This window comes from Streptomyces scopuliridis (assembly GCF_042790125.1).
GTDB classification, from domain to species: Bacteria; Actinomycetota; Actinomycetes; order Streptomycetales; family Streptomycetaceae; genus Streptomyces; species Streptomyces scopuliridis_A.
The window spans coordinates 109,543-224,251 of sequence record NZ_JBHTZS010000005.1; the positions used below are offsets into that span (position 1 = coordinate 109,543).

A 114,709-nucleotide genomic window follows, 5' to 3' on the forward strand; every position below is an offset into this window, starting at 1 on the left:
AGGTCGTCCTCGGCGGTCTGTGGGGGCTCTGGGAGGCGCTGCGGCCCAAGCGGAACTGGCTGCTGGCGACCATCAACGTGGGCCTGCTGTCGATGCCCGTGTTCTCGCTCGGCTTCCTCCTGCTGCTCTTCTTCGGATACCAGCTCCCGATCTTCCCGATCGACGGCGGAACCGGCCCGGCACAGATCGTGCTGCCGGCGCTGACGCTCGGAATCCTCGGCGCCCCGTACTACGCGAACGTCGTCCGGGACAGCGTGCGCGAGGCGCTGTCCTCGGCCTATGTGCGGACGGCGGTCGCCAAGGGCCTCAGCCGCCGGCGGATCGTGACCCGGCATGTGCTGCGCAATACCGCCTCCCCGGTGACGACCCTGCTCGGTATGGATGTGGCGGTGTTCCTCTCCGGGGTCGTCTTCGTCGAGACGATCTTCGGCTGGCCCGGCATCGGCCAGCTGCAGACGGCGGCGTTCGCCGCCCTCGACCGTCCGCTGCTCACCGGCACGGTCATCATCGCGGCGACCCTCGTCGTGACGGCCAACCTGCTGGTGGACCTGATCAGGACCGCCATCGACCCCCGTGCCGCATCGGAGACACCATGACCACCGCTCCGGAGTCAACCACCGTGCGCCGCCTCGGCAGTGATGTCGCGATCGACGGCCTCAGCGTCGCCTACGGCGACTATCCCGCCCTGCGGGACGTCACGCTCCACGTACCCGCGGGCACCACCACGGCCCTCGTCGGCGAGTCCGGTTCCGGCAAGTCCACACTCGCCCTGGCCGCGGGCCGCATTCTCCCGGCGGGCGCGCGGATCACCGCCGGCTCGGTCCGGGTCGGGGACGTGGAACTGACCGCACTCGGCGGAAAGGCCCTCCGCGAGGCACGGGGCCGTACCGCGGCCTACCTCGCGCAGGACGCCTCCGCCGCCCTCAACCCCGTGATCCGCGTGGGCAAGCAGATCGCGGAGGTCCACCGGGTCCGCAACGGAGCGGGCAGGACCGAGTCCGATCTGCTGGCCCGTCAGGCCCTCGCCGACGTCGGTATCCCGGACCCCGATCGCGTCGCCCGGCTCTACCCCCACGCGCTCTCCGGCGGCATGCGGCAGCGCGTGATCATCGCGATGGCGCTCGCCTTCCATCCCCAACTGCTCATCGCCGACGAGCCGACGACCGCGCTGGACGTGACCGTGCAGGCCGAGATCCTCGGACTGATCAGCCGGCTCCAGCAGGAGTACGGGCTCACCGTCGTCTGGATCACCCACGACATGTCGGTCGTCGCGGAGATCGCGGACCATGTCGCGGTGCTCTACGGCGGCCGGCTGGTCGAGCACACCGATGTGCTCACCCTCTTCGAGGGCGCCAGGCACCCGTACACCCAGGCCCTGCTCAGGTGCTTCCAGAGCGGTCGCAGCGCCGGGCCGAAGGCCCCCTTCACCACGATCTCGGGGAGCCCGCCCGTCGGTGGTGTCCCCGGGGGCTGTCCCTTCCACACCAGGTGTCCGCACGCCGAAGTCCGCTGCGGGACCGATCTCCCCCAGCCGCTCCGGCTCGCGGAGGACCACATCGCGGCCTGTCACCGTCTGGAGGATGTCCGATGAACGAGGCCGAGCGCGCCACCGCCGGAGCGGCGCCCCTGCTGGAGGCGACCGGCATCACCAAGCGCTACGGGCGCTACACCGCGCTCGACGCGGTGGACCTGCGCATCGAGGCGGGCCGCACGGTCAGCATCGTGGGCGAGTCCGGCTCGGGCAAGTCCACCCTGGCGCGGGTCCTCGTCGGTCTGGAGCGCGCCGACAGCGGCACCGTACGCTTCCGCGGCGAGCCGGTCCGTGGCCGTCGGGCAAGGCAGGTGTTCCACCGGAGTGTCGGAATGGTCTTCCAGGACCCCTATGAGTCGATCGATCCACGGCTGACGATCGGCGAGGTGGTCGCGGAGCCGCTGCGCGCCCACAGGCTGCACCGGCACGACGAAGGGGAGCGTGTCCGCGAACTGCTCGACGCCGTAGGGATGGAGGGTGTCGAGCCCGATGCCTACCCGCACCGGTTCTCCGGGGGCCAGCGGCAACGCGTCTGCATCGCACGGGCCTTGGCCACCGACCCCGACCTGGTCATCTGCGACGAGCCCACGTCGGCGCTCGACGTCTCCGTCCAGGCGCAGATCCTCAACCTGCTCCTTGACCTCCAACGGCGGTGCGGACTGGCGTACTTGTTCATCACGCACGATCTGGATGTGGTGCGCCGGATCAGCGACGAAGTCGATGTGCTCCTGCGCGGCACGGTCGTGGAACGCGGCAGCGCGGACCAGGTCACCCACCGTCCCCGGCATGAGTACACCCGCCGGCTGCTCGGCGCGGTCCCGGCCGTCTCGCCCCGCGACCGGCGCATCGGCGCGCCGCTGGCGCCCGGAACCCCGACCGCTCCGAAGGGCGCGGAGCAATCGCCCGTATGACCCTGGATGTCCAGGAGACACGAAAGGAACGGAATATTACCGTCATGGCAGCACAAGCGGAATTCACCAGGGACGTCTACGACGTCGTCATTGTCGGTGGTGGGCACAACGGGCTGGTCGCCGCCGCCTATCTCGCTCGGGCAGGGCGCTCCGTACTCGTCCTCGAACGTCTGGACGTCACGGGCGGCGCCGCCGTCTCGACGCGGGCCTTCGCGGGCGTGGACGCGCGCCTGTCCCGCTACTCGTATCTCGTCTCCCTGCTGCCGTCGAAGGTCGTCGACGACCTCGGCCTGAGCTTCGCCGTGCGGAAACGCACGGTGGCCTCCTATACGCCCACGGCGCGCGACGGCCGTGCCACCGGACTGTTCATCGGTGGCGGTGAGGAGCGCACCCGCGCGTCCTTCCGCGCCCTCACGGGATCCGACGCGGAGTACGAGGCGTGGCAGGACTTCTACGCCACGACCGGACGCGTCGCCCGGAGCGTCTTCCCCACGCTGACCGAGCCGTTGCCCACCCGCGAGGCGCTTCGCGCACGGATCGGCGACGACGCCGCCTGGCACATGCTGTTCGAGCAGCCGCTGGGTGTCACGATCGAGGAGCGGTTCCGGGACGACCTGGTGCGCGGCGTCGTTCTCACCGACGGCATCATCGGCACCTTCAGCGATGCGCACGACGCCTCGCTGGCGCAGAACATCTGCTTCCTGTACCACGTGATCGGCGGGGGCACGGGAGACTGGGACGTTCCCATCGGCGGCATGGGCGCCTTCACCGACGCGCTGGCCCAGGCGGCCCGCGCGGCCGGGACCGAGATCGTCACCGGCCACGAAGTGCTCCGCATCGACCCGGACGATCCCCACTCCGTCGTCACGTACCGCACCCGGGCGGGAGAGGGCTCCGTCGCGGCTCGCAAGGTCCTGGTGAACGCCTCCCCCGAGGCCCTCGCCCAACTCGTCGGCGACGAGGCTCCGGCCGAGCGCGCCGAGGGAGCCCAGCTCAAGGTCAATATGCTGCTGCGCCGGCTGCCGCGGCTGCGTGACACCTCCGTCGACCCGCGCGAGGCGTTCTCCGGTACGTTCCACATCGCGGAGGGCTACGGACAACTGGCCAGGGCCTACCGGGAGGCCGCCGGGGGCGCTCTGCCGTCGTCACCTCCCTCGGAGATCTACTGCCACTCGCTCACCGATCCCACGATCCTCGCCCCCGAGCTGGTCGCCCGCGGCTACCAGACGCTGACGATGTTCGGAGTCCACACACCGGCCCGGCTGTTCGAGCAGGACAACGCCGCGAAGCGGGACGCCCTGCTCAAGGCGGCTCTCGCCGAACTCGACGCGGTGCTGGACGAGCCCATCGCCGACTGTCTGGCACTGGACGAGAACGGCAGGCCGTGCATCGAGGCGAAGACCCCCCTCGACCTGGAGGAGGAACTGCGGCTGCCACGGGGGAACATCTTCCACCGCTCGCTGGCGTTCCCGTTCGCCGACGAGGAGAAGGGCACCGGCCGCTGGGGAGTCGAGACCTCGCACCGCAATGTGCTGCTCTGCGGCGCGGGCGCGGTGCGCGGCGGCGGTGTGAGCGGTGTTCCCGGACACAACGCGGCCATGGCCGTCCTGGAGCAGTGAGTTCGTCACCGCCTTCACGCGGAGGCCGGGACGGTCCCGGCCTCCGCGTTCAACTCGTCAAGGAGGACTGATGGCCCTCGCGTTGCGATGCGCGCGCCTGATCGATGTCGAGGCCGGTGAGGTGCTGACCGACCGGACCGTGCTGGTGGAAGGGGAACGGATCCGCGCGGTGCGGCCGGGCTCGGCGCCTGTTCCGGAAGGTGTCGAGGTCATCGATCTGGGCGAGGCCACGCTCGGTCCCGGACTGATCGACCTGCACACCCATCTGGTCGGCATCGCCGCCTGCGGAGACCCGCTGCAGGAGCTCAGGCAGAGCGCCGCGCAGCAGGCCTTCGAATCGATCAGCCACGCGCGCGACACCCTGCTCGCCGGCTTCACCACGGTCCGGGACGTGGGCACCTTCCGCGCGTTCGTCGATACGGCCCTGCGGGACGCGATCGACGGCGGCATCGTCATCGGGCCCCGCATGGCCGTCGCCGGGGCCTATGTGACGGTCTCCACCGGGGGCGGGATGATCACCGGTCTGGCCCCTGACATCGAACTGCCCAGAGAGTTCCGCTTCGGTTCCGTGCGCGGTGTGGACGACGTGCGCGAGCGTGTCCGGCAGATCCTGCACGGCGGCGCCGACCTGATCAAGCTGATCGGCACCGGCGCGGTCATGGCGGCGGGTACCGTACCCGGCGCGCCGGAGCTCACCGAGGCGCAGATGCGGGCCGCGGTGGAGGAGGCGGCCCTCTACGGTGCGTACGTGGCGGTCCACGCCCACGGCAGCGAGGGCATCAGAAGGGCGGCGGCGGCCGGCGTCCGTTCCATCGAGCACGGCTGCTACCTCGACGACGAGGGCATCGAGCTGATGCTGGAGCACGGCACCTATCTCTCGGCCGACCTCTGGTGGAGCGACTGGCTGGCCGAGAACGCGGACGCCGCCGGGTTCGACGCCGAGTCACAGGCCAAGAACGACCACGCCACCGAAGCGCAGCGCCAGGCGTTCACGAAGGCCGTACGGGCCGGTGTGAAGATCGGCTTCGGTACGGACGCCGGCGGGTTCCCGCACGGCCTGCAGGCCCGTCAGCTCGCGACCCTGTGCGCGTACGGCATGACGCCGATGCAGGCGCTGCGTACGGCCACGCTCACCAGCGCCGAGTGCATGGGCTGGGAGGACAGGGTCGGTTCGATCGCCCCGGGCAAGTACGCCGACCTCATCGCCGTCCCCGGCACGTCCGGCGAACTGTCGGCGTTCACGGACGTCCGCTTCGTCATGAAGGGCGGACAGATCATCAAGAACGAGCTGACGACGCGGGGTTGAGGCCGGGAACCCAACGGTTCCTGTCATTCTCCCCGCGCGGACGCGCCCGAAGCCCGCGGTCCTTCCGGACCGCGGGCTTCCGGAGTCTGACCCCGCGCTTCCGGGCCGGGGACGGCGAGCGGATCCGCGAGCGGCGGTGCGACCGAGCGGTCGGCGGTGATGACGAGGTACATCGCCAGCAGGATCAGCAGGCCGCCGACGATCGTCCGGTTCGACAGCGACGCCCCGACGAGCAGGCTGAAGAGGGCCACGAACAGCGGTTCGCAGGCCATGACGACCGCGGCGCTCGCGGCGGTGAGCCGGGACTGTGCCCAGGTCTGCACCACGTACATGCCGAGTGTCGCCAGCAGGGTCGAGTAGGCGAGCCAGCCCCAGCCGGCCGGGGTGTCCGGCAGATCGATCCCGTTCGGTACGGCCCAGAACGAGGCGATCACACCGGTGCCGAGGATCTGCAGTGTGGCCAGGCCGTAGACCTTCTCGGCCGACGAGTACGCGGACAGGAACGCCATCTGCACCGCGTACGCGAGTGCGGCGGCCAGGGTCAGCCACGTGCCGAAGCTGAAGGAGACCCCGTTGAAGGCGATGACGCCCAGACCCGCCATCGCCGCGATCGCACCGGCCCATACGCCCCTCGTCACCTTCGTCTTGAAGAGGATCCGTGCCACCAGCGGTGTCAGGATCACGAAGAGCGAGGTCAGGAAGCCGGATTGGGAGGCGGGAATGTAGTGCTGCCCCTGGACCTGGAGGAGCGTTCCGGAGCCGAGGAAACAGGCGAGCCCCAGTCCGGCGAGTGTGTGCCGGCGGCCGAGCGCCGCGATCGCGCGGGGCCGGACGGCCACCATGATCAGCCCGGCGAGGAGGAAGCGGACGGCGACCAGACTCGCCGTACCCATCTCCGGGAGGAGCCAGACCGTCGCCAGGTAACTCCAGCCCCAGACCGCGGTGGCGCACGTCAGCGCCACGAAGGCGATGCGGCGGCCCGGGTCCGTGGGGCCGGAGAGCGGTGTCGTCCGACGCGTGGGCACCATTGAGTCCCCCTCGCTGTGCGCGGCCATGGGTGAACCGGGTTGAGTGTTCACCGAGAGCAGCGTATTTATTGACTGATTCGTCAGTCAATAGCGTTTCAGGAGATGTCCGCCGGCCGCCCGGCGGCGCGGCGCGGCCCGAGCGCCGCCGGATCGATCCCGAGCTGCCCGGCCACATGCTCGCGCACCCACTGCGCGGCTTCCGCCTTCTCCAGGGCTCCACGCCGGGCGACGAGCTGCACGGCGAGGCCGTCGAGGAAGAGCGTGATCCGCCATGCCACGACCCGCGCGTCGGCGCAGTGGAACTCCCCGTTGTCCATTCCCTCTTGGACCAGGGACACGATGGAGGACTTCCACTCCTCGTCCATCTTCCGCATCACGTCATGCAGACCCTTGTCCCGCATGCCCGCGGACCAGCCGTCGATCCACAGCCGCCAGCCGGGCGCCTGTCCGGTCGGCGCGTACAGCCGGATCAGCGCCTTCATCCGGGTCACCACGGACCCGGACCGCGCGATCGTCGTCCGCAGCGCCTCCATCTCCCGCCGCGCCGCGTACGCGAAGGCTTCCTCGACGAGCAGTTCCTTGGTCGCGAAGTGGTAGTGGACCAGGCCACTGCTCACCTTCAGCGCCCCGGCGACATCGGCGACGCGCGTGGTCGCGATGCCCCGCTGCTTGATCTGCTCCACTGTCGCTTCGAGGATTTCCTCACGCCTCAGGACAACCTTTTTGCGTGCCACGGAGGACACCTTACCCGGGCGTCCTGACTCGTATGTCAGGACGCCCGGGGCGGTCGGCGGGCGCCGGTCAGCGGGAACCCCCGGCGCCGAGGACATGAGCGGCGAGCCGGAAACGCTCGGGCGGTCCCCCGGCGCCGGTCGCCAGGTCCGCCGTGAGTTCGCCGATGAGCGGCGCGAACTTCGCCCCGTGCCCCGAGCAGGGCGAACAGACGACGAACGGTCCGACGCGGTCGAGCAGGAAGTCCTCGCTCGGCGTGAAGGTGAACAGGCAGCTGGTCTCGGACCGGGGTGTGGGATCCAGACCGGGCAGCCACCGCTTCACGTACTCGGTGACCCGGGCCCGTGACCGCGCGGTGATCACACCGTCCCGGTCGGTGGCGGTCGTCTTCCGGCCGCTGTAGTGCTCGCCGATCTTACGGTCGTCGTCCGGACCGCCGTCGCGGCCGCCCGCCAGGTGGTAGATCCCGTCCCCCCGCTCGTGGAGGACGCTGGGCCACGCGGGGGCCGCCGGGTCCAGCCGCGGGAAATGGAAGGTGTCCTGCTGGGTGACGGTCAGCGGGGGCAGGGCGAGGTGCTCGCCGAGCAGCCCCGCCGTCCACGCTCCGGCGGCGACGACGACCCGCTCGGCCAGGAGTGTGTCGCCGTCGGCGAGCACCACGCGGGCCCCGGCCGGCGTCGCGTCGAGCGACCGGACCGCGGTGCCGTACCGGACGATCGCGCCCCTGCGGACGGCGCAGTCCAGGAACGCGGTCACCGCCGAGGCGGCGTCGACGGTCCCGCCCTGCGTGTGATGGACGACCGGGCCCTCGAAGCGCATGCCCGGCCAGCGGCGTTCCGCCTCCCGCGCGTCCAGCACCTCGTGGTCCACCGCCGCGGCGGCGAGTCGCGCGGCGACCGCGCCAGCGTACTGGTCCGTTCCGAAGTCCAGGCTGCCGAGCATCCGCAGCAACGACACGTCCGCGTCGGACTCCAGCTCCCGCCAGAGTTCGAACGACCTTCCGGTCAGCTGTGTGTACAGCGCGTCCTCGTAGCCGCGCCGGACGATGCGCGCGCTGCCGTGCGAACTGCCCCGGTGGTGTCCGGGGTCGAACTGCTCCAGCAGGAGCACCGACAGGCCGCGGCGCGAGGCGGCCCACGCGGTGGCGGCGCCCATCAACCCGCCGCCGATCACGACGAGTTCAGCTCGGGTCGACATGGCCGCCTCCGGTGGGGTGTGTGCCGGCGGGCCCGGTCTGCCGGCCGAACCTGGCCTCGATGTCAGTGATCTTGCGGTCGACCACCCCGAGCGCCGCCTCACGCGGCGTGACGCCGTACTTCTCGGCGTCCGCGAGCATGTCGGTGGTGAGACGGCGCATGGCCTCCCTGACCTTGGCGTGTGCCTGGGCGGAGTCGGCGCCGATGTCGCCGAAGAGCGTCCACCACCACCACGCGTTCGTCGCCGAGTTGGCCACGAAGTCCGGCAGGACCAGGGTGCCGCGCGCGTGCAGCGCGGCCTCCGCCTCGGGGAGCGTGGGCATGTTGGCGGCCTCGGCGATGACACGGGCCTTGATCCGCGCCTGGTCGGTCGCGTCGATGCAGTAGGAGACCGCCGCCGGGACGAGGATCTCGCAGTCGATGTCGAGCCACGCGTCACCCGTGGTCTGGGCGTCGCCGGGGCTCAGCAGTGCGCGGTCGATGCCGCCCAGGCCGTCGCGGGTGAGCAGCAGCCGCTCGACGTCGAGGCCCTCGGGGTTGACGATCACGCCCCGGGCGTCGGCCAGGCCCACCACGGTGACGCCCGCGCGGGCGAGATAGCGGGCGGTCGCGCCCCCCATGGACCCGAATCCCTGGACGACGGCCCGCGCCGACGTACGGGCGATGCCGAGGTGGTCCAGGGCGGTGAGGGCCGATTCGGCGACACCGAGGCCGCCGACGAGTTCGGAGAGCGGGATGCCGTCGACGTCGACGTCGAACGCGTCGGCCAGTCGTGCGCGCGCCCCCGCGGCGTCGTCCAGCAGCGGGTAGATGGCCTCGATGGAGCTGTCCAGGCCCAGTTCGGCGAGGACTTCGTCGATGGTGTCCTGGCGCAGCCCCAGGTCTTCGCCGGTGGTCCAGTGGTACTTCAGGACGGACCGTACGGCGTCGAGGAAGCGGCCGAGGACGGCGCGCGCCTCCGGATCGTGCGGACTGCAGTCGATGCCGCCCTTCGCGCCACCGAGCGGGATGTACCGGTTGGCCGGGTCGTAGTGGAGCGCTTCCTTACGGGTCATTCCGGCGGCCAGGCCGCGTACTTCGTCGAGTGTGCACCCCTCGCGCATGCGGAGTCCTCCGCTGGCGACGCCTCTGACCAGCCGGTCGATGACGACGAATCCCTGTCGTCCGGTGACCGGGTCGGTCCAGATCATCTGCAGGTGCGGCGGTGCGGCGACGGTGGTGGCGGTGCGGGGTGTGCTCAGTGGGCTGGCTGTCATGGCTTCCGTCCGGTGCGGGCACTCGTCACAGACGGTGCGTTCTCAAGGGGGACATGAGGGGGTCGGCCGTCTGTTCCGGTGGACGCGGTGCGCCGCGGGAGAAACGGGACGCCCTGTTCGGTCAGGTCATCCAGTTGACCGGGTGGTCGCGGTCGGTCAGCGCGGGCCGGTCGAGCCGGAACGTGGTGTAGGGCTCGGTCGTCGCGAGCGCCGGGTCCCGGGCGAGCTCGGCCAGCATCCGGCCGAGTGTGGGTGCGAACTTGAAGGCGTGCGCGGCGCCGAGGCCGACCAGCACCCGCTCCGCGCCCGGCACCGGACCGAGCACGAAATCGCGGTCCGGTGTGAGGGTGTACAGACAGCGCTTGGACCGGATCGGCCTGCCGCTCTGGGGGAATCGTTCGCTCATGAAGCGGGACAGCACGTTCAGCATGTCCGGGTCGGTCGTGCCGGACCGCTTGTCCGGTTGGACCTGCGGCCCGCCGCAGTCCTGGCCCGCCTTCACCGTTGCCTCGCCGTAGGCCGGGAAGCCGTAGAAACTCGGGTCGTCGAGCCAGATCCAGACGGGGAAGACCCCGGGCGCGAAGGGGGCCGCGTCCGCCGGCTCGAAGTAGGTGACCTGTTCCTCCAGCACCACCAGCGGGATGTCCCGTCCCAGCGGCCCCAGAAGGGTGTTGGCCCACGCGTCCGTGCACAGCACGACCTTGTCGGCGGAGTAGCGCGCGTGCGGTGTGGTGACCTCGACCCCGTGGGCACCGTGCCGGATCCCGGTGACCGGTGTGTTGTCACGGAGCTGGGCGCCCGCCGCCACGGCCAGCCGCTGCATCGCGGCCGTGGACCGCGCCGCGGGCACGATGGACGTACGCTCCTGGTACATCGCCGTCGTCCCGTCGGGGACGACGATCTGGGGCCAGCGACCGCGCACCTGGTCCGCGTCGAGAAGTTCGTAGGCGATCCCTTCGGCGTCGAGACTGCGCCAGTAGTCGTCGAGCGGGAGGCCGGAGTTCTCCGGGCACAGATCGACGCCGCCCGTGCGCGTGACGAACGGCTCACCGGCGGCCTGCTCCAGATGGGCCCAGTCGTCGTACGCGTGCTTGGTCAGGCGGACGTAGTCGGGCCGGTGGTAGCTGTGCCGGAGGATGCGTGAGGTGTCGTGCGACGCGCCGCGCTCGTGACCGAGCTCGAACTGTTCCAGTCCGAGCACGCGCCGTCCCGAACCGGCGAGATGCCACGCCGCCGCGGAGCCGAGTCCTCCCAGACCCACGACGATGACATCGAACGACTCGGTCCCTGTGTGCACGTTCATAGATGGCCTCTCGACGTGGAGCTCGTGTCACGCGCCCCCGGCTCGGCCAGGCGGGACGGCGACGACGGAAAGGGCTTGGGAACCACTGACGGTGATCGGTACGGAGCCCCGGAGCGGGGCCGACGCGTGGGATGGCCCGCGCCGGGCGATTTACTGAACGACGATGCAGTAGCGGATTCGCACCTGTCAATACCGGATCGTCGGCGTTCTTGTCCGGTCAGGGCCCGGGGAACGGCACCGCCGGATCAGCCGCGCTCCAGATCGGCCGCCCGCAGTCCCAGCTCGCGGGCGACGATCTGCCGGGACCACGCCTCGGTCTGCTCACGGTCCTGCGCCCCGCGGTGGACCACCGCCTGCACGGCCACCCCGTCCAGCAGGGCGGTGATCCGCCACGCGGCGCCGCGCGGGTCGTCCGTCGTGAACTCCCCGGCGGCCACACCGTCCTGGATGATCGCGGTGAGCGCGTCCTTCCAGCGCAGGTCGAGTTCTCTGCCCACCTTCCGCAGAGCGGGCTCACGCAGCGCGGCGGCCCAGCCCTCGATCCATAGCGTCCAGCCCTTGGCTCCCCCGGTGGGGGCGTACCAGTCGAGGGCGGTGGTCAGCCGTGCCAGCACGGTGGAGCAGCCCGCGGTCAGGCTCCCGAGGCGGTCCAGATCGCGCTGCACGGCCCAGGTGAAGGCTTCGCCGATCAGCGCCTCCTTGGTCCGGAAGTGGTAGATCACGAGTGCGGGGCTGACCCCGAGATCGCGGGCCACATCGGAGATCCGCAGCGGGTGAATGCCCTGCTTCTCGATCTGGGCGACGGCGGCGGAAAGAATCTCACCGCGGCGCAGACCAGCGTCCTTGCGGCTTCGTGTCACGCCCCGAGGATAGGTCACCGCGCTCGCACGGCGGACCCGTGGCCGAGATGGGGCGCCCGCCCGTAACTGATTCGTCAGTCAGGAATCGCGCCGGAGGCATTGACAACGTCCGAGCGACGACCACATGCTTCCAACCACTTAACTGTACCGCCAGTCAGTAGTGGGTTCGGGAGCACCGACGGAAGCCGCGCCGGCCGCACGCCCCCAGGGCCCGCCCGACCATCCCCGCCCCAACCACTCCTGAACAGAGGGGAGTTGCCGCCACGATGCACCCGATCCCGTCCGCCCGCGGAACCCGAGACAGCGGCCTGTCCGTCTTCCGTGACCCGGCCTCCGTCGCCGTCGTCGGTGCGTCCGCCAACCCGGCGAAGTGGGGGTACTGGCTGGCCCGCGGCGCCCTGACGGGCTCGGCCCGGCGCGCGGTGCACCTGGTCACACGCGGCGGTGGCGACATCCTCGGAACAGCCACCGCCAGTTCGTTGAGCGATCTCCCCGAAGTGCCCGAGCTGGTCGCGTTCTGCGTACCCGCCCCGGAAGTACCGGCGGTGGTCGACGAGGCCCTGGCGCTAGGGGTCCGAGGACTGCTGGGCATCACCGCCGGGGTGCCGGACGAATCCGCTCTCGCCGCCAAGGTCGTCGCGTCGGGTGCCAGGATGATCGGTCCCAGCAGCCTCGGACTGTTCGACGCCGCCTCCTCCCTGCGGATCGCGTGGGGCGATTTCCCGGCCGGCGCGCTGGCCGTGGTGTCGCAGAGCGGACAGGTGGGCAGCGAGATCGCGCTGCTCGCGCGGCAGGCCGGTCTCGGGATATCCCGGTTCGTCTCCGTGGGCAGTCAGGCCGACGTCACGGTGGCGGATCTGCTGGAGGACCTCGTCGACCACGGCCACACCCGTGCCGTGGGCGTCTACCTCGAAAGCTTCCGGGACGGCCGACGGATCTTCGACGCGATACGAACCCTGCGGGCCGCCGGCAAGCCCGTCGTACTGCTGGCCGCCGGCGGCAGCGAGGCCGGGGCCCGCGCCGCGCGCTCCCACACCAGCGCGCTCACCTCGCCGATGGAACTCGTCGACGCCGCGTGCCGGGCAGCGGGCGCGCTGCGGGTGACGACGCCGTCCGCGCTGGTCGACGCGTCCACGTGCCTGCTGGCGGACAGCCTGCCCGCCGGGCCGCGGGCCGGGATCGTCAGCGACAGCGGTGGACAGGCGGCGCTCGCCGCCGACCGTGCGAGCCGGCGGGGACTGTCGGTCCCGGAGCTGAGCGAACCGGTCGCCTCGGCGCTCGCCCGTACCCTGCCCGACGGCGCGGCGGCCGCCAACCCGGTCGACCTCGCGGGCGCCGGTGAACGGGACCTCGGCACCTATCGCGAGGTCACGGCCGCCCTGCTGCGCTCCGGAGAGGTCGACAGCGTCATCCTGTCCGGGTACTTCGGCAGATACGGTCTCGACAGCCCGGCGCTCGCCGAGGCGGAGCAGCGCGTCGCGGGTGAGCTGGCGGAAGCGGCGCGGGCCGCCGGGCGGCCGCTCCTCCTGCACTCCATGGGCGCCGACGGCGATACGGCCCGCGTCCTGCGGGAAGCGGGTGTCCCGGTCTTCGCCACCATCGAAGCCGCCACCGGCGCGCTGGCCGGTGCGGTCGCGCTCCAGGCGCACCGGGGCCGTCACCCCATGGCGACCGGATCCGTCCAGGCGCCGGAAGCGCCCGGATACTGGGCGGCACGTGCCCTGCTGAGCGAGGCCGGTATCGCGTTCCCCGCGGCACGCGAGGTGCGCGACGCCCAGGAAGTGACCCGTGCCACGGGCGAACTCCGCGCGCCGTATGTCCTCAAGGCCGGCTGGCTGGAGCACAAGAGCGAAGCGGGCGGGGTGCGGATCGGTCTCGACGACGCCCCCAGCGCCCTCCGCGCGTTCACCGCCATGCACGCGCGGCTGGGCGACGGACCCTACGTCCTTGAGGAGCAGGACATACGGCCGGATGTGGCCGAAGTGATCGTCGGCGGACGACGGGACGCCTTCCTCGGGCCGATGGTGACGGTCGGCGCCGGCGGTACCGAAGCCGAGGTGCACCGGGACACCGTCACGGAATGCGCACCGGTCGACCTGGACCTGGCGAGAGCGATGGTCCGCGGACTGCGCTGCGCGCCGCTCCTCGACGGATGGCGCGGACGTCCCGCGGTGGACGTGGAGTCGCTGGCCAGGGCCGTCGTCGCGGTGTCCGAGCTGGTGGCGCGGCTCGCCGGCGACCGCGTCGAACTGGAGATCAACCCCCTGCGCGCCGGTCCCGACGGTGTGATCGCCGTCGACGCGCTGCTGGTCACGGACCGGGACGAAACCGCCCTCGATGCCAAGGAAGAGTCATGAACCACCGGATACAGCCCGACGAATTCAGCGGACGGGTGGCACTGGTCACCGGCGGAGGATCAGGGATCGGCCGGGCCGTCGCGCGGCGCTGGGCGGCGGGTGGCGGTCATGTGACGGTCCTCGGCCGGCGCGAGGAGGCGCTGCGCGGAACCGTCGAGCTGATCGAGGCCGCGGGCGGCAGCGCGGACGCCGTGTCGTGCGACGTACGCGACGCCGATGCCGTGGACGCGGCCGTGGACCAGGTGGCCGAACGGCATGGCCGGCTGGACGTGCTGGTCAACAACGCCGCCGGCAACTTCGTACTGCCCGGCGAGCAGCTGTCGCCGAACGGCTGGAAGGCCGTCATCGACATCGTCCTCAACGGCACCTTCCACTGCACCCGGGCCGCCGCGCGGCACATGCTGCCGAAGGGCCGCGGCGCGGTCCTCAGCGTGATCGCCGGCTACGCCTGGCACGGACACCCCGGCACCGTCCACAGCGCCGCGGCCAAGGCGGGCGTGCTCGCCATGACGCGGACACTGGCCGTGGAGTGGGCGGCCCGCGGTGTCCGGCTCAACTGCATCGCCCCGGGCCCGACCGAGACCGAGGGAGCCGCCGCCGCTCTCTGGCCGACCCGGGCCGCCCGCGCCCAGGTGCTCAGCAGTGTCCCCGCCGCACGCTTCACCACCCCGGAGGAAGTGGCGGAATCCGCGGCGTTCCTGGTCAGCGACCGCGCCGCCTACATCACGGGCGACGTGCTCGTCGCCGACGGCGGCCAGTGGCTCGGCAAGTCCATCTACACCGCCCAGCAGGACACACCATGACGGGCACCCTGACCGGTGGCGAGGCGCTTGTCGCCGCACTGTACGAGCACGAGGTCCGCACCGTCTTCGGAATCCCCGGCACACACAACCTGCCGGTCTACACCGCTCTCGCGCGCTATGGCATCCGGCATGTCTCACCCCGGCACGAACAGGGCGGCGCCTTCGCGGCCGACGGCTGGGCCCGCGCCGGCGGACAGCCCGGCGTCTGCGTGACCACGACCGGACCGGCCGTGCTCAACGCCGCGACGGCGGCCGCCCAGGCCTACTCCGACTCGGTGCCGATGCTGCTCGTGTCACCGGGCCTGCCCCTGCGCCACCCCGGCCGCGGCAACGGCCACCTCCACGAGGTGAAGGACCAGAGCGCCGCGATGAACGCCGTCGTGGCGTACAGCCACCGGGTCACCAGCGTGGCGGAGATCCCTCTCGCCGTGGCCCAGGCGTACGCCGCGATGGCGACCGGACGGCCGCGTCCGGTGCACCTGGAGATCCCGCTCGACCTGCTCGACGAGCGGGCCCCGGTCCACGTGCCCGCACGGGTGCCGGTTCCTCCGGCCGCCCCGTCCGCCGAACAGGCCGCCGCGGCCGCACGGGCGCTGGCCGCCGCCGAACGGCCCGTGATCATCGCGGGAGGCGGGAGCAGCGGCGCGGCGCCCGAACTGCGGGAGCTGGCCGAACGGCTCGGCGCGCCGGTCGTCACCACCGCGAACGGCAAGGGGACTCTGGCCGACGGCCACCCGCTCGCCGTCGGTTCCGGACCGCACCACGACGCGGTGCGCGCCCTCGTGGCCGACAGCGATGTGGTACTCGCCGTGGGCACCGAACTCGCGCCCGCCGACCTGTGGAGCGGTCCGCTCGACATCACCGGACGGCTGGTGCGCGTCGACATCGACGCGCAGGCCGTCGTGACCAACGCCCGCGCCGACATCGCCGTCGTCGCCGACGCCGCCCTCGCCCTGCGTGCCATCGGCGACCGGCTGCCGCCCGCCGGGCCGTGCGATCTCGGCAACGCCCGCGCGGCGGAGGCCCGTGCGGCCTTCACCGCCCAGGCGCGGGCCGAGGGCGCCCGCTATCTCGGACTCACGGGAGCCCTGGCCCAGGCACTGGGCCGGGAGGGGTTCCTCGTCGGAGACTCCGCCATGGCCTGCTACTACGGCGCGCTGTCGAACCTGCCCGCCCATCACCCGCGGTCCTTCCTGTACCCGTCCGGTCTCGGCACCCTCGGCTACGGACTGCCGGCCGCCATCGGCGCGAAACTCGCCCGCCCCGACGCGCCGGTGGTCGCGCTGCACGGCGACGGCGGGATCATGTTCACCATCCAGGAACTCGCCTCGGCCGCCCAGTTGGGGCTCCCGCTCCCGGTCATCGTCTCGGACAACGGCGGCTACGGCGAGATCCGTAACGAGATGGCGGACCGCGGGGACCCGGTCCACGCCGTCGACCTGCCGGGTCCCGATTTCGTCGGGATCGCCCGCGCCATGGGCTGTCGCGGCGTACGCATCGACGGCTCCGCGCAGCTCGCCCGGGAACTGGAGAGCGCGCTCGCCGCCGACCGTCCCACGCTGATCCATCTGCCCGAGGACGCCGCCCGATGACACGCGGCGGACCGGGACCGTACGCCCGTACGTCCGGACCGCCGACGTACGGCCCGCACCACCCCACCGGAGGAAACCATGAACACACCCACTGAACCGTGGCCGCTCACCGACGAGCAGCGGGCGGTCGTCCAGCTCTGCCGCGACTTCGCACAGAACGAGATCCGCCCGCGTGCCCGCGAGGTGGACGAGGCCGATGTCGTCACCCCCGTCGACATCTGGCGCAAGGCCGCGCAGGTCGGTATCACCGACTTCATGCTCCCGACCGAGGTCGGCGGCGGAGGATTCACCGATGTGTTCACGCAGTGCCTCGTCCAGGAGGAGCTCTGCTTCGGCGACCCGGGCATCGGCAACCTCGTGTGTTCCAACGGCTTCTTCGCCGACCCCGTGCTCGAACTGGGCACCGACGACCAGAAGAAGCGCTGGCTCGGCCCGCTCGTCGGCCCGGACGCGCCGATGACCGCGCTGGCGACCACCGAGCCCGGCTCGGGTTCCGACGCCGCGTCGATCAAGACCGTGGCCCGGCGTGTCGACGGCGGATACGTACTGAGCGGCCAGAAGGCGTGGATCTCCAACGCCGGGGCCGCGCGGTCCTATGTCGTCTTCGCCAAGACGGATCCCAGCCAGCGGTCCAGGGGGGTCACGGCCTTTCTCGTGGGCGCGGACACCGACGGGCTCACCGTCGGCGAGCCGATGCGGAAAATGGGCCAGCGTGCCATCGTCTGCCGGGAGTTGTTCCTCTCGGACGTCTTCGTTCCCGAGGAGGACCGGCTCGGTGCCGAGGGGCAGGGCTTCCACGGCCTGATGCGGACGTTCGACATCTCCCGTGTCATCCTCGGCGCGGCCGCCGTCGGCGCCGCGCGGGCCGCGTACGAATACGCCCGGGACTACGCACGTACACGCGTCCAGTTCGACCGTCCCATCATCGAGCACCAGGCCGTCGCGTTCCGGCTGGCCGACATGGCCAACCGGATCGAGGGGGCACGACTGCTGGTCCTGCGCGCCGCACGTGCGGTGGACGCCGGAGCGGATGTGACCGGCTTGGCGGCGATGGCCAAGCTGACCGCCTCGGAGACCGCCATGTTCTGCACATGGGCCGCCGTGCAGACCCTCGGCGGCTGGGGTTACTCACGCGAATACCCGGTGGAGCAGTGGATGCGTGACGCCAAGCTGGAGGAGATCGAAGAGGGCACGTCGGACATCATGCGCATCGTGATCTCCCGTCACCTTCCCTGACGCCGACGAGGCGTCGCCGAGCACGACAACGGCGCGCCCCTGCCGTGACTGGCGGCAGGGCGCTCCGGACAAGACACGAGACCAAGCACGAGACAAGACATGAGAAAGGCCGTGAGAATGGCACAGCGGGTACGAGGTGTGGTGGCGCGGGCGAAAGGCGAACCGGTCCGGCTGGAGACGATCGTGGTCCCGGACCCGGGTCCCGGTGAAGCCGTGGTGAAGATCCAGGCGTGCGGGGTGTGCCACACCGACCTGCACTACCGGGAGGGCGGGATCAGCAACGACTTCCCGTTCCTGCTGGGCCACGAGGCGGCCGGCACGGTGGAGTCCGTGGGCGAGGGTGTGACGGAGGTCGCCCCGGGGGACTTCGTCGTCCTCAACTGGCGTGCGGTGTGCGGCCGGTGCCGCGCCTGTCGCCGGGGGCGGCCGTGGTACTGCTTCGACACCCACAACGCGCGGCAGCGCATGAGCCTGACGGACGGCACGGAACTCTCCCCCGCCCTCGGCATCGGCGCCTTCGCCGAGAAGACTCTGGTGGCCGCCGGTCAGTGCACCAAGGTCGACCCGGCCGCCTCACCGGCCGCGGCGGGTCTCCTCGGCTGCGGTGTGATGGCCGGTATCGGCGCCGCGATCAATACGGGAGGCGTGGGCCGGGGCGATTCGGTGGCGGTGATCGGCTGCGGCGGTGTCGGGGCGGCGGCGATCGCGGGCTCCGCGCTGGCCGGTGCGGCGTGCGTCATCGCCGTCGACATCGACGACCGCAAGCTGGAGACGGCCCGCGGGCTCGGTGCCACGCACACCGTCAACTCCCGCTCACAGGACGCGGTGGAGGCGATCCGCGCGCTCACCGGCGGCCACGGCGCCGATGTCGTCATCGAGGCGGTCGGCCGCCCGGAGACGTACGAACAGGCCTTCTACGCCCGCGACCTGGCCGGCACCGTCGTCCTGGTCGGGGTCCCCACTCCCGACATGCGTGTGGACCTGCCGCTCCTGGATGTGTTCGGGCGCGGTGGCGCCCTGAAGTCATCCTGGTACGGCGACTGTCTGCCGTCCCGGGACTTCCCGCTGCTGATCGACCTGTACCGGCGGGGACGGCTGGACCTGGACGCCTTCGTCACCGAGACCATCGCACTGGACGGAGTGGAGGAGGCGTTCGCGCGCATGCACAAGGGCGATGTGCTCCGCTCGGTGGTGGTGCTGTGAGCGAACGGCACGTGTGCGGCCCCGACACGGCACGAACTGATCATTCTGGCCGAGTGTTTCCGACGCGCCGCTCCCACGCGCGGACCCAAACCGGCTGATCACGCCGTGGATGACGTCCCGGACAGGCCGCGATGTCATTTGGCCGGCGTGCCCGGCTGTGGAAGGCTGACCGCCTGTGACAACGAATGCGGAATTGGCCCAGGTCCTGGGCGGCGAACGACTGTTGTACGGGTGCATGGGGCTCGGCGGGAGCTGGGACACCACACCGTACGGCGCGGCGGACATCGCGGAGGCCGAGGCCGCGGTCGAGGCGGCACTCGACAGTGGGATCACGGTGTTCGACCTCGCCGACATCTACCGGCACGGGAAGTCGGAGGCGGTGTTCGGTGAGGTTCTCGCGCGGACACCCGGGCTGCGCGAGCGCATCGTGCTGCAGACCAAGTGCGGAATCCGGCTGGCCGACGGCGACCGGCCGGGTATGTACGACCTGCGGGGTGCGTCCATCGTCGCCCGGGTCGAGGAGAGCCTTGGCCGCCTGCGCACGGACGTCATCGACGTGCTGCTGCTGCACCGGCCGGATCCACTGGCCGATCCCGAGGACGTGGCCCGCGCGCTGAACTCGCTGCACCGGCAGAAGCTGGTGCGCGGGTTCGGCGTGTCCAACATGAGCGCCGCGCAGATCGCGCTGCTTCAGGCACACCTGGACTTTCCCCTGGTGGCGAACCAGCTGGAGATGAGCCTGCACCGCAGGGACTGGCTGGAGGGCGGTGTGCTGGTGAACACGCCGGATGCGGTGTCCGTCGGCTTCCCCCATGGAACCGTGGAGCACTGCCAGGCCAACGGGATCCGTCTCCAGGCCTGGGGCGCTCTCGCGCGGGGCCGCTTCACCGGTCTGCAGGAGACCCCCGCGGAGCAGGCGACGGCGCGGCACGTCGCCGCACTCGCCGAGTCGAAGGGCACGACGCCGGAAACGATTCTGCTGTGGTGGCTGCGGAGGCACCCGGCCCGGATCGCACCGGTCGTCGGCAGCGCACGGCCCGAGCGCATCCGCGCGTGCGGCGACGCGGCGCGGCGGGACCCCGAGCTCACCCACGAGGAGTGGTACGAGCTGTGGATCACCGCACGCGGCGCCGCCCTGCCGTAGGCAGTGACCGACGACGTCGGCCCTGCTCCGGAGCAACCGCGCGGAACAGGGCCGACGGGCTTGCCCGGCAGTGGGACACCGGTGGCGGGCCGGTTTCCGGTCCGTACCGGCTTCCTAGGACGGACGCGGCCGGTGGGCGTCGATCAGCTCGTCCATGAGCGCGTCGAGCCGCGCGTCGACCACGCGCCGGGCCGGGTCCTCGTCATGCCACGCGATGATCTCCCGCGCGCCCTCGGCGAACGGTATGGACGCCGTGAACTCCGGCACCACCCGGCGGATCTTGCCGTTGTCGAACACCATGGAGTGCGCCTTGTCACCGAGCAGGTTCTCGCCCCATCGCGGGTCGGCCGCGGCGATCGCGTCCGAGGGCACGTGCACGAGGCGCGGTTCCACGCCGGCGGCCTCGGCGACGGTCCGGTAGATCCGGTCCCAGCTCAGCACTTCGTCGCTGGTGATGTGGAAGGTCTCGCCGAGTGCTTCGGGGTGCCCGAGGAGTCCGGCGAAGCCGCGGGCGAAGTCGGTGTGGTGCGTGAGGGTCCACAGCGAGGTCCCGTCGCCGTGGACGAGCACCTCCTGCCCCCGGCGCATGCGCTCCACCGCTGTCCAGCCCCCGTCGAAGGGCACGGCGGTACGGTCGTAGGTGTGCGAGGGCCGCACGACGGTGACCGGGAACCGCCGCTCGTCGTGGCTCCTGGCGAGCAGTTCCTCGCAGGCGATCTTGTCGCGGGCGTAGGCGGAGTGGGGGTTGCGCAGCGGCGCGGTCTCGGCGAGGGGCAACTGTCCCGGGGGCCGCTGGTAGGCGGCCGCCGAGCCGATGAAGACGTACTGGCCGGTGCGTCCGCCGAACAGCTCGACGGCGCGGGCGACATGGTCGGTCGTGAAGCCCAGGAAGTCGACGACGACATCGAACTCCTGGCCCTTCAACGCGGCGCGCGTCCCGTCGGTGTCGCGGACGTCGGCCGTGATCACGGTGGCGCCGTCGGGAACCGGACGTACCGAGGAGACGCTGCGGTTGAGCAGGTGGAGATCGGCGCCGAGTTCGGCGGCCCGCCCGGCGCAGGCCGAGCTGATCACTCCGGTGCCACCGATGAACAGGACCTTCCGGCGTTCAAGACGACTCGGGGTCATGAGGTTCGTACTCCTGGGGGATGCGGCGGATGGAACCTCCGGCGCCGTGCGGCACCGGAGGGGCGAAATACGTGTCTCACTCGCCGGGGAAGGCGACGCCCAGCTCGCGGCGGATCCCGTCGAGGGCGCGCATGACCCGCAGGGTCTCGTCGAGCGGCATCAGGTCGGACTCCAGCCGTCCGGCGGCGACGCACCGGGCCGCTTCGGCGGCCTCGTAACACAGCCCGCCCTCGCGCAGCGCGGGGACGTACGAGCCGAGCAGTTCGCGCTCGCGGCTGATCAGACGGACCGTGGCGGGTGCGTAGAAGTCGCCCTCGATCTCCAGACGGGCGTGCGTGCCCGAAATCGACGCCGTGGTCGGGGTGCGGGCGAAGAGGGTGGTGTTCAGGACGCCGTGCGCGCCTGATCCGTTGGTGACGACGATCGACGCCTGTCCGTCGACGCCGGTGAATGCCTTCTCCCCCACGGCGGTGAGCGACACGAACGGCCCCAGCACCATCGACGCGAAAGAGACCGGGTAGACGCCGAGGTCCAGCAGCGCTCCGCCCGCCAGTTCGGGGGCGAAGAGCCGGTGGGCCGCGTCCGGACGCATGAACTGTCCGTGGTCGGCGGCGACCGTGTGCACCTCGCCGAGCAGTCCGGAGTCGAGCGCCTGGCGGACCACGTCGATGTGCGGCAGGAAGCGCGTCCACATCGCCTCCATGAGGAACACCCCGCGTCCCCGGGCGGCCTCGATCAGCTGCTCCGCCTCGCGGGCGTTGCGCGTGAACGCCTTCTCCACGAGCACATGCCGGCCGCCCTCGATCGCCCGCAGGGCGTGCTCGAAGTGGGCGGAGTGCGGTGACGCGACATAGACGATGTCCACGCGCGGGTCGTCGATCACCTCGGCGTAGCTGCCGTAGGCCGCCGGTATCCCGAACCGGTCCGCGAAGGCGCGCGCCCTCCGGGAGTCACGGGACCCGACCGCCACCACACGCTGCTCGGTGTGTGTGCGCAACGCGTCGGCGAAGGAGGCCGCGATGCCGCCCGGGGCGATGACACCCCAGTTCAGAGGTGGCGCGTCGCGGGGCGAGGGCGTCCGCGGCGCGGGCAGCGTCCCGCGTACCGCCTGCTGCGCGTGTCCGTCGGCCTGGCGGGGCTGCGACATGGTGCTCCTGTCCGAATCTGGGTGCGGCGGTGGGGTGTACGGCACCGGAGTCACGTCGTCGGGATGCTCCGGTGGGCGACGCGTCGGTGCGTCGGACGGGCTTGAGGACCGGGCGGGACGGCGTACGGACCGGGGCCGGGGCACCCGCCCCTCCGGGCGAGGGGGTGCCGTCATGCAAGCGGATCACGGTACGGCGGCGCAAGTTGCCGCCGGAGCGGGGCCGTCGGCGGGGCGGGACCGGGGAAAAGCCCCAGGGGCACGCGGCTTCACTCCTGACATCGTGGACAGGCACGGCACGCCGGGCCCGCTGCCCCCGGTCACTCGGTGTGCCGTGCCGCGTCCGGCTCGGCGGAGTGCCGATGAAATGCTCAGGCCACATGAGCGTTGTGACGGGGCGACTGGTCCGAGGCAACCACACACGGTGAGTGAGCGGTTCCGGCCGGGCGACGCCACGGGAGAACCGCCGACCTCATACTGGTCCTGTCCGACCGGACTCCCGGAAGGGGAACACATGGCCGGCGCTGGTCCGGACGACGAACTCATCGACATACGGCTCCTCAAGACCTTCATGGCCGTCGCACAAGAACTGAGTTTCACCCGGGCCGGCGCACGGCTCTATCTCACGCAACAGGCGGTGTCGTCCCAGGTGCGGTCGCTCGAAACCTGCCTGAACGTACAGCTGTTCCGGCGGACCACACGCAATGTCCACCTCACCCGAGCCGGCAAGCTGCTCCAGGAGCGCATGCGGCCGGTCCTTCAGGCCATGGAAGAAGCGATCATCGACGCGCGGGAGGTGTCCGCCCACCATGGGTCGATCCTCGTCGTCGGTCACACCGCGTCCGCCGGGCACCGGCTGCTTCCCCGTGCCGCGGGCCTGTTGAACCGCGTCGCCCCGGAGCTCCAGCTCCGCAGCGAACAGCACACGGAACTCGGTCTCCGGTCCGCCGTCGCCGAGGGGCGTGTGCATCTGGGCGTGGGGCTGGAACTCACCTTCAGCGGAAGCCGGATCGCCAGCCAGGAGGTGGGGCGCGAACCGTGGTGCGCCGTGGTCGGGCCACAGCATCCGCTGGCCGCCCGTGGGCGGGTGGCCGGCGCGGAGCTGGCCGGTTACGAGTGGCTCAGCTGGCCGCGCTCCAGCCATCCCGGGCACTGGCGCGCGGTCCACCGGCTCGCCTCCACGGCGGTACCGGCCCCGGCCGTGACGGAGACCTGGCTCAGCATCGCGCATGTCCGCCTCACCACGACCGAAGCGGTGATGCTCCAGCCCCTGTCGTATACGGCGCACGCGCCGCAGGGCCTGGTGCCGCTCGAACTGGAGGACGCACCGGCGGGCCAGTTCTCGGCGGTCTGGAGCACACTGACCACACCGCCCTGTCTGAACCAGGTGCTTTCCGCTCTCGCCAAGGCGGCCGAGTACCCACGGGCGCCCGGTGCGCCGGGGCGGAGAGCGCAGAAACCGGTGCCGGCGCATTGGTGAGGGCTCCGGCCACCGGTGTCATGCGAGGGATTCCCACTGCCTTCCCAGCCGGCCCGCGGAGTGCACGGACCGCGGGCTCTACGAGCAGTACATGCCGCGCTCTTCCACCGTCATCGGCCTCTCCCGCTGCGTCTTGACGCTGGGTTCGTCCGTGGCCGGACCCGTGGCTTCGAAGGGGACGTACCAGTAACGCTTCCCTTCGAACCGGTCCTTGAAGATCAACTCGTAAGTCCCCTTGACCTTCTGAACCTTCGGAGCCCGGGTCACCCAGCCGACATACCCCGGTGGAACATTGATGAACGTCGTCTGGCTCTCCGTGTGCGACGAGGCCCAGGTCCGCTTGTAGGACTGCTCGAAGGCCAGCTTGAAGACCGGACCGAAGGGGAACTTGTTCTCCAGCTCCTGGCGGAAGGACACGCCGGCGGTGTTGGACTCACCCGTGGTGTCCTCCCACGCCCGCGCGGAGGTCTGGGGGTCCTCCGTGCAGTTGTAGGCGAGGTCACCGACCTGGTGGTCCTCCCCCGGCACGATGGACAGGTCGCCGGACGGGTGGAAGACACACTTCTTGGTGCCGTTGTTGCACTTCGCCAGCAGCTCGGCATCGGACGGCCGGGTGTCGGCGGCCTGTGCCGACGGGACGGTCAGCAGACTGCCCCCGGCGACCAGCAGTGCCAGGACACCGGCCCAGCGGGCACGGTTTCGCGAATGCGACATGGTTCAGGATCTCCTTCTACGGGCCGTCATGGCACGTGTCCTCAGCAGTGGTTCGCCTTCTCGTCTTCCGTCATGGGCCTGGTCCTCTGAGCCATGCTGCTGGTGTCCAGCGGTCCGTCGGCCTCGAAGGGGACGTACCAGTAACGCTTTCCGTGGAACCGGTCCTTGAAGATCAGCTCGTAGGTCCCCTTCACCTTCTGCATGTCGGGGGTACGCGTCACCCAGCCGACCTGACCGGGACGCACATCGATGAACGTGGTGGCGCTCTCGGTCTTCGCCTTCCGCCAGGACGTCTCGAACGACGTGGTGATGCTGGTGCTGAAAACCCCTTCCCACCCGAGACCGACGGTCATGGACAGGCCGACACTGTTGGACTCCTCCACCGTGTCCGACCACGAGATGCCCGAACGCTGCGTCAGAGAGGTGCAGTTGTAGTCCTCGTCGCCCACTTTGCGCGCCGAGCCGGCGAACTTGACCGGTGGACCACTGGGGTGGAAGACACACTTCTTGGTGCCGTTGTCGCACTTCGCCAGCAGCTCGGCATCGGACGGCCGGGTGTCGTCGGCCTGCGCCGAAGGAACGGTCACCAGACTGCCCCCGGCGACCAGCACCGCGAGCACACCCGCCCAGCGGGCACGGTTGCGTGACATTCTCGGCGAGCTCCCGGAGCGACGGTTGGTCTTCGAACGCGATATCTCGGACATGGACTTCACCGTCACCTGAACTCGATGGACTCGGCGAGGTCGTTCCAGGTCCCGTCGATCACCGGTGTCAGGTCCTTGAAGCGGGGCGAGGACACGCCCTCCAGGTAGGACCGCGTGTACAGGGTGACCTCACACTCGGCCCAGCCCTGAACCGAGGAGACCCGGCCCTTCCACTCCTCCGGAAGATTGAAGTAGAAGGAGGTCTTGCGCTCGGAGGTGCAGGGGCGACTGCCCCACAGGGTGATCGAGTCACCGCCGTAGCGCCAGTGCTCGAAGAGGGTGCCGATCACCACGTCGGTGGGCTTCTCGACACGGGTCTGCGCCCCGCCGGGGTTGCCCTTGATCCTCACGTTGGCGTACTGCTGGGCCTCTTCAAGGGTGCTGAAGCACTTCTTCTCCCCGTTGCCGACGTTGGAGGTGCAGTGATTCCCGTTCTCGTCGGGCGCGGCGCCCGCCGAGCCCACGGTGACGGACACCGCGCAGACCACTCCCAGAACGCCGGCGCCCGTGATGACCGCCAGCTTGGTACGACGTTTTCTGTTGCCCATTCGCCGCGAATCCTCTCGTGAAATGACCGCCCGACCGGGTCGTTCCGGCCCGCGACATGGATGCTCGGCCCGGCGTGACCCACGCCCCCACCGGACACTCGCCATCTTGCGGTCATCGCGGGACGGGCTTCAACAACTACCGGCGCACGCACGGGAGTTGTTGTGAATGCCAGGACCGACGTCGCACTATGTCCGGTTCCTGTCTTTTATTACGGGCGGCTCGCTTGTGAACAGGATCAAGACGCCTCCGACATGGCGGCGGATGCCCGGGAGAGGAACACACGATGCCCGGAGAGACGCACAACACTCACGGGATATGAGCAGTTCGGGGCGGCCGGGAGTCTTGCTCGGGCCCCATACCGGCAGTTGGCCCGGCCTCCCACGTGCGGCGTTATGACGGCGGCCGCCGGAACCGGCGCCGAGAGCCGAGCCGATGACACCTCCCGGGCAACTTCACCGTATGGTCACCCCAGTTGACACGGTCTTTTCATTTATTTCATGATCTGGCCGAGCTTGGGAGCGCTCCCACACCCTCATCCGTCGGTGTGAACGAGTCGGCCCAGGTCCACTTCCTACACCTCAGAAGAGTAAGGAAACGGCCATGAACTCAGCTGGCAGAGTGGCGCGGCGAGGGATGACGCTGGGGGCGTTATCGGTCGCTCTCGGGGCGCTGACGGCCGGTACCTCGGCCGCGGGGACCGCCACGGCCGGGCAGGACTCCGCCGCCCTTTCGGCGCGGGTCGCGTCCGCTCCGGAGAACATCGAGCTGGGCTCGTGGATGTCCCAGCTGGGCAGCGCCATCGGCGACCGGCCCCTGAATCAGATCGTGATGCCGGGCAGCCATGACGCCGGCAGCGCGGGCATCACGAAGAACAGCGGCATGTGCGATGCCGGTGACACGGTCGACACCGCGCGGAAGTGGCCGGAACTGGCCTCCAGCCTGTCGCGCACACAGAGCGGTTCGCTCGTGGAGCAGCTCGAAGCCGGATCCCGCTACCTGGACCTGCGCCTGTGCAAGCAGGGCGACAGGTGGTACAGCTACCACGGCGGTCCGCTGGGGCGGCAGTTCTTCGACTCGTTCAACGGGAACCAAGGGGGGATCATCCCGGGAGAGGCACGCGAGCTCGCCGACTGGATCAACCGGCACCCCAAGGAGATCGTCATCCTCCGGGTGAAGACCACCGGCCCCGCCGCGACCCTCAAGGAGGACAGCCGCGCGGCCATCGCCGAGCTGGGCGGCATGGTGGGCGGCGACCGGCTGGACAACCCGGCGATCGCGGACGGATCACTCAAGCCCACGTCGACGTACAACGACTTCATGGCCGCGGGCAAGCACGTGGTCGTCGTCGACGACACGGACAGCAACACGTACCCGTGGGCCTGGCGGCAGCCGGACGTACAGGACTACCGGGGCAGTTACGTCGGTGTCAGCAGCAAGTGGGAGGACATCGCCCTGGCCGCACTGGACCCGAACCTGGAGCAGAAGACGTACGACGTGGTGCTCAAGCGCGGCGACGATGTGCTGGGCAAGACGCCGGAGCCGGGGAGCGAGAAGAAGCTCTTCGTCCAGCAGGCCATCATCGACCCCTCCAACTCCATACCCAACGCCGCGGTCGTCCAGATCCTGGACAAGCTCAAACTCGTGTCGTCCTGGAAGGCCGAGAACTTCCTGCTCAGCATGGAAAACGAGCTGAACAGGCAAGTGCTGGCGAAACTGCGCACGTCCTGGAACAACACCAACGTCACCGACAACATGAACATCGTCATGACCGACGATGTGAACCAGAACCGCAACGGGGTGGCCTCCGGGGAGCTCCAGCGGGAGATCATCTCCAAGAACCTTCCGCAGCGGATCACCTCGCACACGTTCTACAACTCCACGCGCAACGCCGACGGTACGTGGACCGGGCCAAGCGCACTGAGCGGAGCCGGCAAGGCGTTCCGCTACGTCGGGGACCGGCAGGCCGTGAGCGCGACGCATGACGGCGGCATTCAGGTGCTCGGCGTCGGCGTGGACGGCAATATCTGGCACAACATCCGCCGGGCGAACGGCAGTTGGCAGGGCTGGAACGCCCTTCTGGCCGCCGACAACAAGACGACCGGCTTCGCCGCCAAGGACATCGCCATCACGACCGCGCCCAACGGCGACGCCCAGGTGGTGGGCGTGGGCAAGGACGGGTACGCCTACCACAACATCCGTTACGCCGACGGCAACTGGCAGGGCTGGGCCCCCATGCCCGGCCCCGACGGAGGTCTGCTGAAGGCGACCAGGGCCGCCGCGGCCCTCATGCCCGACGGCTCCGCCCAGGTGCTCGTCTTCGGCGGCGACGGCAAGATGCGTCTGGGCACCCGTGCCGCCGACCGTAGTTGGAGCTCCTGGCAGACCGTCGCGGGCGTCAACGCGCCGGACTTCCAGGGATCGTCCCTGTCGATCACGGCCCTGCCCAACGGCGACAGCCAGATCGCGGCGATCGGCAACGACGGCAACGTCTGGCACACCACCCACCGCGCCGACGGTGGCTGGTCGGACTGGGGTCTTCCGGCCGGGGTGTCGGGGGGTGCGATGGGGGCCTCCGCGGTCTCCCTCACCGGGATGTCCGACGGCTCCGTCCAGGTGGCCGCCGTCGGACGCGACGGCGATGCCTACCACGCCATACGCCTCTCGAACGGCGAATGGACCCCGTTCCAGCGCGTAGGCGGCATCAGGGGCGCCGCGGCGTTCGCCGGTGACCAGGTCGGCATCACCGGCCTGCCCGACGGCTCCAGCCAGCTCATCCTCACCACCCGCTGACCGTCCGGCGGCGTCCCCACGGCCTCCCCGCCGCGACGCCGCCGGACAGGCGCCGAGGGCCTCGACGGCGAGGCCCTCGGCGTTGCCGTGTGTGACCATTCCGGTCCCGGGGCAGTGTGTGCGGACGCGGGAGGTGGACCGGGCGTGATCGCGCAGGACACCGGTTCCGCCTCCGCGAGTGGCACACCGAGATCAGTAGACTGCGACGCACTGCCGGGCTGTTTGAGCCTCGGCGTCGAGAGGGTGCGCATGAAAGAGTCTCCCGGCCGCCGGTTCATCGGGCGCGCCGATGAGTTGAGAATCCTGCGGGCGGCGGCCCGGGACGCCGCCCGGGAGAATCCCCGGGTCGTCATCCTCTCGGGAGCCGCGGGTATGGGCAAGACGGCGCTCGTCGACCGCTTCACGGAAGAGGCCGGCGGAGAACTCACGGTCGTCAGAGCACGGGACGTTCCGCCGAAAACCGATCTCCCCTTCTACACGGTCACCGGACTCCTCGCCGACGCCGGAGCGGGGAACTCGGCGCGGCGGCGGTACGATCCCTCCCGGACCCAGCCTTCGGTGCTCAGCATGGGCGGAGCGGTCATCGATCTGCTCGGCTCGTCGCAGGAGACCGGTCCGGTGCTCTTCGTGCTGGACGACGCCCACCGGACCGATCCCGAGTCCTTGCAGGCGATCGGTTTCGCCCTGCTGCGCCAAGGCGCGGACCGTGTTCTGACCGTCATCTGCACCCAGCACGCCACCAGGACCGTGCGGGACATGGGCATGACGGATCTGGTAGCGGAATCCGACCGCGTCAAGCTCACGGGATTCACCTCGTCCGAGACGCGGGAATTCGTCGAGGACCGGACCGCCCGGCCGCACTCCGGCGAGAGACTGGGCGCACTCGCCGTGTGGAGCCATGGCAATCCGCTGTTCCTGGAGGCCGCTCTCGGGGCCTTCGGCGGTAACCTGCCCGAGGATCCGGCGACCATCCTGGTGCCCTCGTCCCTGAGCGAAGCAGTCGGCGCGTGGTCCCGTTCCCTCCCTCCGGCGGGCCTGGCGATCCTCAACATGCTCGCCGTCCTCGACACTCCGGCCAGCGTTCCGCTGCTCGGCCAGCTGCTCTGCTCGGACAGCGTCGGTGCCGACGCCGAGGTCCTGGTGGAACAGCACGCCGCGGTGTGGGTACCGGACGGTGTACCGACGCTGCGGCTGGTGCACATCGGGCAGCGGGACGCGCTGTACGCGGCCATCGCCAGGCCGGAGCGCAACCGTATGCATCTCCGGGCCGCCGCGTCGCTGGAGCCGCCGGCCCGCTGGCGCCATCAGGTGGCGGCGACGGAGACCTACGACGCCTCCCTGGCGGCGGAGTTGCGCGACGCGGCACTGCGGGAGACGCGGGCCGGGCGCGCGGCACTCGCCGCCGAGTACCTGCTGGCCTCGTCCGAGGTCGACCCGGACAGCGAGCGCCGGCGGGACGATCTGGTCTCGGCCGTGCGGCTCCAGGTCACCGGGGGTCAGCACCGTACGGCGCTGCGCCACGAGGGGGCGGTGCTCCGGTCCTCCACGGGGCCGCAGCGGGACGAGGCCCTGGGCCTGCTCAGCCTCGCGAAGGGCCAGGATTCCTCTGCCCGCTCGCACCTGCGCCGCGCCCTCGACGCCTCCGCCGCACGCGGAGGCATGTCCGAGGCGGCCTGCGTCGCGTCCGAACTCGGTGTCGCGGAAGGCTCCCTGGGACTGGGACAGCAGTCGCTGAGCACATCGGAGTACGCGCTGCGATACGCCTCGGACGAGGCCGTACGGGGTCTGGCCCAGGCCAACCTCGCGTACGGACACGCGCTCATCGGCGGCCCCGCCCGGGGGCTGCGGCATGTCGGTCATCTCCCGAAGGTGCCCTCGCGCGTACCGGCCACCCGCACCGACGCCCTCATCTACCGCGGGGTGTTCCGCGGCCTGTCGGGCGACCTGACCGGTGCGGTCACCGATCTCACGGCGGCGGCGCGGCGACGCAACCTGGGGGTGTCCAGGATCAGCAGTGTGTCGGCGCTGACCCACAGCATCTGGTGTCACTTCGCGCTGGGCGACTGGCACCAGGCGCGCCGCAACCTCTCCGTCGCCCTCGACATCGCGCACACCTCGGGGCGCCCGTCCGACTTCTTCGCCCTCCGCTCCTTCAGCGCCGTCCTGCACGCCTTCAGCGGCCGGTTCGACGAGGCCAGGGCCGCGCTGCGGGAGGTGGTGGCACTGGAGGCCTCGGCGGATTTCGCGGGGCCGGACTTCCATCTCGCGACCACCCAGGCGACGGTGGACTTCGCCGCGGGTGATCACGAGGCGGTGGTCGCGTACATCGGTTCCGCGGTGGAGCTGCCCGTCAACGAGAGCCGTTCACGTCTGTACGCGCTCCGGCACATGCCCCTCCTCGGGGTGGCGTACGCCCGTACGGGCGACACCGGCCGGGCACGGTCGGTCCTGCGGGGCCTGGAGGCGGCGGAACCCCACGGCGCGCTCGCCCCGGTCGTGGTCCAGTGGCTCAGGGGCGCCATCGCCGCCGCCGAAGGAGACCTTGAGGCCGCGGCGGATGCCTACAGGGCCGGACTGGCCGTGGTTCCGGAAGGAGGAGACCCCGTGGTGCACAAGGCCCTCACGGAGGAGGACCTGGGCACCGTGCTGCTGGCGGCCGGAGACACCGAAGGGGCCCGCCGGCACCTGAGCGCGGCCGAGAGGGTGTTCGCCCGGCTGGGAGCCGAGCCGTTCCAGCTGCGCTGCCGCACCCTGCTGGACGGACTCGACGTCTCGACGGCACCGTCGGCGGCCGGCGCGGGCTTCGGCGACACCCTGTCGGACCGGGAACGGGACATCGCCGACCTGGTCGCCCGCGGCTGGACGAACCGTGAGATCGCCGCGCAGCTGTACCTCAGTGTCAAGACGGTGGAATACCACCTCGGAAACATCTACGCGAAGAACGACATCAAGGGCAGGCGGCAACTCCGCGACCTGATGCAGTCCCGCCGGATGTGAGCGACGCGGGCCCCGGTCGCCTCCCGGGACCCGGACCCGCGTCATGGACCTTCCTCGGCGGATTCCGGGCTCAGGACCCTAGGCGAGCCGGCCGTTGTAGTCCGGGAGCTTGAAGGCACGTTCGGCGTGACCGCCGACGATGTCGGTGGTGTTGTTGCCGATGTTGGCGGTGATCGTATAGCCCTTCGCCTCGATCTCGGCCCGCTTCGCCGTCTTGTAGGCGCTGACCTCGTCGAAGAGGTCGGGCAGGTCGCGTACGTAGAGCCCGTCGACGGGGTAGCCGGCTTCCTTCAGATTCCACTCCGTGAGTGAGTGGATGATGCCGGGACGGGCCGTGACGAAGAAGACGGCGACGCCGCGGGAGTCGGCATAGCGGGCCAGCTCCCGGACGGCCGCGACGGCGGGGGTGGGAAGTTCCCAGAGATCGTGGAAGTACGTCTCCAGCGCGGTGTTGTCGATGTCGAGGACGATCGCCTGCTTCTGGGTGCCGGCGTTCGCGCTGCGGGCCTCGATCCAGGGGCGTGCCTGGGCGACGACGGCGGCGACGTCCCGCTGCCAGACGGTGTAGTCGACGCCCTTGACGGAGGCGTCGGCCGAGGTGGTGGGGGCCGCGGCCGTCTCCGCGGCGGTGGCCGAAGTGACGGGCACCGCGACGAGGACGAAGGTGGCGGCGAGTGCCGCAGCGGCGCGCGAGAAGGGGGTGCGTGCATGCATCGGGGCTCTCCTGAACGTGGGGGGGTGAAGCTGCCAACGGCTCGTGCATGGTGACCGGACGAACGAGTTGTCATGCTCGCGTCTCATCATGAAGCCCCGGCGACCTTCTTACTACCGGCCGGTAGCGCCTTGCTCCGAAACGCTCATCGGCGGTGAGCGGTCCGGCCGCCGGCATCCGTCACCGGCCGGTCCTCCCGGAGCTGCCGGAGCAGCAGCGCGGCACGCGCGGTGTCCCAGCGGATGACGTTGCCCTTGGAGGTGGGCAGCCCCACCGCGTCCACCGGCATGACAACCCGTCTGGCCTTCCCGCCGGAGCCCTGCAACGAGCGGAACATCCGGGCCAGTTGCCGCAGATCCATCTCCCGGTCCACGACCAGCGCGTCCAGGCCCGCGTCCAGCAACGGATACAGCTGGGTGGGGTCCAGCAGGGTCCTCGACGTGGCGGCCTCCCGCGCCAGCGCCGAGAGGAACCGCTGCTGGTTCGCCGAACGCCCCAGGTCGCCCTCGGCCTCCTGATGACGCTGGCGGACGAAGGCGAGCGCCTCCCGGCCGTGCAGTGTCCGGCAGCCCCGACGGAGATCCGCCCCGGACTTCTCGTCCTTGATGTCCCGGTCGAGGCAGAAACGCACACCGCCGATGGCGTCGACGGCCTTCACGAAGCCGGCGAAACCGATCTCCGCGTAGTGGTCCATGCGCAGACCGGTGTTGTACTCCACGGTGTGGGCCAGCAACTCCGGTCCGCCGTAGGCGAAAGCGGCCTTCAGCTTGTCCTTGGCGGGCGGGACGTCCTTACCGGTCGCCGGATCGTGGAACCCCGGGATCGTCACCCAGGAGTCGCGCGGCAGGCTGACCATCACCGTGCCGCCGGCCCCGGTGTGCAGCACGATGATCGAGTCCGTCCGGCGGCCTCCCCCGCCGCCCGCGCGCAGATCACGCACATCGGCGTCCGAGAGCCCGTCGCGGCTGTCGGAGCCGACGATCAGGTAGTTGGTGCCCTTCCCCGCCGTCGGGCCGTCACCGTACGCGTTGAGGTCCACACCCCGGTTCAGCTCCGCCTCCGCCCAGGCGTACGTACCACACACGGCCAGCGCCAGGGTGGTCAGCAGCGCGACCACGATCCGTACCATGCGGCGCCCGCGGCGCGGCCTGGCGCGCCTCCCGCCGCGCCGCCGGGGCGTGGTTCCGCGCCAGCCGTACGCCGCACGCCGCGCCGTCGCCGCCGGGCCCGGTGGGCTCGCGTCGCCCGTACCGAGCGGATCGGTCATCATCGCGGCTCTCCCTTCGGACTGTGGAGCCCCGGGCCGCGATCGTTCACGGCCGGTCCGACGAACCGGTAGGGGTCGGCGGTCCCGGTGCGGTGCATGCGGTGCCACGTGAGCCGGGTACCGAGCAGCGCCGTCATCACCGAGTGGAGGACGACCAGGTACAGCAACTGCCGGTAGACGAAGAGCTGGAGCGGCAGCGACCACAGGGCGCGCAGCCGCTCACCGTCCAGCCACAGCGCGTAGCCCGCCGTGGCCAGTTGTACGCCGAGGAAGCCGAGCCAGACGGCGATCGCTTCGACCGGGTCGCGGAAGCAGACGGCGTACAGCGCGAAGACGTCCACCACGGGCGCGAACAGCGGCAGCGCGACCTGGAAGAGCGCCAGATAGCTCAGCCCCCGTCGCCCGAACCGGCCCGCCGTGCCGGACTCGCGCACGGCGTGCCGGTGCTTCCACATCGACTGAAGCGTGCCGTAGCACCAGCGGTACCGCTGTCGCCACAACTGCCCCAGAGTGTCCGGCACTTCGGTCCACGCGACGGCCGATTCCTCGTACACGACCCGCCAGCCGCCCCGCCACAGGGCCATCGTCAGATCGGTGTCCTCGGCGAGGGTCTCGTCGCTGACGCCTCCGATGCCCAGCAGTGCTTCCCTGCGGAAGGCACCGATGGCACCCGGGACCGTGGGCATGCACTCCAGCACCTCGAACATGCGCCGGTCCAGATTGAAGCCGAGTACGTACTCCAAGTGCTGCCACTTGCCCAGCAGATGACGGCGGTTACCCACCTTCGTGTTGCCGCTGACCGCTCCGATCGATGGGTCGGCCATCGGCTGGACGAGATGGTGGATGGCGTCGGGCTCCAGCACGGTGTCCGCGTCGACCATCACCACGATGGCGTGCCGCGCCTCCATGAGACCGGTGTTGAGGGCGCCCGGTTTGCCGGTGTTGTGCTGGCGCACCAGTGTCACCCGGGGGTCGGTGAGACGGGCGACAGCGGCCGCCGTCCCGTCCGTGGAGCCGTCGTCGACGACGACGATCTGAAGGTCCCGGCAGGTGGAGGCGAGCAGTGAGTGCACGGTGGCGACGATGCCCGCCTCCTCGTTGTGCGCGGGCACCAGCACCGTGACGGGCCGGGTCACCCCGTACACCTTCGCGCCGCCGGCCCGCCGTCCGCCGTGTCCGCGCGCGTGGATCCGCGCGAACCGGACGAGCATCACCAGCCGCAGCAGGCCGAGTACGCCGGCCACGACCAGCGCCCAGGCCATCGCCCCGGGAAGAGCCCGCCCCAGCTTCTGAGCGTGCAGGAGGCCGATGCCCTTCAGCCGCTCGGCGAGCGGGGCCCGGCTGGTGGCCCCGGGCTGCCCGAGGCCGGCCGAGACGGTCGTGAACCGCTCGGCCCGGGGATCGCGCAGCAGCGAACGTGCCTCGCGGAAACCGAGACCGGTGTGGCTGAACTGACGCACCACACCGTCGCCGGGCTTCCGGCCCTCGCGGTCCGAGGCGACGATGAGGTAGCCCTGACCGGCCGCGCGCCGTGCGGCCGGCCACTCGGCGCCGCACAGGGTGTCCGCCGTCGTGGTGTGCGGCAGCCGCAGCAGCCGGGTGTGCACACCGGTGACACCGGCCAGCACCGTCTGGGTCAGGCCCAGTTCCATCCGGGCGCGCGGACGGGAGGCCGCTCCCAGGTCGCCGCCGGTGTAGGTGTAGGAGCCGATCTCGTGTCCCTCGTCCTGGATACGTCTGACGAGCCCCGGATGGCGTGCCGCCTGCTTGCCGTAGACGAAGAACGTGGCTTTCGCGCCGTGGACCGCCAGCAGGTCGAGAAGGCGGGGTGTCCAGACCGGGTCGGGCCCCCCGTCGAAGGTGAGGGCCACCGTACGCGGGGGCATGGCGGCCGTCTCGACACCGGCGCCGGTGAAACTCAGAACAGGCTGCCCGGTGTCCGCGTCGCGCGGGATGGGGACGGCGCAGGGCTGTTTGGCGCGCGCGGAGTCGACTTCGTGTGTGGTCCAGCCTTCGAAGAGGAGGGTGACGGCGATGACGGTGAGGATGAGCGACAACAGCACCCAGTGCCCGCGTGGGGGACGGCGCAGTGCGTGCCGGGGGCTCATCCGCGAGTGGACTCGGCCGGACGAGGGGAGAAGGTGCCATCCGGTAGCTGCGACGGCGGTCGGTCCTGTTGGCTGCCCTGCCGGCCACCCCGTTGGTGGCCCTCTTCGTCGGCGCGCGGGCTCCGCTGGGTCTCGTGGTGTACCGGAGTGGCGGGAAGTGTGACGCCGGTGGTGGGGGTGTGCTGCCCGGCCGGCAGCCAGAGCCCGGCGATCACGATCGCGACGAATATCAGGTACGCCCCGCAGACACCGCCGAGGGCGATCGCCATGAGCCGCAGTATCTTCCTGCGTTTACCTGAACGCTCAATGAATATAGGCCGGTTGCCCAGCGCGTTCCGCGTCCTGCCGTGGGGGGTGACATACATGGGCGGAGTGTAACGAGATCATTCGCTCATTTGCACGAGCACTTCACCTCCGTGGTCGACCGGTCCACCACGGGTGTCTGAATGCGGGCACGGGAAGCCACCAAGTGCTCATAATGCGCGCGCACTTCCACGACGCGGCGCCGGGCCCTGGAGGAGTAAGAACTGCTCGATGCCCCGGCGGGCGATCAGCGGCTTCACACCGAGATCCCAGACCAAGCGGCGGTACCGCGGGAATCCGCCGGAAGATGACCGAGGCCGTGGATTACCACGCCGACCCGCACTCGGAGTGCGCAATCTTCTACCTGGCCGTGCTCCACATCGCGGACACTCCCCTCTGGTCAGACGAAAGCCCCTGGTACGTGCTGCGGAGGCATCTGCGTGAGAGGCTGCGCCCGCGGTCGCGGCCTGGCAGGTCGCTCTCAGGAGGTGAGGAGAACTGTGGACATCCGGCAGTTGGAGTACTTCTTGGCGGTCGTCGACCACGAGGGGTTCAACCGGGCAGCCTCGGCTCTGTACGTGTCGCAGCCGTCGTTGTCGCAGGCTGTTCGTGTGCTGGAGCGTGATCTGGGTACGGAGCTGTTCCATCGTGTCGGGCGTCGGGCGGTGCTGACGGAGGCGGGCAGGGCGTTGATCGAACCGGCCCGTAAGGCTGTGCGGAGTCTGGAGGTCGCCCGGGCCAGCGTCGCTGCGGTGCACGAGTTGCGGGAAGGGCGCCTGGACGTCGCGTCGATGCCGTCGCAGGCCGTCGAACCTCTCACGTCGTTGATCCGTTCGTTCACAGAGCGGTATCCCGGCGTGGCGGTGGCGGTCAAGGCGGTCTTCACGGCCCGCGACGTCATCGATGCGGTGCGGACCGGAGCTGTCGAGTTGGGCCTGCTGGCGTCGGCCAGTGCCGCGCCCGACAGGGAGGTCCGCGCCCATGTACTGGGCGTGCAGCGATTTGTGCTGGTTGCCGCGCCCGAGGGACCCTTCGCCGGCCGCCGGGTTGTGGGATGTGAGGAGTTGGCTGGTCAGCGGCTGATCGTAGGGCAGCCCGGCACCGGGATGCGGGCTTACGTCGACTCCCTGCGTGCACAGGGCATCGACTTCGCCGTGGCTGTCGAGACCGAGCACCGCGTAGCCTTGCTGCCTCTGGTGCTGGCCGGAGTCGGGCTGGCGGTCGTGACGGAGTCCTGGCGGGAGATCGCCCGGCAGGCGGGGGCCGTGGTTCTGGACATCGAACCCGCGACCGCCCTGCACGTCTCGCTGATCAGCCGCCGCGGCGTCCTGTCCCCGGCGGCGGCCGCGTTCTGGGCGGCGGCCGTCCCATCAAGCCGGTAGCTGATAGGCAACGCTTATAACGCAGATCCGTAATGCGTCTTGGACGAGTCCCGCCGCGCCTTGCTGGAATCGACGCCATGACGAACCACCGCATCGCTCTCATCCCTGGTGACGGCATTGGCGCCGAGGTGCTGCCGCCAGCGCAACAGGTACTCGATGTCCTCAGCCGCCGGCACGGCTTCAGCCTGTCCTACACCTCCTACGACGACTGGTCGTGTGAGCGGTACCTGCGCGAGGGCGCGATGATGCCCGAGGACGGCATCGACCAGCTCCGCGACAAGGACGCCATCCTGCTGGGCGCGGTGGGCTACCCAGGGGTGCCTGACCACGTCTCACTGTGGGGGCTGCTGATCCCGATCCGGCGCAGCTTCAGGCAGTACGTCAATCTCAGGCCCATCCGCGTCTTCGAAGGAATTGACAGCCCTCTGCGGCACGCGCGGCCCGGCGAGGTCGACTTCGTGGTGGTCCGCGAGAACGTGGAGGGTGAGTACAGCCAGGTCGGCGGTCGGCTCAACAGCGGCTTCCCGGACGAGATCGCAGTGCAGGAAGCCGTGTTCACGCGGGCTGGCGTCATACGCGTGCTGGACTACGCCTTCAAGCTGGCTTCCCGGCGCCAGGGCAGGCTGACCTCCGCGACGAAGTCGAACGGCATCGTGCACACCATGCCTTTCTGGGACGAGCTGGTCGCCGAACACGCCGCCACGTTCCCGCAAGTCAGCTGGGACCAGGAGCACATCGACGCGCTCGCGGCGAAGTTCGTCCTCCATCCCGCCCGGTTCGACGTCGTGGTCGCCTCCAATCTCTTCGGTGACATCCTCAGCGACCTCGCCGCCGCGGTGGCCGGATCCATTGGTATTGCCCCCGCGGCCAACCTCAACCCCGGGCGTGAGTACCCCTCGATGTTCGAGCCGGTGCACGGATCGGCCCCCGACATCGCCGGACAGGGCATCGCCAACCCGCTGGGCGCGATCTGGTCGGCGGCCATGATGCTCGACCATCTCGGCCATCCGGGCGCCGCCAAGGACATTACCGGCGCGATCGCCGCTGTTCTGGCCAAGACCGACGTGCGGACCCGTGACCTGGGCGGCACCGCCACCACGGCCGAATTCACCGACAAGCTCCTCGAAGTCCTCTGATTCTCCGGCCGTCAGCTCCTACGTGACGAGCAGGCTGCCCGTAAGGGACGTTCGAGCAGCCGCTGTGCACGTGATCAAAGCTGTCGGGGTGGCATGGACGATGCCACCTCACACCGGCACAGGCCGCCTCCGGCCGTGTTCCTCCGAGCCGCGCGTCCCCACCGGTTGTCCCTCTCGCCGAGGGCCGACCCGCGTCCCGGTTGCTCCACCCGTTCCTCAACGAGGAGAAACGTCATGGCAGCACCCGCAACGCCCACCTCACCCGAGGCCGAAGCAACGAAGAAGCCCTGGTACCGGCAGCTGTATTTCTGGGTACTCACCGCCATCGTCACCGGCATCCTCACCGGCTGGCTGTGGCCCTCTGCCGGTACCGCCCTGGAACCGGTCGGCACCACCTTCGTGGCCGCCATCAAGATGTTGATCACCCCGATCGTCTTCCTGACCATCGTGGCCGGCATCGGCAGCGTCGACAGTCTCGGCCGTGTCGGCCGCGTCGGCCTGAAATCCCTGCTCTACTTCCAGGCAGGCACCCTGGTCGCCCTGACCATCGGCCTTGTCGCCGTCAACGTCTTCCAGCCCGGCGCGGGCGTTCACGCCGACCCCGGCGCCCTCCGTCTGGAAGGAGACGCCGGCCAGTACGTCAAAGACGGCCAAGGGCAGGACTGGTGGCACTTCCTGACAGACCTCGTACCCAGCAGCGCTGTCGGCGCCTTCGCCGAAGGCAACATCCTTCAGGTCATCTTCTTCTCGGTGCTCTTCGGTATCGCCCTCAAAGCCGTCGGCCCCATCGGCGAACCCCTCGTCGAGGGTATCCACCGCCTCAGCGCCGTAGTCTTCAAGATCCTGCACTACATCATGCTGGCCGCTCCCGCGGGGGCCTTCGGTGCCATGGCCTACACCATCGGCACATACGGAGTCTCCACCCTCACCAGCCTCGGCGAGCTCATCGGGCTCTTCTACGGCACGTCCGCGTTCTTCGTGATCGTCGTCCTCGGCACGGTCACCGCCGCGCTCAGGATCAACATCTTCAGCCTGCTCGGCTACCTGCGCGAGGAGTTTCTCCTCGTTCTGGGCACTTCATCCTCAGAGAGCGCCCTACCCCGGCTGATGGCCAAACTCGAAGGACTCGGCATCCGCCGCGACATCGTCGGCCTCACTGTCCCCACCGGCTACTCCTTCAACCTCGACGGAAGCTCCATCTACCTCTCCCTCGCCGCCGTATACATCGCCCAGGCCACCGACACCCCCTTGAGCCTCGGACAGCAACTCGGCCTGCTTGCCGTCATGATTCTCACTTCGAAGGGATCGGGTGGTATCACCGGAGCCGGTTTCATCGCACTCGCCGCGACCCTTTCCACTGTCGGGACCGTCCCCGCCGCCGGGATCATGCTCATCTTCGGCATCGACAAGTTCATGTCCGAATGCCGTGCTCTGACCAACCTCGCCGGAAATGGCGTCGCCACCCTCGTGGTTGCCCGCTGGGAGAAAGCCCTCGACACCGCACACGTCAACAGAGTCCTGCGCAGCCGAACCCCACAACCTCACGACGGGCAAGAACAGCAGACCGCTCGCCCGGCACGGCTGCCGACAAAGGCCTGATTGCCCACCTCAACGTCCCGGGCCTTTCTGTCGCGCCAGGCCCGGGCAACGCGTACGCCGGATGCGTACGCCAGCTCGGTGCCCGGCCGCCCACGGCCGGGCACCGAGTCCTGGAACCGGGTCAGGCTGTGCCAGCGGGGCCGGCGGAGGCCAGGGCCGCGATCTCCGACGCGCTCATGGCCCGCTGGTAGGCGCGGACATCGTCCACGTATCCCTCGTACAGGTCGGACTTGTCCCCTTCCCACAGGCCGCGTCCGACGGTGAAGGACCCGTTGGCGCTCCAGGTGGAACGGTGCGCGGCGGTGCTCTGGAGCCGGCCGTCGACGTACAGCCGGATCTGCCGCTTCTCCGCGTCGAACACCCCCGTGAGGTGCTGCCAGGTGTTCATCGCCGGTGGGCCGGCCGACTCGGCCTCGTCCTCCCCCGCCTCCGCGGAGTCGGACCGTCCCATGGCGAGCCGCCAGCGGTTGTCGTCCTGGGCGTACTGGAGGAAGAACCCGCTGATGGCGCCGCCGTCCTGTGCGGCGACGGTGTAGAACTCACCGCTGGACGTCAGCCGCGCCCATGCCGAGACGGTGAAACTGCGGGTGGTGTCGACCACGGCACGCGAGGTCTCGACATAGCTTTCGCCGTTGAACCAGACCGAGCCGTTCCTGTCGTCACTCCACTCCACCCGCCCGTGGTAGCTGCCCTGGCGTCCGGCCGCCGAGGTGTCCACGGGACGTTCACCGGCGTTCTGGAAGTCCCAGCGCAGCCGGGCGCCCGCGCGCTTCCCGGGCCCGGGCGCCGGAGGGTTCTTCGAGAAGGAGGGCGAGCCGGCCGGTGACGTCGACGACGACGGTTCCGACGACGCCGACGCGGAAGGTGACACCGAGGGGGACGGCCCTTTCTCCTTCGGGGAGTTGGTACTTCCGCTCCACTGGTGGACGCTGTCATGGGAGTCCTTCAGTGTGGCCGCGGGATCCCTGGGCGCCTGGCCGGAGTCTCCGGGGAGAAGGAACAACACACCGACCACGACCCCGACGACGGCGGCCGAGAGGAGGGCCCGGCCGGACCGGGTCCGAAGCGCCCACGGCCGGAGGGGCGACGTCAGGGCGGCGCCCACGGCCCTCGCTCCGGCGGGCGGCTCCCCCGCACGGGCCGCCGCCCGGCCCGCGCAGTAGTCGCCCCCGCCCCAGATCAGCAGGCTCTCCGCCAGCAGCGGCCCCCACTCGTGCCCGTGCAGCCACGACAGATTACGGAACACCAGGCGGCAGTTCCCGCACATGGCCAAGTGCCCTTTGAGTCCGCCCGCGCCGCCGTTGCCGAGCGTCCGGGGGAAACCGATCCGGGCCGTCGTGAGCACCAGACGGCTGAAAGGACGACACTGCGCCGCCGCGGTCTCCTCGTACAACCGGCCGTACAGCGTGAGGAACTTGTCCTCCACTGTGTCCGCCCACGTACGGACCGAGTCCTGGCTGGTGCCGATACACCGTGTGACCCGCTCGATGTCCTCCTGGTCCACGAGCCTGTGCCAGAGAACGACTTGGAGGCGTTCCGGTAGCTGCTGGAACGCCTGGACGAGCAGGACGGAGCCGGTGGTGTCGTCCCGGCGGACCGGAGCCGCGGCCGCGCCGTCGGACTCGGCCAGCCAGGAGGACAGACCGGGGGCGAGATGGTGCCGCTTGTCCCCCGTGGCCCACTCGGCGGCGGTGCGCACGAGTGTGTTGAGCAGATAGGGCCGCCAGGCGGTGGAACCACCGTCGACGAGGTAGGTCCGCGCCGCCGTCAACTCCGCGGTGGTGAGCAGCAGAGCCGCGCCGGTCGCGGTGGTGGTGCACCGTTCCGCGTAGGCCGACGCCGCGGCACGGTGACGGTCGGACAGCTCCCGGGCGGCGGCTTCCGCCCCGGCGGACGCGCGGAGGGTTACCCGTATCAACTCGCGGTCGCTCAACCCCACCGCGCTCCGACGGGAGGGGCCTGCTGAAGCCGATGACGGGTCGGGAGAGAGGGGCAGATGGCGCCCGGGGTGCGGCACGTCGAGTCTCCTGGGAGTGTCGGCGTTCGTCGAGGGCCCCGCCACTTTCCGCGCGTCAGGGCACCCGGCCGGAACTGGTGAGGTCCGGGCCGCCCGGATCGCCCGGGGCGAGCGCGGTCCGTGTGCGGAGTGGGCACGGGACAGCGCGTTGCCGCTCCTCCACAGCACATCGTCCTGTGCCGGGTATGCCAGGGAGCGCGCTCGGACCGTCACGTCTGCTGTGGGGGGAGGCTTGGACCGCCACGGGGGGAAGCGGTCCAAGCACCTCAACGGTGCCACACCTGCGGGTCGCTCCACCACCGTCCGCGCGGGGCAACGCCCGTTGCTCCCGGCGGCATTGCTCTCCCAGGTCACCTGGGGTACAGCACACGGACCGGCGCCGTCGTACCGCGTGGTGACTGTCCGGTGGGATCGCACCGGGCCATCTGCCAGGGCACTTCGGGGGCCGCGTTCTCTCCGGCAACGCACCGAAGGCTGTGCACAACGCGCAGGCAGGCTGAGCAGTGTGCGTCGAGCGGATCACGGAGCCGGTCGCGCCCGGGCACCACGGCCCGGCACCCGTCCGAGGCCGCTGCCCCGGGGCCGATCCCCCATGTCCGGCGGCCGGAAGGGGTCTCGATTCCGGCGGCTCCGGTGGCCGTCTCCACGCCGGTCGGCCGCAGACGGAGGTGCGGGGTACCACGACGGAGGCCCGGGGTTGTCAGACGTGTGTGGTGTGATGTGGAACAGCACAGACGTTCGATCTTGTGAGCGAACGCCCGTGTTCCAGTGCGCTCTTCGCGGGACCGTCAACCCGGCCCGGTACGTGCCGTACCGGGCTTGTGGTCAACGGCCCCGGACACCTCGCGCACAGACCTTGGGGCGGCGCGGACCGCCGCCAAGGCGCACGCGGAGGCCGGTCGCTGTCGGCCTCCGCTCTCGAAGAACCTCACATCCATGAAGGAGTCAGAGTGATGACAAGGAAACACCGCGTACTGACCGCCGCGATAGCCGCCGTCGCCGTACTGGGCGTCACCGGGTGCGGCGAGGGCGACGACGGCGGGAAGTCCGGCGGCAAGAGCGGGAGCGGGAGCGCCGCGAAGGAGAAGAACGGTCAGGGTTCGGGCCAGGGGGACACAGGATCCTCCTCCGCCGACCGCAGAACTCCCTCGGGAGTGGAAAAGCTCGCTCCCGGGGACATCCTGGCGAAGAGCGCGAAGGCGAACACGTCGGCCAGAACGGTGCGCGTCTCGGTACCGGGTTCCGTCGACCTGACGGTGGACAAGGCGGGCAACTGCGCCGGTACGTTCACCAATGAGGGCTTCACCAACCACCTCATCCGGAAGGGCGACAAGGTCTGGCTCAAGCCGGAGGACGCGTACTGGAACGACCCTGCCACCAAGGCCATCCTCGCCAAGTTCCCCGATGCCAAGGGGAAGTACATGCACGGCACCACGGACAAGTCCATCGCGCTGATGATCGCTTCCGGGTACTGCGAGGTCGGGGGGCCGAAGAGCTCCGCGATGTTCTCCGGAGAGGGAGCGGTGCTCACCAAGGGGGCCGTGACCACTGTTGAGGGCACGAAGGTGGTGCCCGTGCACATGGATTCGAAGAAGGACGGTAAGTCAACCGTGTACGTCGCCACCGAGGGCCCGCCCTATGCGGTGAAGGCGGAGTCGGGGAAGCCGAAGATGACGCTGTTCCTGTCCGACTTCGGGAAGCCGTTCACGGTGCCTCCGTCCCCGCCGGCGAGCGACACCATCGACGCGGTCAAGATCGAGGAGCTCTCGATGAACACCGGCTGAGACATCGGCCCCTGCGCAGAGGGCCCCTCGCCCGGTCCGGAGCCGAGACGCGACGTTCTCGGCTCCGGACCGGGAGCCCGCGGAGCCCGCGGAGCCCGCGGAGCCCGTGAAACCCACCGAACCCACCGAACCCACCGAATCCGCTGAACCCACCAAGTCCGGCACCCACTGAGTCCGCGGCACCCGCAAGCAAGGACCCACAACCGGGAAGGAGGCTGCGGACGGACCGCCGTCACGGTGTTGTCATGCCGACGGCCGGCACGTCTGTCCGTTCACCCGGACGTCCGAGATCCACGCGCCCTTCGGGTAACCGCTCAGCACCATGCCGACGGTCACGGTCGCGCCTTCGGAGAACGTCCGGTTGTAGTCGACCGCCTTCACCGACACCCGACGGCCCTCGGTGGTGTAACTGCCGTGCCACAGCCGGTCGACGCGTGCGCCGGGTGCGAGGTCGAAGCTCGCCTCCCAGCCCTCGGGCACGGCCCGGCCCGGCTGGAACAGCAGATCCGCCTGCACTCCGTCCGGCCAGCTGTTCCGCGCCGCGAAGCGCATGGTGCAGCCGGATCCGCCGTCCGACGCACGGGACTTGCTGACCGGTGGCTTCTTCTGCTCGTGTCCGGCGGACGACGGCGAGCCGCTGCTGCCCGGGGACCCGGACGGCCGCTGCGACGCGCTCGCCGAGGGGGAGGTGCTGTGCTTGTCCTCCGGTAGCCCGGCGGTCGGCAGCGGGGCCGGCCCCTCCTGCCGGGGCGGGGCCGCACTGGACGGCGGCCCGACCTCGGCCGTCGGATCGTCGCGCAGCGCGTAGGCCGCCACCAGTATCAGCACGACGCCGCTGAGAATTCCCACCGGGCCGGACCGCCTGTGCCTGGTGCGTATCCTGCGACCACGGCCCCCGGAAGAGTGCGGCGGGCGGGCCCTGTCCGCGACTGCGGCCTCGGCGGCCGGAGCCACGGTCAGATGCTTCCGTCTCCGTGCGACATAGGCCGGGCCACGCCACCGCAGGGCGGCCTCGGCCAGCGCCATGGGAAGGGACGCGTTCTTCACACTCAGACACATGAGGGCTTCGGCGCACCTCGCGCAGGAGCCGAGGTGCTCCGGCAGGTCCGAGGGGGGCGAAGGGGCGCTCTCCCGGGCCATGGCGTCCAGCATGCCGGCGTACGAGCGGCAGGTCGGGTCCGCGAGTTCGAGCCGGTGCGTGCTCCAGCACCGCTCCCGGAACTCCGCCACCACACGGTCGGCCTCCGCCGACATGTCCTGCGGCGAACGTCCGAGCCGCCGCGCCAGTTCCGGCACGGGCACGGCCTCCACCCGGCTCCACCAGAACAACTCCCCGTCGGCGGGAGCGAGTCCTCTCAGAGCGCGCAGAGCGAGGGAATTCTCGTCGAAAGCGAGCCGCTGCCGCCCCTCTTGGGCACCGCTGTCCTCCAGCCACCGCAGCAGCGCGGGCGCGAGGTGCCCGCGCCGCGCCTCCGTTGTGCTCCACACGATCGCGGTGTCGAGAACCCACCGCAGGGCACGGGGAACGCTGGGCAGTTCGTCGGCCCATGAGACGGACTGCGGCAGTGTTGTCGCGCGACCGCATTCGACGGCCTGGGCGGCGAGTTCGGCCGCGGCGGCACGGCCGCGCGTACACATCCGCGCGTAGGCCATGACGGGACCGAGTTCGTCTTCCCAGAGTCTGAGGCCGAGGTCGGACACCGGATTCCCGCCATCGACGACCGACCGGCGCCTTGGCATCCTGGAAGCGAGCCACTGAGACAAGGGTCCCTCTTTCGTGGGCGGCGGTGTGGAGCGAGGTACCGCCCGACGCAGACGGCCCCGGCCACGGCACTTCGCGTCACGGAAAGCCGTATCGCCCTGTGCGTCGCGTGCCGCTCGAAGCGTGGCATGAGGGCATCTCCGAAACAACATCCACCAGGTGCCTCACAGGTGGTCCGCCATGGTCCCGGAGCCGGGATTCCCGCGCGCCCGGCCGGCCGGAACAGGGGCGGAGCACGCGCCGGACCGGAAATACCACGGAAGTGGCGCGGCCACGCGTTCAGATCGTTCACAGGGAACCGGGAACTCCGGGACAGAGTAAGCGCTCATGCGTGGTGAGCGTTTCCGTGCCGCATCCCCTCGGCGGCGAGAAGCATATGCCAATTGACCGGCCACCGGCGGAACTCGGCCTGTCCTGATCACCACTCATCACCGCAAAAGGAAGGTTCCGGCGGAGCCCCACTGTCATGGACAGATCCAAAGCACCGAGGGCATTGTCAGTGGCGTGTGTTTGAGTGGTGCGCATGAGTGTTTTCGATGTAGTCAAAGTGATGCCGGATGTTCCCGCTCTTCTTGACCGCTGTCGTGTTCTGGCGGTGGTCGACGAGATCCACGGGCGTCCCTTGGAAGAGGGATACTTCTTCGGATTGACGGAGGATCACGCCTGCCGCGTGATGACGTTGTATACGCGGGAGCGGCAGTTCGATGTGCATTTCTCCGACGCGGGCGTTCTCATCTACGGGAACGATACGGACGCGAGTTACTTCACCGGTAACGACTGGAACGAGGAGTGGCCGGGGATCCTGGCGCGGATCCCGGATGTCCTGAAGCCGTGTATGGGCAGGAGTCACGTGTGTGACTGGACGGATGGCGACATGGAGTTGCCGCTGCTGTCGGTCGTGATGTGGCGGCTCGCCGGGGAGGATTCCTGGCAGGCCCCCCGATTCAAGGACCCCACGCTTGTCGAGGATGACACGGGCGACTGCGCCGATGAGCTGTTCGCGGATCTGACGGACCCTTCCCCCGAAGTGCTCCTGCGAGCCGATGAGCCGGCCGCGCGGGGCAAGGCGGGTGCGGAGCCGTCGGGGACCGGGCGGAAGGCGGAGGCGGAGCCTCTCCAGGACGCCGCGGAGCCCGCTTGCGACGGAGAGACCCGTGCCGCGCTGGAACGGATACGGGACGAGGTGGAGTTCCTGCTCGACCCGGCGGGACGGGAGTATCCGGACGGGCGCGGTTCGGGAACGGGGAGGGCCATGACGGAGGAGCTGTTCCGCCGCACGGATTCGTCAGGGGCGATCACCACCGCCGTGTTCCGGTACCGGGCCGAGCATGACCAGGCACACTTCACGGACCTTCGGATCGAGGTCGACCCCGACATGGTGGTGATCGGCGGCGGGGCGACCGCGGTGGACACTCCTTACGGTGCGCTGCTGACGGCGTCGTATCCCAGCGCGGACGGTACGGCGTGGCTGGTGTCGTCCAAGGACCACGGCATGCCGCAGCCGCATCGCCTGACGGGGTTCGCGATCGGCATGAAGATCGCCGGGGTGAGCCGGGAACGGCTGGCGCGGGAGCTGCTCTTCATCGGCCGTGCGCGCGGCGACCGGGAGCCGCATCCGCATGCGTCCGCATCCGCTCCCGAGGGGTACACGCTGATCGGCGGGGGCTTCCGGGTGAACTGGAACGACGGCACGGACGAGCCGGGTCCCGGCAATCTGGCGACCGCCTCGTTCCCGCGAAGCGGTGATACCTGGACGGCGCGGTCCAAGGACCATCTGGAGAGTCACGCCTGCACCATCGACGCGTTCGCCGTCTGTCTGCGGTCCTCCTTCGTGGTGGACGATCTGCTCCGTACGGTCGACCGGCTGACGGACCGTGTCGAGTACAGGCGTGGCCCGATGCCCAATCCGGATGTCGCGTCCGTGTTCCCCGGGCAGGGACACGTCCTGACGGGGATCGGCGCCGAAGTCGTACAGGTCGAGCCGGGCTCGCTGCTGTGGCGTCTGGAGCCGGCCGTGGACGGGAGGACGCCGGGGGTGCACGCGGCCGGCAAGGAGCACGGGAGCTGGGGGCCGACCACGATGCGCGCCTGGACCCTCGGGATCCGGTTGATGCCGACGGAGCCGGCGCCCGTGCCGGAGGCGTCGGCGCTCGCGATGTCACCATCACGGCGGTCGGGGGAGAAACAGCCTGGAGCGCCCATGCGGCCCACCTTCGCGGACTTCGGCGACGGCCCGGTCCGGACGGGCAATGCGGAGGTGTCCCAGCAGGGCTGCCGCGACGCCCGCTCGCATCTGGCGATCGGGGCCGGAGGGTCCGTCGAGATGCGCTTCGTCGTGGAGCGGCCGGAGCACATCCAGCAGGCCACCCTCACCGTGACCGCTCTGGTGTCCAAGGCAGGACGCTCGGTCGGGTACGCGCCGATGGATGTACTGCTCGGTGGCGTCCCCCTGGCGGAGGCCCTTACCGTTCCCGGCGGTGGCGCCCTGCCGACCCCCGTTTCGTTCGCGGTACCGGGCCATCTGCTGCGCCCCGGCGGCAACACGCTGGTCCTGCGCGCCTCCGAGCGTTCACGGACGATGCTCTGGCTCTACGGAATCACCCTGGACCCTGTCCAGTCGCGGGGCCAGTCGGAGAGGGCCTTGGCCGCACTGACGGGACGTGAGTCCGTCGTCGCCTTCGACACGAGGCGGCGCGTGCTCGATCAGGAGGACTGGAAGCCGGGGAACCGCCTGCTCGTCCATATCGACCGCGGTGAGAACTCCTCCCTGGAACATCTCAGTTGGCGTGGAGCGGACGGTTCGGAGGGAGGGATCTGCTTCCGGGCGGACCTCTCCGCATTCACCGGATGGCATCGGGACGTCTCCGGAACGCTCTCCGAGCTGCGTGGGCACCGGCACGACCGGTGGATCTACCCCGGCGGTACGGAAGGGGCGCGCGTGCTGAGTTTCAGCACGGAGGAGGAGTGGGGCGGCGATTGGCACGGCTCACCCGACGTGCTGCGCCTGCTGCTCGACGACGGCGGTACGCCGGCCGAGCGCCTGACATGGCGTGACCAGCGGGGCAACTCCGGCTCGGTGGCCCTGCGCGAGCGGGAAGGCGATTTCATCGGCTACTACCAGCGCCGAGGTGAAGGCCCCATCGGCTACCGGGGCACCGCTCTGCCGGACGACGGCGCACTCACCGAGGTCACGGAGCCGGACGACGGCCCGACCGGCTGACGGAGCCGGCGCCCTCCGGGCTCCCGTCGCTGCCCGGTTCGCGTTTCCGGGCCACAGCCGACGCACAGTTGGTTCACAGCAGAAGTGCGCGTCTCTCCATTGCGGTGTCATTTGCGGAGCCGAAGGTTCCGAAACGCTCACCCCAAATGATCACTTCACCCGGGACGGCAGGAATTGCAGTGAGTGAGCATTACAGTTGCAATGAGAGCTAGCGCCTCCGGCGCTTCTTTCCGGGCGATGCGAGAGGGAATCCTGTCGGCGTACGACGAAGTGGCCGGCCCAGTCGGACGAACTGCCGATCGGTGAGTGCAGACGGCCGGACTACATCTATCGCTTCATCACGGAACACCCACCGGAACAGCCTCACGGAAAATCCATGAAATCGGATAACGAATATTCGCGCCCGATGCGTTCGGACATGTTCCCCGGCATCAGGGCTTCTGCGGGAGAATCTTCAGGAGTTCGTCCACATTTCTGTGCCTGGATTCGGAAGGGCCGCCGGTGAACGACAGGACGCGAGACGAACGCATTTCCAGGATCTTGACGCTTCTCGCTCAACGCGGAGAATTGCAGGTCCGTACTCTCCAGGACATCCTCGGCACGTCGGGGGCCACGGTGCGGCGGGATCTGGCCGGGATGGAGGGACAGGGGCTCATCCGTCGCTCCTACGGAAAGATCATGGCCGCACGGCCGGGGGCGGAACTGCCGGTGAGCCTGCGGAACTCCCAGAACACCGAGGCCAAGCGCCGTATCGGCGCCCTGGTCTCCTCGCTGATTCCGCACCGTCCGCTCACCATGGCACTGAGCGGCGGCAGCACCGCGGGTTTCGTCGCGCGGAGTCTCGTCGGCCGAGCGGATCTGAAGGTGGTGACGAACGGACTCGATACAGCGGCACATCTGATGACCCGACAGATAGTCCAGGTCGTCGTCACCGGGGGAACCGCCCGGCCGCTGTCGAACGATCTCGTGGGCAGGGAGGCGGAGAAGTCACTCCGCTCCTACCGCTTCGACTTCGCCGTCGTCGGCGTGGACGGCATCAACCCCAAGGCCGGGCTCACCGGGCACAGTTCCCGGGGCGCGGAGGTCGACCGGATCATGCTGGAGCAGGCAGACCACGCGATCGTCGTCGCCGACAGTTCGAAACTGGGCAGGGTTCATCGTGCGAAGATCGCCGACCTCGGCTCCGTCCACACCATCGTCACCGACTCGCATGCCAACGCCGCCATCGTCGCGGCGCTCCGGCAGACCGGTGTGACGACGACTCTGGTCGGGGTTCCTCCCGCTCGCACGGGCACCAGGACCCGGTTCACCTGAGTCCCGTGTATCGCGCCCGCGAGGTCTCTCCTCCGTCCCTCTAGGTCCTGTCCGGTCGATCTTCGCGGGCCCACGACGCCTGGCACCGCGCCTCGCCGCGTTGTCGGAGTCGCCCGAGTACGTCCAGTACACGGGCGATCCTCCGCCTTGCGATGCTCCCCCGTGGCCTGAACGGCACGGGGGTACCCCCTGCACCAGACTGCCGCGGTCTGATCCGCGAAGATCGACCGGACAGGACCTAGCCGACAGCACCGACCGTGTCCGCCGGTCGACGGCGGGCCGTCCGGGCGGCGGGAAGGAGGGCGAGAGAGACGGCGCCCAGTACCGCGGCGGTGGCGAGCAGTACGAGATGGAGCAGCGGGGGCGTCTGGGCGACTCCGGCGCCCATCCCGCTGGAGCGTGCCTCGGCGTCGATCAGCCAGTGGGCGAGAGGCACGCCGAGCGCCGTACCGGTCACCGCCGCGAGGAGGGCCGTGGAGCCGATGGCCGTCACGGTGACGGCCGTGATCTGCCCCGGGGAGAAGCCGATCGCCTTGAGGGCGAGCAGATCACGCTCCCCCGCCCGTACGCTGCCGCCGATCGCCGTCGACAGCTCGATGAGACCGATGAGTGCGAGCACGGCGATGACGCCCACGACGACGCCCAGCATCGGGGAGAGCCTGTCGCCCGGACTCGTCACCTCGCTGATGTCGAGGCGTCCTCGAGAGGCATCCGTCAGAGCCGTGCGGACCTCGTCGGGGTCGGCTCCGGCTCGCAGCCGGAGCTGGTAGAGCGTCGGGCTGAGACCGGGATCGTTCTGCCGGAGGGTGTCGAGCGAGGTGGAGATCACCCGGCCGCTGTTCTCGGGCTCGATGCTGCGGCCGACGATGTGCAGGATCTGCGGTCGCTCACCGACGGTCATCCTGACCCAGTCACCGATCCTCACGTCGAGAAGGTCGAGCAGCCCCTGGCCGGCGACGGCTTCGTCCGGCCCTTCGGCGGCTCTGCCCTCGGCGACCGTGAAGGGGTAGGGCTCGCTCCGCGTGCCGAGGCCACGCAGTGCGATGGTCCCGGTCTGCCCGGGTACGAGCGCCGCCACCTCGACGCCCGGGTGCGCCGCCACCACCTGGTCGCTCGCTTCGAGTATCGAGCGTGCCTCGCGGTCGCTCAGTCCCTGTTCCGCGCGAGCGGTGAGAGCGGCCGCCATGCCCATCTGCGCGGGCCTGCTCTCGAAGCGGCCGATGGTGGTCCAGGCGCTGAGAGCAACGGTGATCAGCAGGAGTGGCAGCGCCAGCCGGACGATCGTCGCCGGGGTGCGGTGACCGCGCACGAGGGCTCGGTGCCAGCCGAGCACCAGGGCCGCCGGCACACCAAGTGCCATTCCTCTTCCCGCTGTTCGGGAGAGCCGGCTGGAGGGTGCCGCGGCCGGTGGAAGCGCGGGTACGGACGGCACCCGTCCGGCCCGCCAGGCGGCGAGGCAGGTGGCCGCTCCGATGAAGAGGACGGCGCCGATCGGCACTGCGAGCAGCGCTGTGGAGTGGCCGGGCAACCGCTGCCAGACGTCGACCGCCTCGCCGAGCCTGCCGGGAATCCGGCCGCCGAGCGTTTCGGTCAGCACCGTCGCGATGAGCGCGCCCAGCAGGGCGAGGGCGAGGTGCTGCGCCAGGAAGACCCGGGTGACCTGGCCGGGGGTGAATCCGATCGCCTTCAGTACGGAGATGTCCCTCAGGTGTCCGCGTACCCGTGTGCTGATGGCCCCGAACACCGCCAGTGCGGCGGCGATCAGTGCCCCGAGCCCGAACAGCGCGAGCACTTGGCCGAGCAGCTGGGTGTCGTCCTGCGCCTCGGCGCGCGCCTGTTGCCAACTGGACACGTCCGTAACGGTTCCGGCGCCGAGTTCGGTGACGGCGCGCTGGATCGCGTAGTCGGTGTCGTCGGGCTCTGTCAGCAGCAGTCCGGTGATCTGCCCCGACCAGGTGGCGCCCGCGCTCCGCACGGCGGAGGGCAACGCCCATACGGTGCCCGTTCGCTCGCCGGGCCGGTAGCGGGGCTCAGGACTGTCGGCGACGCCGCGCACGGTCAGGGTCCGGCTGCTGCCGGGGACGGTGAGGGTGTCACCCGGTTCGGCCCACAGGGCGCGGGCCAGACTGCTCTCCAGGACCACACCGTCCGGGCTGTCGGCAGCGAGCCACTGGCCCGAGGTGAGGAGCGGCCGGCCGATGCCGGGTGGGTTCTCGTCGGCGCCGCGCATCTCCACGTCGGCTCGGGTGCCATGGGATTCGACGGTGGCGGAAGCGGTGCGGTAGGGGCCGGACAGGGCCCCGACACCGTCCAGGGAGGCGAGCCGGCCGGGGTCGGCGGCGGGGCCGGTGTGGATCCAGACATGAGCGCCCTGGGACTGGGTGAAGATCCGCTGCCAGGGGTTGGTGGCGTAACCGAACAGCGCCGCGGCGAGCAGCAGGGCGGTGACGATTCCGATGGTGGCGAAGACGATGAACAGCGCTTCGCCGCGGTGGGTGCGCAGATCGGTGTGCGCCCAGCGAAGGGTTGCCCGCACGTTCAGTCCTTCAGTTCGAGGACGCCGGACAGGCCGGCGCCCCGTGCGCGTGTGCCGCCCAGTTCGGCGTCGTCGGATATCCGGCCGTCGAAGAAGCTGATGACGCGGTCCGCGGTGCTGGCGAGCCGGGCGTCATGGGTGACCAGGAGGATCGTCTGACCGCGCTGGTGGAAGCGGGTGAGCAGCCGCATCACTTCCCGGGTCCCTTTGCTGTCCAGACTGCCGGTGGGCTCATCGGCGAGCAGGAGCCGCGGGTGGTTCACGAGGGCGCGGGCCAGGGCCACCCGCTGCTGCTCGCCGCCGGACAACTCGCCCGGCATACTGCGCGCTTTGCCTTCCAGGCCCAGTTCCGACAGCAGTTCCTCGCGCTTCGCGCGGGCCTTCTTCCAGGGGGTACCGGTCAGCAGTGCGGGCAGCTCGATGTTGTCCGCGACGGTCAGGTTGGAGACGAGGTTGAAGAACTGGAAGACGATGCCGATGCTGCGGCGGCGTTCGACGGCCCAGCGCCCTTCGCTGTAGGAGTCGGCGCACTCGCCGTCCAGCCAGATGCTGCCGCTGTCGGGGCGCTGCAGGCCGCCCAGCAGGTGGAGCAGGGTGGACTTGCCGGCGCCCGACGGTCCGCTGATGGCGACGAACTCTCCGCGCCTCACGGTCAGATCCACGCCGCGGACGGCATGGGCGGGGGCGCCTTCTCCCTGGTGGGTCTTGACCAGGGCTTCGGCGCGCAGCGCGACAGGGGCAGGGTCGGCCGGCCGGCTCATCGCGGCCCCTCCAGCTCTTCCTGGCAGCGCTCCAGCCAGTCGAGATCGGCCTGGAGATGCAGCATGGCTCCCTCGATGAGCAGTTGGGCGATGCGGTTGTCACTGTTCTCGCTGATCGACAGCTTCGACAGACCACGCATGATGGTGAGGTATTCGCGTCGCTGATTGTTGATCAGGCCGATCTGGTCGGCCAGGCCGGTGTGCGAAGCGAGGGCGAGTTTCATGAAGAAGTCGTCCCGGAGCCGGGGCTCCTCCGCCGTCTCCTCGAACCAGGCGCTCAGTGCTTCGGTTCCGGCGTCCGTCAGTCGGTAGATCTTCTTGTTGGGCCGGCTCGACTGGGCGATCTCCTCGCCCACGATCAGCCCCGACTTCTCCAGCCGGCTCAGAGTGACGTAGATCTGGCCGACGTTCAGCTGAGGGTACGCTGCGCCCAGCAGTTGCTCAAGGTCCTGCTTGAGTTCGTACCCATGGGCCGGGCCTCGGGACAACAGCGCCAGGAGAGGCATGCGCATGCGCGCTCCCTCCTCCCCGGATCGCCCTCGTCGTCTGACCGGGCCTAGTATCGCCCATGCCTAACGGGTATATATGCAGGAACCCGGAGGACGATGCCTGGAGGCCCTGCACAGGGAGGAACCTATGCGGTGGACGCGTGCCGCCGGCAGGGCGCTCTTGATCGCTGCCATGGTTCTGACCGGTCATGTGAGTGCCGGGGCCCGTGGCGGTGAAGCGGACGGCGTGGCGCGGGACGGCGCACGCGGGCCGATGACGCTGGCCACGGCCGGGGACCTCACCAATTATCTGGGGCCGCTGCTCGACGACTGGAACCGCGATCGTCCGCGGGAGAAGGTCACGCTTGTCGAACTGCCCGACTCCGCCGACGAGGCGCGGGCACAGATGATCACGGAACTGCGTTCCGGCGCCGGGCGCTACGACATCCTCAACATCGATGTCGCCTGGACCTCGGAGTTCGCCGAGGCCGGCTGGATAGCGCCGCTGGAACCCGACAGGTTTCCGCTGGAGTCCTTCCTTCCGCCGGTGGTCGAGACCGCGACCTACGCGGGGAAGCTGTATGCCGTCCCGTATGTGACCAACGCCGGGATGCTCTACTACCGCAAGGACCTCCTGGACCGGGAGGGCGAGCGGCCCCCGCGCACCTGGTCCGAACTGGAGCGTCAGGCGAGGACGATCGCCCCGAAGTACGGTCTCGGTGGCTACGCGGGGCAGTTCCTGCCGTACGAGGGCCTGACCGTCAACGCGGCCGAGATGGTCTATTCGGCGGGCGGCTCGATTCTCGGCGACGAGGGCGAGCGGGTGACGGTGGATTCGCCCGCTGCCCGTACCGGTATCGGTCTGCTGTCCCGCGGAGTGCGTGACGGCTGGATCCCCAAGGCCGCGCTGGCGTACAAGGAGGAAGAGTCCCGCCGGGCCTTCCAGCAGGGCAAGCTGCTCTTTCTGCGCAACTGGCCGTATGCCTTCGCCGGTGCGTCCGGCAAGGACTCGAAGGTCGCCGGGAAGTTCGGTGCCGTACCGCTGCCGGGCAGCGACGGCCCGGGGACGAGCGTGCTCGGCGGGTCGAATCTCGCGATCGGTACACAGGCGCGGCATCCCGCGTCCGCCAGGGATCTGATCGCCTATCTCACCAGCGACGGGACGCAGCGCAGGGTGCTCACCGAGGGCTCGCTGCCACCGGTCAGGGCGTCGGTCTATCAGGACCCCGAACTGATACGGCGGTTCCCGTACCTTCCGGCGCTGCGCGCGAGCGTGCTGGCCGCCGCTCCCCGGCCCAAGAGCCCGCGGTACGAGCAGGTGAGCCTTGCCGTGCAGGCCGTGGTGAACGACGCGATGGCGCAGCATCAGACGCCCGAGGCCGCCGTGCGCCGGCTGGCCGTCGAGCTGGCGGCCATAGCGCGCCGGGGCTGACTCTCTCCAGCTCCCTAGTTACCTGTTAGGCATCGATGATGCGCATTGTCGCGCGTCCGGGCTTACTAAATGGTGACATGGCGCCCAACTTGCTCCGTGTTGCACCACTCACCGTTGACACCGTCTGGAAATGCCTACTTAACATGTATGTATAGCCGCAGGGTTTCAGCTGCGGATGCCCTTCACGCAGAAACAAGGTCAACGGGTGAAGCTTCCAGCTCCGGTCGGCGACGGCCGCACACTCCCCGCAGCGCGTCCCTGGTGGCGCGACGCCGTGATCTATCAGGTCTATGTACGCAGCTTCCTGGACAGCACCGGAGACGGAATCGGCGATCTGGCCGGCGTCCGCGCCGGGTTGCCCTACCTCAAGAAGCTCGGCGTCGACGGCATCTGGCTGAGTCCCTTCTATCCCTCGCCCCAGCACGACCACGGCTATGACGTGGCCGACTACCGCGATGTCGACCCCGTCTTCGGCGACCTCGCCGAGTTCGGTCTGCTGGTCGGCGACGCACACCGGCTCGGTGTGAAGGTGCTGCTCGACATCGTCCCCAACCACTGCTCCCACGAGCACCCTTGGTTCACCGAAGCGCTCGCGTCCGCGCCCGGCAGTCCGGCACGCGCCCGGTTCCATTTCGCCGAGGGCAGGGGCCGTGACGGCGAGGAGCCGCCCAACAACTGGCACGCGATGTTCGGTGGCCCCGCGTGGACCCGGGTCACCGAGCCGGACGGCACCCCGGGCCAGTGGTACCTGCACATGTTCACGCCCGAGCAGCCCGATCTGAACTGGCGCAACGCCGAGGTCGGCGCCTACTTCGACGAAGTCCTGCGCTTCTGGCTCGACCGCGGTGTCGACGGTTTCCGTATCGACGTGGCGGCCGGCCTCTTCAAACACCCGGACCTGCCCGACTCCCCCGACCCCGAGGCCGACGCCCGCACCCGTGACTCGGTGAACCCGCTGGCGTGGAACCAGCCCGAGGTGCACGACGTATGGCGGCACTGGCGGTCCGTCTGCGAGGAGTTCACCGCCCGAGACGGCCATGAACGGCTGCTGGTCGGCGAGGTCTCCGTACCGACCGCGCGCGAGCACGCCCGGTACGTACGCCCCGACGAACTGCACCAGGCCTTCTTCTTCGACCTGCTCAGCGCGCCATGGGACGCCGACGCCTTCCGCAAGGTCATCTCGGAGGCCATGCAGGACATCGCGGGCACCGGCTCCACCGTCACCTGGGTCCTCAACAACCACGACCAGGTCCGGACGGTCACCCGTTACGGGGAGTGCGGCACCGAGAAGAGCGGGCTGGGCGCGGCACGCGCACGGGCCGCCGCCCTGCTGATGCTGGCCCTGCCCGGTGGGGCCTACATCTACCAGGGCGAGGAGCTGGGGCTGCCGGAGGTCGTCGACCTTCCCGACGACGTGCTCACCGACCCCATCTTCCGGCGCACCGGCAGCCGGGCCCGGATACGCGACGGCTGCCGGGTCCCGCTGCCGTGGTCGGGGCACGCGTCCCCGTTCGGTTTCACATCGGGCGCCGAGGGGGCCAAGCCCTGGCTGCCCCAGCCGGGCTGGTTCGCCGACCACGCCACCGACCGCGCGCTCGCCGACACCCGCTCCTTCTGGCACCTCTACCGCGACAGCCTGCAACTGCGCGCCGGACTGCCCCAGTTGGGCGAGGGCACACTGCGCTGGCTGGAGACCCAGCCCGGCGTGCTGGCCTTCGTCCGAGGCGACGGGCTCGTCTGCGCCGTCAATTTCGGCACCGCCCCCGTACCGGCCCCCGTCTCCGGTTCCCCGCTGCTCTCCAGCGGGCCCTGCCCCATCGGTGTGCTTCCAGGATCCACCGCTGCCTGGTGGATCAGCGACCACACCGCACTCTGAGAGCGCCGACACCCCTCAGCGCTGTCCCTTCCCGATTCTCCGTCCCAACCCCCTCCCCCCCCAAGGAAGCAGACCATGACGCGACGAAGCGCAATGCTCCTGAGCTGTACCGCACTGACCCTGGCACTCGGCGCCACCGCCTGCGGCGGTGGTCCCGTCACCACGGCGGGCGGCGGTGACAAGTCCCTCGGGGGGCAGACGATATCCGTCGCCGGGGTCTGGTCAGGGGCCGAGCAGAAGAACTTCCAGAAGGTGCTCGACGCCTTCTCCGAGAAGACCGGCGCCAAGACCGAGTACATCTCCACCGGTGACAACGTCTCGACCGTCGTCGGAAGCAAGATCGAGGGCGGCAACGCCCCCGACGTCGTGATGGTGCCTCAGGTGGGTGTGCTCCAGCAGTTCGCGAAGCAGGGCTGGCTCAAGCCCCTTTCCGCGACCGCACAACAGTCCGTGGACGCCAACTACGCGGCCGTGTGGAAGAAGTACGGCAGTGTCGACGGCTCGCTGTACGGTCTGTACTTCAAGGCGTCCCACAAGTCGACGGTCTGGTACAGCCCCGACGCCCTCGACCAGGCGGGAGTCGAGCCGCCGAAGACCTACGCGGAGATGCTCACCTCGGCACAGGCGGTCTCCGACTCCGGACTCTCCGCCTTCGCCGTCGCGGGCGAGGACGGCTGGACCCTCACCGACTGGTTCGAGAACATCTACCTCTCACAGGCCGGGCCCGAGAAGTACGACCAGCTCGCCGAGCACACCATCAAGTGGACCGACCCCACCGTGGTCAGGGCACTCACCACGCTCGGCGCCCTCTTCGCCGACAAGGAACTGATCGCGGGCGGTCAGAAGGGCGCCCTCGCCACCGACTTCCCCGGTTCGGTCGAGAAGGTCTTCGGCCCCGAACCGGAAGCGGGCATGGTCTACGAGGGCGACTTCGTGTCCGGGGTCGCCAAGGACCAGTTCGGCAAGAAGATCGGCGAGGACGCCACGTTCTTCCCCTTCCCCGCCGTCGACGGCGGACAGGCCCCCGTGGTCAGCGGCGGCGACGCCGCCGTGGTGCTGAAGGACGGCAAGAACCAGAAGGCGGCCATGGCCTTCATGGAGTACCTGGCGGGTCCCGAGGCGGCAGAGCTCTGGGCGGAGACCGGCGGCTTCATCTCCCCGAACAAGAAGGTCGACCTCGCGAAGTACGCCGACGACACCACGCGGCGGACCGCCGAATCGCTGGTCCAGGCAGGGGATTCGGTCCGCTTCGACATGTCCGACCAGGCGCCCGCCGCGTTCGGCGGGACCAAGGGCATGGGCGAGTGGAAGCTTCTCCAGGACTTCCTGCGCGACCCCTCCGACCCCAAGGCCACGGCGGGCCGCCTCGAAGCCGCCGCCGCCAAGGCGTACCAGGGCTGAGGTGGACACCATGACCACCACCGCCCCCAGCCCGGCCACACGTCCGGCAGGCTCCGCTCCCCCGGGGTCGAACGCCCAACAGCGCGCCAGGCGGCGCCGGCGAGTCATCGCCGTGGCCTTCGTCCTGCCGGCTCTGCTCCTTCTCGGCGCGCTCGTGGTCTACCCGGTGCTGTTCTCGGTCGGCCGGAGCCTCTTCGACGCGAGCGGCAACCGGTTCGTCGGCGGCGGGAACTACTCCGAGGTGTTCCGCGATCCGGCGACGCTGAAGGCCATTCGCAACAGCACCATCTGGATCGTCGTCGCCCCGACCGTGCTCACCGGGCTCGGGCTGATCCTCGCCGTCCTGGTGGAGAAGGTCCGTTGGGCCACCGCGTTCAAACTGCTGCTGTTCCTGCCGATGGCCGTGTCGTTCCTCGCCGCCGGAATCATCTTCCGCCTCGCCTACGAGGAGAACCCCGACAAGGGCGTGCTCAACGCCGCCGCCGTCGGAGTGCACGACACCTTCAAGGACTCCTCCTCCTATCCTTCCGCACGAGCCCGTGACGGCCAGGGCCTGACCAAGGCGTCCGACGGGTCGTACGCGACGTCCGGCACGGTGTCGCCCGGCGGGACAGCGGTCCTGGGGCTCGTCGGTGTGGCACCCAAGGACGTCCCGCCCCAGGCCGAACCCGCCTTCCCGGCGTCAGCCCGGCAGGCGGCCGGGACGGAGCTGCGCGGCGTGGTCTACCTGGACTTCGCTCCAGGCGGTGGCGGTGAGCGGGGCAAGGTCGACAAGACCGAGAGCGGGCTGCCGGACGTGGCCGTCGAGGCGGCACGGGACGGGAAGACCGTCGCCCGGTCCACCACAGCGGCCGACGGCTCCTTCAGCTTCCGGGATCTCGACCCCGGGGCGTACACACTGCGGCTTCCTGCGAAGAACTTCGCCCCGCCCTACGAAGGTGTCTCCTGGCTCGGACCCGCACTGGTCACCCCGGCCATCATCGGCGCGTACCTGTGGATCTGGACCGGTTTCGCCATGGTGCTGATCGGCGCGGGGCTGGCCTCGCTGCCACGTGACACGCTCGAAGCGGCCCGCATGGACGGCGCCACCGAGTGGCAGGTGTTCCGCAAGATCACCGTGCCACTGCTGGCTCCCATCCTGACCGTGGTCTTCGTCACGCTGGTGATCAATGTGATGAAGGTCTTCGACCTCGTCTACATCATCGCGCCCGGCCCGGTGCAGGAGGACGCCACCGTGCTGGCCACCCAGATGTGGCTGGTCTCGTTCGGCGGAGGCAACAATCAGGGGCTGGGCAGCGCGCTCGGCGTCCTGCTCCTGCTGCTGGTCATCCCCGCCATGGTCTTCAACGTCCGCCGCTTCCGCAGGAGTCAGTCATGAGCGCCACCGCACCCGCCCGGCCGGAGGCGGCGGTGAAGCAGCCGGCCGCCGTCCGGCCCGCGCGCCCCCGACGCACCGCGGGCAGCCGGCTCAGCCGCTGGCTGGGCAACAGCCTCGTCCAGGCGTTCCTCGTCGTGGTCAGTCTCATCTGGATCACCCCGCTCGCCGGCCTGCTCCTGTCCTCCCTCCGCACGGCACAGGACAACGCGGCGAGCGGCTGGTGGACCACCCTGACCAGTCCGGGCCAACTGTCCTTCGACAACTACTCCGCACTGCTCGGCAACACGGGGATCACCCGGGCCTTCTGGAACACCGTGTTCATCTCGGTGCCCGCCACCGCGCTGGTCGTCGTGATCGCGGCGCTGGCCGGATATGCCTTCGCCTGGCTGGAGTTCCCCGGCCGGGACTGGATCTTTCTGCTGGTCGTGGCCCTGCTCGTGGTCCCGGTCCAGATCGGCCTGCTGCCGGTGGCCAAGCTCTTCGGGCAGCTGGGCCTGTTCGGCACCATCCCGGGTGTGGTGCTCTTCCACGTCGCCTACGGGCTACCGTTCGCGATCTTCCTGCTGCGCAACTACTTCGCCGACATCCCGCGCGAGATGCTGGAAGCCGCTCGGATGGACGGCGGCAGCGAGTGGCGGATCTTCACCCGGCTGGTCATCCCGGTGGGACGTCCGGCCATCGCCAGCCTGGCGATCTTCCAGTTTCTGTGGGTGTGGAACGACATGCTGGTGGCACTGCTCTTCGCGGACACGTCATCGCAGCCGCTCACCGTCGAACTACAGTCCCAGGTACGGCAGTTCGGCAGCAACATCGACGTCCTGGCACCCGGGGCCTTCCTCTCGCTGATCGTCCCCGTGGTGGTCTTCTTCGCCTTCCAGCGGCACTTCGTGCAGGGGGTGATGGCCGGGTCCGTCAAGTGACGGGTGGCGATGCCCGGCCGCGGTCGTTTCGACAGCGGCCGGGCATCGCCGGTGGCACCGCCGGACGGGTCAGCCCGTGTTCACTTCGGAAGAGAAGGAGTTCACCTTGAGGCCGGCTCCGCCCTTCCATGGTTCGAAGCCCGCCTGGACGCTCGTGAGATACCACGAGGAGTCACCGAAGCCGCGGCTGTTGGCGTGGGCGACGAACTCCTTGACGTCGAAGCCGAGGTCCGCGACGGCGGACGGGGCCACATAGGAGATGACCCTGTTCTGGCCGTTACCGCCCTCCCACACCTGCCACGTCGTGCCCGCTATCGTCACGGTGGCGCCGGTATCGGAGCCGATGGGCTGGATGGAACCGACCTTGTTGGCCCAGATCATGATCTCGACCTGGGATACACCGTCCTTCTTGGGCTCCGGGTCGAGCCAGATGTCGTAGGTCGCGTTGTAGATCCCGTCAGCGGTGTAACCGTAGGACACGCTGGTCGGGGCGCTGGTGATGGAATTGATCCGCGCGGGCAGCTTGGTGCCGGGCGAGCACGCCGTGTAGTGGCAGCCGTTGAAGATGGACGGATAGGACTTGGGGGCACCGTTGGTGGGGACCTCGCCCTCGGCCTTCGTCACCTCAAGGCCCGAACCGGTGGGGCTGACGCACTGCTCGCCTCGCTGGTTCCAGGCGTTGTTCTGCACCGTGTAGGCGCCGACCGTGGCCCTGTCGTACTGACCGCACATCTCGCCGGCTTGCGCGGGGGCGCCCACGGTCATCAGCGCTGCCGATGCGGCGAGGGCGGGCAACAGGGTGTAGACGGCGGTTCGTGTGGAGAGTTTCATGCATTCTTCCGATCATGTGGGGATGACAAGGAATAGCGCGTGATCTGATAGGGGATGAGGTGCCTTCACAACAGACGTTGACCCACCAGGCCGTGGCGCGACAGGTCATGGCGATCCATGAGGGTGGGCGGAGTGTGAATCAGCGCCCGGCGGCACCGCCACCGGCGGCGCCGAGCTCGGAGTTCCAGTACGCGTCGGGGGGCAGAGTGTCCCAGGGGTTGTTGTCCACCATGGTGTCCGGGGTGACGTAGACATGCCCGGCATTGCGCTGGCGTGAGAGGTCCATGACCTCACGCATCGCGCTCTCGTCCTGGACGCCATAGACGAGGTGCCAGACCTTGTCCGGGGAAGCGCCGGCCTCCCATGCCTGCGGCTGGTGACCACGGTAGGAGTTCTCGTCTCCCTCGAAGGTGACCAGGGTGTCGGCGGCCTTGGTGTAACACTCCTCGACACCGGTCCCCGGGTTGTCGACGATGACCGCGTCGTCGCCATAACGGCCCTCGACATAGTCCTTCAGCTCGATGTACCGGTTGACGTCGGTGTTTCCGGAACCGCACCGCGCCAGGCCCTCGTCGAAGAAGATGCCGCCGAGTCCCGCGGCACCGTAGAGCTGATACCAGGCGTCGACATCCGCCTTGATCTGCCGCATCCACTCGTCGGGGTCCGAGGATCCGGACCGCGTGGTCATGCCGGTGGTGCCCAGGTAGCCGGTCGGCACATAGCCGATGACGGAGATCCCGGCGGCGTCGGCCTTCTTGATGGCGGCGGTGTACTGGTCGTCACCGTCACCGGGGCCGTTGGACGGGTTGGCGATGGCCAGCCCCACCCCTGTGCCGGCCTGGGTGAGCCGGTCCCACAGAGGGCCGGGATAGAAGTAGGCGGGTACGGAGACCTTCTGGGAGCCGGCCCGAGTGGCACTGGCCGCGGGCGCCTCCGGCGTGGCGATGGCCGGAACCGTGCTCAGGGCAAGGGCTCCCGCGGCGACGAACACCGCGCACATCAGGGAACGCGTCGAACGTGACGACATGGTGAACCTCTTTCGTGGGGGGATGCCGAATCGTCGAGTGTGCGTGTGTCGCGGGCACGATCGACGGCCGGCCGGTCTGTGGGGCTATGAGGCGCCGCCCGGTGAGACCCGTGGGGGGGGCGACGTCACGCGGGTAATAACCGGGGTGTGCACTGGATCCGCACGTCTGACAACCTCCTTCGGCAGAGCATGACTTCGGAAGGTCCACGAGCACGCGAGCTCTTGCGCCGCCCAACGACAGTGCGATCGGGAGCTCTTGCGCACACTGTAGGAGTCGCCTTTCGGACTCACAAGGTTCGTCTGTGACGCGCCGTCATAACCCGTGCCGGTATTGCTCACTGAGCGCGACACGAGGCTGAGCCGGGTGCCGGACGAACGGTGGTTCCCACTGCCGATCGAGCGCTCCAACACCGCGCGATCGCGCCGGACACACCACCTCGTCCGTACCGGAAACACCTCCCGCAGCAGCCTTTGACCTGCGATGACCCGGTACTCAGCAACACCGGACCGCCGCCTCGGGACTCGGCGGATACGCCGGTTCCCGACGGGGCGGCGCGCTGCACAACGAAGAATCGAGCAGCGTTCGACAATGCGCACTCCCAACGATCGTTGGCGTGTCGGCCGGGAAGGAGCAACTGTCCAGTAACGTAAGGAGACCAGGGGATCAGGTGAACCGAACGCGACCGTTGTGCACAGTGGGAGGAACGACCACCATGGTGGTCGTCACGCCGGTCTTCCGCAGCGCGGCGATGATGGCGGGATTCGCCTGCGAGTCGGTCACGATGGTGTGGACGGCACCGACGTCGACGACTTTCGCCTGATGCGTCTTACCCAGTTTGGAACTGTCGGCGACGATTATCTTGTGCTCCGCCTGCTCCAGCATGATGCGGTCGATCTCCGCTCCACGGGAGCTGTGGCGTGTGATCCCGGATTCCGGACTGATGCCGTCGGCGCCGACGATCGCGAAGTCGAAGTGGTACGAACGCAGCGATTCCTCGGCCTCCTTTCCGACGAGGTCATTGGAGAGCGACCTGGCGGTTCCCCCGGTGACAACGACGTGGACCAGCTGACGCGCCGTAAGTGACGTCGCCGTGTCCAGGCCGTTCGTCACGACCGTCAGATCCGACCGGCCGGCCAGGTTCTTGGCGACGAAGTCCATCGTGGTGCCGCCGCTCAGTACCAGGGTGAGCGGGCGATTAGGGATCAAGGACGAGGTCAGGGCCCCGATGCGGCGTTTCGCCTCGGTGTTCTGGGAGAGCCGCACACTCGCCGGCAACTCGGCGCCACGCCGGGCCGCGGTGACCTTGCCGTACGAGCGGCGGATGAGGCCCGTCTCCTCCATCATCGCCAGATCCCGCCGGACCGTGGCCCCGGAAACTCCGAGAACTTTGGGGAGAAAACGGACCTGCAGCTCTCCGCGCTGTGAGAGAAGCATGAGAACGATCGAGATGCGCTCGTCACGTTTCCTGTCGGTCATCGGCCGCTCCGCCGGATCCGCGAGCAGGAAATCCGGCCGGTTCCGCCAGAAATCCCGGTGGCGTGCTCGCCACCGTTTGAATCACCCGAACCGTCAAGGCTCGAATCCTGGTTACCAGATTTCATGGAATTTTCCGTGTGGCTGTACCGGCGACGGTGTCCCGCCGAGGAGCGACAGGCGTGAGCGACGGGCGTGATCGCACGCGCGCGCGGCGGTCTGACGGCAGCGAGCGGTGTGACTGCAACTCTCTCCTGCGCACTTCCTGAACGGACCAGGGAAAATCCCTAGTGCGCCACGCCGGAAACGCGGCATCGGCCCGAGTGCGGCGGCCCTGCTGACCGTCCCCAGCGCACGGGGCGTGCCGCATCGTCGCCCACTCGTCCGGCTCAATCCATGCCCCACCTCTGTTGCGCGGTCGAGCTGCCCGATGTTGGGTGAGAGAGGGACCCGCCGCTCCGTGAATTCATCCGTCGACGGGTCCGCCCGTCACCCTGGATTCCAGCGTCGAATCAAGGTGGTGCACCGTGGAAAAGCCCGAAGGGGTCGACCACAGCCGTCGACAATTCCTCGGTGCGGCGGCCGGAGCCGCTGTCGCCGCCCAGATCGGCATGTCAGGTTCCGCGCACGCCGATTCCGGCGGGAAGGAACCGACGGTTCCGTCAGCGGCACCTACATCCTTCGGCCCCCTGAAGCAGATCAATGCCGGCGTACTGAATGTCGGATACGTCGAGGCGGGGCCCGCCGACGGTCGCGCTGTCATCCTTCTGCACGGCTGGCCCTATGACATTCACAGTTATGTCGAGGTCGCGCCTCTCCTCGCGGCGCAGGGCTACCGGGTGGTCGTCCCCTATCTGCGCGGTCATGGCACCACGCGCTTTCTCTCGCGTACGACGTTCCGGAACGCCCAGCAGTCGGTGTTCGCCGTCGACACTCTCGACCTGATGAACGCCCTCAAGATCAAGAAGGCGATCCTCGCCGGTTATGACTTGGGATCACGGACGGCCGACATCATCGCGGCGCTCTGGCCGGAGCGCTGCAAGGCCCTCGTCTCCGTGACCGGCTATCTGATCACCAACCGTGAGGCCAACAAGCTGCCGTTGCCACCACGGGAAGAGTGGGCCTGGTGGTACCAGTACTACTTCACCACCGAAAGGGGCGTGCTCGGGCTCGACGAGTACCGGCACGATCTCGGGCAGCTCATCTGGAAGTTCAACTCCCCGACATGGGACTTCGACAACGCGACGTACGATCGCACCGCGCAGGCGTTCAACAACCCCGACTACGTCGCCATCGTGATCGACAACTACCGCTGGCGACTGAGCCTGGCCAAAGGCGATCCGCAGTATGACGGTCTCGAAAAGCGGCTCGCCGAGGCCCCGGTCATCGGAGTCCCCACGATCACCGTTGATGGTGCGTACGACCCGTTCACCCCCTCCGGGGACGGCGCGTCCTACCGTGACAAGTTCTCGGGTAAATACGCGCATCGGACGCTGAAGGTCGGTCACAACGTCCCGCAGGAGGCGCCCGAGGCCTTCGCCGAAGCCATCGTCGACGTCGACGGCTTCTGATCGCGGCCACGCCGACCGCCTACGGCCACCACCCCGACCAGGGTGTCAACCATGGGTTGACAGGCTTTCGGCTGTCAACCTAGGGTTGCCTCATGGTGGAACCGACTCAGATCAACAATCCCGTCCGCCTCGACGACCTCATCGAGGCGATCAAGAAGGTGCACGGCGACGCCCTCGATCAGCTCCAGAGCGCCGTCGTCGCCGCCGACCATCTCGGCGAAGTGGCCGACCACCTCATCGGCCACTTCGTCGACCAGGCCCGCCGCTCCGGCGCCTCATGGACCGAGATCGGCAAGTCCATGGGCGTCACGCGGCAGGCCGCCCAGAAACGGTTCGTGACGAAGGACGAGCCGGCGCCCGACGCGAACCAGGACTTCGGCAGGTTCACCCCGAGGGCCAGGAGCGTTGTCGTCGCGTCCCAGAACAAGGCCCGCGAAGGTGGTCACACGCAGATCGGCACAGGGCATCTCGTGCTCGGCCTGCTCGACGACCCGGAGGGGCTGGCCGCACAGGTGATCGTCGCCCAGGGCGTGCGGCTGAAGACGGTCGGGGAGGCCGTGGCCGAGGCGCTGCCGGAGCCCTCCGGTGAGCCCGTGCCCGACCTCGTGCCCTTCGACGCGCGGGCGAAGAAGGCCCTTGAGCTCACCTTCCGGGAGGCACTGCGGCTGGGCCACAACTACATCGGAACGGAGCACCTGTTGCTGGCGCTGCTGGAGCAGGAAGACGGCGAGGGCGTGCTCAGCGGGCTCGGCCTCGACAAGACGGGCACCGAGGAGCACGTGTCCGCCGCCATCAGGGCGATCAGGGAGAAGCTCCAGGAGTAGCAGCGGCGCACCGGCCCGCCCGTGCCCGGCGGGCGGGTCAGGCCCTGGCGATATTCCTGCCCGGCATCGGTTCCGCGAGCGCCGTCCGCCATTCAGGCGCGCCGAAGGTGTCCGCGAAGTACTGCGTCTCGTGCACCACTTGGCCCTGGGCGAATTCCATGATGCTCACCGAGTAGCTGGGCAACCGTCGTACGTGATGACACACTCGCTCACCCACAGATCCCCGCCGCCGACGATGCGGTGGACAGTGAAGTGCCGGCTGGCGGGGTGTCCGCCGCGTTGCGCCGAGATTGTCTCGCGGCCCCGGAATCGTTCACCCGACTGGGGGTAGTCGAGGATCGCGTCGGCAGCGTAGATGGCGTGCTCGGCCTCGGTGTCCCCACGTTCCGATGCCCGCCAGTGTTCTTCAAGCGCGGCCCTGGTCCGGATATCAGAATCCATCGCATTGTCCCTTCTGCGGCCGGCAACGGTGTCAGCGTAAACCGCCCACACCGCGGCCGCCGCGAGCGCGTACGCGATGAGCCGAGTACCGATGCCCCGACACTGGATCTCCGGCACCTCACCCAGCGGCGACAGGGACAGGACGTCCACGATCCGGCGCGGAGCGTCCAACCGCGTCGCGCTCAGCAGGACATGCCCCATGACCTGTGGCCCACCCCTCGTCGACCAGTCGCTCATGGATGGGATGCACGGTCCCGGACCCGAGGTCGGCTACCTGGCCGCAGCCGCTTTCGGTCGGCGGCGGGTCTCACCCGAACCAGACGACGAGGCGTACGTTCCCGTCCCCGTACTCGGCGGCGAAATCCCGCATCGTCGTCCAGACCCGCGCCCACCGCTCCTCGTCAGGCGGGGCCAGCATCCGGGCTGTGAGGACCACGGGCCGGTACACCACGCCCTCCAGCCGTACTTCGCCACCAGTCGGCCACTCCGACGGTGCGAGGAGAAGGTCCCCGCCAAAGGTATCGGCAGCCGCCTCGCCCAGGTCGGTCGTCGCCGGTACGACGTGGTGGAGGACGAGTTCGCCGTCCACATCTGGCAGCCACTGGCCGGCCCAGTGCCAGGCGGGTCTGTCGGCGAGCGGGGCGTCCCAGTCCACCGCGGCGACTTCGGCCCAGGTCGCGTACGTATGGCTGTGCTGGTAGTCCTCGACGCCGTTCTCCCGTACCGGCTCCGAGACGTCGTCCGGAAGCCCGCGACCGGCGAAGAGCGGGCGCTCCAGGCGCTCCGTCCCGCTGACGCCGAAGAGAGCGTTCCACGCGTCGTGGTCCCGCCCCAGCTGGAAGTGCGGCAGATCGATCGCGACCTCCCAGCCCCCGGCGGCCGGGCGGACCTCGATCGCGCCGTCCATGTCTGTCCCCATGAGAACGGACGCTACGGCAGCACGCTCGCCCGGTAGACGGTGGTGGTGCCTCAGTGCTGGATCAGGCCGCCGACCGGGACGGGAGCGACGTGGCCGGTCGCCGGGACGGTCCGCGCGAGGGCGAGGCCGATGTCGACCAGCGATGACCGGCGCAGGCGAGCGACGTCGGGGATCGGAGTCCAGACCGACTCGGCGATCTCGCCGTTCGGCTCGGGCCGGAGTTCGCCGCTGGTGATACGGACTCGGTAGAAGATGCCGACATTCTGGTGCTCGACCCCCATACGCGCGGCCTCCGCGGGGACCACTCTTGAGTCCACGCCAAGCAGGCTTGTGACCATCGCGTCGCAGCCGGTCTCCTCAGCGACCTCCCGGATCACCGCGTCGTACGGATCCTCCCCCTGCTCGACCCCACCGCCCGGAAGAGTCCAGTTGCTCTCACCGTTCGGTGATACGTGACGGGCGATCAGCACCCGCCCGTCCTCGATGCACACGGCGTACGCCGCCAGCCTGAAACTCATCCCCCCGCACCTCCTACCGAACCCTATACAACGTCCAAGATCCGCGTCGGAGGAGTGAGAGGTCAGTGCGTGGACGGTGCCAGATGCGCGCGCTCCCCCTGCGCGCCGAACAGGGCGAGCAGTTCCGCGGGCCGGCTGTCGGCGCTGCCGATCCAGTGCGGTACGCGGGTGTCGAACTCCGCGGCCTCACCGACGCCGAGCCGGAACTCCCGCTCGCCGAGCAGGAACCTGACCTGTCCGTTGAGGACGTAGAACCACTCGTATCCCTCGTGGGTCTGCAGGTTCGTCGTGGGTGCTCGGCCGGCGGGCGGATAGATCACCTTGTAGGCCTGGATACCGCCGGCCCGCCTGGTCAGTGGCACCATCACCAGCCCGGATCGCCGCACTGGCCGCAGGTGGACGCGCGGGTCGCCGGTGGGCGGCGCCGCGACGAGATCGTCGAGCGGGACGCCGTGCGCCCGGGCCAGGGGCAGTAGCTGCTCCAGCGTGGGGCGGAGCTTGCCGTTCTCAAGGCGGGACAGGGTGCTCGCCGTGAGGCCGGTTTCGTTTGCCAGCGCCGCCAGTGTGGCGCCGCGCGCCCGGCGCAGGGCACGCAGCCGCGGCCCGACTCCGGCCAGTACATCTTCTGAATCCGAAGGGTTGTCCATGTGGCGATGATGCGGATCCGCAACTTCTCTTGCAAGAGCGAAACGGCGATGGCGATGCTGTCGGTACCTCACCGGCGTCGAAGGCGTGTATCGGATCACGCCCGGCACGCCGGCCCACGAAGGGACAGCTCAGATGGATTCCACCCAGCACCGACGCCCCACCGCCGACAACCACGACATGGCGAGCGAGGACGCCGAGCGGTTCTGGGAGCGGCACTACCGCACCCGGCGCGCCTGGGACTCACGCGTCAACCCGCTGCTCGCCGAGACCGTCACACCGCTGCGCCCAGGCGCCGCTCTGGATCTGGGGTGCGGTGCCGGCGGCGACGCCCTCTGGCTCGCCCAGCGGGGCTGGCACGTCACCGCCGTGGACATCTCCACCACCGCCGTCGAACGGGTGCGGGAACGTACCCGCGATCTCGGCGTCGCGGACCGGGTCACCACCGAACAGCACGACCTGGCCAGAAGCTTCCCGGCCGACCAGTTCGATCTCGTCTCCGCCCAGTACTTCCACACCCCGTTCCCCTTGCTCCGCGCCCAAGTCCTGCGCACCGCCGCGCGGGCCCTGCGACCCGGCGGTCTCCTGCTGATCGTCGACCACGGCTCCACCGCGCCCTGGTCATGGAACCAGGACCCCGATATCCATTACCCCACACCCACCGAGATCGCCGCCGAACTTGATCTCGACCCCGCGCGCTGGCCCGTCCTGCGCGCCGAGACACCCCGCCGCCGGGCCACCGGACCCGCTGGTGAGACCGCGACCGTCATCGACAACGTCCTGCTCATCCAGTTCACCGCCGGATGACCGTCTGAACCACATCACGTTCACATCGGAACGGAGCGAATCGATGCCAGGACACCGGGCGCAGCGATCCCGGACTCGGGCGAAGGACACCGGACCTCCGGGGACCGGCGCCGACGAGAAGGCCACCCTGCGGGGCTTCCTCGACTATCTGCGGAACGCGGTCGCGGACAAGGTCGCGGGCGTGCCGGAACCGCACGTCCGAACGGGCGGAGTGCCCTCGGGCACCAGCCTTCTCGGGCTGCTCAAACATCTCGCGTTCGTCGAACGCTTCTACTTCCTCGGTGAGGATGCCGGCCACTGGTCCGCGACCATGCGGCCGTCCGCGGAGGACACCGTCGACGGTGTGCTCGCCGACTACCGGGAGACCGTCGCGCGAGCGAACGAGGTCATCGACGCCTGCCCGGATCTGGCCCTTCCCGCCCCACGCCCCCCGCGCCGGGGGCCGGCACCATCGATGCGCTGGGTCCTGGTGCACATGATCGAGGAGACCGGCCGGCATGCCGGCCACGCCGATATCCTCCGCGAGCAGATCGACGGATCCACCGGCCGCTGACGGGCGCATCTCCCGCCCCTGAACACCCCTGCCGCCGCTGGTGGGACCGGCCGGGGCGGTCCCACCAGCGGGCTGGGGCGGGTGCGTTGGGTCGGCGCTCGCTCTCACGTCATGGCGTGAACTCGGGCAGGGTGAGGGCCGAATGGGCCGGCCGTCCCTCCGCGGAGGGCATGGCGCTGAGATTGCGCAGCATGTCGTTGCGCTGTTCCAGCGCCCGCGCGGTGGTCGGGAAAAGCGTGGCATCGCCCTTGCCGACCTGGTCCTGGTTCACGGTCACAAACGCACGGGTGTTGTGTTCGTAGGCGGCGAAGCCGGCGGCGTGGTCCCGGTGGGCCAGGGAACCGGCGAGCATGTACGCGCCGACGAGCGCCAGGCTGGAGCCCTGTCCGGTGAGGAACGAGGGTGCGTACGCGGCGTCGCCCACCAGCGCGACCCGGCCACTGGACCAGCGGGGCATACGGATCTGGCTGACCACGTCGAAGAACAGGTCATCCGCGTCGCGCATGGCGGCGAGCATGCCCGGGACCTCCCATCCCGCGTCGGCGAAGACCCTGGCGACCAGGTCCCGTTGGGCTTCCGGGTTGCGGAACGCGTCGAACGGCGGTTCCGGGTGGGCGAAGTTCAGGAAGGCGTGCAGGTCGTCGTTGTCCCCCACGGCGTAGAGGGCCGCGGCCCTGCCCGGGGTGTTCCACATCATGGTCTCGTGGGAGAGTCCGAAGGTGTTGCGCATGGTGAATCCGGCGAAGCAGTAACCGAGGTACCGGTGGAACTGCTCTTCGGGGCCGAACAGGAACTCACGGGTGCGTGAGTGCAGACCGTCCGCGCCGAACACCATGTCGAACGTACGCCTGCTGCCGCTACGGAAGGTGACGTCGACCCCGTGGCCGGACTGGTCGAGGGTGTCGATGGAGTCGTTGAACAAGAACTCCACGTCGTCACGGACCGCCGTGTGGAGAGCCTCGGTCAGATCCCCGCGCCGCACCTCCAGGTCCCGTCCCGCGACACCGCCGGTGACGGTGTGCGGGTTGACCGAGGCGACCTCGCCGCCGTCACCGTCGAGGAAGGTCAGCCGGCGCAGATCGATGTGCGCGTCCCGCAGTCGCGGCAGGATGCCCATCCGCCGGACGACCTCCAGTGCGGTGCCGCGCACGTCGATGGGGTAGCCACCGTCACGAAGTGCGCCCGCCTTCTCGACCACCGTGACCGCGAATCCGCGGCGGTTCAGCCAGAACGCGAGGGCGGGCCCCGCGATACTGGCCCCGGATATCAGGACCTCGCGCCTCGGCGTGGTACGGGCATCCCCCAACAGACCTGTGTGGGTCATTCCTTGACTCCTTTGCTCATGGTGCGGGCGACAAGCAGGGACAGCGCCGTGACAACGCCTGCGATGACGAAGCCGGTGACGAAGGCCGATTCGGCCGGGACATCCGACCCGGAAGGGGTCCCGGCGGTGAGGATCGCACCGCTGACCTGCACACCCACGGCGAAGCCGACCACACGAGTGACCAGGACCAGGCTGGTGGCGATGCCGGTGTCGCTGTGATCGACGGAGGTGGCGGTGCTGGTCACCATCGCCGTGACGCACAGGCCGTTGGCCAGCGAGATCAGCGCCTTGCCGACGACGAGGTGCCAGACCTCGGTGTGCACGGCCGCCAGGGCGATCAGGGCGGCGGCCATGATGACGATCCCGGCGGTGACCACGGCACGCGAGCCGAAACGCCGCGCCCCGATCCCGCTGATCGGCCCGGCCAGCGACGCGGCCACGGCGCCGGGCAGCAGGAACAAGCCGATCTCGGTGGCGCCGGCCCCGAAGCCGTACGCGTCGGTGGGCACCGCGAACAACTGCGGGACGAGAAAGACCGGCACCGAGGTGCCGACGCAGATCACGAACGTCAGCACACACGACTTCCACACCGCGGGCCGTGCCAGCATGCGCGGATCGACCATCGGCGAGGCCGCACGGCGCTCGACGGCTGTCCATCCGATCACGAAGGCGGCCAGAAGCAGGATGAGGCCGCCGAGTACGAGTGGCTTCGAGACGAGGTCGGGCGCCTGCGCGAGCAGGAGCATGAGCGTGATCAGCGCCCCGCTCAGGAGAGCCAGGCCGGGCCAGTCGACCCCGGCGTCGTCCGACCGGCCCGGCGGATCGTTCGGCATCAGCCTGTGCACCAGGATGGTGGCCCCGATGACCGCGATCGTCGGCAGCGCGAACATCCAGTGCCGGGACAGCGCTTCCGCCACGGGGCCGGCCGACAGCGTTCCCGCCATCCCGCCCCCCACGAACAACCCGCTGACCACCCCGATGGCCACCTTCGACTCGCCCGCGGGGAGGTTCTTGCGCACCAGGATGAACGACAGGGGCAGCGCGCCCACCATCGCACCCTGCAGTACCTGACCGAGCAGCAGCAACGGCAGGTTCGGCGCCAGGGCGGACACCAGGCCACCGGCCGAGACCACCGCCATCAGCCGGATCAGGACCCGTTTCCCGCCGTAGCGGTCGCCGAACTTGCCTGCGACCGGTGTGACGAGCGCGCCGGTGATGAGGAGAACGATGCTGAGTAACGCCCCTTCGGACGGACTCATATCCAGCTCGCGTTGCAGGAGCGGGAGCGTCGGGGTCACCACCGACTCCAAGGCGCCGGTGGCGACGGCCAGCATGCCGAGGGCCCCGACAGCGGCCTTCCCGATGCGGACCGGGGGAGCCAGAGTTGCGGTCATGGACGTCCCTTCTGTCTTTGGTCTGAGTCAGAATTACACTACACCGTGCAGTGTAGTAGCGCTAAGATGTGCCCATGCCGACCACGAAGACACTGCGCGAGGGATCCACGCCGAAGCGGGCCGCCATCCTCTCGGCGGCCCGGGAACTGTTTCTCGCCGACGGCTTCGACCGGTCCAGCGTCGACGCGGTCGCCACGCGGGCCAAGGTGTCCAAGCGGACGGTCTACGACTACTTCGGCGACAAGCAGACGCTCCTGCGAGCGGTCGTCGACGCCGTCGGCCAGTCACTGATCACCACGATCCGGCGCACCCTCGACGACACCCTCACCGGCCTCACCGAGGTCGCCGACCTTGAGGACGCCCTGGTCACGTTCTCCATGCGCATCTCGACCGACATGCTCGGCTCGGCGGAGTACGCGACGCTGCAACGACTGGTCCGGGCGGAATCCGGCCATCTGCCGCACCGGGGCTACAACTCCATGGCCGACACCCCCGACGAGGCACTCGCCGAGCGGTTCGCCGCCTTCGGCGCGGCCGGGCTGCTCGACGTCCCCGACCCCCGGCTCGCGGCCGACCAGTTCATCGCGCTGACGTTCGGCGTCGCGCTGGACAGGCTCGGTTCCGCGAACGCCGCGGAGGACACCCGCGTCCGGCCACTCGTCGTCGAGGGGGTGCGGACCTTCCTCCGGGCGTACAGAGCCCGCGAGTAGTGTGCCGGTCATGACCGGTGAAAGTGATCTGCGAAAACTGCTGAGCGGCATGCGCCCACAACTCAACCCGGGCCGTTACGTGTTCACCACCGTCGATGGCGCCGGTGGCGTTCCGTCCGGTGTCACCCCCGTCGTCACGGTCTCCGAGCGGGAGGGCCTCACCATGGTGGTGCGGCTGGAGGAGGCCGATGCGGTGGGGCTGCCGTACGACTACGTGGCCGGATGGATCACACTGCGCGTCCACTCGGCCCTGGAGGCGGTCGGCCTCACCGCCGCCGTCGCACGGGAACTCGCCGACGGCGGCCTGAGCTGCAACGTGGTCGCCGGTTTCCATCACGACCATCTCTTTGTGCCGTACGAGCGTTCCGCCGAGGCGATGACCGCGCTGGAGGACCTCGCGCGCCGGTCCGCGTGACGCGGCCGCTGGGGCCTGTCCGGCCTTATCGACGTTCTGCCGGGCCGTCAGGGGCCTGCTCGAAGTGGAACGACTTGATGAAGCAGTCCCGGGGCTGCCCGAGAGCGAAGAACACGCACTCCGCGACGGAGTGGGCCGTCAGCATGTCGCCGGGGCCGCGCGGCGTCGTGTCCCACTGCGGGGACAGCGGGTCGGGGTTGCGGAAGTCCGGTGGGTAGAGCGAGATGACTCGCACGCCTTGGGGCCGCAGCCGCTTGGAGAGGATGTCGGCGAAGCCGGCTTGTGCGCTCTTCGCCGCGTAGAAGGCGTCATGCGCGTGGGAGCGCTGGTGGGCCGGAAGCCCGGCGGCCGAGATCATGTTGACCACGTCCGGTCTGTCGGATGCGAGGAGCAGGGGCAGGAGACTCTTCACCGTCAGGACCGTGCCGGTGGCTCCGGCGGCGATGGTGTCGATCACGTCCTCGTCACTGGCGGAGAGGAGATCCGGCCCCTCCAGCCAGCGGGCGCCGTTATTGACCAGCACGTCCACCCGGTCGGTACGCCGGGCCACTTCAGCGGCGAACCGCCGGATCGAGGCGGCGTCAGCCAGGTCGCACGCCAAGGCGTGCACCCGTTCGTGGCCGAGGTCGCGTATCTCGTCCGCCACGCGTCGCGATGCCTCCAGGCCGCGGGAGGACACATAGACCTCGGCACCCCGCTGGGCGAAACGGATGGCGAGAGTCCGGCCGAAGTCACGGGAGGCACCCGTGATGACGACACGTCGCTGTTCGAAGCTCATGTGAATCCGCCGCCTCTGGAGTCTCATCGGGGAGCGATCAGCTGGTGCGGTCCAGCACCGCGGCCTTCAGGCACGTCAACATCCTCGCGAGTCGACCGCGGAGGGGGAAGGAGACCTTGGGCCTAGGACTTCCGGCCCCAACACCCTTGTGTTTGCGTTCCTGTACCTTGGTCGCTACGGTCAGCTGGCCGCGACACGGCAGGCCCATCGACGAGGAGGAGGTGTGCAGCACATGCGCACGAATGTTGAGCTGTCGAGCCCCGTTCCGACGTTCGCCACCTCACGATGGAGTCATCCTGTCCATTCACCTCACCTCACTGATCGATCCTGAGCACAGTTCGTCCGGCCGCCGCCTGGTGTGGCTGGCGTCCGATGCCGATGGAATCCCTGTCGGGTCGGTGTTTCTGCGGCTGTTCACCACGCCCGAGAAGAAGCACTGTGCCGAGATGGACCTGCGCGTCCATCCGTCCGAGCGCGGACACGGTACGGGAACGCTGCTGCTGAACGCCGCCGCGCACGCCGCCCGCAAGGACGGCCGCCGCTCGCTCGTGGGGCAGGCCGAACCCGGGTCCCCCGGTGCACGGTTCCTGTCGGCCAGAGGCTTCGACGAAGCCGTGACCTTCACGTTCGCTCGGCTGAACCTGGCCGGCACGAACCTGCCCGCGCTCACGGCACTCGTCGACCGGCCACATCCCGGCTATCGACTGTCCTCATGGGACGGGACCGTCCCGGACGGCCTCGCCGACACGTTCGCGCTGTCCCGCCGCGCCATGGACGACATGCCGATGGGCGACCTCGACTACGGCACGGTGGACTGGGACGTGGACCGGGTCCGCTCCGTGGCCGCGGCCGTCGCCCGACGCGGCGATGTGCTGCACACGGTCGTCGCCATCGACGAGGCCGACGGCGCGATCGCCGGATTCACCGAGTTGGTCGTCGCCGGCGACGGCACGGGCGACGGACAGCACTACGGTACCGGCGTCCTGCCCGAGCACCGCGGACACGGCCTCGGCCGGTGGATGAAGGCGGCCGCCATCCTGCAGGCCCGCGAGCGTCACCCGGACCTCGACGGTCTGCGCACGGACACCGTCGACGGCAATCTCCCCATGCGGGCGATCAACGACGGGCTCGGCTACACGCCAACCCATCAGAGCATCCACTTCAGGCTCGATCTCTCGACGTGACCGACCTGGCGATCACCGTGGACCGCGTCATCGCCGACGGGTGGACGCCGGTCCACGGGCGCATCAGTACACGCCGCGAACTGGACGCCTACGGGTGGGCGTGCCGGGGGTCGCCCGCCTCCTGACCGGCCCGGCCGGGCACCGGATGCCGCGCGCCCACGATGCGCAGCGCGATATCGCCGTACTGGTAGGCCAGTTGGTCAACGGAGTACTCGCCGTCCTCGTGGAACCAACTGGCCACACCGATCCCCATGTCCAGGATGGAGTACGAGGCGATTCTGGCCGACTGCACATGGAACGCGCCCTCGGCGGCGCCCCGTTCGATGAGTTCGCGGAAGCGGCGCTCGTAGACGCTGCGGCGCTGGAGCAACCGGTCCTGTTCGGGCTGGTCCAGGCTGGCGATTTCACGGTTGCCGACGAATGCCTCCAGGCGATGGCGCGCGTGATAGCGGATATGCGCCTCCACGGAGCGGCGCAACCGCTCCCCCACGCCGTCGGCACCGGCGACGGCCGCCGTGTTGTCCGCGATGAGCCGCTCCATCGTTCCCATCATGATCTCGGCCAGCAACTCGTGCTTGGACGCGACGTGTTTGTAGAGGCTCGGACCGCGGATGCCGACAGCGGCGCCGATGTCGGTCATCGTGGTGGCCCCGTATCCCCGCGTGGCGAACAGCCGTAGCGCCGCCTGCCGGATCGCCGACCTGCGGTCGGCCGTGGGCGCGCCCTCCGGCCGCGCGGGGCGGTGCGGCCGCTCGTACGGCCCGCCCTGTGCTCCGCTCACCTGAACTCCTGTGCTATCGGTGATTAGCCACTTCCATCGCACTATCTCCTTCACTATAGCCCGTGCTCTTGACATACCCACCTCCCCACCCCTGTGATGGCTAATGACCATTAGCCCAGCTGGGGAGCAAAGGTGTCCATCGGGTTCGAGATCGACGAGAGAGTCGCGGGCATCGCGCGGCGCACCCAGGAATTCGTACGTGATGTGGTGATACCCGAGGAGCAGGCGTGCGACGGGAACGTCCATACCGGGCCGGAGCCGCTACGGCGCCGGCTGCAGGACGCCGCACGGGCGGCAGGGGTGTTCGCGCCGCATGCCGGCACCGAGTGGGGCGGCCTCGGCTTGGATCTGTGCGGGCAGGCGGTGGTGTTCGAGGCGGCCGGGTACTCGTTGCTGGGGCCGCTGGCGCTCAACTGTGCGGCGCCCGACGAGGGCAACACGCACCTGCTTGAGGTGGTGGCCTCCGAAGAGCAGAAGGAGCGATACCTTCGCCCGCTGGCCGCAGGGGAGGTGCGCTCCTGTTTCGCGATGACCGAGCCGGCACCGGGTGCCGGCTCCGACCCGCGCGCGCTCGCCACGACCGCGACGAGGACCGACGGCGGCTGGCGGATCGACGGCCGCAAGTGGTTCATCAGCGGCGCCGCCGGGGCCGCCTTCGCCATCTGCATGGCCCGCACCAGCGGCGCCCCCGGCGACGCGGGCGGCGCGACGATGTTCCTCGTCGACGCCGACAACCCGGGCATGAGGATCGTCCGGAACATCGACACTCTGGACCAGGGCCTGTTCGGCGGGCACAGCGAGATCGTCTTCGAGGGCTGCGAGGTCGGCGACGGTGCCGTGCTGGGCGAGGTGGACCAGGGCTTCACCTATGCGCAGGTGCGCCTCGGGCCCGCACGCACGACCCACTGCATGCGCTGGCTCGGGGCGGCACGGCGGGCGCAGGACATCGCCCTTGACCGCGCGATGGACCGGTCGGCCTTCGGCGGTCCGCTGGCCGAACTGGGCATGGTGCAGCAGCTGCTGGCCGACTCCGAGATAGACATCGAGACCGGCCGGGCGGTGCTGTGGCGGGCCTGCTGGGAGCTGGACCAGGGCCGCCCGGCCGCCCAGCACACCTCGATCGCCAAGACGTACGTCTCCGAGGCGGTCAACCGGGTGGTCGACCGGGCCGTGCAAGTGTGCGGCGCGCTCGGTATCTCGGCGGACGCCCCGCTGTCGCGGCTGTACCGGGAGGTGCGTCCTTTCCGTATCTACGACGGTCCCTCCGAGACCCACCGCTGGGCCATCGCCAAGCGCGCGGTACGGGCGGCGCGGGAGCGGAGGCCGGCACCGTGACCACGCCCGGAACGGACGTGACCGGCATCGACGTCCCCGCGCTGCGGCGCTACCTGGAGCGTCATGTACCCGAGTGCGCGGGCCCGTTGAGAGTCGAACCGCTGCACGGCGGGCGCTCCAATCTCACCTACGTGGTGACCGGCGAAACACACCGTTGGGTCCTTCGCCGACCGCCGCTGGGGGTGCTGACGCCGACCGCGCACGACATGGACCGCGAATACCGTGTCGTCGCCGCGCTCGGCGGTACCGGCGTACCCGTCGCCGGGGCCGTGCTGTCGTGCACGGACCCGGAGGTGATCGGAGCGCCGTTCTGCGTGGTCGACTTCGTGGCGGGCGCTGTGCTGCGCGACGGCGACGAGGCCGCCGCTCTGGCACCGGCCGACGCGCGACGCGCAGCCGACGCGCTCGTGGACGCCCTGGTGGCCCTGCACTCGGTCGACGCCGCCGACGTCGGGCTCGGTGACTTCGGCCGCCCCGACGGCTATCTGGAACGTCAGGTGCGGCGGTGGCGCGGGCAGTGGGACAGGGTCGCCACCCGTACGCTGCCCGGCCTCCGGGAACTGCACGGCAGGCTCGTCCGCGCCCTGCCCGCGAGTGGCACCCCGGCGATCGTGCACGGCGACTACCGACTGGACAACACCATCCTGGCGCCCGGTGACTTCGGCCGGATCGCGGCGATCGTCGACTGGGAGATGGCCACGCTCGGTGATCCCCTCGCCGACCTCGGCATGCTGCTCATGTACTGGGATCCCGCCTGCGAAGCGGTCCTCGGGGCGCGCCACGTACCGACGGCCAACGCCGGTTTCCCCTCGGGCCGGGAGCTGGCCGAGCGTTACGCCGAGCAGTCCGGCCGGGACCTCACGTCCCTGGACTACTACCGGGCGCTGGGGTGTTTCAAGCTCGCCGTGATCGCGGAGGGCATCCACGCCCGCTATCTCGCGGGACAGACCGTCGGCGCCGGCTTCGAGCGGGTCGGCTCCGCGGTACCCGCCTTGCTGCGCTCGGGGTTGGAGCTGCTGCCGTGACCACACTGAAGCCGAGCGGAGGAGAGCCCGTGCGAGACCGACTGTCCGGACAGGTCGCACTGATCACCGGCGCGACGGGCGGCATAGGGGATGCCGTCACGCGCCGCCTGGCCGCCGAGGGCGCCACCGTGGTGGTGACCGACATGGACGCCGCCCGCTGCGACGGGCTGGCGAGAGAGCTGACGGCCGAGGGGGCGCGGGCGCTCGGCCTCGCACTGGACGTCCGCGACGAAGACGCGTGGCACGGCGCCATCGAGCGGGTGGTCGCCGAGCTGGGTGGCCTGTCCGTCCTCGTCAACAACGCGGGTATCGCCCGCATGCGCACCGTGGAGACGGAGACCCAGGAGTCCTGGGGCCAGGTCATCGCGGTCACCCAGACCGGTGTCTGGCTGGGTATGAAGCATGGCGGGCCCGCGATCGAACGCTTCGGCGGCGGCTCGATCGTCAACATCGCGTCGGTCTTCGGTACGGTCGGCGGCTTCGGAAGCCAGTTCTCGTACCACGCCGCGAAGGGCGCGGTGCGGCTGATGACGAAGAACGCCGCACTGCACTGGGCCACGCGCGGCGTACGCGTCAACTCGATCCACCCCGGCTTCATCGAGACGCCCCTGTCGCGCGAACTGTGGCACGGCACGCCCCGGCACACCGCCATGGTCGAGGGCACCCCCATGGGCCGGCTGGGAAGCCCCGGAGAGGTCGCGGGGGCGGTGGCGTTCCTCGCTTCACAGGACGCGAGCTTCGTCACCGGCTCCGAGCTGTACGTGGACGGCGGCTGGACGGCACGCTGACAGGGAAGGCACAGGGAAGGCACAGGGAAGGCAGGGGCGCGGCAACGGCCGCGCCCCTTCGTGCCGTATGTCCGTACGCGTGGTGTCACCGCACGCGTGTGTACTGATTCACCCCGCCCACGCACGCCACCGTGGCCCGCCCCCGCAGTACCAGGACGTCCAGGTGCGCCGCCGTCTCATTGACCGCGAGCATCTGGTTGAAGGCACTGAGCTCGCCGAACGGCACCTCCCGACGGGTCCAGCCCAGCGTGCGCGCCACCGCGTGGGCGTCGCGTGTGGCCTCGCCCAGCGCCGTGAGGCTCTTGGCCAGCCGGTTGTCGTGGTGTGTGAGCAGCTCGGCGACGCGGGTGTGGACGCTCTCGGCGACCGGCCCGTGCGCCGGCAGCAGACGGGTGTCGGCGTACCGCGTCATCAGCCGCAGCGAGTCCAGGTAGTCGGCGAGCGGGCGCCCGCCGGGTTCGGCCAGTTCGAAACCGATGGACGGGGTGATGTGCGGCAGGACGTGGTCCCCGGAGAACAACAGTCCGCGCTGTTCGTCCAGGTAGACGACGTGTCCCTTGGTGTGTCCGGGAGTGGGTACGACGCGCAGCTCGTGCTCGCCGAAGCGGAGGGTTTCCGCGCCGAGCCAGCGGTCGGGGCTCTCCCACACGCTCGGGTCGTAGCCTCCGTGGTCCAACGCCTGGATACGGTCGGCCAGTTCGCCCGCGCCCGCCCTGCGCAGCGTCTCCAGTGAGCCGGTGGGTTCGTCGCTGCGCAGCCGGTCGAGCATCTCCAGGCCCGGCCGTTCGCCCGCCCCCAGGTACACCCGCGAGCCCAGCAGCCGGCGCAGCTCCACGGCGTTCGTGTAGTGGTCTCGGTGGATGTGGGTGACCAGGATGTGGCTGATGTCGCCGAGGTCGCGGCCGATGTCCGCCAGGGCCTGCTCAAGCGCCTTGCGCGCCTCGGGGATCGCCCAGCCGCCGTCGATCATGACGAGGCCGTCGTCGTCCGCCAGGTCCTCCAGCAGATAGACATTGACGGCGTGCAGGCCGTCGTTGGGCAGCGGCAGGGGAACGCGGTGCACTCCGGGCCGCACGGTCTGGACTCCGGCCGCGGCCCACGGGCCCTGGTCGAACCGCGTTGTCATAACTCTCCCTCTGCTGGTGTGCCACTGTGGTTCAGGCCGGTGCGGGAGTGCGCGCGCAGCCGCTGGGCCAGTTCGCGGGCCCCGGACCGGTCGAGCTTGCCGACCTTGGTCTGGGGAAGCTCCTCGATGCCGTAGACGAACTCGGGCCACTTGGCCTTGGACAGTCCGACGCTTTCCAGATGCCCGGTCACCTCCGCCAGGTCGATGCCGCCACCGTCCTCGGTGACGACGAGCAGCGCGACACGTTCGCCGAGCACTTCGTCCGGGACGGCCGCGACACACGCCCTCGCCACGCGCGGGTAGCCGGCGACCGCCCGTTCTATCTCGGTGATGTCGATGTTGCGGCCGCCACGGATGATGACGTCCTTCTCGCGGCCCATGATGCTGATGGTGCCGTCCTCGTGGGTCATCAGCAGATCGCCGGTGGGGAAGTAGCCGTCCTCCGTCAGCGCCGGCGGCTCGACCCCGCCGTCGCGGGCGTAGCCGAGGAAGAGGGAGGGACCGCGTACCTGTGCCCGGCCGGACACGCCAGGTCCGGCCTCGGTTCCCTCGGGGGTGAGCGCGCGCAGGTCCGTGCCGGGGAAGGGGCGGCCGTCCCTGCCGAGCCGTATCTCCTCGGGGTCGTCGGGGCGGGGCGAGGTGTGGCCGAGGCACTCGGACATGCCGAAGACGCGGAGGATCCTCGTGCCCAGGGAGCGTTCGGCGCGCGCGAGGGCGCCTCGGTCCATCGGGCCGCCGCCCACGGTGATCGCGCGCACTCCCGCGAGGATGCCGGAGCCGGCCGCCTCAGCGCCCATCTGCAGCGCCATCGTCGGTACGCACATGGTCCAGCGGACCTCGGCGTCGGCCATCCGCCGCAGCGCGACGGCCCGGTCCCACTTCGCCGTCAGCACGAGCGGGCCGCCCAGCAGAAGCGAGAGACAGACGCCGAAGCAGTACGCGGCCGTCGACGACAGCGGCACGACCGCGGCCACCGCGTCGCCGCGGGTCAGGCCGTTGATCTCCATGGTGCTGGTACAGGCGTAGCGCAGTGCCTCCTCGGACTGTACGACGCCTTTCGGCCGGCCGGTCGAGCCGGAGGTCAGTCCGATGACGACGCCGCCCGACCAGCGCGACACATCACGCTGTCCGGGCGAGGCCCGGCAGGCCCAGCCGTCGAGTGCCGTGCCCGCCGGGCCCGGCAACAGCCCGGGTACCGCCCATTCCTCCATCGCCAGGGGCTCGGCGACCACGGCGTCCGGGCGGATGTCGTCCCAGACCGCGGCGAACTCGGCTCGGGTGGTGTGCCGGTTGACCAGCGCGAGGACCCCACCGCTCAGGCCCACGGCGAGTGTGCCGGCGACGGTACGCCACGAGTTGTCGGCCTGGAGCATGACGGTCCCCCCGGACCCGTCGGGCTCGCCGGGGAACATCACCCGGGCGAGCCGGGCCGCCTCGGCGAGCAACTCGCGCGCGGTATGGCTGCCCGCGTCGTCGATGACGGCGACGAAGTCCGCCTGCTCGGCCCTTCGTTGGAACTCCCGCACTACCTGTCGCATCCCGCTTCCTCGCTACGCTGTGCCGAACTCCGTCATGAACCCTGCTGTGACCGCCGTGCTGACGAACGGGGGAACGGTCGTTCCGGCGGTGCCTCAGCCGGTGAACAGCTCCGCCTCGTGTCCCGTCACCGCGATACGGCGGCCCTTCATGTCCCCGACCTGTGCGACCGCGTCCGCCCATTCCGGGCTCGCGAGGGCCTTCCTCAGGTCCTCCGGGGAGTCGAAGCCGAGCACGGAGATCCCGTCCCAGCCCTCGGAGCGCGGCTCCAGGGCGTTGTCGATCTCGGTGTGCCGCCAGGAGCGAAGCCCTGGCAGGCGGCGGGTCAGCTCCGCGTGGTCGCGTCGCCACCAGTCGATGAACTGTTCGTGTGTCCACTCCGGGGGCCGTGCCGCGAGCAGGACGAGGTTGTACATGGCTGTCCTCCGTACGTGTTCAGTCGAAGCGGATCTCGGACGACCGGCCGATCAGCAGACGCTGTAGCCGGCCGCTTTCGTCCACCCGCCCGGCGGCGACGAAACTCGCCTCGGGAACGCCCCCGCGCCGCACCTCGCCGAGGAAGAGCTCGTCCTGGCCGAGGGTGGTCGCGGACAGCAGATGGTGGGTACGCGTGCCCCTCTCGCGCTGTTCGAGGTAGCCGACCAGCGCGGCGCGGTCCCCGGCGAAGTCGGTCGCGTTGCCGTCGCCGGTGGAGAACAGGATGGAGAGGGAGAAGTCGTCGCTGATCAGGTCGAGGATCCTGGACGGCTCGTCACTGTCGAGGATCTCGAACCACGCGGTCAGGAATGGGGCGGGGCCGGGGGCCGCCGGGGCGGTGCCTGTGCCGGTGTCGGCGGTTGTGTCGGTGTCGGTCGTTGTGTCGGTGTCGGTCGTTGTGTCGGTGTTGGTGGTCGTGTCGGTCATGTCGGCTTCCTTGACGATGGTCCGGTGAGCGCGTGCGGCTCGCCTACGGTCGGTTCGCCACGGACGCCGGCGTTCCGCGCCGTGCCCGGTCCGCGGCCAGCCGGCCCGCCCGGCGGCCGGAGACGACGGCCAGGCACAGCCCGCCGCCGTATCCCTCGTGGTAGGCGTCCCCCATATCGGCGCCCGCGGCGTACAGTCCGCGGACCGGCCGGCCGGCCGCGTCCACGACGGCGCCTTCGCCGTCCACCTCGATGCCGCCGAAGGTGAAGGTGATCGCGGGGACGACGTCCGCGGCGAAGACTCGGCCAGGGCCGAGACGGGCTCGTGTCCCGTCGTCCAGATCGGGCTCGTCGTACCCCCATTCCCGCAGTACGGGCAGCAGCGCGCCGAGATCGTGGGCGACCGTGGCCCGGCCGCCGCGGTCCCGGCTGAACGCCCACCGGTCGAGGCGCGGGGTGCCGGGTACGAAGGGCGCCTGCGCGGCGTCCCGCTGGACCTGTTCCGACCACAGCAGCAGTCCTCGCCCGCCGTGTGCGGCCAGCGCCATCGCGTTGTTGTGGTCGCCCCGCCGCTCGTCGGTGAACCGGCGTCCGGACCGGTCGAGGAGAACGCCGAGACCGCTGTGGTAGAGCGCGAAGGTGATGAAGTCGATGTGCGAGAGCGACTGGACGCCGGACGCGAAGAGGTGACCGTAGAAGCCGGTGTTCGCGGTGTTGGCGGAGCCGCCGAGACGCTCGGCGAGGGCCATTCCGGTACCCCGCGAGTGCGGGTTTCCCCGCAGCGGTGGCACGAAGTCGCCGCCCACGAGCGAGGCCCGCACCCGTGGATCGGCCTGCCGCCCGCCGGTGGCCAGCACCACCGAGGTGCTGGTGATCCGCAGAACGCCGTCCGGGGTGGACGCGGTGGTCACATAACCGGTCCCGGTCCGTGTGATGTCCTCCGTCCGCGCCTCGGCGACGAGGCGCCCGCCGGCCGCCGTCACCGCCCGTACCAGATGCGCGATCACCACCGGCATGTCGAACTTGTGGCCACGGCCGGCGAGGGCCCGTTCCTCGCCGGTGAGCGGCGGGACCAGGCCGGTGAGCCAGTCGACGGCCTCGCGATAGCCGTCGACGACGAGCTGACCGTGACGCTGGAAGCGGCCCGGGTCCTCCTCGCGCAGCCGTTCGGCGCTCTCGATGGCCCAGACGTAACCGCCCGAGATCGCGGCGGATCCGCCGACCGTCGCCGCGGCCTCCAGCACCAGCACCGAGGCCCCTTCCGCCACGGCCGTGGCAGCCGCGCTCAGGCCCGCCAGCCCGGCGCCGAGCACGACGACGTCCACCTGCGTTTCTACCGTCATGGGTAACTCCTGTGGTGTGGAGAGCCGCGCGTGGGCGACACCTGTCGGGGCATGGCCGGCTACTCGGGACGGTCGATGAGGTCGTACGTCGTGGTGAAGTACGACTGGTAGCGCGCCATCCGCCCGTCGGGCGTGATCACGGCGGCCGACAGGAATGAGCCGACGGCCTTCCCGGACTCGGTCACCACTCCGTAGACGGTCTCCAGATCACCGTCGGAGCTGTGACGGAGGATTTCGTGCGACCTCTCGACGGCGTTGCGGCCCGCGAGGTAGTCGGCGAAGTCGTCCTTGGACCATCCCGTCGTCTCACGGCCCGGCAGGGCGATGCGGAAACGGAAGCCGGGCGCGAGCAGTTCGAGCGCCTGCTCGGGGTGGTCGCTGTCCATGCGTGCCATGTAGGCGCGCAACACGCTGGCCATACTTGGTCCTCTCGCTGCCTTGCGGCTGATCGGATGGATATCCGTCGGTGGCGGGCACGTGGCGTGACCTCAGTCTCGGACGGGCGGGGTGAAGAAGTCACCCCTCGACTCCCAGCGGCCGTTCCTGACGACGACCTTCTGTACGTCGCGGGTGCCGAGGTGGCGGCCGGCGGAGAAGCTGAGCACCGGCGCCACGCCCGTGTCGACGTGGCGGGCGTTCTCGTAGGCCCGGGTCAGTGACTCGGAGGTGACCGGCCCGTCGATGGTCCTGGCGATCTCGACGAACGCCTTCGCCGCGGCCCAGCCCCAGAGGGTGATGAAGTCGGCCGGCTGCCCCCGCTCGTACTTCGCCATCGCCGCGCGGAACTCCTTGATGGCGGGGTCGTCGTCATGCGGTGACTTGACCAGCTGCACCGCCCTGACCCCTTCGGCCGCCTTGCCCGCCAGCGTGAGCGTGGACTGGGCGGCCACCGGCGCGTAGCCGTACACGGGCGTGGACAGCCCCTGCAGCCTGGCCTCCTTGAGGTAGGACGCGGCCTCGGCGGATGCGAGGATCAGCACGACGGCGTCGGGTTTCTCGGCCTTCACCTTGCTGATCACCGGGCTGTAGTCGGTGGTCTGGAACTTCACCGGCAGTTGTTTCACCCGGACCGACGGATCGGTCTTGCGGGCAGCGGGACCGATCTCCTCGGCGACCTTGAGGAAAGCCGCCGGATCGCTGTGCACGACGAGCACCTTCTTCGCTCCGTCGCGCGCCACCCAGTCCCCGAGCGCGGCCGCCTGGTCCTCGTACAGGGTCTGCAGACCGAACAGCCCGTCGCGGGCCGGCCGGTACCAGGACGCGTCCCCGCCCAGCGTGTTGAGGACCGGCACCTTCGACTGCTCCAGGACGAAGGGGAAGGTGGCCTGGGACTGGGCGGTGCCGTTGGTGGCGACGATCGCCACGACCCTGTCCTGGTCCACGAGCCGGCGGGCGATCTGCACGGTCTGCTGGGGATCGTAGGCGTTGTCCTTGACGATCCAGTCGATCGTGCGACCGTTGATCCCGCCGCGTGCGTTGACCGACTTGAAGTACGCGTCCGCGCCCGCCCGCTCGGGGATGCCGAAGGAGGCCAGGGCGCCCGTGAGCGGGTACCACGCGCCGATCCTGATGGTTCTGTCGTCCCCCGCCGCCGAGGGGCCGCCGCTGCCGCAGGCGCTCGCCACCAGGGCGAGCATGGCGGCAAGTGCGGCGATGAGCGCGCGCGTCGTGCGTCGTCGCATGACCTCTCCCCAGATCAACCTGAGTTCAGTTCAATTCCCGGGGGGATTTTAATCCCGTGGAAACACGCCTGGCAATGGCTGGTCACGCACCCGGTCACCGGGGATCCGGGACGGCACAGCGGCGTGGCCCCCTGACGGACATCCGTCAGGGGGCCACGAGACGCACGGAAGCACTCAGCGCGTCAGGAGGCGACCATACGCACGCAGGCGCCCTCGATCAGCTCGCTGATCTCCGACAGCGGCGTGGGTCCTGACGGCCGGTACCACCGCCACACACTGACGATCAGGCCCAGCACACTCGCGCCCAGCAGTTGCGCGTCCCGCAGCGGGAAGGCGCCCTGGGACATGCCCTTCACCAGCAGGTTGGTCCAGTCCCTCTCGACGACCTGGACCAACTGGCGGGCCGCGACCCGCTCGGCCTCCTCACGCTTGGACCGGCGGGAACCGGACAGCAGGTCCATGTGGTTCTGCAGAATGCGCATCTGCAGGACCTCGTGAGCGGAGACGTCGTACGCCGCGCGGACCGCGGCCCGCAGCGCCTCGACAGGGTCCTCGCTGTCCTTGGTCGCCTCGACGAACAGATCGTGGGACCGCTGGAGTTCGAGCCGCATGATGGTGAGCAGACAGTGGGTCTTGGACTCGAAGTAGTGGTAGAGGGCGGTCTGTCCGATGCCCACCCGCTCGGCGACGGTCGACCACTTGGTGGCCTCGAAGCCGGTCTCGCCGAAGCAGTCCACGGCGGCCGTGAGAATGGCGGCGCGCTTGGACCTCGGTCCCGCCTCCGGTTCAACGATCCCTGTCATGACCTCTCTCCATGGCCGTCACCACCGTGTGCGTACCCGAGAGTAGACCCAAGTTGAACTCAGTTGCCAATCGGACGTATCACAGGGCTTCCAGCACGGTCGCGTTGGCCATGCCGCCACCCTCACACATCGTCTGCAGTCCGTAGCGCCCGCCGGTCCTGCGCAGCTGGTGGACGAGCGTGGTCATGAGCCGGGCGCCGGTGGCACCGAGCGGATGCCCGAGCGCGATCGCACCGCCGAAGGCGTTGACCCGCTCAGGGACGGCACCGGTCTCCTTCTGCCAGGCGAGCACGACGGAGGCGAAGGCCTCGTTGATCTCGACCAGGTCGATCCGGTCGATCGACAGACCCGCCCTGTCCAGGACCTTCTCGGTGGCGGGGATCGGCCCCGTCAGCATGAGCACCGGGTCGGAGCCCACCACGGCCATGGTGTGCACACGGGCCAGCGGGGTCAGACCGTGGCGGCGTACCGCTCGCTCGGAGGCGATCAGCAGGGCGGCGGCGCCGTCGGATATCTGGCTGGAAACGGCGGCGGTCAGCCGGCCGTCCTCGACGAGGGTCTTCAGCCGCGCCATCTTCTCCGGCGTGGTGTCGGCGCGCGGGCCCTCGTCGGCGGTGAGGCCGAGGACGGGGACGATCTCGTCGTCGAAGACTCCTCCCGCCTGGGCGGCGAGCGCCCGCCGGTGACTGGTGAGAGCGAACCGCTCCATGTCCGCGCGGGAGATCGCCCACTTCTCGGCGATCAGTTCGGCGCCACGGAACTGGGACACCTCCTCGTCGCCGAAGTGCTCGCGCCAGCCGTCCCCCGCGTAAGGGCTGCCCAGGCCGGCCTCCTCGCCGACGTACACCGGGCTGGCGATCGGCACCAGACTCATCACCTCCACGCCGCCGGCGACCACCAGGTCGGCGGCGCCGGACCCGACCGCCTGGGCGGCGAAGTGCACGGCCTGCTGAGAGGAGCCGCACTGACGGTCGATGGTGGTGCCGGGTACGTGCTGCGGCAGCCCGGCCGACAGCCACGCGGTGCGTGCGATGTTGCCGGTCTGCGCGCCGATCTGGCTGACGCAGCCGAAGAACACGTCATCGACCACGGCCGGGTCGACGCCCGTACGCTCCAGCAGCGCGCGCAGCACCTGGGCGCCGAGGTCGGCGGGGTGGACACCGCTCAGCGCGCCCTTGCGGCGGCCGACGGGGGTACGTACGGCTCCGACGATGAATGCTTCCGGCACGGTGGGCTCCATGGTTGAGGTGCGGGATCAGGGTCCGGGCGCGACGCGCGTGAAGTCGGGCGGCCGCTTGCCGAGGAAGGCGGCGACACCCTCGCGGCCCGCGTCGGAGACCGCCGCGGTGGCGAGCGCGCGAGCCTCCCGGTCCAGGTGCGGGCCGAGGTCCGAGGCCAGACCGGAGGCGACAAGCCGGCGGGTGGCTCCGAAGGCGGCGGTGGGACCGCGGCGCAGGGCCTCGGCCGTACGCGTGGCCTCGGCCGCCAGCCGGCCGGCGGTGACGACCCGGCTCACCAGTCCGATCGCGGCGGCTTCCGCCGCCGGTATCCGGCGGTTCGTCAGCAGCAGGTCCAGGGCTCGCTTGGGGCCGATGAGGCGGGGCAGCGACCAGCTCACTCCGGCGTCCGGCGCGTAGCCGACTCCGGTGTAGGCGGTGGTGAAGGAGGCGTTGTCGGCGGCGAGGGTCACATCGGCGGCCGCGGCCAGCCCGATGCCCGCGCCCGCGACGGCGCCCTGGACGGCGGCCACCATGGGCGCGTCGATCGCGGCGAACGTGCGCAGGGCGTCGTGCAGCGCGTCGGTGACCGCGACGAGGTGTTTCTCCAGCGCCTCGCCGGAGAGGCGGGAGAACTCCCTGAGGTCGCCGCCGACACAGAAGGACCTCCCCTCGCCGGTGAGCAGGACGGCTCGTACCGCCCGACGCTCGCAGGCCCGCGCCGCGTCGAGGAGGGCGCGCGCCGTCGCCAGGCCGATGGCGTTGCCCGCCTCGCCACGGCGCAGGGTGACGCGGGCGAGGCCGCCGTCCTCGATCTCGATGCCGACGCTCATCGCGCGGTCCATCCGCCGTCGACGGTCAGGACCTGCCCGGTGCAGTACGAGGAGGCGTCCGAGGCCAGGAAGAGCAGCGCACCGTCGAGTTCATGGCCGTCGCCGCCGCGGCGCAGCAGTGTGTTGCGCTCGACCCAGCGGCCGGAGCGCTCGTCGCCGAAGAGGTCCGCGGTCATCTCGGTGCGGAACCAGCCCGGAGCCAGTGCGTTGACGCGGACGCCGTCGCGGCCCCACTGACCGGCCAGCTCGCGGGTCAGGCCGATCAGCCCGGCCTTGGACGCCGCGTAGCCGGCACCGCCGAGCGGGGCGGCGGAGACCAGGCCGAGGATGGACGAGACGTTGATGACGCTCCTGCCCCCGACGGGCGCCTCCGCGTGGGCGGGGGCCTCGGCGGCGAGCCGGGCGAGGTGGAACGGCGCGGTGAGGTTCACACCGAGCACTTCGGCGAAGGTGTCCGGGGATTCGTCCTCGGCACGTCTCTCGCCCGAGGTGGCCGCGTTGTTGACCAGGACATCGACACGACCGGTGGTGGTCAGGGCCGTCTCGACCAGCCTCGCCCGGTCGGCGGCCAGCGAGACATCGCAGGCGACGGGGTGGATACGCGCGTCGGCGTCGGCGAGTTCCGTCAGCCGGCCGACGCGACGGGCGGCGGCGAACACGGTGGCGCCGGCCCCCGCGAGTACGGTGGCGAACCGTGCGCCGAGCCCCGCGGAGGCCCCGGTGACGATCGCCGTCCTGCCCGCCAGCGAGAACAGCTCGGACGCGGGTCGCGGTGCGCTCACTCGGCCACCCCGATCGGCAGGGCGGTCGCGCCGCCGTCGAGCACCAGCGTCTGGCCGGTCATCCAGGAGGAGGCGTCGGAGGCGAGGAACAGCGCCGCGTTCGCCACGTCCTCGACCGTGCCGAGCCGCCGCATCGGCAGTCTGGCGGTGAGGACGGGCTCGCGGACCTCCCACACCGCACGCGCCAGTTCCGTCTTGACCAGCCCGGGGGCGATGGCGTTCACCCGTGCCCGCGGCCCGAGTTCGTAGGCGAGCTGCCGGGTCATATGGAGCATGGCGGCCTTGGTGGCGTTGTAGTAGCCGATGTGCGGATCGACGATCAGCCCGCCGACGGAGGCGATGTTGACCACCGTTCCCCCGTGTTCGGCCATCCAGGCCCGCCAGGCGCAACGGGTCCAGGCGATCATCCCGTACTGGTTGACCCGTACGGTCTTCTCCGCGCGCGGCAGGTCCAGGTCGACCAGGTCGCCGTTGTACGGGTTGGTCGCCGCGTTGTTGACGAGAATGTCGACCCGGCCGAAACGGGTCATCGTCTCGTCGACGCAGGCCGCGGCCTGGTCGGGTTCGCCGGCGTTGGCCACGACCGTGTGCACGTCGCCGTCGCCGTCGACGCGCAGCAGTTCCTCGCGGGCCTCGGCGAGCCCTGCCGCCTTGCGGGCCGCGATCACCACCTGCGCGCCGGCGGCCCGGTAGGCGGCGGCGATACCGAGGCCGATGCCACGGGATCCACCGGTGATCACGGCCACGCGGCCGTCGAGGATTCCGGCGCTCACGCTGCCCCTGCCTTCGTGCCGCTCTTCTCGTACCGGGCGAGTTCCTGGCGTGCCACGGTGCGCAGATGGACCTCGTCGGGGCCGTCGGCGATGCGCAGCGCCCGGGTGATGGCGTACAGCCGGGCCAGTACGGTGTCGTCACTCACCCCTGCCGCTCCGTGCGTCTGGACCGCGCGGTCGACCACCTGGTGGGCGACCTCCAGCGCCGCCACCTTGATCGCGGCGACCTCCATACGGGCGCCGGCGTTGCCCACGGTGTCCATCAGCCAGGCGGACTTGAGGACGAGGAGGCGCAGTTGCTCGATCTCGATACGGCTGCGGGCGATCCATTCGCGCACCACGCCCCGGTCGGCGAGCGGTCCGCCGAAGGCGACGCGTTCGGTGGCGCGCTCGCACATCAGCCGCAGGGCACGCTCGGCGAAGCCGACGGCGCGCATCGCGTAGTGCATGCGCCCGGGGCCGAGCCGCCCCTGGGCGAGCGCGAAGCCCTCCCCCTCGCCCCTGAGGATGTTCTCCACCGGCACGCGGACGTTCTCGAAGAGCACGTCACCATGTCCGAGCCGGTCTCTGTAGCCGAACATCGGCAGGTCGCGCAGGACCGTGATGCCCGGCGTGTCACGGGGGATGAGCAGCATGCTCTGTTGCCGGTACGTGGGCGCGTCCGGGTCGGTCCTGCCCATCAGGATGATCAGCTCGCAGTCGGGGTCGAGAATCCCGGAGGTGTACCACTTGCGACCGTTGACGACGTAGCTGTCGCCCTCGCGCGTGACGCGGGTCCGGATGTTGCGGGCATCGGAGCTGGCGACCTCGGGTTCGGTCATCGCGAAGCAGGAGCGGATCTCGGCCTCCAGCAGGGGCCGCAGCCAGCGCTCCTGCTGCTCGGACGTGCCGTACAGGGCGAGCAGCTCCATGTTGCCCGTGTCGGGCGCCGAGCAGTTGAACACCTCGGGGCCGATGAGGGAGCGGCCCGCCAGTTCGGCGAGCGGCGCGTACTCCAGGTTGGTGAGTCCCGCCCCCCACTCGCCGTGCGCCATGAAGAGGTTCCACAGGCCCTCGGCGCGCGCCTTCTCCTTCAGCTCGGTCATCACCGGTGGCAGCGCGTGCGGGTCGGCCACCTCGGCCAGCTGCCTGTCGTAGACGGCTTCGGCGGGAAAGACGTGCTGTTCCATGAACGACCGCATGCGGTCCTGGAGTTCACTCGCCCGTGGCGAGAATCCGAAATCCACGATTGCTCCTCTTCGCCGGCGACGGGCCCGGCGTACGCCCAAGTGCTGTGGTGTGTGTGGTCGGCGCGGATCAGCCGAGGATGTCGCGCGCCGTGCGGATCATCGCGGCGATGGTGGGCGGCAGTCGCTCCTGGTCCGGGTCGTGGTGCTTGCCCTCGCGGTGCCGACGCAGGTTGTGGCCCATGATGGCGGCCATCTTCATGCGGGCGAGGGCCCGGAACCAGTCCATCCCGGGCAGCGCGGGACGGCCTTCGAGGTAGGTGTCCAGCAGTTCGCTCTCGGTGGGCAGGCCGGGCACGGCGCGACCGAGCCGGGGGAAGTTGCGGTGGTCGGCGAAGAGCAGGAACCAGCCGAGGTCGACGCGCGGGTCGCCGACGCTCCAGATCTCCCAGTCAACGACCGCCACCGCGCGCGTGCCGGAACACAGCACATTGCCGAGCCGGAAGTCGCCGTGCAGCAGCACCGGCGGGAGGCCCGCGGGCACGTCGGCGGCAAGGCGTCGCAGCAACTCCTCACCTCCCGGGCGCAGTTCGGCCGGTACCGCCCGCAGGGTGCGCTGCCACCGCGCCAGCTCGCCGGGCGCGTCGAGCGGTTCGGGCGCGTCGAGCCCCGGGGTACGGACACCGGTGCCGTGCAGCCGCCGCAGCACGGAGGCGATCTCCAACATCCGCGCCGACGCCGTCGCGGCGGGCACCTCCGGCTCGTCGAGTACCGGCTCGACGGCCTCCCCCTCGGCGAAGTCCATGGCGAACCAGGCGGGTTGTGCCTCGTCGACGGCCGCGACGCCCGGCACCGGCACCGCGGAGGCGGCCAGCGCGCCCAGCACCCGCGCATGACGCAGCACGTCGTTGCGGCCGATGGGGCGCTGCCCCGGGGGCACCGCCTTGATGACGTAGGCCGCGTCCCCCGCGGTGACCGCGTACGTCAGCCCCGAGTGGCCGCCCGGCAGAGGGGTCAGCTCACCGATGGACACCCCGGGACGCAGCGTGGCGAGCCGGGCCCGGACCCGTCCGGTCAGCTCCGGGACCGAGGTGGCCATGTTCATCGGGCGGGCTCCTTGGGCAGACCGAGCACACGCTCGGCGAGGATGGTGCGCTGGATCTCGTCGGTGCCGCCCGCGATGCTGTAGCCGGGCGCGCCGAGCAGGTGCTCCGTCCAGGCATAGGTGCCCCACTCCCCCGTGTCCGCGACGAGGCGCGGGCCGAGCAGTTCCGACACCAGATCGCTGGTGCGCCGCATGGTCTCCGTGGCGTACAGCTTGCCCACCGAGGCTTCGGCGCCCGGCTCGCGTCCGGCGACGAGGGCGCCGGTCACCCGCAGCCCGATGAGCCGTTGTACGAGGGCGCGGACGTAGAGGTCGGCGGCCTGCCGCTGTTCGCCGCCGGTGAGGGGAACGGACCGGTTCCGGGCCAGTCGCAGCGCCCGGTCGGCGTTGTCCAGGCCGAGGTTGCCGGAGTCGAGCCGTTCGGCGGCCAGCACGCTGAGTGTGACGCCCCAGCCCTCGCCGACCGGTCCGAGCCGGTCGGTGTCGGGTACGACGACACCGTCGAGGTAGACCTCGTTGAAGCTGGCGCCGCCGGTCATCTGCCGGATGGGCCGTACGGTCACGCCCGGGGCGTCCATGCGCACCAGAAAGACGGTGATGCCCGCGTGCTTGCGTACGTCGGGATCGGTGCGGCACACCGCGACCCCCCAGGTCGCGACCGGCGCGCCGGAGGTCCACACCTTGTGCCCCTGGAGCACCCAGTCGTCGCCGTCGCGCACCGCCTTCGTACGCACCGCGGCGAGGTCGGAGCCGGCCTCGGTCTCCGAGAAGAGCTGGCAGGCCAGCTCATCGGCGCGCAGCATGGGCCGCAGCCAGCGCCGCTTCTGTTCCTCGGTGCCCCAGATGCCGATCGCGGGGGCGACGAGCTGTTGCGTCACCGGGAAGATCTCGCTGCGGCGCGGCACGTCGAAGGCCGCTTCCTCGGCCCGGTAGAGCTGCTCGTAGTACCCGGGCAGGTCGCGCCCCCCGTATGTTTCCGGCCAGTTGAGCGCACCCCACCCCTGGTCGTAACGCGTGCGCTCCCACTCCTGGGTGCGGGCGGTGTGCTCACGCTCCTGCTGCCCGGTCCAGTTCTCGAACACGGCGACGGAGTCGGAGCCGCTGCCCCACTCCTCGTCGGCGGTACGAGGCCGGGCGACCGTGGCGAGCCACTGCCGGGCCCGCGCGCGGAACTCCTCGGGTTCCGGGATAGCGCTCATCTTCTTCCTGCACCTCGATTCGGCGGGGCGTTCAGCGGGACAGCACCGTGCAGGCGCTCACGCCCGGGGCGCCGTACACATGGGTGAAACCGACCCTGGGTTCGCCGGGGACCTGGCGTTCGCCGGCCCGGCCGCGCAGTTGCTGGACCACCTCATAGACCTGGCGCAGCCCTGAGGCTCCGATGGGTTCGCCGTTGGCGATGCAGCCGCCGTCGGTGTTGACCGGCAGCGCTCCGCCGATGTCCGTCGCACCTGAAGCGATCAGCCGCTCCTGTTCGCCGTCCTCGCAGAATCCGCACTCGGCCATGTGCATGACCTCGGCGCCGCTCTCGGTGTCCTGGAGCTGGCAGACGTCGACGTCGCCGGGGCCGGTTCCCGCCTCCTCGAAGGCGGCTGCCGAGGCATCGCGGCTGACACTGGTCAGCTCGCCCCCGGGTATCCAGGGGCTGAACACCTCGAACGAGCCGAAGCGCCGGGTGCGTACGGCCGCCGACCGCAGGGTGACCGTCGGGCCGTCCAGGGCGCGGGCGGCCTCGGGCGAGCAGAGGACCAGCGCGGCGGCGCCCGCCCCCGGGGAGCAGAACATGTAGCGGGTCAGCGGGTCACTGACCATGCCGGAGTCCAGGATCTCGGTGGCGGACACCGGCGTGCGGCGCCAGGCCTCGGGGGTGCGGGATCCGTTGCGGTACGCCTTCTCGGCGACCAGTGCGAGGGTCCCCGGCGTGATCCCGTGATCGTGCATATAGCGCTGGATCTTCATGCCGAAGAACTGTGTGGTCACCATCAGCCCGTCGCTGCCGTACTCCTCGCCCAGTCCCCAGTCCCCGGGCCGTGGGTCGAAGGCGCCGCGCGGGTGCTTGTCGAAGCCGACGGCGAGGACGACGTCCGCCATGCCGGAGCGGATCGCGTTCACGGCGGAGATCAGTGCGCTGCCGCCGGTCGCGCAGCCGTTCCTGACATTCACGAACGGCAGCCCGGTCAGGCCGAGTTGGGCCACCAGCGTATCGGCGAGCCCGGCGCTGTCGCTGCCGCCGAACGCGGCCCGCACCCGCGACCACTCGATCCCGGCGTCCGCCAGCGCGGCGTTCACCGCGCCGACCGCCAGCCGGCGGCCGGAGGCTTCCGTCCGGCCGAACGGGGTACGCCCGGCACCGCAGATCAGCACGTCAGTGCTCACGAGCCCTCCTCTCGGCCGGTGGTACGGCCGGTGGTGAGGCGGGCCCGGGGGACCCCGTCGCCCGCGGTCACCGTGAGGGGCATACCGATCCGGATCTCGTCCAGGTCGTCGACGTCGAGTACCGCCGCCACCCGTACGCCCTCCGCCAGCTCGACATAGCCGAGCGCGAACGGTACGAAGCCGCCCGACGGAGCCTGGTACGGCGGCGACTTGGGCGCGTACCGCTGCACCGTCCACGTCCACAGCGTGCCGCCGCCGGCCAGGGCCGCCGGGGAGGCGGGCCCTCCGCAGCGTGGGCACGCGTCGTCCGCGGGGTAGAACGCCACCGAGCAGCCGGTGCAACGCGAGCCCGGAAGCCCGGCGGCCGGACTCCGCGGATCCGTGGTCATCCGGATCAGCGCCCCTGCCACTTCGGTTCGCGCTTCTCCAGGAACGCCGAGACTCCCTCGTTCGCGTCCTCGGAGTTGAGCGCCACGCCGACGGCGAGGTGCTCCATCACCATCAGCGACTGGGTGTCGGCGTCCAGACTCCGGTCGATCGTCATCTTGGTGAGCCACATCGTGAACGGGCTCTTGTCGATGAGGTCGCCGATGAAGTCCTGGACCGTCTCGTCCAGTTCGCCGGCCGGGGCCGACCTGTTGATCAGGCCGAACTCGGCGGCCTCGGTGCCGGACAGCAGCTTGCCGGTGAGCATCAGTTCCTTGGTCTTGCGGATGCCGATCATGCGCGGCACCCGGTAGATCGGGCCGGCCCCGCCGAACAGCGCGCGGCGGATGTGGAAGTCACCGATCTTGGCGTCGTCCGCGGCGATGGCGAAGTCGCAGGAGATCATGATCTCGAAGCCGCCCGCGGTGACATGGCCCTCCAGGACCGCGACCGAGGGGGTCTTCATCGAGTAGAGGCGGTCGCACACCTTGGCGGACTTGACCGCGACGTCGATGGCGTTCGACTTGCCGACGTACTCCGCCTTCAGGCTGTCGAGGTCGAAGCCCGAGCAGAAGGTGCCGCCGCGACCGCGGACCACCAGAACCCGCAGCTCGGGGTCTTCGTCGACCTCGGTGATGATCTCGTCGAGCCGGTCCAGGATCGGCACCGTGACGCAGTTCTTCTTCCACGGGCGGTTGAGCCAGACCCGGGCGACATGGCCGTCACGCTCGAACTGGATCTCGTCTTCCACTGCCATCTCTGATCCTCCAAACTGAACTGAATTCACTACGAGTGTGAAGAGCGGGTGATCCACTGTCAACCCCCGCACCGAGATTGGCCCGGTGACGCCCCCCGGGCCCGCCGGATCAACCGCCGCCCGGCACCGGAATGTCGACGAGAACCTTGAGCCGCCGCCCGTCGCGGACGTCACGCAACCCCGCGCGGGCGTCGGCGAGCGGGATGTGGTCGAGCCAGCCGTCCATCGGGTAGTGCCCGGCGGCCATGTGCTCGATGACCCGCTCGAAGACGCCGTCGGGATACGCCTCGCAGCCCAGCAGGGCGAGCTCGGCCAGGCGCACCACGGAGGCGTCGATGGCGACCGGGCCCGAGTACAGAGCCACCATCACGACCGGCGACCGGGCGGCCACCGAGCGGATGGCGGTGTCCAGCGCCTCCGGCCGGCCCGCGCACTCGATGGCGGCGTCCACACCGCGGCCCCGGGTGTGCCGCATCACCCGCTCCACCACGTCGTCCGCGCCGGGATCGAGTACGCGGGCGCCATGCCGCCGCGCCGCCGCGCGCCGGGACGGCGAGGGCTCCACCACGACCACGTCGTGGACGCCGTGCGCCCTGAGCGCGAACAGCGCGCCCATGCCCACCGCGCCCGCCCCCGTCACCAGCGCGCTGCCCCCGGCGCGCACGCGGGCCCGCTCCACGGCGTTCAGGGCCACCGCCATGGGCTCGACCAGCGCGCCCTGTTCCAGCGAAAGGCTGTCGGGCAGCAGATGCACGGAGCCGGCCGGCGCGAGGACGTACTGGGCGAGTCCGCCGCCGGGAGAGGTCACCCCGATCGCCGCCAGCGCCGTGCACAGATGGGAGAGTCCGGATGTGCAGCGCGGGCACACCCCGCAGGTGCGGATCGGCCGGACGCAGACCCGGTCGCCCGGCGCGACCCGGCCGACGCCTTCGCCGCGGGCCACCACGGTCCCGGCGAACTCGTGCCCCAGCGTCTGCGGCAGGGTGGCACCGGTCAGCGGGTTGGGTTCGTGCGTGGCACGTGGCGTCTCGAAGTACTCGTGCACATCGGTGCCGCAGATCCCCGCGTACGCCACGCGGATCTTCACCTCGCCCGGCCCTGCCTCGGGCTCGGGCATCTCCTCGATCCGCAGGTCCTTGGCTCCGTACAGCCTGGCGGCCAGCATCGTTCCTCCTCGGGATCGCTTCCGTCCGGCACCCTGCCGTGCCATCGCACTGAATGAACGCGAACTGAATTGACTTCACTTTTTCAGCCGGCAGCCCCGGAGGCGAGACCGATGAGCCCGGCGAGCCGGGCGCGGTGCCCGCCCGCGGTGCCGAACAGGACTTCACCGCTGCGTGCCCGGCGTACGTACAGGTGCGCCGGGTGCTCCCAGGTGAAGCCGATCCCGCCGTGCAGCTGGACGTACTCGGCCGTCGCGAGGCGGAAGGTCTCGGAGCAGACCACGGCGGCGGCTCCGGCGGCCACCGGGAGCTGCGGCGACGCGACGGCGACACAGGCGGTCGCGTACGCGGACGCCGAGCGCGCCGCCTCAAGGGCGACCAGCACATCGGCCAGCCGGTGCTTGACCGCCTGGAAGGAGCCGATGGGGCGCCCGAACTGGCGGCGTTCCCGGACGAATTCGACCGTGGCGTCCAGTACGCGGCTGCTGCCGCCGACCTGCTCGGCGGCGAGCGCGGCCCGTCCGGTGTCGAGGGTCGCCGCCACCTCGCCCGACTCGCCGACGCGTGTGGCGGGCGCGCCATGGAACTCCACGAGTGCCTGGCGGCGCGTCTCGTCCAGGACGCGGCGCGGTGTCCGCGGGCAGCTGTCCGCGGTCGGCTCGCAGGCGAACAGCCGAGCACCGTCGGGTGTCCTGGCCCGCACCAGGATCAGATCCGCACCGGCGCCGTCGAGCACGAAGTCCGCCGCACCGCGCAGCACCCATCCCGAACTCCCCCGCTCGGCGCCGATGCTGGGCTCGTCGCCGTGGAAACCGGCCACGGTCGCGGTGAGCGCGCCGTTCGCGATCCGCGGCAGATAGCGCTCGCACGCCTGCCGGTCCCCGCTGTTCAGCAGGGTGTGCGCGGCGAGGACCACCGTGGGCAGCAGCGGGGCGCAGCACAGCGCGCGCCCGGACTCCTCCAGGGCCACGGCGAGTTCCGCGAAGGTGCAGCCGGACCCGCCGTACTCCTCGGGAATCGCCAGCCCGTGCACACCGATCTCGCCCGCCATCCGCGCCCACAGCGCTTCGTCGTGCCCGCGTGGGGTGGCCAGGTGCCCGCGGACATCCTCGGGCCCGCTCACCGAGGTGAAGAAGTCCCGCAGGACGGAGCGGAGTTCCCGTTGTTCCTCGGTCTCGGACAGCAGTTGGGGGTCGATCTCCGGGTGACGGGGGTGCATGGAGTCTCCATCGTGCTCGTGTCGTACCGGGGTGCTCGTGTCGTACCGAGGGGGGGAGGAGGGCAGGAACGGTCCTCAGCCCTGTGCGGCGGCCACCGGAGCGTCGTCCTGCCCGTCGAAGTAGGCCCGTTCGGCTCGGGCGAGGAACGTCGGGTCGGCGGGCTCGCCACTGACGGCGATGCCGCCCTCGTGCAGCACCACCACCTCGTGGCAGGCGGACGCCGCGCGGCCGAGCGACTGCTCCAGCAGGACGACGGTCATGCCCTCGCGGGCGAGCAGGCCGAGGCGGGCGTACACCTCGTCGACCATCGCCGGGGACAGGCCGAGCGCCGGTTCATCGACGATCAGCAGGCCGGGCCGCGCCATCAGGGCCCGCGCGATCGCCAGGATCTGCTGCTCGCCTCCGGAGAGTCCGGCGGCGGGCATGCCCATCCGCTCGCGCAGCCGCGGCGGCAGCCACCCGGCGGTCTCCTTGAGCCGCGCCCTCAACTCCGCTCCCCTGACGCCCGCGGCGTACGCGGCGACCTCCAGGTTCTCCCGCAGGGACAGGGTTTTGAACAGTGCGCGGCCTTCGGGCACCAGCGCCGTACTCAGGTCTCCCCGCACCGCGCGCCGGCCCCGGGTGGGCGCGAGCGTACCGTGCAGGATCCGGCCCAGCGTGCTCTTGCCCGCGCCGTTGGCCCCGACGACGCCGACCACGCTGCCCCGGGGAATGGTGAGGTCGAGCCCGCGCAGAGCGGTGATCCCGCCGTAGGCGTGGTGCACACCGTGGAGTTCCACGGCGGCGCCTTCGGTACCGTCCCGGCGTGGGAGTTCGCCCCGCGCACCGCTCTGGCCCAGGTAGGAGGAGCGCACCCGGGGATCGTCCAGGATCTTGCCGGGCTCTCCCTCGCCGATCGGGCGGCCGAAGTCGAGGGCGACCACGCGGTGGGCGACGGCGAACAGATCGTCGAGGACATGGTCGATGATCACAACAGCGGTGCCGCGCTCCTGCTGCCGTACGATCTGGCGCGCGAGCAGGGTGCGTTCACCGGCGTCGAGACCCCCGAACGGCTCGTCCAGGATGAGCAGTTCGGGCTCCTCGGCGAGCGCCCTGGCCAGGTCCAGGCGTTTGTGCAGGCCGAATGGCAGCTCGTCCGGGTAGCGGTCCGCGACGTGCGCGAGGCCCACACTGTCCAGCAGTTGGACGGCTCTGGCACGGTTGTGCGCGGTGATACGGCGGCGGGTGCAGAGCACGTTCTCCATGACGGTCAGCTCGCCGAACGTCTCCGCGTGCTGGAAAGTGCGCCCGATGCCGAGCCCGCGACGGGCGGTGGCGCGGGTCTTCAGCAGGAATCCGCCGTCGTACCGGGCGCTGCCCGCCACCCGTCCGCCGCCGACGAGCCCGGACAGCACGTTCAGCAGTGTCGTCTTGCCTGCGCCGTTGGGCCCGATGATCGCGAGGGTCTCACCGGCGCGTACGGACAGCGAGGCGCCTTCGAGTGCCCTGAGGCCGCCGAAAGTGACCGCCACCTCGTCAAGTCGCAGCAGTTCGGGAGCTGTTGCCGGGGGTGCGGGCACGGACCGCGGGGCCTCTTCGGGAGGCGCCGCCGGAGCCGGGGACCGCTGGGCGGAAGGCCGCCGCGACCGGCGGACGAGCCGCCCGAGGAAGGGCACCACTCCGCCCGGCAGGAACAGCAGCGCGCCGATGAGCACGACCCCTTGGAGGACGGGCTGCGCCACACCCACACTCTCGGCGGCCGCGGGCGCCCAGGTCAGGTACGCGCCACCGACGACCGCGCCCAGCACCTTGCCCGCACCGCCGAGCACGCACGCGGCGATCAGCGAGATCGCCAGTGTCAGCGAGAACGGGTCCGGGCTGACGAACCCGACGACCAGGGCCAGCAGCACTCCGGCCAGCGCGGCGAACGCGGCACTCACCGCGAAGGCGAGCGCCGACTGGGCCTCGGGCGCGATGCCGATCGAACGGGCCGCCATCGGATGGGACTTGGCCGCGACCAGCCGCATCCGCAAGGCGCTGGGACGGGCCAGCGCCGCCACCGCGAGCGCGATCCCGGCCACGCCCACGGCGATGTACTGCGCCTGCGTACCGGCGCTGGCCAGGGTGCCGAGGCCCAGTGCGCTGTCCAGCCTCTCCATCGCGATGCCCTGGTCACCGCCGGTCACGCTGGTCCACTGGCCCATCACCTCCAGGGACACCATGGTGAACGCGAGCGTCAGCAGGGCCACGTACAGCATCGAGAACCGCGCGCCCGCGGACCCCAGGAACGCCCCCAGTGCCGCGCCGCATCCGGTCGCGCCGAGCACCACGACCTCCAGCGACCAGCCGTGCGTGCTCCCGTACGCCGCGAAGTAGGCGCCCAGGGCGAAGAGCGCGGGATGTGCGATGGACCAGATGCCGGCCCACCCGGCGAGCAGATTGACCGAGAGGACGAGAACGGTGTAGACGGCCGCGAGCCCCACGGAGTACGCCTGGTACGGAGGGATGGCTCCGGCGTTCAGTACGACGATGAGCACGGCCGCGGCGAGCGGCCCGAGCGCCGCCTTGGCGAGGTTGGTACGGCTGACGACGGACATGGACCGCTCCCTCAGACCCGCTGGAACGTGCGTACGCCGAACAGCCCCTGGGGGCGGATCAGCAGCACGAGGATGGTGAACGAGAACACAAAGCTGTCGCGGTAGCCGGCCGAGACGTAGCTCGCGGCCAGGTTGTCCAGCACGCCGACCGTCAGCCCGCCGATGACAGCGCCGTACATGCTGGTCAGACCACCGAGGAAGATCCCGGCGAAGGCGCGGAACAGCGGTGCGCTGAGCACGGTCGGCACCAGTCCGGCCCGCGGCGCGTAGAGGAAGGCGGCGAGCGCGGCGAGACCGAGGCCGAGCGCCCAGGCGATCCGGGCGATGCGCTGCGAACCGAGCCCGAGGATCTGAGCGGTGTCGGCGGACTCCGCGACGGCGCGCATGGCGGAGCCGATGGTCGTGCGTCCGAAGAGATACGCCACCAGCGCCATGGCGACGGCCGCCACGGCGATGGTCAGCAGACTCTGCGTGGGTATCGCCGAGTCCCCGAGCGAGACGGATCCCTCCACCAGGCTCGGGAAGAGCCGTGGCTGGTCGTCCCAGATCGTGCTGATGACGCTCTCGGCGATGAGCGAGACACCCATGGTCATGACGAGCGCGGAGAGCAGTTCGCCCTGCGCGAGCCGTCTGATCACCGTCTCACGGGCGACCAGGCCGGTCGCCGCGGTCACGACGATCGCGGCCACCGCGGTCAGCAGCAGCGGCATGCCCCTGTCGTACAGCGTCAGCGCGGCGTACAGCCCCACGGTCGCCAAGCTGGCGAGCGCGAAGTTGACCACGTCCGTCGCGCGAAAAATGATCACTAGCCCGAGGCCCATGAGGCCGTACACCGCGCCACTGGCCAGACCACTCACCAGGACGAGCAGGAACTGATCCACGTCGACCGTCTCCTCGCGCCGGGCGCCCGCGCGCCCCGCCACCTCAGCGCTGTCTGAGCGCATTGCAAACTGAACTCAATTCGTGAACGGTAAGCATCGGGTCCCGGGCGGGCAATACCCCTGCACGAGTTGATTGGACAGGACAGGAGGGAACGGCCGTCCGAGCCCCCGCCCCCAGCCGCCGCACCGCGGACCCGGGGCTCAGACCGGGGGCCCGTACGAGCGGGCCCGCTCAGGCCGTGAAACGACCGCCGTTGGCGAGCAGTACCGCGCCGACCAGGTTCGCCGCGGCGTCACTCGCCAGGAACAGGGCGATGTCGGCGATCTCCTCGGGCGTCGCGTACGCGCGCACCCGCGGATCCGCGAAACCGGTGCGCAGCGCCTCGGGCGTACGCGCCGCCATCCCCGTCTCCGTCGGTCCGGGCGCGACCACGTTCACCCTGATCCCGGACGCGATGGCCTCCTTGGCCACGGCCTGGCTCAAAGCGTGCACACCCGCCTTGGACGCGGCGTAATGGGGATAGCCGACGGGGGTGTCGAAGGCCGACGAGGAGCCGACGACGACGATGGCACCCGCCCCGGCCTGGCGCATCGCCCGGATCCCGGCGCGCAGCACATGGAACGTGCCGTCCAGGTTGACCCGCAGGACGCGCCGCCAGGCCGCGTCGGTGAGCCGGTCGGTCACCTCGGGCGGGCGGCCCTCGACCAGCGCGTCCGCGATCCACCGCTTGGCCTCCGGGTCGTCGACCCCGGCGGCGTGCACCAGGACGTCGAGCCGGCCGTGTTCCCGCAGTACGTCCTCGACGGCGCCGTCGACCTCGGCCGCGTCCGCCACGTCGAGTGCGACCGCCCGGCCGGCGGGCAGCTTCTCCGCGACGGCCGCGGCGGCCTCATGGTTCACGTCGGCCAGCACAACCGCCCGCACCCCGTCGGCGGCCAGCTGCCCGGCGACAGCCGCACCCATGCCCGAGCCGGCTCCCGTCACCATCGCGATCTTCCCCGTGAACCGGCCCGGTCGCGTGTCCCCGCTCATCCCGGCACTCCCTCTCGACTGAATTCCGATACTGAACTGACTTCGTCTCTGTTATGGTCGCCGTCGTCGTCGAATTGACAAGACCCTGGACGGTGAGCGTGAAGGCGGTGCGGCTGACGGCCTGGGGACGGGAACCGGCGCTCGCCGACGTCGAACGGCCGGTCCCCCGCGAGGCCGAGGTGCTGGTACGGGTGGAAGCCGCCGGACTCTGCCACTCCGATGTGCATGTCGTGGACGCGGCGCCGGGCGCGCTCCCCTACCGGCCGCCGTTCACCCTGGGCCACGAGGTGGCCGGGCACGTCACGGCCGTCGGGCCTGACGCCTCCGGGCCGGCGGTGGGTGAACGCGTCGCGCTCTACGGTCCGTGGGGCTGCGGGGGCTGCGCCCGCTGCGCCTCCGGCCGGGACAACTACTGCGACCGACGCGGCGACCTCGGCTGGCACGGGGCCGGCCTCGGCCGCGACGGCGGGATGGCCGAGTACGTCCTCGTACCGTCCGTCCGCCATCTGGTGCCGATCGGCGACCTGGCGGCCCGGCAGGCGGCCCCGCTCACCGACGCGGGCCTGACCTCCTACCATGCCGTCGCCGGACTGCGGCACTCGCTCGGCGAGGGCACCACCGCGGCGGTCATCGGCATCGGCGGGCTCGGTCACCTCGCGGTCCAGATCCTGCGCGCGATCACCCCGAGCCGTGTCCTCGCGGTCGACATCCGCGAGGAGGCCCTGGCCCTCGCACACCGGTCCGGCGCGCATGCCGGCACCCTCCTACGGGCAGACACCGCCCGCACGCTGAGGGCGCGAACCGGCGGCGTGGGGGTGGACGCCGTGCTCGACTTCGTCGGCAACGGGGCGACCCTGGAACTCACGGCCGGCATCCTGCGCCCGGGTGGAGAGCTCGCGCTGGTCGGCAGCGGCGGCGGTCAGTTGACGGTACGCAAACCGGGCTTCCTGCCGCCGGGCTTCCGGCTCTCCCTGCCCTTCTGGGGCACCCGCCCCGAACTCACCGAGGTCATCGCACTGGCACGTGCAGGGGCGCTCCAGGTCGCGACGGAGGAGTACCCGCTGTCCGCGGCACCGGAGATCTTCGGTCGCCTGCGACGGGGCCGGGTACACGGGCGGGCCGTGCTGGACTGCTCGTAACGCCGACGGCTTCGTTCTCCGGGCTCCACCCGCGTCGCCGCGGTTCCGCGTCAGCGGCGCGCCGTGTAGGGCGGGAAAGCGGCCGGATCGGTGAAGTCCAGGTCCGCGTCGGGCCAGCGCCGGCGCAGCACGCCGGCTGTGCGGCGGGCCCAGCCGGCGAGGTGGGGGAGGGCGCGGTGGGAGTCGGCGGTGCGGGCCGCGGCCTCCAGCGTTTCGACGAGCTGGGGTCGGCTGTCGTCGCCGGGCGCGCGGGCGTCGAGCAGGGCGAACCGTTGCAGACGGGCGATCGCCCAGAAGACGCAGCCCGCCGCCAGACCGAATCCGTACCGCCGGTCGTCCTCGGCCTCGGGCACGCCGTCGGCCAGGGCGCGGCGGTAGTGGCCGGCCAGGCCGGTGGCGACGGGGTCGCCCACGGTCATCCACGCCGGACCGGGGACATGCAGGCAGACAGCGTCGGCCAGGGCGTGGGTGTAGCCGGCGGACTCGAAATCGATGAGGCGGGCGTCGGCGGGGCCGGACTCGTGGAGGAGGACGTTATTGGCCTCCGCGTCGCCGTTGCTGAGGGCCAGGAAGGGGCCGGGTTCGCTCAACTCGGCCAGTGCTGCGCCGAGTTCGCTCTCCACCGGTCCGGTGAGGGGTGCGCCGAGAGTCGTGGCGTGCCCGTATGCCTCGTGCCGGAACCGGGCGAACCGGCCCACATGGTCGGACGGCGGGTCGACCGGTCCGAGGGAGGTCCGCCGTGCCCGGTAGATGCCGGCGTGGCCGGCGGTGGCGGCGTTGAGTGCGCCGCGGGCGCGGGCGAACTCGGCCAGGCGGTCGGCGTGGGCTTCGGCGCCGTCACGACGGAGCAAGTGATCCAGGGCGGTGCGGGGCGCGAGGTCTTCCAGAACCAGGAGTCCCTTGGGCAGGTCGGCGGCGAGGACACGAGGGGCGAGGGACAGACCGAGGTCGTCGGAGAGGAACCGGAGCGCGGCCAGTTCGGCACGGAGTCGCCAGGGTTCGGTGCGGGTCCCGCCCGGACAGCTCCGCACCCACTTGACGACGACACTCCGGGGAACGGCCACCGCGCCGCGGAGCGTCGCACGCGCGACGGCCCAGGGTTCCAGGCGCCCCCAGGTGTCGACCCGCACGGGCGACGCGTACAGATCCGTCAGCAGGGCTTCGAGGATGGCGCGCTGGGGGTGCTGGGGGTGCGCTCCGGCGGCAGCCATCGTCGCAGTGTACGGCGTGTCCGGTAGGGGCGGGTCATGAGCGCTTTCAGGCCGGCTCCCTCACGAGACGGTCGCTGCCGCCGGAACGATCCCTCAGTCCAGCGTGATCCGGGCGGCGACCGGCAGGTGGTCGCTGCCGGTGGCGGGCAGGGTACGGATGTCGCGGACGGTGCCCGAGCGGGCCATGACCTGGTCGATCCGGGCCACCGGGAAGGCGGTGGGGAAGCTGAAGGCGAAGCCTCGTTCCGCCACGTTCATCTGTGAGGTCAGCGGGGCCAGTCCACGGTCGTCGACCGTGCTGTTGAGGTCGCCCAGCAGGATCACCGCTTCCGCCTTCTCGGCGGCGAGGGCCTTGCCCAGCAGGCCGGCGCTCTCGTCGCGCCAGGAGGACGCGAGGCCGCTCGCCCCGACGCGGACCGAGGGCAGGTGCGCGACATACACCGCGATCTCGCCGTACGGCGTGTGGACCACGGTCCGCAGCCCGCGACTCCAGTCCTCCGCGATCCCCCGGGGTTTGATGTCCAGCAGCCGGGTGCCGGTGAGCGGATGCTTCGACCAGAGTCCGACGGTGCCCCGGACCGCGCGGTACGGGTAGTCCGGGGCGAGGGTCGTCTCGTAGACCGTCAGCGCGGGAGGCACCAGTTCCTCCAGCGCGATGACATCGGGCCCGGCGTCGGCCAGAGCGCGCGCCGTGCCCGCCGGGTCGGCGTTCTCGTCGCTGACGTTGTGCTGCGCCACGAGCAGGTCGCGCGCGCCGGGCTCCGCCCCGCCCGGCAGGAGCAGCCCGCCGAAGAGATACGTCCAGGCAGCCACGGGGAGCAGCAGGGCCACCAGCGCGACGGCCGAACGGCGTAGCAGCGCCAGACCGAGCAGCACCACGACCACCAGGCCCAGCCAGGGCAGGAACGCTTCCAGCAAACTGCCCAGGCGGCCCACGGAGTTGGGCACAACCCGGTGAAACGCCAGCAGCCCGGCCGTCAGTACCGCGAGCGCGGCGAGCACCCGCCCGCGTGTCCGGACCGACCGGCCGCCCGCGTCCTCCTCCGCGTCCTCGCCCGGAGCCCACCGCCCGGCCCACCGGTGCGCCGCGCCCACCGTCGACGCCGCACCTCTGTCATCCCGCACCCGCTCCACCATGGCTTCCCATCCACTTGACCTTGCTCCCCAAGACGAGTCACCAGGTCAGTTCAGTTTCCGTTTTCCGGAAACCGTGTCCGGACCGGGCCGCGCGAGGTCTCTCGTCGGTACCATCGCGAGCGGATGCGCGGATGCGCCGTACTTGGGGGCGGTGGGTTCGTCCTCCCACTGTGAGAGGGGGTGTCGCCCGTGCCCGGTCCGGAGATCGAGGGTGTCGAGGTGTCGCTCCCGTTCACGGGACTGTGGCGCACGGAGAACAGTCCCGCCCGGCGGGTACCCAGCCATGGCACGGACCTCTTCGGCGGGCGGTACGCCATTGACTTCACGGCCGTGGACGAACGTCATCGGTCAGCCGCCGGCCGCGGCTGGCGGACCTTCCTCGCCACGGAACCGCCGGAACTCTTCCACGCCTTCGGCCGGCCCGTCCTGGCCCCCGTGGAAGGCGTTGTCGCCGCCGTGCACGACGGGGAACCCGATCACGAAGCCCGCCGGTCCCAGCCGGCGTTGGCGTCCTACGCGCTGAGCCAGGGCTCCCGGCTGCGCCGGGGAGTGGGCGCCGTCGCCGGCAACCACGTGATCATCTCCATGGCCGGGGGCGGGGTCCACCTCGCTCTGGCGCACTTCCGGAAAGGGACCCTCCGCGTATCCGTCGGGCAGCGGGTCGTGAGGGGGCAGCATCTCGCGGACTGCGGCAACTCCGGCAACTCGACCCAGCCGCACGTGCACATGCAGGCCATGGACAGTACCGACCTGTCCGTCGCCCGTGGTCTGCCCATGCTCTTCCGCCACTACCGCGAATGGGTATCCGGCCCCGGAACTCACCGGCTCGCCCACCGCGCCGTCCCGCGTGAACGCGCGGTGGTCGAACCCCTCCCCGGCAACTGAGCCCTGCCGGGACCGTGTGGCGTGTGCGGCGCGCGGGGTGAGAGTGCTGGGCGGGGCGGGAATCCGGGCGGCCGGTGTGGCTGTTTCCCGCGCGGTGGCAGCGGTGATACCTCACTATCGTGACCACCATGGAAGCGGACGACACACCCCAGAGCACTCAGACCGCCCCTACATCCGGAGAAGTCGGCGCCTCGTACGACGAGTTCGGCGACCTCTACGGAATGATCCTCGGCGACTCCGCCATCCACATCGGCATGTGGACACCCCCCGGCGGACCCGCCCGCGCCTCCACCCTCCTCGATCTGGCCAACCTGGCCATGGACCGGCAGACCGACCACTACATCGACGCGCTGGGCCTCGGCCCGCGGGACCACCTCCTCGACATCGGCTGCGGCACGGGCGGCCCCGCCGTGCGCCTCGCGCGCGCGACCGGCGCCCGGGTCACCGGAATCACCGTCAGCCACTCCCAGATCCCGCTGTGCGAAACACGGGCCGACGAGGCGGGACTGCGCGACCGGGTCGCCTTCGTCCACGGCGATGCCATGGAGCTGGGCGAAGAACACACCGACGCGTCGTACGACGCCGCCTGGGCCATCGACTCCTTCCCTCATATGTCCGACCGCCTCGCCGCACTGCGCCACGCCTGGCGGGTACTGCGCCCCGGCGGACAGCTGCTGTTCACCGAGTTCACCCGCCGCGGCGATCCCAGCCCCGAACACCTCGCCGTATACCGCGCGGTGTGGACCTCCCCACCGCCGCAGACCCCGGCCACGCTGCTGGAACGGACGGCGCGGGCCGGATTCGACCTCGTACGGGTGGAGGACCACACCCACAACATCATGGTGAGCGGCCAGCTCATGGACGTCCTCTACCGCGACCACCACGACGAGATCCTGGAACGTTACGGAGCCCGGACCACCGCGCAGATGGACGCCGCGATGCCACTGCTGCGCGAGTTCGTCAACGACCACCTCGGCTACTACGTCTTCCTGCTCCGCAAACCGCGGTGAGGCGGCGGACAGTCCGACCGCCGCCGCGTGTGCGCGGGCGCGCGCCCGGCCCGCTCCTCCCCCACGGCCGGGCCGGGGCCGTCTGCCGGAACACCGGCGGTCCCGGGATCAGCCGTGGGCGACGACTCCGGCGAAACGGCGGGTGAACGCGGCCCAGGCCGCGGACGAGACCGGTTCGTCGGCCACCGCACGCTCGTAGAGCCGGTCCGGATCGAAGCCTTGGGTCCGCAGCCAGTCCCGGTCCCAGCCGCGCACATCCGCCGCCACCGCCTCCGGATGGAACTGCACACCCCAGGCACACTCCCCCACACGGAACCCCTGATACCGGCAGCGCTCACTGTCCGCCAGCCACACCGCCCCCGGAGGCAGTTCGGCAATGGCGTCCACATGACGCTCGATAGCGGGCACCACCGCGGAGAGCCCGCCGAAAAGTGGATCCCGGCCCGCCTCGGCACGCAGCCGGACCGGCGTACTCCCGCACTCCGGCTCGCCGAACCGGCCCCTCACCCTGCCGCCCGCGACATGAGCGAGCAACTGACCGCCCAGACAGATGCCCAGCACCGGATTGCCGCCCTCCAGCGCCTGCCCGGTCAGCCGACGGACCGCCGGCAGCCACGGCGCACGCCCGTCCTCGTCCGGCAGGAAACCGCCACCGAGTACGACCAGAGCCCGGCTGCCCAGCGACACGGGCAGCGGCTCCCCCGCGTAGGCACGCACCACCTCCAGCCCCAGCCCGGCCTCCCGCAGCCAGCCACCCACACGACCGGGACCACCGCCCGGCGTGTTCTGCACCACCAGCACCTCCCGCCCCATGGGCGTGCTGTCCCCCGCACCGCGCCGCTCACCCCTCACGCCCGGCCCTCCTGTCCCGTGGCGGAACATGTGCCGGCCTCCCCGATGCCGACCGGCCGGCCCGGGGAGAAGTGGGTCAAGTCCTGCGGCACACCCCGGTGTTCGTTTCCCTCGTCGTCGCGGTAGTGCCACGCGAACGGCACACCCCGGGCCGTCATCACATCCGGGCCGTCCATCAACTGGAAGTGCAGATGCGGCTCCGACGAGTTCCCGGAGTTCCCGCACTCCGCGATCTCCTGCCCCGCCGTGACACGGTCGCCGACACCCACCCGGAGGGATCCGCGCCGCAGATGCGCGTACACCGCGTACACACCGTCACCGATGTCCAGCACGAGATGGTTCCCCAGCAGATGACACGGCCACCCCAGACTCCGGACAAAACTCTCCAGGTAGAGGAAGGCCAGGCCGGGCAGTGACATCCGGCCCAGGTGGTCGCGCTGTCGGCTCGCGGCCGCCACCACCACTCCGGCGGCCGGGGCGAGCAGGGGTCTGCCGAAGGACGGATAGGAACGCGGGCGCCGCACGACGGGCCACCACGAGTTGGCGGTCGGCGGTGTGTCCGCCTCGTCCTGGGGCGGGTCGTACTTCAGGTCGATGGCATACGTCTGGGCGTGGCTGTGCGTATGGCTCGGGACCTTCGTGGCCGGACCGTTGAGCGCCGTCCATCGCCCGGTGGCGGGCAGCAGGACCAGTACGGACTGCCGGTCGCGGGGCGGGCGCTGGGTGCGTACGAGGGCCCAGCGCAACAGCGTCCCCGCCGCGAGCAACGCGACACCCGTGTACCACAACGGCCCGATGCCCTGGGCATTCACCGCGACGCACAGCATCCCGGCACCGAACACCAGACCATGGCGCTTCCACAGCGTCACCGGCAGACACACCCCTCGCAACAGCCAGCCCCAGAAGCGGCGCCGCCTCCGGCAGACGGACGATCCGTCAGTTACGAGCCGAAATCGGCTCCACCGTCAGCAATACCATTCAATGTCCTGTTGTGGCCAACGGAACCAACGGGCTTCAGGCCGGGGTGTCCGACGTCTCGCGCAGGGTGCGCGGACGCATATCGGTCCAGTGCTCATTGACGAAATCGATGGCGGTCCGACGGTCCACCTCACTCAGCGCCGCCGTCCAGCCCGCCGGGACCGGACCGAAGGAAGGCCAGAGCGAATACTGGCCCTCATCATTGACCAGCACATGGAAAACACCGTCCGTGTCGTCGAAAGGGTTCGTGGTCACAACAGATCATTCCTCTCACGGGAGCGGGACAAGGTCAGGGTCGGGAGTCGGGGTCGGGAGTCGGGGTCGGGAGTCAGAGGCAGGGCTCAGGGCTCCGGGGCCAGCAGCGCGGCCACCGGATCATCAGGCGCGGTGGCGATCGCCTCCAGCAGGCGCTCCAGCTCGGCCGCGATCCGCTCGGCCCTGGGGCGGTCCACCGTGTCCGGGCGGTGGCCCAGCCGCAGCGTCAGCGGGCCGTCGCCGGCGAAGGCCGCCAGTGTCAGCGGGTAGTGGGTGGCATCGCGCCCCTCGCTGCGCACCAGCCGCAGCCCCGGGGCGGCGCGGGCAAGGCTCACACGGTCCAGCGGATAGTTCTCGAAGACGACATGTGTGTCGAACAGTTCACGCCGCCCCACCAGCCGCTGGATGTCGCCCAGCCCCAGATGCTGGTGCGCCAGCAGCCCCGCCTGCTCGTCCTGGAAGCGCGCCAGCAGGTCCCGTACGGTCTCCGCCGGATCGATCCTCAGCCGTACCGGAACAGTGTTGATGAACAGCCCGATCATCGACTCCACACCAGGGAGCTCCGGGCGGCGCCCCGAGACCGTGGTACCGAACACCACATCCCGCACCCCGCCCTGCCGGGCGAGGAGCAGCGCCCACGCCCCCTGGACGACCGTGTTGAGCGTCAGACCGTACGCGCCCAGGCCGCGCAGCGACGTGGTCAGCGCGTCGGGCAGGGTGAACTCCAGGGACCGTACGGGCACCACGCCGCCACCGACAACCGACCCGGTCCCCGCTCCCGTGCCGGTGAGGAGGGACGGCGCCCGCGCACCGGCGAGCGCGCTCCGCCAGGCGTCCCTGGCCGCGTCACCGTCCTGGGCCGCCAGCGCGGACAGATGCTCACGGTAGGGCGTCACCGCGGGCAGCACGTCGGCGGCGCCCCCGTGCGCGTACAGCGCGAACAACTCACCGGCCAGCAGCGACACCGACCAGCCGTCCAGCACCAGATGATGGTGCGTCAGCACCAGTCGGTACTCGTCCGCACCCCACGCGAACAGCGTGAACCGCAGCAGCGGCGGCCGGTCCAGCTCGAAACGTCGGCGCAGATCCGCGCCCGCGAGCCGGTCGAAGACACGCTCGCGGCGCCCGGCCGGCACCGCACGAAGGTCCACGTCGCGCCACTCCGGTACGGGGGCGCCCGGCACCACCTGGACCGGACGGGGCAGATCGTGATGGACGAACGCCGCCCCCAGATTGGGGTGCCGCTCCAGCAGCGCCGTCCCCGCCGCGCGCAGCGCCTCCCCGTCCACTTCGCCCCGCACATGCAGGATGAGCTGTGCCTGATAGACGTCCGGGCTGTCCGGGGCGTACAGCGAGTGGAAGAGCAGTCCCTGCTGGAGCGGTGTCAGCGGGAGGACGTCCGCGAGGCCGGGGTAGACCGACTCCAGTTGTTCGATCTCCGGCTGCTGGAGGGGGACCAGGGGCAGATCGGACGGGCTGTGTCCGCCCGCCCCCGGGGTTCTGGCATGCACGACGAGGGCGTCGAGCGCGGTGAACCACAGCTCGGCCAGCTCCCGGATCTCCGGCTCCGTGAACGCGGTCTCGGCCCACGACCACGCGGCGTTCAGCCGCGGACCGGCCGGACCGTCGACGGTCACGGCGTCGAGACCGAGAAGGTGTCCGCCCGGCGGCGTGAGTGGCCCGTCCGTGTCGGGCAGTGTGGTGAACTCCGCGGTGATGTCCCAGTCCTCACGGCCCTCCGCGGCGATCCGGCCCAGGTAGTTGAACCCCGCCCGGGGCGTGCCCAGAGCGGACAGCTCCGGCGCCGCCACCGGGTCGAGATACCGCAGCACGCCGTAACCGACCCCCAGGTCGGGCACGGCCCGCAGCTGCTCCTTGACCCGCTTCAGGGCCCGGCCGAGCGCCGGCCCCGCCGTCCACACATCCGCCCAGACACACCCGGTGTTCTCCAGCCGGACCGGGAACATGCTGGTGAACCACCCCACCGTCCGCGACAGATCCGTCCCCGGCAGCTCGGGACGACCGTGGGATTCCAGCTCGACGACCACACCACGGGAGTCCCCGCCCGGTGCCCGGCCCCGGCGGCGCCGCCACTCCTCCATGGCGAGGGCCAGCCCGGTGAGCAGTACGGGCTCCACACCGCACCGGAAGGCGGCCCCCACCTCCGTCAGCAGCGGACGGGTACGCTCCGGCGGCAGCACCGCCGTGAACCGCCGCGCCGCGCTCCCGGCCGGTTCCTCCGGGGCGTCCGTCAGCGCGTCGCCCCCGGACAGCGCCTCTTTCCACCACGCCAACTCGCCCCGCCGTGCTCCGTTTTCGCCCTGCGCCGCGAGGTGACCGGCCCAGTCGCGGAAGGATGTCCCGGTGGCGGGCAGTACGGGAGGGCGTCCGGCGGCAACGGCCCGATGGGCGGCGGCCAGGTCCGGCAGCAGAACGCGCCAGGACACCCCGTCGACGGCCAGATGATGGACGACGAGGACCAGCCGGCCCGGCCGCACGGGCCCGCCGTCGAGGAACACCGCCGCCATCATCCCGCCCACGGCCGGGTCCAGAAGGCCCCGGGCCAGGCGTGCCGCGTCGGACAGCAGCATGGACAGCCGGGCCCAGTCGGCGACGGCATCGACCCGGCGTACGCGGTCACCCGCCCGCACCGCTCCGGGCGGCAGCGCCTCCAGCGCCCAGCCCGCCGGACCACCCGAACCACTGGCCCGGTGCGGGCCGGCCGAACCTTCTGAGCCGTCCGGGGTCAGGCGCAGGCGCAGGGCCGCGTGGTGGTCCAGCACGGCCTGTAGCGCGTCGGCCAGCCGCTCACGGGTCAGCCCCGGCGGGGTCCGCAGCGTGACGCACTGGCTGAACGACGTCGGATCTCCGCCCGGTTGTTCCCGCCACCACCGCATGATCGGCGTCAGCGGCAGCGCACCGCTGCCGTCGCCCGCCTCCGACCGCACCGGGACGGCTTCCTCCTCTAACTCCTCAGCCTTCGCGGCGAGTTGAGCCATGCTGGAGTAGCGGAAGACATCGCGCACACTGATCCGCAGACCCGCGTCGCGGGCCCGGCTGACCAGCTGGATGGCCATGATGCTGTCACCGCCGAGACGGAAGAACCCGTCGCCGGCCCCCACCGACTCCTCGCCGAGCAGCTCCGCGACAATGCCGCACAGCACCCGCTCACGCGCGGTCCGCGGCGCCACCGAGCCCGCCACGGTCCGGGGCGGCGGG

98 protein-coding genes and 2 pseudogenes (2 of these 100 running past the window's edge) are annotated in these 114,709 nt (G+C 70.4%); 39 read left to right on the forward strand and 61 right to left on the reverse strand.

Annotated features, from left to right (window positions below; genetic code table 11):
• The 5 genes from ACFRKB_RS09635 to ACFRKB_RS09655 form a co-directional block, all read left to right on the forward strand.
• Positions 1-596: the 3' portion of an ABC transporter permease gene (locus tag ACFRKB_RS09635; protein WP_383104703.1), read on the forward strand. It extends 325 nt beyond the left edge of the window; only the last 596 of its 921 coding nucleotides appear in the window; the start codon falls outside the window, past its left edge; it ends in the stop codon at positions 594-596.
• The gene (locus tag ACFRKB_RS09640) at positions 593-1,591 is read left to right on the forward strand and encodes an ABC transporter ATP-binding protein (RefSeq protein WP_383104705.1); all 999 of its coding nucleotides are present in this window, start codon (positions 593-595) and stop codon (positions 1,589-1,591) included. The genes ACFRKB_RS09635 and ACFRKB_RS09640 overlap by 4 nt, the downstream gene beginning before the upstream one ends.
• Positions 1,588-2,442, forward strand: a complete 855-nt coding sequence (locus ACFRKB_RS09645; RefSeq protein WP_383104706.1) for an ABC transporter ATP-binding protein — start codon at positions 1,588-1,590, stop codon at positions 2,440-2,442. The genes ACFRKB_RS09640 and ACFRKB_RS09645 overlap by 4 nt, the downstream gene beginning before the upstream one ends.
• Before the next feature lie 44 nt (positions 2,443-2,486).
• A complete protein-coding gene (locus ACFRKB_RS09650; protein ID WP_383104707.1) occupies positions 2,487-4,061 on the forward strand; it encodes a phytoene desaturase family protein in 1,575 nt (524 codons plus the stop codon).
• Positions 4,062-4,131: 70 nt separating this feature from the next.
• Positions 4,132-5,367 (forward strand): metal-dependent hydrolase family protein, encoded by a 1,236-nt coding sequence (locus ACFRKB_RS09655; RefSeq protein ID WP_383104708.1) that lies wholly within the window; start codon positions 4,132-4,134, stop codon positions 5,365-5,367.
• A gap of 23 nt (positions 5,368-5,390) precedes the next feature.
• Here the strand turns inward: ACFRKB_RS09655 and ACFRKB_RS09660 are convergent, their stop codons facing one another.
• The 6 genes from ACFRKB_RS09660 to ACFRKB_RS09685 all read right to left on the reverse strand — a co-directional run bounded on the left by ACFRKB_RS09660 (position 5,391) and on the right by ACFRKB_RS09685 (position 11,742).
• The gene (locus ACFRKB_RS09660) at positions 5,391-6,395 is read right to left on the reverse strand and encodes a DMT family transporter (RefSeq protein ID WP_383104710.1); all 1,005 of its coding nucleotides are present in this window, start codon (positions 6,393-6,395) and stop codon (positions 5,391-5,393) included.
• A gap of 95 nt (positions 6,396-6,490) precedes the next feature.
• The gene (locus tag ACFRKB_RS09665; protein ID WP_383104711.1) at positions 6,491-7,129 is read right to left on the reverse strand and encodes a TetR/AcrR family transcriptional regulator; all 639 of its coding nucleotides are present in this window, start codon (positions 7,127-7,129) and stop codon (positions 6,491-6,493) included.
• Between the two features lie 67 nt (positions 7,130-7,196).
• Complete coding sequence (locus ACFRKB_RS09670; protein ID WP_383104712.1) at positions 7,197-8,324, reverse strand: FAD-dependent oxidoreductase; 1,128 nt, start codon at positions 8,322-8,324, stop codon at positions 7,197-7,199.
• On the reverse strand, positions 8,308-9,579 hold the full coding sequence (locus ACFRKB_RS09675) for a Glu/Leu/Phe/Val dehydrogenase dimerization domain-containing protein (protein WP_383104714.1): 1,272 nt from the start codon (positions 9,577-9,579) through the stop codon (positions 8,308-8,310). The genes ACFRKB_RS09670 and ACFRKB_RS09675 overlap by 17 nt, the downstream gene beginning before the upstream one ends.
• A 121-nt stretch (positions 9,580-9,700) precedes the next feature.
• Positions 9,701-10,882, reverse strand: coding sequence for an N-methyl-L-tryptophan oxidase (solA, locus tag ACFRKB_RS09680; protein ID WP_383104715.1), 1,182 nt, complete (start codon positions 10,880-10,882; stop codon positions 9,701-9,703).
• A gap of 245 nt (positions 10,883-11,127) precedes the next feature.
• Positions 11,128-11,742 carry a TetR/AcrR family transcriptional regulator gene (locus tag ACFRKB_RS09685; protein ID WP_383104716.1) on the reverse strand — a complete coding sequence of 205 codons (615 nt, stop codon included), beginning with the start codon at positions 11,740-11,742 and terminating at the stop codon, positions 11,128-11,130.
• A gap of 266 nt (positions 11,743-12,008) precedes the next feature.
• Here ACFRKB_RS09685 and ACFRKB_RS09690 point away from each other — a divergent pair, with 266 nt between their 5' ends.
• From ACFRKB_RS09690 to ACFRKB_RS09715, 6 genes are all read left to right on the forward strand, one after another.
• On the forward strand, positions 12,009-14,099 hold the full coding sequence (locus ACFRKB_RS09690) for an acetate--CoA ligase family protein (RefSeq protein ID WP_383104718.1): 2,091 nt from the start codon (positions 12,009-12,011) through the stop codon (positions 14,097-14,099).
• Entirely contained in the window at positions 14,096-14,902 is an 807-nt protein-coding gene (locus tag ACFRKB_RS09695) for an SDR family oxidoreductase (protein ID WP_383104720.1), read from the forward strand. The genes ACFRKB_RS09690 and ACFRKB_RS09695 overlap by 4 nt, the downstream gene beginning before the upstream one ends.
• Positions 14,899-16,494, forward strand: coding sequence for a 5-guanidino-2-oxopentanoate decarboxylase (locus ACFRKB_RS09700; RefSeq protein ID WP_383104722.1), 1,596 nt, complete (start codon positions 14,899-14,901; stop codon positions 16,492-16,494). The genes ACFRKB_RS09695 and ACFRKB_RS09700 overlap by 4 nt, the downstream gene beginning before the upstream one ends.
• Positions 16,495-16,572: 78 nt before the next feature.
• A complete protein-coding gene (locus ACFRKB_RS09705; protein ID WP_383104723.1) occupies positions 16,573-17,730 on the forward strand; it encodes an acyl-CoA dehydrogenase family protein in 1,158 nt (385 codons plus the stop codon).
• A gap of 117 nt (positions 17,731-17,847) precedes the next feature.
• Positions 17,848-18,933 (forward strand): S-(hydroxymethyl)mycothiol dehydrogenase, encoded by a 1,086-nt coding sequence (locus ACFRKB_RS09710; RefSeq protein ID WP_383105115.1) that lies wholly within the window; start codon positions 17,848-17,850, stop codon positions 18,931-18,933.
• Between the two features lie 175 nt (positions 18,934-19,108).
• Entirely contained in the window at positions 19,109-20,077 is a 969-nt protein-coding gene (locus ACFRKB_RS09715) for an aldo/keto reductase (protein ID WP_383104725.1), read from the forward strand.
• Positions 20,078-20,191: 114 nt separating this feature from the next.
• Here the strand turns inward: ACFRKB_RS09715 and ACFRKB_RS09720 are convergent, their stop codons facing one another.
• Both ACFRKB_RS09720 and ACFRKB_RS09725 read right to left on the reverse strand, forming a co-directional pair.
• Positions 20,192-21,205: an NAD-dependent epimerase/dehydratase family protein gene (locus tag ACFRKB_RS09720; RefSeq protein WP_383104727.1), complete on the reverse strand. Its 1,014-nt coding sequence runs from the start codon at positions 21,203-21,205 to the stop codon at positions 20,192-20,194.
• 76 nt (positions 21,206-21,281) lie between these two features.
• Positions 21,282-22,352, reverse strand: coding sequence for a Gfo/Idh/MocA family protein (locus tag ACFRKB_RS09725; RefSeq protein WP_383104729.1), 1,071 nt, complete (start codon positions 22,350-22,352; stop codon positions 21,282-21,284).
• 511 nt (positions 22,353-22,863) lie between these two features.
• On the opposite strand from ACFRKB_RS09725, the gene ACFRKB_RS09730 reads away from it, so the two are divergent.
• The gene (locus tag ACFRKB_RS09730; RefSeq protein WP_383104731.1) at positions 22,864-23,829 is read left to right on the forward strand and encodes a LysR family transcriptional regulator; all 966 of its coding nucleotides are present in this window, start codon (positions 22,864-22,866) and stop codon (positions 23,827-23,829) included.
• Positions 23,830-23,907: 78 nt separating this feature from the next.
• Here ACFRKB_RS09730 and ACFRKB_RS09735 read toward each other — a convergent pair whose 3' ends face one another.
• From ACFRKB_RS09735 to ACFRKB_RS09745, 3 genes are all read right to left on the reverse strand, one after another.
• Complete coding sequence (locus ACFRKB_RS09735; protein WP_383104732.1) at positions 23,908-24,543, reverse strand: hypothetical protein; 636 nt, start codon at positions 24,541-24,543, stop codon at positions 23,908-23,910.
• A 41-nt stretch (positions 24,544-24,584) separates the two neighbouring features.
• Positions 24,585-25,193 (reverse strand): hypothetical protein, encoded by a 609-nt coding sequence (locus tag ACFRKB_RS09740; protein ID WP_383104734.1) that lies wholly within the window; start codon positions 25,191-25,193, stop codon positions 24,585-24,587.
• 65 nt (positions 25,194-25,258) lie between these two features.
• Positions 25,259-25,795 (reverse strand): hypothetical protein, encoded by a 537-nt coding sequence (locus ACFRKB_RS09745; protein WP_383104736.1) that lies wholly within the window; start codon positions 25,793-25,795, stop codon positions 25,259-25,261.
• 601 nt (positions 25,796-26,396) lie between these two features.
• On the opposite strand from ACFRKB_RS09745, the gene ACFRKB_RS09750 reads away from it, so the two are divergent.
• Together ACFRKB_RS09750 and ACFRKB_RS09755 are read left to right on the forward strand one after the other, a co-directional pair.
• A complete protein-coding gene (locus ACFRKB_RS09750; RefSeq protein ID WP_383104738.1) occupies positions 26,397-28,586 on the forward strand; it encodes a hypothetical protein in 2,190 nt (729 codons plus the stop codon).
• A 249-nt stretch (positions 28,587-28,835) separates the two neighbouring features.
• Complete coding sequence (locus tag ACFRKB_RS09755) at positions 28,836-31,583, forward strand: helix-turn-helix transcriptional regulator (protein WP_383104740.1); 2,748 nt, start codon at positions 28,836-28,838, stop codon at positions 31,581-31,583.
• 78 nt (positions 31,584-31,661) lie between these two features.
• On the opposite strand, the gene ACFRKB_RS09760 is transcribed toward ACFRKB_RS09755, so the two are convergent.
• The 4 genes from ACFRKB_RS09760 to ACFRKB_RS09775 all read right to left on the reverse strand — a co-directional run bounded on the left by ACFRKB_RS09760 (position 31,662) and on the right by ACFRKB_RS09775 (position 36,035).
• A complete protein-coding gene (locus ACFRKB_RS09760; protein ID WP_383104742.1) occupies positions 31,662-32,297 on the reverse strand; it encodes an HAD family acid phosphatase in 636 nt (211 codons plus the stop codon).
• Positions 32,298-32,440: 143 nt separating this feature from the next.
• Complete coding sequence (locus tag ACFRKB_RS09765; RefSeq protein WP_383104744.1) at positions 32,441-33,565, reverse strand: LCP family protein; 1,125 nt, start codon at positions 33,563-33,565, stop codon at positions 32,441-32,443.
• Positions 33,562-35,670, reverse strand: coding sequence for a bifunctional polysaccharide deacetylase/glycosyltransferase family 2 protein (locus ACFRKB_RS09770; protein WP_383104746.1), 2,109 nt, complete (start codon positions 35,668-35,670; stop codon positions 33,562-33,564). Before ACFRKB_RS09770 ends, ACFRKB_RS09765 begins: the two co-directional genes overlap by 4 nt.
• Positions 35,667-36,035: a hypothetical protein gene (locus ACFRKB_RS09775; RefSeq protein ID WP_383104747.1), complete on the reverse strand. Its 369-nt coding sequence runs from the start codon at positions 36,033-36,035 to the stop codon at positions 35,667-35,669. The genes ACFRKB_RS09770 and ACFRKB_RS09775 overlap by 4 nt, the downstream gene beginning before the upstream one ends.
• Positions 36,036-36,473: 438 nt before the next feature.
• Between ACFRKB_RS09775 and ACFRKB_RS09780 the strand changes: the two genes are divergently transcribed.
• The 3 genes from ACFRKB_RS09780 (at position 36,474) to dctA (ending at position 40,090) form a co-directional block, all read left to right on the forward strand.
• On the forward strand, positions 36,474-37,355 hold the full coding sequence (locus ACFRKB_RS09780; protein ID WP_383104749.1) for a LysR family transcriptional regulator: 882 nt from the start codon (positions 36,474-36,476) through the stop codon (positions 37,353-37,355).
• Positions 37,356-37,432: 77 nt separating this feature from the next.
• Positions 37,433-38,491 carry a tartrate dehydrogenase gene (locus ACFRKB_RS09785; protein ID WP_383104751.1) on the forward strand — a complete coding sequence of 353 codons (1,059 nt, stop codon included), beginning with the start codon at positions 37,433-37,435 and terminating at the stop codon, positions 38,489-38,491.
• 234 nt (positions 38,492-38,725) lie between these two features.
• Entirely contained in the window at positions 38,726-40,090 is a 1,365-nt protein-coding gene (dctA, locus tag ACFRKB_RS09790) for a C4-dicarboxylate transporter DctA (protein WP_383104753.1), read from the forward strand.
• Positions 40,091-40,211: 121 nt separating this feature from the next.
• Here the strand turns inward: dctA and ACFRKB_RS09795 are convergent, their stop codons facing one another.
• The gene (locus ACFRKB_RS09795) at positions 40,212-42,023 is read right to left on the reverse strand and encodes a LamG domain-containing protein (RefSeq protein WP_383104755.1); all 1,812 of its coding nucleotides are present in this window, start codon (positions 42,021-42,023) and stop codon (positions 40,212-40,214) included.
• A gap of 1,037 nt (positions 42,024-43,060) precedes the next feature.
• On the opposite strand from ACFRKB_RS09795, the gene ACFRKB_RS09800 reads away from it, so the two are divergent.
• Positions 43,061-43,891, forward strand: a complete 831-nt coding sequence (locus ACFRKB_RS09800; protein ID WP_383104756.1) for a hypothetical protein — start codon at positions 43,061-43,063, stop codon at positions 43,889-43,891.
• Positions 43,892-44,134: 243 nt separating this feature from the next.
• On the opposite strand, the gene ACFRKB_RS09805 is transcribed toward ACFRKB_RS09800, so the two are convergent.
• Positions 44,135-45,592: a cellulose binding domain-containing protein gene (locus tag ACFRKB_RS09805; RefSeq protein WP_383104758.1), complete on the reverse strand. Its 1,458-nt coding sequence runs from the start codon at positions 45,590-45,592 to the stop codon at positions 44,135-44,137.
• 734 nt (positions 45,593-46,326) lie between these two features.
• Here ACFRKB_RS09805 and ACFRKB_RS09810 point away from each other — a divergent pair.
• Both ACFRKB_RS09810 and ACFRKB_RS09815 read left to right on the forward strand, forming a co-directional pair.
• A complete protein-coding gene (locus tag ACFRKB_RS09810) occupies positions 46,327-48,873 on the forward strand; it encodes a hypothetical protein (protein WP_383105116.1) in 2,547 nt (848 codons plus the stop codon).
• A 501-nt stretch (positions 48,874-49,374) separates the two neighbouring features.
• Complete coding sequence (locus ACFRKB_RS09815) at positions 49,375-50,187, forward strand: DeoR/GlpR family DNA-binding transcription regulator (protein WP_383104759.1); 813 nt, start codon at positions 49,375-49,377, stop codon at positions 50,185-50,187.
• Positions 50,188-50,425: 238 nt separating this feature from the next.
• On the opposite strand, the gene ACFRKB_RS09820 is transcribed toward ACFRKB_RS09815, so the two are convergent.
• Genes ACFRKB_RS09820 through ACFRKB_RS09830 form a run of 3 tightly spaced genes read right to left on the reverse strand, consistent with a single transcriptional unit; the run spans position 50,426 to position 53,996 of the window.
• Positions 50,426-52,723, reverse strand: a complete 2,298-nt coding sequence (locus ACFRKB_RS09820; RefSeq protein WP_383104760.1) for an ABC transporter permease — start codon at positions 52,721-52,723, stop codon at positions 50,426-50,428.
• Between the two features lie 2 nt (positions 52,724-52,725).
• A complete protein-coding gene (locus ACFRKB_RS09825) occupies positions 52,726-53,484 on the reverse strand; it encodes an ABC transporter ATP-binding protein (RefSeq protein WP_383104762.1) in 759 nt (252 codons plus the stop codon).
• Positions 53,481-53,996 carry a PadR family transcriptional regulator gene (locus ACFRKB_RS09830; RefSeq protein ID WP_383104763.1) on the reverse strand — a complete coding sequence of 172 codons (516 nt, stop codon included), beginning with the start codon at positions 53,994-53,996 and terminating at the stop codon, positions 53,481-53,483. Before ACFRKB_RS09830 ends, ACFRKB_RS09825 begins: the two co-directional genes overlap by 4 nt.
• A gap of 124 nt (positions 53,997-54,120) precedes the next feature.
• Here ACFRKB_RS09830 and ACFRKB_RS09835 point away from each other — a divergent pair, with 124 nt between their 5' ends.
• The 5 genes from ACFRKB_RS09835 (at position 54,121) to ACFRKB_RS09855 (ending at position 60,979) form a co-directional block, all read left to right on the forward strand.
• On the forward strand, positions 54,121-55,404 hold the full coding sequence (locus ACFRKB_RS09835; RefSeq protein WP_383104765.1) for an ABC transporter substrate-binding protein: 1,284 nt from the start codon (positions 54,121-54,123) through the stop codon (positions 55,402-55,404).
• A 175-nt stretch (positions 55,405-55,579) separates the two neighbouring features.
• Positions 55,580-57,280, forward strand: coding sequence for a glycoside hydrolase family 13 protein (locus ACFRKB_RS09840; protein ID WP_383104767.1), 1,701 nt, complete (start codon positions 55,580-55,582; stop codon positions 57,278-57,280).
• Positions 57,281-57,355: 75 nt separating this feature from the next.
• Complete coding sequence (locus tag ACFRKB_RS09845; RefSeq protein WP_383104769.1) at positions 57,356-58,681, forward strand: ABC transporter substrate-binding protein; 1,326 nt, start codon at positions 57,356-57,358, stop codon at positions 58,679-58,681.
• A 10-nt stretch (positions 58,682-58,691) separates the two neighbouring features.
• Positions 58,692-60,059, forward strand: a complete 1,368-nt coding sequence (locus ACFRKB_RS09850; RefSeq protein WP_383104771.1) for an ABC transporter permease subunit — start codon at positions 58,692-58,694, stop codon at positions 60,057-60,059.
• Positions 60,056-60,979: a carbohydrate ABC transporter permease gene (locus ACFRKB_RS09855; protein WP_383104772.1), complete on the forward strand. Its 924-nt coding sequence runs from the start codon at positions 60,056-60,058 to the stop codon at positions 60,977-60,979. The genes ACFRKB_RS09850 and ACFRKB_RS09855 overlap by 4 nt, the downstream gene beginning before the upstream one ends.
• 72 nt (positions 60,980-61,051) lie before the next feature.
• Here the strand turns inward: ACFRKB_RS09855 and ACFRKB_RS09860 are convergent.
• The 3 genes and pseudogenes from ACFRKB_RS09860 to ACFRKB_RS09870 all read right to left on the reverse strand — a co-directional run.
• Positions 61,052-61,810: pseudogene (locus ACFRKB_RS09860) on the reverse strand (GH12 family glycosyl hydrolase domain-containing protein); the annotation flags it as partial.
• A gap of 139 nt (positions 61,811-61,949) precedes the next feature.
• Entirely contained in the window at positions 61,950-62,837 is an 888-nt protein-coding gene (locus ACFRKB_RS09865; RefSeq protein WP_383104775.1) for a spherulation-specific family 4 protein, read from the reverse strand.
• A 664-nt stretch (positions 62,838-63,501) separates the two neighbouring features.
• Positions 63,502-64,314 carry a DeoR/GlpR family DNA-binding transcription regulator gene (locus ACFRKB_RS09870; protein ID WP_383104777.1) on the reverse strand — a complete coding sequence of 271 codons (813 nt, stop codon included), beginning with the start codon at positions 64,312-64,314 and terminating at the stop codon, positions 63,502-63,504.
• A gap of 608 nt (positions 64,315-64,922) precedes the next feature.
• Here ACFRKB_RS09870 and ACFRKB_RS09875 point away from each other — a divergent pair.
• Positions 64,923-65,882: an alpha/beta fold hydrolase gene (locus tag ACFRKB_RS09875; protein WP_383105118.1), complete on the forward strand. Its 960-nt coding sequence runs from the start codon at positions 64,923-64,925 to the stop codon at positions 65,880-65,882.
• A 92-nt stretch (positions 65,883-65,974) separates the two neighbouring features.
• A complete protein-coding gene (locus tag ACFRKB_RS09880) occupies positions 65,975-66,706 on the forward strand; it encodes a Clp protease N-terminal domain-containing protein (protein WP_383104779.1) in 732 nt (243 codons plus the stop codon).
• A 37-nt stretch (positions 66,707-66,743) separates the two neighbouring features.
• Here ACFRKB_RS09880 and ACFRKB_RS09885 read toward each other — a convergent pair whose 3' ends face one another.
• The 5 genes from ACFRKB_RS09885 to ACFRKB_RS09905 all read right to left on the reverse strand — a co-directional run bounded on the left by ACFRKB_RS09885 (position 66,744) and on the right by ACFRKB_RS09905 (position 69,231).
• Entirely contained in the window at positions 66,744-66,866 is a 123-nt protein-coding gene (locus ACFRKB_RS09885) for a hypothetical protein (protein WP_383104781.1), read from the reverse strand.
• A 5-nt stretch (positions 66,867-66,871) separates the two neighbouring features.
• On the reverse strand, positions 66,872-67,384 hold the full coding sequence (locus ACFRKB_RS09890) for a nuclear transport factor 2 family protein (protein WP_383104783.1): 513 nt from the start codon (positions 67,382-67,384) through the stop codon (positions 66,872-66,874).
• Positions 67,385-67,454: 70 nt separating this feature from the next.
• Positions 67,455-68,066 carry a hypothetical protein gene (locus ACFRKB_RS09895; RefSeq protein WP_383104784.1) on the reverse strand — a complete coding sequence of 204 codons (612 nt, stop codon included), beginning with the start codon at positions 68,064-68,066 and terminating at the stop codon, positions 67,455-67,457.
• A 50-nt stretch (positions 68,067-68,116) separates the two neighbouring features.
• A complete protein-coding gene (locus ACFRKB_RS09900) occupies positions 68,117-68,584 on the reverse strand; it encodes an NUDIX hydrolase (protein ID WP_383104786.1) in 468 nt (155 codons plus the stop codon).
• 62 nt (positions 68,585-68,646) lie between these two features.
• Entirely contained in the window at positions 68,647-69,231 is a 585-nt protein-coding gene (locus ACFRKB_RS09905; protein ID WP_383104788.1) for a helix-turn-helix domain-containing protein, read from the reverse strand.
• A 133-nt stretch (positions 69,232-69,364) separates the two neighbouring features.
• Here ACFRKB_RS09905 and ACFRKB_RS09910 point away from each other — a divergent pair, with 133 nt between their 5' ends.
• Together ACFRKB_RS09910 and ACFRKB_RS09915 are read left to right on the forward strand one after the other, a co-directional pair.
• Positions 69,365-70,036, forward strand: a complete 672-nt coding sequence (locus tag ACFRKB_RS09910; protein WP_383104789.1) for a class I SAM-dependent methyltransferase — start codon at positions 69,365-69,367, stop codon at positions 70,034-70,036.
• Between the two features lie 43 nt (positions 70,037-70,079).
• Complete coding sequence (locus tag ACFRKB_RS09915; RefSeq protein ID WP_383104791.1) at positions 70,080-70,589, forward strand: DinB family protein; 510 nt, start codon at positions 70,080-70,082, stop codon at positions 70,587-70,589.
• Positions 70,590-70,698: 109 nt separating this feature from the next.
• Here ACFRKB_RS09915 and ACFRKB_RS09920 read toward each other — a convergent pair whose 3' ends face one another.
• Together ACFRKB_RS09920 and ACFRKB_RS09925 are read right to left on the reverse strand one after the other, a co-directional pair.
• Positions 70,699-71,913, reverse strand: a complete 1,215-nt coding sequence (locus tag ACFRKB_RS09920) for an FAD-dependent monooxygenase (protein ID WP_383104792.1) — start codon at positions 71,911-71,913, stop codon at positions 70,699-70,701.
• Complete coding sequence (locus ACFRKB_RS09925; RefSeq protein WP_383104793.1) at positions 71,910-73,307, reverse strand: MFS transporter; 1,398 nt, start codon at positions 73,305-73,307, stop codon at positions 71,910-71,912. Before ACFRKB_RS09925 ends, ACFRKB_RS09920 begins: the two co-directional genes overlap by 4 nt.
• A gap of 74 nt (positions 73,308-73,381) precedes the next feature.
• On the opposite strand from ACFRKB_RS09925, the gene ACFRKB_RS09930 reads away from it, so the two are divergent.
• Both ACFRKB_RS09930 and ACFRKB_RS09935 read left to right on the forward strand, forming a co-directional pair.
• Positions 73,382-74,017, forward strand: coding sequence for a TetR/AcrR family transcriptional regulator (locus tag ACFRKB_RS09930; RefSeq protein ID WP_383104795.1), 636 nt, complete (start codon positions 73,382-73,384; stop codon positions 74,015-74,017).
• Positions 74,018-74,027: 10 nt separating this feature from the next.
• Positions 74,028-74,432 (forward strand): ACT domain-containing protein, encoded by a 405-nt coding sequence (locus ACFRKB_RS09935; RefSeq protein WP_383104796.1) that lies wholly within the window; start codon positions 74,028-74,030, stop codon positions 74,430-74,432.
• Between the two features lie 25 nt (positions 74,433-74,457).
• Here the strand turns inward: ACFRKB_RS09935 and ACFRKB_RS09940 are convergent, their stop codons facing one another.
• The gene (locus tag ACFRKB_RS09940) at positions 74,458-75,210 is read right to left on the reverse strand and encodes an SDR family oxidoreductase (RefSeq protein WP_383104798.1); all 753 of its coding nucleotides are present in this window, start codon (positions 75,208-75,210) and stop codon (positions 74,458-74,460) included.
• Between the two features lie 296 nt (positions 75,211-75,506).
• Here ACFRKB_RS09940 and ACFRKB_RS09945 point away from each other — a divergent pair, with 296 nt between their 5' ends.
• A complete protein-coding gene (locus tag ACFRKB_RS09945; RefSeq protein WP_383105120.1) occupies positions 75,507-76,394 on the forward strand; it encodes a GNAT family N-acetyltransferase in 888 nt (295 codons plus the stop codon).
• A pseudogene (locus tag ACFRKB_RS09950) lies at positions 76,388-76,516 on the forward strand (SAM-dependent methyltransferase); the annotation flags it as partial. The gene ACFRKB_RS09945 and the pseudogene ACFRKB_RS09950, both read left to right, overlap by 7 nt.
• Here ACFRKB_RS09950 and ACFRKB_RS09955 read toward each other — a convergent pair.
• Positions 76,483-77,175, reverse strand: coding sequence for a TetR/AcrR family transcriptional regulator (locus ACFRKB_RS09955; protein ID WP_383104799.1), 693 nt, complete (start codon positions 77,173-77,175; stop codon positions 76,483-76,485). The pseudogene ACFRKB_RS09950 and the gene ACFRKB_RS09955 sit on opposite strands and share 34 nt — an antisense overlap.
• Positions 77,176-77,307: 132 nt before the next feature.
• Here ACFRKB_RS09955 and ACFRKB_RS09960 point away from each other — a divergent pair, with 132 nt between their 5' ends.
• Genes ACFRKB_RS09960 through ACFRKB_RS09970 form a run of 3 tightly spaced genes read left to right on the forward strand, consistent with a single transcriptional unit; the run spans position 77,308 to position 80,323 of the window.
• Positions 77,308-78,510: an acyl-CoA dehydrogenase family protein gene (locus tag ACFRKB_RS09960; protein ID WP_383104801.1), complete on the forward strand. Its 1,203-nt coding sequence runs from the start codon at positions 77,308-77,310 to the stop codon at positions 78,508-78,510.
• On the forward strand, positions 78,507-79,535 hold the full coding sequence (locus ACFRKB_RS09965) for a phosphotransferase family protein (RefSeq protein ID WP_383104802.1): 1,029 nt from the start codon (positions 78,507-78,509) through the stop codon (positions 79,533-79,535). The genes ACFRKB_RS09960 and ACFRKB_RS09965 overlap by 4 nt, the downstream gene beginning before the upstream one ends.
• Positions 79,536-79,564: 29 nt before the next feature.
• Positions 79,565-80,323: an SDR family NAD(P)-dependent oxidoreductase gene (locus ACFRKB_RS09970; protein ID WP_383104804.1), complete on the forward strand. Its 759-nt coding sequence runs from the start codon at positions 79,565-79,567 to the stop codon at positions 80,321-80,323.
• Between the two features lie 85 nt (positions 80,324-80,408).
• Here ACFRKB_RS09970 and ACFRKB_RS09975 read toward each other — a convergent pair whose 3' ends face one another.
• The 23 genes from ACFRKB_RS09975 to ACFRKB_RS10085 form a co-directional block, all read right to left on the reverse strand.
• Positions 80,409-81,449 carry an MBL fold metallo-hydrolase gene (locus ACFRKB_RS09975; RefSeq protein WP_383104806.1) on the reverse strand — a complete coding sequence of 347 codons (1,041 nt, stop codon included), beginning with the start codon at positions 81,447-81,449 and terminating at the stop codon, positions 80,409-80,411.
• Complete coding sequence (locus ACFRKB_RS09980; RefSeq protein ID WP_383104808.1) at positions 81,446-82,987, reverse strand: class I adenylate-forming enzyme family protein; 1,542 nt, start codon at positions 82,985-82,987, stop codon at positions 81,446-81,448. The genes ACFRKB_RS09975 and ACFRKB_RS09980 overlap by 4 nt, the downstream gene beginning before the upstream one ends.
• A gap of 93 nt (positions 82,988-83,080) precedes the next feature.
• Positions 83,081-83,401, reverse strand: a complete 321-nt coding sequence (locus ACFRKB_RS09985) for an EthD family reductase (protein ID WP_383104809.1) — start codon at positions 83,399-83,401, stop codon at positions 83,081-83,083.
• Positions 83,402-83,420: 19 nt separating this feature from the next.
• Positions 83,421-83,888: a hypothetical protein gene (locus ACFRKB_RS09990; protein WP_383104811.1), complete on the reverse strand. Its 468-nt coding sequence runs from the start codon at positions 83,886-83,888 to the stop codon at positions 83,421-83,423.
• 43 nt (positions 83,889-83,931) lie between these two features.
• Entirely contained in the window at positions 83,932-85,230 is a 1,299-nt protein-coding gene (locus tag ACFRKB_RS09995) for an FAD-binding protein (protein ID WP_383104812.1), read from the reverse strand.
• Between the two features lie 59 nt (positions 85,231-85,289).
• Positions 85,290-85,649: a nuclear transport factor 2 family protein gene (locus ACFRKB_RS10000; RefSeq protein WP_383104814.1), complete on the reverse strand. Its 360-nt coding sequence runs from the start codon at positions 85,647-85,649 to the stop codon at positions 85,290-85,292.
• Positions 85,650-85,718: 69 nt separating this feature from the next.
• The gene (locus tag ACFRKB_RS10005; RefSeq protein WP_383104815.1) at positions 85,719-86,912 is read right to left on the reverse strand and encodes an ABC transporter substrate-binding protein; all 1,194 of its coding nucleotides are present in this window, start codon (positions 86,910-86,912) and stop codon (positions 85,719-85,721) included.
• Between the two features lie 182 nt (positions 86,913-87,094).
• Positions 87,095-87,715: a TetR family transcriptional regulator gene (locus tag ACFRKB_RS10010; protein WP_365971220.1), complete on the reverse strand. Its 621-nt coding sequence runs from the start codon at positions 87,713-87,715 to the stop codon at positions 87,095-87,097.
• 79 nt (positions 87,716-87,794) lie between these two features.
• Entirely contained in the window at positions 87,795-88,943 is a 1,149-nt protein-coding gene (locus ACFRKB_RS10015) for an acetyl-CoA C-acetyltransferase (protein ID WP_383104816.1), read from the reverse strand.
• A gap of 27 nt (positions 88,944-88,970) precedes the next feature.
• A complete protein-coding gene (locus ACFRKB_RS10020; protein ID WP_383104818.1) occupies positions 88,971-89,765 on the reverse strand; it encodes an enoyl-CoA hydratase/isomerase family protein in 795 nt (264 codons plus the stop codon).
• Entirely contained in the window at positions 89,762-90,547 is a 786-nt protein-coding gene (locus tag ACFRKB_RS10025) for an SDR family NAD(P)-dependent oxidoreductase (protein ID WP_383104820.1), read from the reverse strand. Before ACFRKB_RS10025 ends, ACFRKB_RS10020 begins: the two co-directional genes overlap by 4 nt.
• Positions 90,544-91,320, reverse strand: coding sequence for an SDR family oxidoreductase (locus ACFRKB_RS10030; protein WP_383104821.1), 777 nt, complete (start codon positions 91,318-91,320; stop codon positions 90,544-90,546). Before ACFRKB_RS10030 ends, ACFRKB_RS10025 begins: the two co-directional genes overlap by 4 nt.
• Positions 91,317-92,546, reverse strand: a complete 1,230-nt coding sequence (locus ACFRKB_RS10035) for an acyl-CoA dehydrogenase family protein (RefSeq protein ID WP_383104823.1) — start codon at positions 92,544-92,546, stop codon at positions 91,317-91,319. The genes ACFRKB_RS10030 and ACFRKB_RS10035 overlap by 4 nt, the downstream gene beginning before the upstream one ends.
• A gap of 70 nt (positions 92,547-92,616) precedes the next feature.
• Entirely contained in the window at positions 92,617-93,591 is a 975-nt protein-coding gene (locus tag ACFRKB_RS10040; RefSeq protein ID WP_383104825.1) for a phosphotransferase family protein, read from the reverse strand.
• Entirely contained in the window at positions 93,588-94,790 is a 1,203-nt protein-coding gene (locus ACFRKB_RS10045; RefSeq protein ID WP_383104826.1) for an acyl-CoA dehydrogenase family protein, read from the reverse strand. Before ACFRKB_RS10045 ends, ACFRKB_RS10040 begins: the two co-directional genes overlap by 4 nt.
• Positions 94,791-94,821: 31 nt before the next feature.
• On the reverse strand, positions 94,822-95,967 hold the full coding sequence (locus ACFRKB_RS10050) for a thiolase family protein (protein WP_383104828.1): 1,146 nt from the start codon (positions 95,965-95,967) through the stop codon (positions 94,822-94,824).
• On the reverse strand, positions 95,964-96,356 hold the full coding sequence (locus tag ACFRKB_RS10055) for a Zn-ribbon domain-containing OB-fold protein (RefSeq protein ID WP_383104830.1): 393 nt from the start codon (positions 96,354-96,356) through the stop codon (positions 95,964-95,966). The genes ACFRKB_RS10050 and ACFRKB_RS10055 overlap by 4 nt, the downstream gene beginning before the upstream one ends.
• Before the next feature lie 5 nt (positions 96,357-96,361).
• Positions 96,362-97,150: an enoyl-CoA hydratase/isomerase family protein gene (locus ACFRKB_RS10060; protein ID WP_383104832.1), complete on the reverse strand. Its 789-nt coding sequence runs from the start codon at positions 97,148-97,150 to the stop codon at positions 96,362-96,364.
• Between the two features lie 109 nt (positions 97,151-97,259).
• Positions 97,260-98,315, reverse strand: coding sequence for an alcohol dehydrogenase catalytic domain-containing protein (locus ACFRKB_RS10065; protein ID WP_383104834.1), 1,056 nt, complete (start codon positions 98,313-98,315; stop codon positions 97,260-97,262).
• An 83-nt stretch (positions 98,316-98,398) separates the two neighbouring features.
• Positions 98,399-99,532, reverse strand: coding sequence for an acyl-CoA dehydrogenase family protein (locus ACFRKB_RS10070; RefSeq protein WP_383104835.1), 1,134 nt, complete (start codon positions 99,530-99,532; stop codon positions 98,399-98,401).
• Positions 99,533-99,607: 75 nt separating this feature from the next.
• Positions 99,608-102,109 (reverse strand): ATP-binding cassette domain-containing protein, encoded by a 2,502-nt coding sequence (locus ACFRKB_RS10075; protein ID WP_383104837.1) that lies wholly within the window; start codon positions 102,107-102,109, stop codon positions 99,608-99,610.
• An 11-nt stretch (positions 102,110-102,120) separates the two neighbouring features.
• Positions 102,121-103,053, reverse strand: a complete 933-nt coding sequence (locus ACFRKB_RS10080; protein WP_383104839.1) for a branched-chain amino acid ABC transporter permease — start codon at positions 103,051-103,053, stop codon at positions 102,121-102,123.
• 169 nt (positions 103,054-103,222) lie between these two features.
• Positions 103,223-104,023 carry an SDR family oxidoreductase gene (locus tag ACFRKB_RS10085; RefSeq protein ID WP_383104841.1) on the reverse strand — a complete coding sequence of 267 codons (801 nt, stop codon included), beginning with the start codon at positions 104,021-104,023 and terminating at the stop codon, positions 103,223-103,225.
• A 98-nt stretch (positions 104,024-104,121) separates the two neighbouring features.
• Between ACFRKB_RS10085 and ACFRKB_RS10090 the strand changes: the two genes are divergently transcribed.
• On the forward strand, positions 104,122-105,162 hold the full coding sequence (locus ACFRKB_RS10090; RefSeq protein ID WP_383105121.1) for an NAD(P)-dependent alcohol dehydrogenase: 1,041 nt from the start codon (positions 104,122-104,124) through the stop codon (positions 105,160-105,162).
• 50 nt (positions 105,163-105,212) lie between these two features.
• On the opposite strand, the gene ACFRKB_RS10095 is transcribed toward ACFRKB_RS10090, so the two are convergent.
• Both ACFRKB_RS10095 and ACFRKB_RS10100 read right to left on the reverse strand, forming a co-directional pair.
• Positions 105,213-106,373, reverse strand: a complete 1,161-nt coding sequence (locus tag ACFRKB_RS10095; protein ID WP_383104843.1) for a phosphotransferase family protein — start codon at positions 106,371-106,373, stop codon at positions 105,213-105,215.
• 93 nt (positions 106,374-106,466) lie between these two features.
• Complete coding sequence (locus tag ACFRKB_RS10100) at positions 106,467-107,375, reverse strand: endonuclease/exonuclease/phosphatase family protein (RefSeq protein ID WP_383105123.1); 909 nt, start codon at positions 107,373-107,375, stop codon at positions 106,467-106,469.
• A gap of 324 nt (positions 107,376-107,699) precedes the next feature.
• Here ACFRKB_RS10100 and ACFRKB_RS10105 point away from each other — a divergent pair, with 324 nt between their 5' ends.
• Both ACFRKB_RS10105 and ACFRKB_RS10110 read left to right on the forward strand, forming a co-directional pair.
• Positions 107,700-108,395 (forward strand): M23 family metallopeptidase, encoded by a 696-nt coding sequence (locus ACFRKB_RS10105; protein ID WP_383104844.1) that lies wholly within the window; start codon positions 107,700-107,702, stop codon positions 108,393-108,395.
• Between the two features lie 128 nt (positions 108,396-108,523).
• Positions 108,524-109,405 (forward strand): SAM-dependent methyltransferase, encoded by an 882-nt coding sequence (locus ACFRKB_RS10110; RefSeq protein WP_383105124.1) that lies wholly within the window; start codon positions 108,524-108,526, stop codon positions 109,403-109,405.
• Between the two features lie 108 nt (positions 109,406-109,513).
• Here ACFRKB_RS10110 and ACFRKB_RS10115 read toward each other — a convergent pair whose 3' ends face one another.
• The 4 genes from ACFRKB_RS10115 to ACFRKB_RS10130 form a co-directional block, all read right to left on the reverse strand.
• Positions 109,514-110,218, reverse strand: coding sequence for a type 1 glutamine amidotransferase (locus ACFRKB_RS10115; protein WP_383105126.1), 705 nt, complete (start codon positions 110,216-110,218; stop codon positions 109,514-109,516).
• Positions 110,219-110,253: 35 nt separating this feature from the next.
• Positions 110,254-111,126 carry a M23 family metallopeptidase gene (locus ACFRKB_RS10120; protein WP_383104845.1) on the reverse strand — a complete coding sequence of 291 codons (873 nt, stop codon included), beginning with the start codon at positions 111,124-111,126 and terminating at the stop codon, positions 110,254-110,256.
• A gap of 145 nt (positions 111,127-111,271) precedes the next feature.
• Complete coding sequence (locus tag ACFRKB_RS10125) at positions 111,272-111,490, reverse strand: MbtH family protein (protein ID WP_383104847.1); 219 nt, start codon at positions 111,488-111,490, stop codon at positions 111,272-111,274.
• Positions 111,491-111,576: 86 nt separating this feature from the next.
• A protein-coding gene (locus ACFRKB_RS10130) for an amino acid adenylation domain-containing protein (RefSeq protein ID WP_383104848.1) crosses the window boundary here: on the reverse strand, positions 111,577-114,709 show its end. The gene runs 6,203 nt beyond the window's last position; only the last 3,133 of its 9,336 coding nucleotides appear in the window; its start codon lies beyond the right edge, outside the window; it ends in the stop codon at positions 111,577-111,579.

Coding starts and splice junctions, on each gene's coding strand:
- ACFRKB_RS09640 (WP_383104705.1), top strand. CDS start 593: ATGACCACCGCTCCGGAGTCAACCACCGTGCGCCGCCTCGGCAGTGAT.
- ACFRKB_RS09645 (WP_383104706.1), top strand. CDS start 1,588: ATGAACGAGGCCGAGCGCGCCACCGCCGGAGCGGCGCCCCTGCTGGAG.
- ACFRKB_RS09650 (WP_383104707.1), top strand. CDS start 2,487: ATGGCAGCACAAGCGGAATTCACCAGGGACGTCTACGACGTCGTCATT.
- ACFRKB_RS09655 (WP_383104708.1), top strand. CDS start 4,132: ATGGCCCTCGCGTTGCGATGCGCGCGCCTGATCGATGTCGAGGCCGGT.
- ACFRKB_RS09660 (WP_383104710.1), bottom strand. CDS start 6,395: ATGGTGCCCACGCGTCGGACGACACCGCTCTCCGGCCCCACGGACCCG.
- ACFRKB_RS09670 (WP_383104712.1), bottom strand. CDS start 8,324: ATGTCGACCCGAGCTGAACTCGTCGTGATCGGCGGCGGGTTGATGGGC.
- ACFRKB_RS09675 (WP_383104714.1), bottom strand. CDS start 9,579: ATGACAGCCAGCCCACTGAGCACACCCCGCACCGCCACCACCGTCGCC.
- solA (WP_383104715.1), bottom strand. CDS start 10,882: ATGAACGTGCACACAGGGACCGAGTCGTTCGATGTCATCGTCGTGGGT.
- ACFRKB_RS09690 (WP_383104718.1), top strand. CDS start 12,009: ATGCACCCGATCCCGTCCGCCCGCGGAACCCGAGACAGCGGCCTGTCC.
- ACFRKB_RS09695 (WP_383104720.1), top strand. CDS start 14,096: ATGAACCACCGGATACAGCCCGACGAATTCAGCGGACGGGTGGCACTG.
- ACFRKB_RS09700 (WP_383104722.1), top strand. CDS start 14,899: ATGACGGGCACCCTGACCGGTGGCGAGGCGCTTGTCGCCGCACTGTAC.
- ACFRKB_RS09705 (WP_383104723.1), top strand. CDS start 16,573: ATGAACACACCCACTGAACCGTGGCCGCTCACCGACGAGCAGCGGGCG.
- ACFRKB_RS09710 (WP_383105115.1), top strand. CDS start 17,848: ATGGCACAGCGGGTACGAGGTGTGGTGGCGCGGGCGAAAGGCGAACCG.
- ACFRKB_RS09720 (WP_383104727.1), bottom strand. CDS start 21,205: ATGACCCCGAGTCGTCTTGAACGCCGGAAGGTCCTGTTCATCGGTGGC.
- ACFRKB_RS09725 (WP_383104729.1), bottom strand. CDS start 22,352: ATGTCGCAGCCCCGCCAGGCCGACGGACACGCGCAGCAGGCGGTACGC.
- ACFRKB_RS09730 (WP_383104731.1), top strand. CDS start 22,864: ATGGCCGGCGCTGGTCCGGACGACGAACTCATCGACATACGGCTCCTC.
- ACFRKB_RS09735 (WP_383104732.1), bottom strand. CDS start 24,543: ATGTCGCATTCGCGAAACCGTGCCCGCTGGGCCGGTGTCCTGGCACTG.
- ACFRKB_RS09740 (WP_383104734.1), bottom strand. CDS start 25,193: ATGTCACGCAACCGTGCCCGCTGGGCGGGTGTGCTCGCGGTGCTGGTC.
- ACFRKB_RS09745 (WP_383104736.1), bottom strand. CDS start 25,795: ATGGGCAACAGAAAACGTCGTACCAAGCTGGCGGTCATCACGGGCGCC.
- ACFRKB_RS09750 (WP_383104738.1), top strand. CDS start 26,397: ATGAACTCAGCTGGCAGAGTGGCGCGGCGAGGGATGACGCTGGGGGCG.
- ACFRKB_RS09755 (WP_383104740.1), top strand. CDS start 28,836: ATGAAAGAGTCTCCCGGCCGCCGGTTCATCGGGCGCGCCGATGAGTTG.
- ACFRKB_RS09760 (WP_383104742.1), bottom strand. CDS start 32,297: ATGCATGCACGCACCCCCTTCTCGCGCGCCGCTGCGGCACTCGCCGCC.
- ACFRKB_RS09765 (WP_383104744.1), bottom strand. CDS start 33,565: ATGATGACCGATCCGCTCGGTACGGGCGACGCGAGCCCACCGGGCCCG.
- ACFRKB_RS09770 (WP_383104746.1), bottom strand. CDS start 35,670: ATGAGCCCCCGGCACGCACTGCGCCGTCCCCCACGCGGGCACTGGGTG.
- ACFRKB_RS09775 (WP_383104747.1), bottom strand. CDS start 36,035: ATGTATGTCACCCCCCACGGCAGGACGCGGAACGCGCTGGGCAACCGG.
- ACFRKB_RS09785 (WP_383104751.1), top strand. CDS start 37,433: ATGACGAACCACCGCATCGCTCTCATCCCTGGTGACGGCATTGGCGCC.
- dctA (WP_383104753.1), top strand. CDS start 38,726: ATGGCAGCACCCGCAACGCCCACCTCACCCGAGGCCGAAGCAACGAAG.
- ACFRKB_RS09800 (WP_383104756.1), top strand. CDS start 43,061: ATGACAAGGAAACACCGCGTACTGACCGCCGCGATAGCCGCCGTCGCC.
- ACFRKB_RS09810 (WP_383105116.1), top strand. CDS start 46,327: ATGACGTTGTATACGCGGGAGCGGCAGTTCGATGTGCATTTCTCCGAC.
- ACFRKB_RS09825 (WP_383104762.1), bottom strand. CDS start 53,484: ATGAGCCGGCCGGCCGACCCTGCCCCTGTCGCGCTGCGCGCCGAAGCC.
- ACFRKB_RS09830 (WP_383104763.1), bottom strand. CDS start 53,996: ATGCGCATGCCTCTCCTGGCGCTGTTGTCCCGAGGCCCGGCCCATGGG.
- ACFRKB_RS09835 (WP_383104765.1), top strand. CDS start 54,121: ATGCGGTGGACGCGTGCCGCCGGCAGGGCGCTCTTGATCGCTGCCATG.
- ACFRKB_RS09840 (WP_383104767.1), top strand. CDS start 55,580: ATGCCCTTCACGCAGAAACAAGGTCAACGGGTGAAGCTTCCAGCTCCG.
- ACFRKB_RS09845 (WP_383104769.1), top strand. CDS start 57,356: ATGACGCGACGAAGCGCAATGCTCCTGAGCTGTACCGCACTGACCCTG.
- ACFRKB_RS09850 (WP_383104771.1), top strand. CDS start 58,692: ATGACCACCACCGCCCCCAGCCCGGCCACACGTCCGGCAGGCTCCGCT.
- ACFRKB_RS09855 (WP_383104772.1), top strand. CDS start 60,056: ATGAGCGCCACCGCACCCGCCCGGCCGGAGGCGGCGGTGAAGCAGCCG.
- ACFRKB_RS09865 (WP_383104775.1), bottom strand. CDS start 62,837: ATGTCGTCACGTTCGACGCGTTCCCTGATGTGCGCGGTGTTCGTCGCC.
- ACFRKB_RS09870 (WP_383104777.1), bottom strand. CDS start 64,314: ATGACCGACAGGAAACGTGACGAGCGCATCTCGATCGTTCTCATGCTT.
- ACFRKB_RS09875 (WP_383105118.1), top strand. CDS start 64,923: ATGTCAGGTTCCGCGCACGCCGATTCCGGCGGGAAGGAACCGACGGTT.
- ACFRKB_RS09880 (WP_383104779.1), top strand. CDS start 65,975: ATGGTGGAACCGACTCAGATCAACAATCCCGTCCGCCTCGACGACCTC.
- ACFRKB_RS09885 (WP_383104781.1), bottom strand. CDS start 66,866: ATGGAATTCGCCCAGGGCCAAGTGGTGCACGAGACGCAGTACTTCGCG.
- ACFRKB_RS09890 (WP_383104783.1), bottom strand. CDS start 67,384: ATGAGCGACTGGTCGACGAGGGGTGGGCCACAGGTCATGGGGCATGTC.
- ACFRKB_RS09895 (WP_383104784.1), bottom strand. CDS start 68,066: ATGGGGACAGACATGGACGGCGCGATCGAGGTCCGCCCGGCCGCCGGG.
- ACFRKB_RS09900 (WP_383104786.1), bottom strand. CDS start 68,584: ATGAGTTTCAGGCTGGCGGCGTACGCCGTGTGCATCGAGGACGGGCGG.
- ACFRKB_RS09905 (WP_383104788.1), bottom strand. CDS start 69,231: ATGGACAACCCTTCGGATTCAGAAGATGTACTGGCCGGAGTCGGGCCG.
- ACFRKB_RS09910 (WP_383104789.1), top strand. CDS start 69,365: ATGGATTCCACCCAGCACCGACGCCCCACCGCCGACAACCACGACATG.
- ACFRKB_RS09915 (WP_383104791.1), top strand. CDS start 70,080: ATGCCAGGACACCGGGCGCAGCGATCCCGGACTCGGGCGAAGGACACC.
- ACFRKB_RS09920 (WP_383104792.1), bottom strand. CDS start 71,913: ATGACCCACACAGGTCTGTTGGGGGATGCCCGTACCACGCCGAGGCGC.
- ACFRKB_RS09925 (WP_383104793.1), bottom strand. CDS start 73,307: ATGACCGCAACTCTGGCTCCCCCGGTCCGCATCGGGAAGGCCGCTGTC.
- ACFRKB_RS09930 (WP_383104795.1), top strand. CDS start 73,382: ATGCCGACCACGAAGACACTGCGCGAGGGATCCACGCCGAAGCGGGCC.
- ACFRKB_RS09935 (WP_383104796.1), top strand. CDS start 74,028: ATGACCGGTGAAAGTGATCTGCGAAAACTGCTGAGCGGCATGCGCCCA.
- ACFRKB_RS09940 (WP_383104798.1), bottom strand. CDS start 75,210: ATGAGCTTCGAACAGCGACGTGTCGTCATCACGGGTGCCTCCCGTGAC.
- ACFRKB_RS09975 (WP_383104806.1), bottom strand. CDS start 81,449: ATGACAACGCGGTTCGACCAGGGCCCGTGGGCCGCGGCCGGAGTCCAG.
- ACFRKB_RS09980 (WP_383104808.1), bottom strand. CDS start 82,987: ATGCGACAGGTAGTGCGGGAGTTCCAACGAAGGGCCGAGCAGGCGGAC.
- ACFRKB_RS09985 (WP_383104809.1), bottom strand. CDS start 83,401: ATGTACAACCTCGTCCTGCTCGCGGCACGGCCCCCGGAGTGGACACAC.
- ACFRKB_RS09990 (WP_383104811.1), bottom strand. CDS start 83,888: ATGACCGACACGACCACCAACACCGACACAACGACCGACACCGACACA.
- ACFRKB_RS09995 (WP_383104812.1), bottom strand. CDS start 85,230: ATGACGGTAGAAACGCAGGTGGACGTCGTCGTGCTCGGCGCCGGGCTG.
- ACFRKB_RS10000 (WP_383104814.1), bottom strand. CDS start 85,649: ATGGCCAGCGTGTTGCGCGCCTACATGGCACGCATGGACAGCGACCAC.
- ACFRKB_RS10005 (WP_383104815.1), bottom strand. CDS start 86,912: ATGCGACGACGCACGACGCGCGCGCTCATCGCCGCACTTGCCGCCATG.
- ACFRKB_RS10010 (WP_365971220.1), bottom strand. CDS start 87,715: ATGACAGGGATCGTTGAACCGGAGGCGGGACCGAGGTCCAAGCGCGCC.
- ACFRKB_RS10020 (WP_383104818.1), bottom strand. CDS start 89,765: ATGAGCGTCGGCATCGAGATCGAGGACGGCGGCCTCGCCCGCGTCACC.
- ACFRKB_RS10040 (WP_383104825.1), bottom strand. CDS start 93,591: ATGAACATGGCCACCTCGGTCCCGGAGCTGACCGGACGGGTCCGGGCC.
- ACFRKB_RS10045 (WP_383104826.1), bottom strand. CDS start 94,790: ATGAGCGCTATCCCGGAACCCGAGGAGTTCCGCGCGCGGGCCCGGCAG.
- ACFRKB_RS10055 (WP_383104830.1), bottom strand. CDS start 96,356: ATGACCACGGATCCGCGGAGTCCGGCCGCCGGGCTTCCGGGCTCGCGT.
- ACFRKB_RS10060 (WP_383104832.1), bottom strand. CDS start 97,150: ATGGCAGTGGAAGACGAGATCCAGTTCGAGCGTGACGGCCATGTCGCC.
- ACFRKB_RS10065 (WP_383104834.1), bottom strand. CDS start 98,315: ATGCTGGCCGCCAGGCTGTACGGAGCCAAGGACCTGCGGATCGAGGAG.
- ACFRKB_RS10070 (WP_383104835.1), bottom strand. CDS start 99,532: ATGCACCCCCGTCACCCGGAGATCGACCCCCAACTGCTGTCCGAGACC.
- ACFRKB_RS10075 (WP_383104837.1), bottom strand. CDS start 102,109: ATGTCCGTCGTCAGCCGTACCAACCTCGCCAAGGCGGCGCTCGGGCCG.
- ACFRKB_RS10080 (WP_383104839.1), bottom strand. CDS start 103,053: ATGCGCTCAGACAGCGCTGAGGTGGCGGGGCGCGCGGGCGCCCGGCGC.
- ACFRKB_RS10085 (WP_383104841.1), bottom strand. CDS start 104,023: ATGAGCGGGGACACGCGACCGGGCCGGTTCACGGGGAAGATCGCGATG.
- ACFRKB_RS10095 (WP_383104843.1), bottom strand. CDS start 106,373: ATGGCTGCCGCCGGAGCGCACCCCCAGCACCCCCAGCGCGCCATCCTC.
- ACFRKB_RS10110 (WP_383105124.1), top strand. CDS start 108,524: ATGGAAGCGGACGACACACCCCAGAGCACTCAGACCGCCCCTACATCC.
- ACFRKB_RS10115 (WP_383105126.1), bottom strand. CDS start 110,218: ATGGGGCGGGAGGTGCTGGTGGTGCAGAACACGCCGGGCGGTGGTCCC.